Annotated in this window: 113 protein-coding genes, 2 tRNA genes, 1 pseudogene and 3 riboswitches (2 of these 119 only partly in view); of the genes and pseudogenes, 54 read left to right on the forward strand and 62 right to left on the reverse strand. The window is 67.9% G+C overall.

The window, feature by feature from the left end; genetic code table 11:
• The 6 genes from DMO17_RS15650 to DMO17_RS15675 all read left to right on the forward strand — a co-directional run.
• Positions 1-690: the 3' portion of a DUF3999 domain-containing protein gene (locus DMO17_RS15650; RefSeq protein WP_110683410.1), read on the forward strand. Its footprint begins 624 nt before the window's first position; the window shows 690 of its 1314 coding nt (coding positions 625-1314); its start codon lies off the left edge, out of view; its stop codon occupies positions 688-690.
• 136 nt (positions 691-826) lie between these two features.
• Positions 827-2746, forward strand: coding sequence for an esterase EstP (gene estP, locus DMO17_RS15655; protein WP_110683411.1), 1920 nt, complete (start codon positions 827-829; stop codon positions 2744-2746).
• 122 nt (positions 2747-2868) lie between these two features.
• On the forward strand, positions 2869-3879 hold the full coding sequence (locus DMO17_RS15660) for a class 1 fructose-bisphosphatase (protein ID WP_110683412.1): 1011 nt from the start codon (positions 2869-2871) through the stop codon (positions 3877-3879).
• A 3-nt stretch (positions 3880-3882) separates the two neighbouring features.
• On the forward strand, positions 3883-4482 hold the full coding sequence (locus DMO17_RS15665) for a DUF924 family protein (RefSeq protein WP_110683413.1): 600 nt from the start codon (positions 3883-3885) through the stop codon (positions 4480-4482).
• A gap of 71 nt (positions 4483-4553) precedes the next feature.
• Positions 4554-4808, forward strand: a complete 255-nt coding sequence (bamE, locus tag DMO17_RS15670) for an outer membrane protein assembly factor BamE domain-containing protein (protein WP_110683414.1) — start codon at positions 4554-4556, stop codon at positions 4806-4808.
• On the forward strand, positions 4808-5362 hold the full coding sequence (locus DMO17_RS15675; protein ID WP_110683558.1) for a lipocalin family protein: 555 nt from the start codon (positions 4808-4810) through the stop codon (positions 5360-5362). The genes bamE and DMO17_RS15675 overlap by 1 nt, the downstream gene beginning before the upstream one ends.
• Here the strand turns inward: DMO17_RS15675 and DMO17_RS15680 are convergent.
• Positions 5359-5796, reverse strand: a complete 438-nt coding sequence (locus DMO17_RS15680) for a DUF2141 domain-containing protein (RefSeq protein ID WP_110683415.1) — start codon at positions 5794-5796, stop codon at positions 5359-5361. The genes DMO17_RS15675 and DMO17_RS15680 overlap by 4 nt on opposite strands.
• Before the next feature lie 32 nt (positions 5797-5828).
• Here DMO17_RS15680 and DMO17_RS15685 point away from each other — a divergent pair, with 32 nt between their 5' ends.
• Genes DMO17_RS15685 through darH form a run of 4 tightly spaced genes read left to right on the forward strand, consistent with a single transcriptional unit; the run spans position 5829 to position 9330 of the window.
• On the forward strand, positions 5829-6746 hold the full coding sequence (locus tag DMO17_RS15685; RefSeq protein WP_110683416.1) for a hypothetical protein: 918 nt from the start codon (positions 5829-5831) through the stop codon (positions 6744-6746).
• Positions 6747-6765: 19 nt separating this feature from the next.
• Complete coding sequence (locus tag DMO17_RS15690; RefSeq protein WP_110683417.1) at positions 6766-7923, forward strand: beta-ketoacyl-ACP synthase III; 1158 nt, start codon at positions 6766-6768, stop codon at positions 7921-7923.
• Complete coding sequence (locus DMO17_RS15695) at positions 7913-8320, forward strand: DarG family dialkylresorcinol biosynthesis protein (protein ID WP_110683418.1); 408 nt, start codon at positions 7913-7915, stop codon at positions 8318-8320. The genes DMO17_RS15690 and DMO17_RS15695 overlap by 11 nt, the downstream gene beginning before the upstream one ends.
• Entirely contained in the window at positions 8317-9330 is a 1014-nt protein-coding gene (gene darH, locus DMO17_RS15700; RefSeq protein WP_110683419.1) for a BtrH-related acyltransferase DarH, read from the forward strand. The genes DMO17_RS15695 and darH overlap by 4 nt, the downstream gene beginning before the upstream one ends.
• Before the next feature lie 155 nt (positions 9331-9485).
• Here darH and DMO17_RS15705 read toward each other — a convergent pair whose 3' ends face one another.
• From DMO17_RS15705 to DMO17_RS15730, 6 genes are read right to left on the reverse strand one after another with little or no spacing between them, the layout of a single operon-like run.
• Complete coding sequence (locus DMO17_RS15705; protein ID WP_110683420.1) at positions 9486-10043, reverse strand: hypothetical protein; 558 nt, start codon at positions 10041-10043, stop codon at positions 9486-9488.
• Positions 10040-11137 carry a beta-ketoacyl synthase N-terminal-like domain-containing protein gene (locus DMO17_RS15710; protein ID WP_110683421.1) on the reverse strand — a complete coding sequence of 366 codons (1098 nt, stop codon included), beginning with the start codon at positions 11135-11137 and terminating at the stop codon, positions 10040-10042. Before DMO17_RS15710 ends, DMO17_RS15705 begins: the two co-directional genes overlap by 4 nt.
• Positions 11134-11397, reverse strand: coding sequence for an acyl carrier protein (locus tag DMO17_RS15715; RefSeq protein ID WP_110683422.1), 264 nt, complete (start codon positions 11395-11397; stop codon positions 11134-11136). The genes DMO17_RS15710 and DMO17_RS15715 overlap by 4 nt, the downstream gene beginning before the upstream one ends.
• Positions 11382-12566: an ABC transporter permease gene (locus tag DMO17_RS15720; RefSeq protein WP_110683423.1), complete on the reverse strand. Its 1185-nt coding sequence runs from the start codon at positions 12564-12566 to the stop codon at positions 11382-11384. The genes DMO17_RS15715 and DMO17_RS15720 overlap by 16 nt, the downstream gene beginning before the upstream one ends.
• Entirely contained in the window at positions 12563-13447 is an 885-nt protein-coding gene (locus DMO17_RS15725; RefSeq protein WP_110683424.1) for an ABC transporter ATP-binding protein, read from the reverse strand. The genes DMO17_RS15720 and DMO17_RS15725 overlap by 4 nt, the downstream gene beginning before the upstream one ends.
• Positions 13440-13847 carry a hotdog family protein gene (locus tag DMO17_RS15730; RefSeq protein WP_110683425.1) on the reverse strand — a complete coding sequence of 136 codons (408 nt, stop codon included), beginning with the start codon at positions 13845-13847 and terminating at the stop codon, positions 13440-13442. The genes DMO17_RS15725 and DMO17_RS15730 overlap by 8 nt, the downstream gene beginning before the upstream one ends.
• An 81-nt stretch (positions 13848-13928) precedes the next feature.
• Between DMO17_RS15730 and DMO17_RS15735 the strand changes: the two genes are divergently transcribed.
• A complete protein-coding gene (locus DMO17_RS15735; protein WP_110683426.1) occupies positions 13929-14483 on the forward strand; it encodes a methyltransferase family protein in 555 nt (184 codons plus the stop codon).
• Positions 14484-14632: 149 nt separating this feature from the next.
• Here DMO17_RS15735 and DMO17_RS15740 read toward each other — a convergent pair whose 3' ends face one another.
• Positions 14633-15064 (reverse strand): hypothetical protein, encoded by a 432-nt coding sequence (locus tag DMO17_RS15740; RefSeq protein WP_110683427.1) that lies wholly within the window; start codon positions 15062-15064, stop codon positions 14633-14635.
• Between the two features lie 92 nt (positions 15065-15156).
• On the opposite strand from DMO17_RS15740, the gene pip reads away from it, so the two are divergent.
• Positions 15157-16128 (forward strand): prolyl aminopeptidase, encoded by a 972-nt coding sequence (pip, locus tag DMO17_RS15745; RefSeq protein WP_110683428.1) that lies wholly within the window; start codon positions 15157-15159, stop codon positions 16126-16128.
• Positions 16125-16562 carry a D-aminoacyl-tRNA deacylase gene (dtd, locus tag DMO17_RS15750; RefSeq protein WP_110683429.1) on the forward strand — a complete coding sequence of 146 codons (438 nt, stop codon included), beginning with the start codon at positions 16125-16127 and terminating at the stop codon, positions 16560-16562. The genes pip and dtd overlap by 4 nt, the downstream gene beginning before the upstream one ends.
• A gap of 3 nt (positions 16563-16565) precedes the next feature.
• Here dtd and DMO17_RS15755 read toward each other — a convergent pair whose 3' ends face one another.
• A complete protein-coding gene (locus tag DMO17_RS15755) occupies positions 16566-17042 on the reverse strand; it encodes a DoxX family protein (protein WP_220034084.1) in 477 nt (158 codons plus the stop codon).
• Between the two features lie 113 nt (positions 17043-17155).
• Here DMO17_RS15755 and DMO17_RS15760 point away from each other — a divergent pair, with 113 nt between their 5' ends.
• Positions 17156-17695: a TetR/AcrR family transcriptional regulator gene (locus DMO17_RS15760; RefSeq protein ID WP_181418798.1), complete on the forward strand. Its 540-nt coding sequence runs from the start codon at positions 17156-17158 to the stop codon at positions 17693-17695.
• On the opposite strand, the gene DMO17_RS15765 is transcribed toward DMO17_RS15760, so the two are convergent.
• The 10 genes and pseudogenes from DMO17_RS15765 to ubiE form a co-directional block, all read right to left on the reverse strand.
• Positions 17655-18104: a UPF0158 family protein gene (locus DMO17_RS15765; RefSeq protein WP_110683560.1), complete on the reverse strand. Its 450-nt coding sequence runs from the start codon at positions 18102-18104 to the stop codon at positions 17655-17657. The genes DMO17_RS15760 and DMO17_RS15765 overlap by 41 nt on opposite strands.
• Positions 18105-18169: 65 nt before the next feature.
• Positions 18170-18877 (reverse strand): 16S rRNA (uracil(1498)-N(3))-methyltransferase, encoded by a 708-nt coding sequence (locus DMO17_RS15770; RefSeq protein WP_110683431.1) that lies wholly within the window; start codon positions 18875-18877, stop codon positions 18170-18172.
• On the reverse strand, positions 18874-19662 hold the full coding sequence (gene tatC, locus DMO17_RS15775) for a twin-arginine translocase subunit TatC (RefSeq protein ID WP_110683432.1): 789 nt from the start codon (positions 19660-19662) through the stop codon (positions 18874-18876). The genes DMO17_RS15770 and tatC overlap by 4 nt, the downstream gene beginning before the upstream one ends.
• A pseudogene (gene tatB / locus DMO17_RS15780) lies at positions 19662-19955 on the reverse strand (Sec-independent protein translocase protein TatB); the annotation flags it as partial. The gene tatC and the pseudogene tatB, both read right to left, overlap by 1 nt.
• Before the next feature lie 4 nt (positions 19956-19959).
• Positions 19960-20196 (reverse strand): twin-arginine translocase TatA/TatE family subunit, encoded by a 237-nt coding sequence (gene tatA / locus DMO17_RS15785; RefSeq protein WP_110683434.1) that lies wholly within the window; start codon positions 20194-20196, stop codon positions 19960-19962.
• Between the two features lie 24 nt (positions 20197-20220).
• On the reverse strand, positions 20221-20553 hold the full coding sequence (locus DMO17_RS15790) for a phosphoribosyl-ATP diphosphatase (RefSeq protein WP_110683435.1): 333 nt from the start codon (positions 20551-20553) through the stop codon (positions 20221-20223).
• A complete protein-coding gene (gene hisI, locus DMO17_RS15795; protein WP_110683436.1) occupies positions 20546-20944 on the reverse strand; it encodes a phosphoribosyl-AMP cyclohydrolase in 399 nt (132 codons plus the stop codon). The genes DMO17_RS15790 and hisI overlap by 8 nt, the downstream gene beginning before the upstream one ends.
• 105 nt (positions 20945-21049) lie before the next feature.
• Positions 21050-22639, reverse strand: coding sequence for a ubiquinone biosynthesis regulatory protein kinase UbiB (gene ubiB / locus DMO17_RS15800; protein ID WP_110683437.1), 1590 nt, complete (start codon positions 22637-22639; stop codon positions 21050-21052).
• Entirely contained in the window at positions 22636-23250 is a 615-nt protein-coding gene (locus DMO17_RS15805; protein ID WP_110683438.1) for a ubiquinone biosynthesis accessory factor UbiJ, read from the reverse strand. The genes ubiB and DMO17_RS15805 overlap by 4 nt, the downstream gene beginning before the upstream one ends.
• Complete coding sequence (ubiE, locus tag DMO17_RS15810) at positions 23250-24020, reverse strand: bifunctional demethylmenaquinone methyltransferase/2-methoxy-6-polyprenyl-1,4-benzoquinol methylase UbiE (RefSeq protein ID WP_076582727.1); 771 nt, start codon at positions 24018-24020, stop codon at positions 23250-23252. The genes DMO17_RS15805 and ubiE overlap by 1 nt, the downstream gene beginning before the upstream one ends.
• A gap of 114 nt (positions 24021-24134) precedes the next feature.
• On the opposite strand from ubiE, the gene DMO17_RS15815 reads away from it, so the two are divergent.
• From DMO17_RS15815 to DMO17_RS15825, 3 genes are all read left to right on the forward strand, one after another.
• Entirely contained in the window at positions 24135-24413 is a 279-nt protein-coding gene (locus DMO17_RS15815; protein ID WP_110683439.1) for a polyhydroxyalkanoic acid system family protein, read from the forward strand.
• A gap of 209 nt (positions 24414-24622) precedes the next feature.
• Positions 24623-25069, forward strand: a complete 447-nt coding sequence (locus DMO17_RS15820; protein ID WP_110683440.1) for a phasin family protein — start codon at positions 24623-24625, stop codon at positions 25067-25069.
• Between the two features lie 10 nt (positions 25070-25079).
• Entirely contained in the window at positions 25080-25868 is a 789-nt protein-coding gene (locus DMO17_RS15825) for a phasin family protein (protein ID WP_110683441.1), read from the forward strand.
• Between the two features lie 48 nt (positions 25869-25916).
• Here DMO17_RS15825 and DMO17_RS15830 read toward each other — a convergent pair whose 3' ends face one another.
• The 10 genes from DMO17_RS15830 to DMO17_RS15875 form a co-directional block, all read right to left on the reverse strand.
• On the reverse strand, positions 25917-26531 hold the full coding sequence (locus DMO17_RS15830) for a TetR/AcrR family transcriptional regulator (RefSeq protein ID WP_110683442.1): 615 nt from the start codon (positions 26529-26531) through the stop codon (positions 25917-25919).
• A gap of 78 nt (positions 26532-26609) precedes the next feature.
• On the reverse strand, positions 26610-28292 hold the full coding sequence (gene phaC, locus DMO17_RS15835; protein WP_110683443.1) for a class II poly(R)-hydroxyalkanoic acid synthase: 1683 nt from the start codon (positions 28290-28292) through the stop codon (positions 26610-26612).
• Between the two features lie 157 nt (positions 28293-28449).
• Positions 28450-29307 (reverse strand): poly(3-hydroxyalkanoate) depolymerase, encoded by an 858-nt coding sequence (gene phaZ / locus DMO17_RS15840; protein ID WP_110683444.1) that lies wholly within the window; start codon positions 29305-29307, stop codon positions 28450-28452.
• 170 nt (positions 29308-29477) lie between these two features.
• Positions 29478-31157, reverse strand: coding sequence for a class II poly(R)-hydroxyalkanoic acid synthase (phaC, locus tag DMO17_RS15845; RefSeq protein WP_110683445.1), 1680 nt, complete (start codon positions 31155-31157; stop codon positions 29478-29480).
• 313 nt (positions 31158-31470) lie between these two features.
• Complete coding sequence (locus DMO17_RS15850; protein ID WP_110683446.1) at positions 31471-31842, reverse strand: gamma-butyrobetaine hydroxylase family protein; 372 nt, start codon at positions 31840-31842, stop codon at positions 31471-31473.
• A gap of 54 nt (positions 31843-31896) precedes the next feature.
• Complete coding sequence (gene hslU / locus DMO17_RS15855) at positions 31897-33237, reverse strand: HslU--HslV peptidase ATPase subunit (protein WP_110683447.1); 1341 nt, start codon at positions 33235-33237, stop codon at positions 31897-31899.
• 23 nt (positions 33238-33260) lie between these two features.
• Positions 33261-33791 (reverse strand): ATP-dependent protease subunit HslV, encoded by a 531-nt coding sequence (hslV, locus tag DMO17_RS15860; RefSeq protein WP_110683448.1) that lies wholly within the window; start codon positions 33789-33791, stop codon positions 33261-33263.
• Positions 33792-33887: 96 nt separating this feature from the next.
• A complete protein-coding gene (locus DMO17_RS15865; RefSeq protein WP_110683449.1) occupies positions 33888-34574 on the reverse strand; it encodes an SPOR domain-containing protein in 687 nt (228 codons plus the stop codon).
• Positions 34575-36314 (reverse strand): arginine--tRNA ligase, encoded by a 1740-nt coding sequence (gene argS / locus DMO17_RS15870; protein WP_110683450.1) that lies wholly within the window; start codon positions 36312-36314, stop codon positions 34575-34577.
• Positions 36315-36492: 178 nt separating this feature from the next.
• Positions 36493-38712: a primosomal protein N' gene (locus tag DMO17_RS15875; RefSeq protein WP_110683451.1), complete on the reverse strand. Its 2220-nt coding sequence runs from the start codon at positions 38710-38712 to the stop codon at positions 36493-36495.
• A 163-nt stretch (positions 38713-38875) separates the two neighbouring features.
• On the opposite strand from DMO17_RS15875, the gene rpmE reads away from it, so the two are divergent.
• The 4 genes from rpmE (at position 38876) to DMO17_RS15895 (ending at position 42689) form a co-directional block, all read left to right on the forward strand.
• Positions 38876-39088: a 50S ribosomal protein L31 gene (gene rpmE / locus DMO17_RS15880; RefSeq protein ID WP_110683452.1), complete on the forward strand. Its 213-nt coding sequence runs from the start codon at positions 38876-38878 to the stop codon at positions 39086-39088.
• A gap of 5 nt (positions 39089-39093) precedes the next feature.
• Complete coding sequence (locus DMO17_RS15885) at positions 39094-39897, forward strand: thermonuclease family protein (protein ID WP_181418799.1); 804 nt, start codon at positions 39094-39096, stop codon at positions 39895-39897.
• Positions 39894-41333, forward strand: coding sequence for a M48 family metalloprotease (locus DMO17_RS15890; RefSeq protein ID WP_110683453.1), 1440 nt, complete (start codon positions 39894-39896; stop codon positions 41331-41333). The genes DMO17_RS15885 and DMO17_RS15890 overlap by 4 nt, the downstream gene beginning before the upstream one ends.
• An 87-nt stretch (positions 41334-41420) precedes the next feature.
• Complete coding sequence (locus DMO17_RS15895; protein WP_110683454.1) at positions 41421-42689, forward strand: malic enzyme-like NAD(P)-binding protein; 1269 nt, start codon at positions 41421-41423, stop codon at positions 42687-42689.
• A 125-nt stretch (positions 42690-42814) separates the two neighbouring features.
• On the opposite strand, the gene DMO17_RS15900 is transcribed toward DMO17_RS15895, so the two are convergent.
• The 5 genes from DMO17_RS15900 to DMO17_RS15920 all read right to left on the reverse strand — a co-directional run bounded on the left by DMO17_RS15900 (position 42815) and on the right by DMO17_RS15920 (position 46789).
• On the reverse strand, positions 42815-43501 hold the full coding sequence (locus DMO17_RS15900; RefSeq protein WP_110683455.1) for an OmpW/AlkL family protein: 687 nt from the start codon (positions 43499-43501) through the stop codon (positions 42815-42817).
• Between the two features lie 121 nt (positions 43502-43622).
• Positions 43623-44132 carry a DUF3299 domain-containing protein gene (locus DMO17_RS15905; protein ID WP_110683456.1) on the reverse strand — a complete coding sequence of 170 codons (510 nt, stop codon included), beginning with the start codon at positions 44130-44132 and terminating at the stop codon, positions 43623-43625.
• Positions 44133-44140: 8 nt separating this feature from the next.
• Positions 44141-45403: an ABC transporter permease gene (locus DMO17_RS15910; protein WP_110683457.1), complete on the reverse strand. Its 1263-nt coding sequence runs from the start codon at positions 45401-45403 to the stop codon at positions 44141-44143.
• Between the two features lies 1 nt (position 45404).
• A complete protein-coding gene (locus DMO17_RS15915; protein ID WP_110683458.1) occupies positions 45405-46112 on the reverse strand; it encodes an ABC transporter ATP-binding protein in 708 nt (235 codons plus the stop codon).
• Positions 46113-46192: 80 nt separating this feature from the next.
• Positions 46193-46789, reverse strand: coding sequence for a DUF2796 domain-containing protein (locus tag DMO17_RS15920; RefSeq protein WP_110683459.1), 597 nt, complete (start codon positions 46787-46789; stop codon positions 46193-46195).
• A 112-nt stretch (positions 46790-46901) separates the two neighbouring features.
• On the opposite strand from DMO17_RS15920, the gene DMO17_RS15925 reads away from it, so the two are divergent.
• Positions 46902-47234 (forward strand): hypothetical protein, encoded by a 333-nt coding sequence (locus DMO17_RS15925; protein ID WP_110683460.1) that lies wholly within the window; start codon positions 46902-46904, stop codon positions 47232-47234.
• Here DMO17_RS15925 and DMO17_RS15930 read toward each other — a convergent pair.
• The 4 genes from DMO17_RS15930 to DMO17_RS15945 all read right to left on the reverse strand — a co-directional run bounded on the left by DMO17_RS15930 (position 47231) and on the right by DMO17_RS15945 (position 49743).
• Complete coding sequence (locus tag DMO17_RS15930; RefSeq protein ID WP_110683461.1) at positions 47231-47665, reverse strand: acyl-CoA thioesterase; 435 nt, start codon at positions 47663-47665, stop codon at positions 47231-47233. The genes DMO17_RS15925 and DMO17_RS15930 overlap by 4 nt on opposite strands.
• On the reverse strand, positions 47665-48537 hold the full coding sequence (trxA, locus tag DMO17_RS15935; protein WP_110683462.1) for a thioredoxin: 873 nt from the start codon (positions 48535-48537) through the stop codon (positions 47665-47667). The genes DMO17_RS15930 and trxA overlap by 1 nt, the downstream gene beginning before the upstream one ends.
• Positions 48538-48634: 97 nt before the next feature.
• A complete protein-coding gene (locus DMO17_RS15940) occupies positions 48635-49291 on the reverse strand; it encodes a class I SAM-dependent methyltransferase (protein ID WP_110683463.1) in 657 nt (218 codons plus the stop codon).
• The gene (locus tag DMO17_RS15945; protein WP_110683464.1) at positions 49288-49743 is read right to left on the reverse strand and encodes a YbaY family lipoprotein; all 456 of its coding nucleotides are present in this window, start codon (positions 49741-49743) and stop codon (positions 49288-49290) included. The genes DMO17_RS15940 and DMO17_RS15945 overlap by 4 nt, the downstream gene beginning before the upstream one ends.
• Positions 49744-49875: 132 nt before the next feature.
• Here DMO17_RS15945 and nrdR point away from each other — a divergent pair, with 132 nt between their 5' ends.
• The 13 genes from nrdR (at position 49876) to DMO17_RS16010 (ending at position 59436) form a co-directional block, all read left to right on the forward strand.
• A complete protein-coding gene (gene nrdR / locus DMO17_RS15950; RefSeq protein WP_021700999.1) occupies positions 49876-50340 on the forward strand; it encodes a transcriptional regulator NrdR in 465 nt (154 codons plus the stop codon).
• Entirely contained in the window at positions 50337-51452 is a 1116-nt protein-coding gene (ribD, locus tag DMO17_RS15955; RefSeq protein WP_110683465.1) for a bifunctional diaminohydroxyphosphoribosylaminopyrimidine deaminase/5-amino-6-(5-phosphoribosylamino)uracil reductase RibD, read from the forward strand. The genes nrdR and ribD overlap by 4 nt, the downstream gene beginning before the upstream one ends.
• Before the next feature lie 85 nt (positions 51453-51537).
• A riboswitch (FMN riboswitch) is annotated at positions 51538-51682 on the forward strand.
• A gap of 120 nt (positions 51683-51802) precedes the next feature.
• Complete coding sequence (locus tag DMO17_RS15960; RefSeq protein ID WP_021701001.1) at positions 51803-52465, forward strand: riboflavin synthase; 663 nt, start codon at positions 51803-51805, stop codon at positions 52463-52465.
• Between the two features lie 11 nt (positions 52466-52476).
• Positions 52477-53556 carry a bifunctional 3,4-dihydroxy-2-butanone-4-phosphate synthase/GTP cyclohydrolase II gene (gene ribBA / locus DMO17_RS15965; RefSeq protein WP_110683466.1) on the forward strand — a complete coding sequence of 360 codons (1080 nt, stop codon included), beginning with the start codon at positions 52477-52479 and terminating at the stop codon, positions 53554-53556.
• Between the two features lie 107 nt (positions 53557-53663).
• On the forward strand, positions 53664-54140 hold the full coding sequence (gene ribH, locus DMO17_RS15970) for a 6,7-dimethyl-8-ribityllumazine synthase (RefSeq protein WP_076426796.1): 477 nt from the start codon (positions 53664-53666) through the stop codon (positions 54138-54140).
• 2 nt (positions 54141-54142) lie between these two features.
• Positions 54143-54622 carry a transcription antitermination factor NusB gene (nusB, locus tag DMO17_RS15975; protein WP_258371565.1) on the forward strand — a complete coding sequence of 160 codons (480 nt, stop codon included), beginning with the start codon at positions 54143-54145 and terminating at the stop codon, positions 54620-54622.
• Positions 54623-54637: 15 nt separating this feature from the next.
• Positions 54638-55615: a thiamine-phosphate kinase gene (gene thiL, locus DMO17_RS15980; RefSeq protein WP_110683468.1), complete on the forward strand. Its 978-nt coding sequence runs from the start codon at positions 54638-54640 to the stop codon at positions 55613-55615.
• Positions 55608-56093, forward strand: coding sequence for a phosphatidylglycerophosphatase A family protein (locus tag DMO17_RS15985; protein WP_258371561.1), 486 nt, complete (start codon positions 55608-55610; stop codon positions 56091-56093). The genes thiL and DMO17_RS15985 overlap by 8 nt, the downstream gene beginning before the upstream one ends.
• Before the next feature lie 7 nt (positions 56094-56100).
• Entirely contained in the window at positions 56101-56862 is a 762-nt protein-coding gene (locus DMO17_RS15990; RefSeq protein WP_375538023.1) for a substrate-binding periplasmic protein, read from the forward strand.
• The gene (locus DMO17_RS15995; RefSeq protein WP_110683470.1) at positions 56849-57499 is read left to right on the forward strand and encodes a retropepsin-like aspartic protease family protein; all 651 of its coding nucleotides are present in this window, start codon (positions 56849-56851) and stop codon (positions 57497-57499) included. Before DMO17_RS15990 ends, DMO17_RS15995 begins: the two co-directional genes overlap by 14 nt.
• Positions 57500-57611: 112 nt before the next feature.
• Entirely contained in the window at positions 57612-58223 is a 612-nt protein-coding gene (gene ribA / locus DMO17_RS16000) for a GTP cyclohydrolase II (protein ID WP_110683471.1), read from the forward strand.
• Positions 58220-58639: an MFS transporter gene (locus DMO17_RS16005; RefSeq protein WP_110683472.1), complete on the forward strand. Its 420-nt coding sequence runs from the start codon at positions 58220-58222 to the stop codon at positions 58637-58639. Before ribA ends, DMO17_RS16005 begins: the two co-directional genes overlap by 4 nt.
• Positions 58639-59436, forward strand: coding sequence for a cobalamin-binding protein (locus tag DMO17_RS16010; protein WP_110683473.1), 798 nt, complete (start codon positions 58639-58641; stop codon positions 59434-59436). Before DMO17_RS16005 ends, DMO17_RS16010 begins: the two co-directional genes overlap by 1 nt.
• A gap of 39 nt (positions 59437-59475) precedes the next feature.
• Here DMO17_RS16010 and DMO17_RS16015 read toward each other — a convergent pair whose 3' ends face one another.
• From DMO17_RS16015 to DMO17_RS16110, 20 genes are all read right to left on the reverse strand, one after another.
• The gene (locus tag DMO17_RS16015) at positions 59476-61362 is read right to left on the reverse strand and encodes a TonB-dependent receptor domain-containing protein (protein WP_110683474.1); all 1887 of its coding nucleotides are present in this window, start codon (positions 61360-61362) and stop codon (positions 59476-59478) included.
• A gap of 81 nt (positions 61363-61443) precedes the next feature.
• Positions 61444-61648, reverse strand: a riboswitch (cobalamin riboswitch).
• Positions 61649-61698: 50 nt separating this feature from the next.
• Positions 61699-63603 (reverse strand): 1-deoxy-D-xylulose-5-phosphate synthase, encoded by a 1905-nt coding sequence (gene dxs / locus DMO17_RS16020; protein WP_110683475.1) that lies wholly within the window; start codon positions 63601-63603, stop codon positions 61699-61701.
• 81 nt (positions 63604-63684) lie between these two features.
• Positions 63685-64635 (reverse strand): alpha/beta fold hydrolase, encoded by a 951-nt coding sequence (locus DMO17_RS16025; RefSeq protein ID WP_110683476.1) that lies wholly within the window; start codon positions 64633-64635, stop codon positions 63685-63687.
• Positions 64636-64646: 11 nt separating this feature from the next.
• On the reverse strand, positions 64647-67919 hold the full coding sequence (locus DMO17_RS16030) for a carboxyl transferase domain-containing protein (protein WP_110683477.1): 3273 nt from the start codon (positions 67917-67919) through the stop codon (positions 64647-64649).
• 112 nt (positions 67920-68031) lie between these two features.
• The gene (gene ispA, locus DMO17_RS16035; protein WP_110683478.1) at positions 68032-68919 is read right to left on the reverse strand and encodes a (2E,6E)-farnesyl diphosphate synthase; all 888 of its coding nucleotides are present in this window, start codon (positions 68917-68919) and stop codon (positions 68032-68034) included.
• On the reverse strand, positions 68916-69155 hold the full coding sequence (locus DMO17_RS16040) for an exodeoxyribonuclease VII small subunit (protein ID WP_110683479.1): 240 nt from the start codon (positions 69153-69155) through the stop codon (positions 68916-68918). The genes ispA and DMO17_RS16040 overlap by 4 nt, the downstream gene beginning before the upstream one ends.
• A gap of 65 nt (positions 69156-69220) precedes the next feature.
• The gene (locus DMO17_RS16045; protein WP_110683480.1) at positions 69221-69988 is read right to left on the reverse strand and encodes a sulfite exporter TauE/SafE family protein; all 768 of its coding nucleotides are present in this window, start codon (positions 69986-69988) and stop codon (positions 69221-69223) included.
• A 55-nt stretch (positions 69989-70043) separates the two neighbouring features.
• Positions 70044-70751 carry a PqiC family protein gene (locus tag DMO17_RS16050; protein WP_110683481.1) on the reverse strand — a complete coding sequence of 236 codons (708 nt, stop codon included), beginning with the start codon at positions 70749-70751 and terminating at the stop codon, positions 70044-70046.
• A 95-nt stretch (positions 70752-70846) separates the two neighbouring features.
• Positions 70847-71422, reverse strand: a complete 576-nt coding sequence (locus tag DMO17_RS16055; RefSeq protein ID WP_110683482.1) for a PqiC family protein — start codon at positions 71420-71422, stop codon at positions 70847-70849.
• Entirely contained in the window at positions 71419-72369 is a 951-nt protein-coding gene (locus tag DMO17_RS16060; protein WP_110683483.1) for an MlaD family protein, read from the reverse strand. The genes DMO17_RS16055 and DMO17_RS16060 overlap by 4 nt, the downstream gene beginning before the upstream one ends.
• Entirely contained in the window at positions 72366-73133 is a 768-nt protein-coding gene (locus DMO17_RS16065) for an ABC transporter ATP-binding protein (protein WP_110683484.1), read from the reverse strand. Before DMO17_RS16065 ends, DMO17_RS16060 begins: the two co-directional genes overlap by 4 nt.
• Before the next feature lies 1 nt (position 73134).
• Positions 73135-74253 carry an MlaE family ABC transporter permease gene (locus DMO17_RS16070; RefSeq protein ID WP_220034085.1) on the reverse strand — a complete coding sequence of 373 codons (1119 nt, stop codon included), beginning with the start codon at positions 74251-74253 and terminating at the stop codon, positions 73135-73137.
• A 12-nt stretch (positions 74254-74265) separates the two neighbouring features.
• Positions 74266-76524, reverse strand: coding sequence for a DNA topoisomerase IV subunit A (parC, locus tag DMO17_RS16075; protein WP_110683485.1), 2259 nt, complete (start codon positions 76522-76524; stop codon positions 74266-74268).
• 10 nt (positions 76525-76534) lie between these two features.
• On the reverse strand, positions 76535-77056 hold the full coding sequence (locus DMO17_RS16080) for a retropepsin-like aspartic protease family protein (RefSeq protein WP_110683486.1): 522 nt from the start codon (positions 77054-77056) through the stop codon (positions 76535-76537).
• A complete protein-coding gene (locus tag DMO17_RS16085) occupies positions 77053-78045 on the reverse strand; it encodes an esterase-like activity of phytase family protein (protein ID WP_375538024.1) in 993 nt (330 codons plus the stop codon). The genes DMO17_RS16080 and DMO17_RS16085 overlap by 4 nt, the downstream gene beginning before the upstream one ends.
• Positions 78042-79940, reverse strand: coding sequence for a DNA topoisomerase IV subunit B (gene parE, locus DMO17_RS16090; protein ID WP_110683487.1), 1899 nt, complete (start codon positions 79938-79940; stop codon positions 78042-78044). The genes DMO17_RS16085 and parE overlap by 4 nt, the downstream gene beginning before the upstream one ends.
• A gap of 18 nt (positions 79941-79958) precedes the next feature.
• A complete protein-coding gene (locus tag DMO17_RS16095; RefSeq protein WP_110683488.1) occupies positions 79959-80567 on the reverse strand; it encodes a YqiA/YcfP family alpha/beta fold hydrolase in 609 nt (202 codons plus the stop codon).
• Positions 80568-80629: 62 nt separating this feature from the next.
• Complete coding sequence (cpdA, locus tag DMO17_RS16100) at positions 80630-81445, reverse strand: 3',5'-cyclic-AMP phosphodiesterase (RefSeq protein WP_110683489.1); 816 nt, start codon at positions 81443-81445, stop codon at positions 80630-80632.
• 96 nt (positions 81446-81541) lie between these two features.
• Positions 81542-81994, reverse strand: a complete 453-nt coding sequence (locus DMO17_RS16105) for a DUF1249 domain-containing protein (RefSeq protein ID WP_110683490.1) — start codon at positions 81992-81994, stop codon at positions 81542-81544.
• Positions 81985-82584, reverse strand: a complete 600-nt coding sequence (locus tag DMO17_RS16110; protein WP_110683491.1) for an NUDIX domain-containing protein — start codon at positions 82582-82584, stop codon at positions 81985-81987. The genes DMO17_RS16105 and DMO17_RS16110 overlap by 10 nt, the downstream gene beginning before the upstream one ends.
• A gap of 256 nt (positions 82585-82840) precedes the next feature.
• Here DMO17_RS16110 and DMO17_RS16115 point away from each other — a divergent pair, with 256 nt between their 5' ends.
• From DMO17_RS16115 to DMO17_RS16150, 8 genes are all read left to right on the forward strand, one after another.
• Entirely contained in the window at positions 82841-83719 is an 879-nt protein-coding gene (locus tag DMO17_RS16115; RefSeq protein ID WP_181418800.1) for a PAS domain S-box protein, read from the forward strand.
• 226 nt (positions 83720-83945) lie between these two features.
• Positions 83946-85694: a HesA/MoeB/ThiF family protein gene (locus DMO17_RS16120; RefSeq protein WP_181418801.1), complete on the forward strand. Its 1749-nt coding sequence runs from the start codon at positions 83946-83948 to the stop codon at positions 85692-85694.
• Between the two features lie 2 nt (positions 85695-85696).
• On the forward strand, positions 85697-86911 hold the full coding sequence (locus DMO17_RS16125; protein WP_181418802.1) for an acyl-CoA dehydrogenase family protein: 1215 nt from the start codon (positions 85697-85699) through the stop codon (positions 86909-86911).
• Positions 86908-89433: an efflux RND transporter permease subunit gene (locus tag DMO17_RS16130; RefSeq protein ID WP_110683495.1), complete on the forward strand. Its 2526-nt coding sequence runs from the start codon at positions 86908-86910 to the stop codon at positions 89431-89433. Before DMO17_RS16125 ends, DMO17_RS16130 begins: the two co-directional genes overlap by 4 nt.
• Positions 89426-90313, forward strand: coding sequence for a hypothetical protein (locus DMO17_RS16135; RefSeq protein WP_110683496.1), 888 nt, complete (start codon positions 89426-89428; stop codon positions 90311-90313). The genes DMO17_RS16130 and DMO17_RS16135 overlap by 8 nt, the downstream gene beginning before the upstream one ends.
• A gap of 11 nt (positions 90314-90324) precedes the next feature.
• Positions 90325-91107 (forward strand): outer membrane lipoprotein-sorting protein, encoded by a 783-nt coding sequence (locus DMO17_RS16140; protein WP_110683497.1) that lies wholly within the window; start codon positions 90325-90327, stop codon positions 91105-91107.
• Positions 91107-92312 carry a DUF1302 family protein gene (locus DMO17_RS16145; RefSeq protein ID WP_110683498.1) on the forward strand — a complete coding sequence of 402 codons (1206 nt, stop codon included), beginning with the start codon at positions 91107-91109 and terminating at the stop codon, positions 92310-92312. Before DMO17_RS16140 ends, DMO17_RS16145 begins: the two co-directional genes overlap by 1 nt.
• A gap of 112 nt (positions 92313-92424) precedes the next feature.
• Positions 92425-93174 (forward strand): RsiV family protein, encoded by a 750-nt coding sequence (locus tag DMO17_RS16150; protein WP_110683499.1) that lies wholly within the window; start codon positions 92425-92427, stop codon positions 93172-93174.
• Between the two features lie 56 nt (positions 93175-93230).
• Here DMO17_RS16150 and thiC read toward each other — a convergent pair whose 3' ends face one another.
• Positions 93231-95114: a phosphomethylpyrimidine synthase ThiC gene (gene thiC, locus DMO17_RS16155; protein ID WP_110683500.1), complete on the reverse strand. Its 1884-nt coding sequence runs from the start codon at positions 95112-95114 to the stop codon at positions 93231-93233.
• 80 nt (positions 95115-95194) lie between these two features.
• Positions 95195-95301: riboswitch (TPP riboswitch) on the reverse strand.
• A 198-nt stretch (positions 95302-95499) separates the two neighbouring features.
• Here thiC and DMO17_RS16160 point away from each other — a divergent pair.
• Both DMO17_RS16160 and DMO17_RS20235 read left to right on the forward strand, forming a co-directional pair.
• Positions 95500-96945 carry a TolC family outer membrane protein gene (locus DMO17_RS16160; RefSeq protein ID WP_110683501.1) on the forward strand — a complete coding sequence of 482 codons (1446 nt, stop codon included), beginning with the start codon at positions 95500-95502 and terminating at the stop codon, positions 96943-96945.
• Positions 96946-97086: 141 nt separating this feature from the next.
• Complete coding sequence (locus DMO17_RS20235; protein WP_110683502.1) at positions 97087-99021, forward strand: methyl-accepting chemotaxis protein; 1935 nt, start codon at positions 97087-97089, stop codon at positions 99019-99021.
• A gap of 102 nt (positions 99022-99123) precedes the next feature.
• Here DMO17_RS20235 and DMO17_RS16170 read toward each other — a convergent pair.
• Positions 99124-99210: transfer RNA gene (locus DMO17_RS16170), tRNA-Leu, on the reverse strand.
• Between the two features lie 106 nt (positions 99211-99316).
• A tRNA-Leu gene (locus DMO17_RS16175) sits at positions 99317-99403 on the reverse strand.
• Positions 99404-99599: 196 nt separating this feature from the next.
• Between DMO17_RS16175 and rnr the strand changes: the two genes are divergently transcribed.
• The 8 genes from rnr to alr all read left to right on the forward strand — a co-directional run bounded on the left by rnr (position 99600) and on the right by alr (position 107755).
• Positions 99600-102083 carry a ribonuclease R gene (rnr, locus tag DMO17_RS16180; protein WP_110683503.1) on the forward strand — a complete coding sequence of 828 codons (2484 nt, stop codon included), beginning with the start codon at positions 99600-99602 and terminating at the stop codon, positions 102081-102083.
• Positions 102080-102832, forward strand: coding sequence for a 23S rRNA (guanosine(2251)-2'-O)-methyltransferase RlmB (gene rlmB, locus DMO17_RS16185; protein WP_110683504.1), 753 nt, complete (start codon positions 102080-102082; stop codon positions 102830-102832). Before rnr ends, rlmB begins: the two co-directional genes overlap by 4 nt.
• A 170-nt stretch (positions 102833-103002) precedes the next feature.
• Positions 103003-103416, forward strand: coding sequence for a 30S ribosomal protein S6 (gene rpsF, locus DMO17_RS16190; RefSeq protein WP_110683505.1), 414 nt, complete (start codon positions 103003-103005; stop codon positions 103414-103416).
• Between the two features lie 28 nt (positions 103417-103444).
• Positions 103445-103675: a 30S ribosomal protein S18 gene (gene rpsR / locus DMO17_RS16195; RefSeq protein WP_021701047.1), complete on the forward strand. Its 231-nt coding sequence runs from the start codon at positions 103445-103447 to the stop codon at positions 103673-103675.
• Between the two features lie 34 nt (positions 103676-103709).
• A complete protein-coding gene (locus tag DMO17_RS16200; protein WP_110683506.1) occupies positions 103710-104579 on the forward strand; it encodes a hypothetical protein in 870 nt (289 codons plus the stop codon).
• A 21-nt stretch (positions 104580-104600) separates the two neighbouring features.
• Positions 104601-105047 (forward strand): 50S ribosomal protein L9, encoded by a 447-nt coding sequence (gene rplI / locus DMO17_RS16205; protein WP_110683507.1) that lies wholly within the window; start codon positions 104601-104603, stop codon positions 105045-105047.
• 151 nt (positions 105048-105198) lie between these two features.
• Positions 105199-106593 carry a replicative DNA helicase gene (gene dnaB, locus DMO17_RS16210; RefSeq protein ID WP_110683508.1) on the forward strand — a complete coding sequence of 465 codons (1395 nt, stop codon included), beginning with the start codon at positions 105199-105201 and terminating at the stop codon, positions 106591-106593.
• An 85-nt stretch (positions 106594-106678) separates the two neighbouring features.
• Positions 106679-107755: an alanine racemase gene (alr, locus tag DMO17_RS16215; RefSeq protein WP_110683509.1), complete on the forward strand. Its 1077-nt coding sequence runs from the start codon at positions 106679-106681 to the stop codon at positions 107753-107755.
• A gap of 6 nt (positions 107756-107761) precedes the next feature.
• On the opposite strand, the gene DMO17_RS16220 is transcribed toward alr, so the two are convergent.
• Positions 107762-109633 carry a diguanylate cyclase gene (locus DMO17_RS16220; protein ID WP_258371567.1) on the reverse strand — a complete coding sequence of 624 codons (1872 nt, stop codon included), beginning with the start codon at positions 109631-109633 and terminating at the stop codon, positions 107762-107764.
• A gap of 228 nt (positions 109634-109861) precedes the next feature.
• Between DMO17_RS16220 and DMO17_RS16225 the strand changes: the two genes are divergently transcribed.
• Positions 109862-110302 carry the 5' portion of a YgiQ family radical SAM protein gene (locus DMO17_RS16225; RefSeq protein ID WP_110683511.1) on the forward strand. It continues 1860 nt past the right edge of the window, so the window shows 441 of its 2301 coding nt (coding positions 1-441); the start codon lies at positions 109862-109864; its stop codon lies beyond the right edge, outside the window.

The raw sequence follows: 110302 nt of genomic DNA on the forward strand, positions 1-110302 counted from the left end.
CAGGCGCCGCAGCAGGCGCCGGCGCTGCTTGCCGTGCGTGTGGTGAGCATCGAGAACCAGGCAGCCGCCCCCTCACTGGCCTGGTCCGCGCCGCTGCGGCCGACTTCGAGCAAGGCCGGCGAGTACAGCTGGGAGCTGCCTCTGTCACTGCCGCTGCAGAAGATTCGTGTCGAGCTGCCGGCCGGCAACGTGCTGGCGCCGGTCAGCCTGGCCTCGCGCGGTGCCGGCAAGCTGGACTGGCGACCACTGACCAGTGGCCTGCTCTATCGCCTGCCGCAGGACGGCAAGGAAGTGCTGCGGGACGAGATCGAGCTGTGGGGCACGCCGGTGCAGCAGCTGCGTATGCGTGTCGACGCCCGCGGTGGTGGCCTCGGCAGCGAGGGGCCGACCATCCGGGTGGCGGTGCGCGCGACCCAGGTGGTGTTCCTCGCCCGCGGTTCCGCGCCCTATCGGTTGGCTCTGGGCGATGCCTCGGCACGCTCCGCGGCACTGCCGCTGGGCACCCTAATCCCTGGCTACGAGCCGAGGCGCCTGGCCAGCCTGGGGCGGGCAACGGCGCCCGAGGCGGTGCGTCAGGCCGCCACCACCGCGCAATCTTCCGCCGACTGGAAGCGCATCGGCCTGTGGGGCGTGCTGCTTGCGGGAGTCGCCTTGCTGGGTGTCATGGCCTTCAGTTTGCTGCGTACATAGTTCAGTGAATATGTGTACAAAGTTGTCGATCTTCGAGGATAAAGTAGACTTCAAGCAGTTGTTTGAATTGCTTCGTTAACTTCGCTAGAGTGCGGCGCGCAACACTGAGTCCAATAACAACTATAAGGTCGTCTCGATGAAGCGCGTTCTAGCTCCGCTGGCTGCTGCATGCCTGTTCGCCAGCGCTCCACTCTCCTTGCATGCCTCCCCTTATTCAGCCCTGGTGGTTTTTGGCGACAGCCTGAGTGATGTCGGTCAGTTCCCCGACGCCGGAGGCCCGGCAGGCTCGACTAATCGCTTTACCAACCGTGTCGGTCCTACCTATCAGGACGGTAGTGGTGAGGTGTTCGACCTCAATGCCACTCAGATCCTGAATGGCAAGCTGGGGCTGGGAAGCATGAGTGCATCCACTTCTCCGGTTAATAAGGCCCTGGGTCTGGCAGATGGCAATAACTGGGCTGTGGGCGGATATACCACCAGCCAGATTCTCAACTCCATCACCGGGGTTTCCGAAACCGTCATCCCTCCCGGCAATCCTGGAGCGGGCACGGTGTTGCGCAGTCGCCCCGGCTACCTGGCGAGCACCGGTTTTCGTGCGGATCCCAATGCGCTCTATTACCTGACCGGCGGCGGCAACGATTTTCTTCAGGGTCTGGTTGTCGATCCCGCCACTGCTCAGGCTTCGGCAGGGCGTCTGGTTGATAGCGTGGAAGCCCTACAGCAGGCTGGTGGACGCTACATCATGGTCTGGCTGCTGCCTGATCTAGGTCTGACGCCAAACTACTTTGGCACCCCCTTGCAGGGTGCTGTTTCTGGGCTGGGGCAGGCTTTCAATAACGAGTTGGTGCGCCAGCTGGCTTCGGTTAATGCGCAAATCATTCCGCTGAATGTGCCGCTTATGATCTCCGAGGTGCTGGCGGACCCAGGTCTTTATAGCCTGGCTACCGACCAGGACTTGATCGGTACCTGTTTCAATGGCTGCGCCAACGAAAATGCCGTGTATGGCATTAACGGCGCCAATCCAGACCCAACCAAGCTTCTGTTCAATGACGGTGTACACCCGACCATCGCCGGCCAGCGGTTGATTGCCGATTACGCCTACTCGCTGCTGGCTGCGCCCTGGGAGATCAGCCTGCTGCCGGAAATGGCCCATGGCACCCTGCGCTCCCACCAGGACCAGCTGCGTGCCCAGTGGCAGGCAGACTGGGAGGCTTGGCAGGCAGTCGGCCAGTGGCGCACCTTCGTCAACGGCGGCGGCCAGCGTCTGGACTATGACGTCTACGACAGCTCGGCCGATGGCAATGGCTACAGCCTCAACCTCGGCGGTAGCTACCGCCTCAACGAGGCCTGGCGCGTCGGCCTGGCTGCCGGTCTCTACGAACAAGGTCTGGAGGCCGGCGAGGCCGACTCCGACTATGACCTGCGCAGCTACCTGGCCACCGCCTTCGCCCAGTACCAGCACGACCGCTGGTGGGGCGAGGCTGCCGTCAGCATCGGCTACCTGGACTATCACGACCTGGAGCGCCAGTTCGATCTCGGGCCGGCCAGTCGTGGCGAGAAGGGGGATACCGATGGCGATCTTTGGAGTCTGAGCGGGCGCATCGGCTACGACATCGCCCAGAGCCCGGACAGCCAGTGGCACCTGAGCCCCTTCGTCAGCGCCGACTATGCGCGGGTCGAGGTGGACGGCTACTCGGAGAACAGCAACCTGTCGACGGCGCTGAACTATGGCGACCAGAAGCGCAGTTCCAAGCGCCTGGGTATCGGTCTGCAGGGGCTGTTCGACCTCAATCAGCAGACCCGCCTGTTCGGCGAGGTGGCGATGGAACGCGAGTACGAGGATGACGCCAGCGAAGTCGACATGTCGCTGCGTAGCCTGCCGACCATCGGCTACACGCTGGAAGGCTACGTGCCGGATGACAAGACCTGGCGTGCCAGCTTCGGCGTCAGCCACAAGCTGGCTCCCGGTCTGGCCCTGCGCGGTGCCTATACCTACCGCGACGCCGATGACAGCGACCAGCAAGGCATCAATCTGTCCCTGTCCTGGGATATCTGAGTCACATCGGGGCCTCGTTCGAGGCCCCACTTCTTTGGCCTGGGCGCCGAGCGGGCCGAGACGCGGTGGTCACGGAACGGGTAAACTGCGCGCGATTTTCACTGCCTCCCCGGAGCCTCTCCATGTCGCGCGTCACCCTCAGCCGCTATCTGATCGAACAGACCCGCAGCCACAACACCCCAGCCGATCTGCGTTTCCTCATCGAAGTAGTGGCGCGTGCCTGCAAGGAAATCAGCCATGCCGTGTCCAAGGGGGCGCTGGGCGGCGTGCTCGGCAGCATGGGCACCGAGAACGTGCAGGGCGAGGTGCAGAAGAAGCTCGACGTGATCTCCAACGAGATCCTGCTGGAAGCCAACGAATGGGGCGGCCACCTGGCCGGCATGGCCTCCGAGGAAATGGACAACGCCTACCAGATCCCCGGCAAGTACCCCAAGGGTGCCTACCTGCTGGTGTTCGACCCGCTGGATGGCTCCTCCAACATCGACGTCAACGTCTCGGTCGGCACCATCTTCTCCGTGCTGCGCTGCCCGGATCAGTACCTCAACCAGAACGGCAGCCTCGACGAGCAGGCCTTCCTCCAGCCGGGTACCGAGCAGGTAGCCGCCGGCTACGCCATCTACGGTCCGCAGACCATGCTGATGCTGACCCTCGGCGATGGCGTCAAGGGCTTCACCCTGGACCGCGAGCTGGGCAGCTTCGTGCTGACCCACGACAACATCCGCGTACCGGAGGCGACCAAGGAATTCGCCATCAACATGTCCAACCAGCGCCACTGGGAGGCCCCGGTGCAGCGCTACGTGTCCGAGCTGTTGGCCGGTGAGACCGGGCCGCTGGGCAAGAACTACAACATGCGCTGGATCGCCTCCATGGTCGCCGACGTGCATCGCATCCTCACCCGCGGTGGCATCTTCATGTACCCGCGCGACGGTCGCGAGCCGGAGAAGCCGGGCAAGCTGCGCCTGATGTACGAGGCCAACCCGATGGCGATGATCATCGAGCAGGCCGGTGGCGCAGCCACCAACGGCGCCCAGCGCATCCTCGATCTGCAGCCCGAGAGCCTGCACCAGCGCGTGGCGGTGTTCCTCGGTTCCAAGGAAGAAGTGCTGCGCATCAGCGCCTACCATCGCGGCTGAGCCATGCAGCCCTGGCAGCCGCTGCTCGACTGGTGGTTCGGTACCGGCGCAACCGCCGGCGAAGTGGCGGCTGAGCGCAGCGGGCTGTGGTTCGGCTATCGTGCCGAGCAGGACGAGGAGGCGCGCCAGCGCTTCGGCCCGCACTGCGAGCAGGCGCTGGCCGGCGGCCTGGGCGACTGGGCCGGGCAGCCGGACGGCTGGCTGGCCTTGCTGCTGTTGCTCGACCAGCTGCCGCGGATGATCCATCGCGGCACGCCGCAAGCCTTCGCCGGCGATGCACGGGCCCGCCAGCTGGCCCGCCAGGGCCTGGAGCAGGGCTTCGATGCCAGGTTGCCGGCCATCCGCCGGGTATTCGCCTACCTGGTGCTGGAGCATGCCGAGGACCTGGCCCTGCAGGACGAGGCGGTCGCCCGCTTCGGCGCGCTGCGCGACCAGGCGGCGCCGAGCGAGCGCGCATTATTCGACGGCTATCTGGATTACGCCGTGCGCCACCAGCGGGTGATCCAGCGCTTCGGCCGCTTTCCCCATCGCAACGCCGTGCTCGGCCGTCCCTCCACGGCAGGCGAGGCGCAGTTCCTCACGGAACCCGGCTCACGCTTCTGAGGTCCGAAGGGCGCAATCGAGCCCGGCTTGTGCCAAGCTCTTGCGCAGTCCCATTTCCCAGGAGCCACCCCATGTCGCCGCGTTCACTCGTCGTCCTCGCCGCCTTTGTCCTGCTCGCCGCCTGCAGCAAGATCAACCAGGAGAACTATTCCAAGCTCAAGGCCGGCATGGCCAAGAGCGAGGTGGAAAGCCTGCTCGGCAGCCCCAGCGAGTGCTCTGGCGCTATCGGTCTGACCAGCTGCACCTGGGGCGATGACAAGACCTTCATCAGCGTGCAGTTCGCCGGCGACAAGGTGATGATGTTCGCCGGCCAGGGCCTCAAATGATGCGTGCCCTGTTCTGTACCCTGGCACTTGCCTTGCTGGCCGGCTGCGCCAGCTCGTCCGCGGAAGCACCGCCGGCAAGCGCCGGCCAGGTCGATCTGCAGCGCTACCAGGGCACCTGGTACGAACTGGCGCGCCTGCCGATGTTCTTCCAGCGCAACTGTGCCCAGTCCGAAGCGCATTACCTCTTGCAGGACGATGTCAGTATCGGCGTGACCAACCGTTGCCGCACCCTGGAGGGCGAGTGGATTGAGGCCCGCGGGCGCGCCGTGGCCCAGCAGGCCGGGCGCACCGACAAGCTGTGGGTGAGCTTCGACAACTGGTTCAGCGCGCTTTTCCCCGGCGTGGCCAAGGGCGACTACTGGGTGCTCTATCTGGACCAGGACTACCAGCACGTGCTGGTCGGCAACCCCAACCGCGAGTACCTCTGGCTGTTGTCGCGCACCCCGCAGGTCTCGGCCGAGACCCGTGAGCGTTTGCTGGCCGAAGCCCGGGCGCGCGGCTACGACACCGATGCACTGATCTGGCGCGTGGCGGACGCGCAGATCGCGCCCTAGCGGCGCTTGCGCGGTGCTTGCAGGCGCAGCGTGACCAGGCTGTCCGCCTCGCCGTGGATGAACAGGCAGGCCCGTGGCGAGGGCTTGCCCTTGACCAGCGCCGGATTACCCGAGAAACCCACCGGCTCCTGCGGCACGCCGCGCGGGCTGAGGTCGAGGCGGCCGTTGCCGTTGCTGTCCTGGTACAGCTGCACGGCATAGCGCCCCGGCGGCACGTCTGGCAGGCGCAGCTCGCCCGTCTCGGCCTGCAGCTGCTGCAGCGGGCGATCGCCCCAGTCGTCACGGTCGGCGGGCGCCAGCGCCAGATAGAGGGTGCCGCTGGCCTGTATGCCCTCGACCCTGACCACTATGTCGCCGGCGCGCACCGGCGAGCTGACGAACAGCAGTGCCGCCAGGCAGGGCCAGGTTACGGTTTGAAGAAATCGCTGTGGCATAATCCGGCCATTTTGCAGGGAATCGGCAGCGGATGCGTCAGGTTTTAGTGGTTCACTTCTCCCAAACCGGCCAGCTGGACCGTCTGGTCCGGTCGGTATGCGCTCCCCTGGAGAAAGACCCCGGCGTGCAGGTCGACTACCTGCCGCTGCAGCCGGCCCAGCCCTTTCCCTTCCCCTGGCCCTTTCTCGGGTTCTTCCGCATCTTCCCCGAGACGGTGCTGATGCGCCCGGCGCCGCTGCTGCCGCTGCAGGTGGACGCGGACAAGCGCTACGACCTGATCATCCTCGCCTATCAGGTGTGGTTCCTTTCGCCGTCGTTGCCGGTGACCAGCTTCCTCGCCTCGCCGGAGGCGGCAAAGCTGTTCAAGGACACCCCGGTGGTGACCCTGATCGGCTGCCGCAACATGTGGCTGATGGCCCAGGAGAAGGTCAAGGTGCGCCTGGCCCAGCTCGGTGCACAGCTGGTCGACAATATCGCCCTGACCGATGCCTGCGGCACCGCTGCCAGCTTCCTGGCCACGCCGCTGTGGATGTTCACCGGCCGGCAGAAACCCTATGCCTGGGTGCCGCGCGCCGGCATCGAGGAGGCCGAGATCGCCGCCGCCAGCCGTTTCGGCGAGGCCATGGCGCAGCGCCTGACCCGCGACGCGCAGCCCATCACCGAGCCGATGCTCAAGGGCCTCGGCGCCGTGCGTGTCGACGAGAAACTGATCGGCAGCGAGAAGGTCGGCAACCGCAGCTTCCAGCTGTGGAGCCGCCTGCTCGCCGCCCTCGGCCCGCAGCAGAGCCGCCGCCGTGGCGCCGGCCTGGTCGTCTACATCGTCTTCCTGATCTGCCTGATCATCACCGTGGTGCCGCTCGGCGCCCTGCTCAAGAAACTGCTGGCTCCGCTGTCCAGGGATCGGACTCTGCGTGAAAAGGCCTACTTCGCCGGTCCGTCCGGCGAGTGAAGTGACCCGAGGATTCAACGTGGCCAACCCTGTCTTCATCAATCGCATCAGCGCCTACCTGCCGTTCGACCCGGTCGACAACGAACAGATGGAGGAGCGCCTCGGCCTGGTCGGCGGCCAGCCGTCGCGGGCCCGCCGCCTGGTGCTCAAGCGCAACGGCATCCAGAGCCGCCACTACGTGATCGACCCGGCCAGCGGCGAGCCGGCGATGAACAACGCGCAGCTCAGCGCCGCCGCCATCCGCCGCCTCGAGGCGCCAGGCTTCGATCTGGGCGAGTTGGACTGCCTGGTGGCCAGCACCTCCTCGCCGGACCAGACCATGCCCGGCCATGCGGTGATGGTGCATGGCGAGCTGGGTAACCCGCCCAGCGAGGTGGTGACCACCGCCGGCATCTGCCTGTGCGGTGTCACCGCGCTGAAGTACGCCTACCTCAGCGTGGCCAGCGGCGAGAGCCGCAACGCCGTGGCCTGCGGCTCGGAGGTCGCCTCCACGCTGATGCAGGCGCGCAACTTCGACGCCGAGTACGAGCGCCGCGCCGAGGAGCTGGAGAGCCACCCGGAGATCGCCTTCGAGAAGGACTTCCTGCGCTGGATGCTCTCCGACGGCGCCGGCGCCGTGTGGCTGCAGGACCGCCCCAACACCCGTGGCCTGAGCCTGCGCATCGACTGGATCGACATCCTCTCCTTCGCCGACCAGATGCCGCCGTGCATGTACGCCGGCGCCGAGATGGAGGAGGGCGGCCTGACCGGCTGGAGCCGCTTCGACGCCTCCGAGCGCGGCCGCCGTTCGGTGATGGCGATCAAGCAGGACGTCAAGCTGCTCAACGACAACATCGTCCGCGTCACCGTGGTCGAGGCGCTCCGGCGCATCCTGCACAAGCGCGAGCTGCGCGCGGCGGACATCGACCACTTCCTGCCGCACTACTCCTCCGAGTACTTCCGCGAGCGCCTGGCCGATGGCCTGGCCGAGGCCGACCTGCCGATCCCCCAGGAACGCTGGTTCACCAACCTGACCAGCAAGGGCAACACCGGCGCCGCCTCGATCTTCATCATCCTCGAGGAGCTGTTCAACGGCGGCCGCCTGCGCCGTGGCGAGCGCCTGCTCTGCTACGTGCCGGAAAGCGGGCGCTTCTCCAGCGCATTCATGCATCTGACGGTGGTCGGCGATGAAGCTTGACGAGGTTCCCCAGGATCACAGCTCCACCTACGGCGGCCACAGCAAGCTGGTCTACGCCGTGGACGCCGAGGGCCACTACCAGCGCGCGCAGAGCGACGGCTGGGACACCGAGGCCTACGCCACCCAGCTGGCGGTGGCCGAGCTGCAGGCCCAGGAGGCCGAGGCCGAGGCGGCCTGGCAGCGCGGCGAGCTGTCGCCGCTGAAATGCCTGATGTACCGCTACCGTCTGGACGAGCCGGCGCTGGCGCAGATCACCGGGCTGTGGCAATGGCGCATCCGCCGGCACTTCCGCCCGGCCATCTACCGGCGCCTCAGCGCCGCCATCCTCGCCCGATACGCCGACGCCTTCGGCCTGCCGGTGGAACAACTGATCGGCTACCAGAAGGACCCGGCATGAGCAGCTTCGAACCGCACTTCCAGCACCGCCAGAGCGCCCACTGCGAGAGCGGGGTGATGGCCAGCCTGCTGAGCCACGCCGGCCTGCCGATGAGCGAGCCGATGGCCTTCGGCCTGGCCTCGGGCCTGGCCTTCGCCTACCTGCCGATCGTCAAGCTCAGCGGCATGCCGCTGATTGCCTACCGCATGCCGCCCAGGCACCTGATCAAGACCCTGAGCAAGCGCCTCGGCGCTCGCCTCAACAGCCGCACCTTCGGCAACCCCGAGCAGGGCCGTCGCGAGCTGGATGCGCTGCTCGACCAGGGTCGCCTGGCCGGCCTGCAGAGCTCGGTGTTCTGGCTGCCGTACTTTCCGCCGGAGATGCGCTTCCACTTCAACGCGCACAACCTGCTGGCCTACGGCCGCGACGGCGACGAATACCTGATCAGCGACCCGGTGTTCGAGGAGCCGGTGCGCTGCGCCGCCGCCGACCTGCAGAAGGCCCGCTTCGCCAAGGGCGCGCTGGCGGCCAAGGGCCTGATGTATTGGCTCGACGACGTGCCGCAGGAGCAGGACTGGGAGAAGCTGATCCGCCAGGCCGTGCTCGGCACCACGCGCATCCTCGACGGCATGCCGCTGCCGTGGATCGGCATCCGCGGCATCCAGCACCTGGCCAGGCAGGTCGAGCAGCTCGACCCGGCCCAGACCAAGTACAACCGCCTGTACCTGACCCATATCGTGCGCATGCAGGAAGAGATCGGCACCGGCGGCGCCGGCTTCCGCTTCATGTACGCCAGCTTCCTGCAGGAGGCCGGCGAGAAGATCGGCGCGGCCGAGCTGGGCGAGGCCTCTGCACGCCTGACCGCCATCGGCGACGACTGGCGCCAGTTCGCCTCCGCTTGCGTGCGCGCCAGCCGCAGCAAGGGCGAGGCGCCGGACTTCCGCCCCATCGCCGAGATGCTGCGTGGCATCGCCGGCCAGGAGCGCGCGTTGATGAAGGAACTGGGCGTCTGGAGCAAGCGCAAGGGCTAAGGGCTGTGTCCCCTCTCCCGTTTACGGGAGAGGGGTAGGGAGAGGGGCTGGTGCGCCCGCCGTTAGCCGTAGCCCGGATGTAATCCGGGGGCTCGGCTTGGGCATTTCCCGGATTGCATTCGGGCTACCCAAGAATGCGCCACCGCTGGAGGTGCCTACAGTTCGAGCCTCTGCACGTCGATAGCTGCCGTCAGCGCGGCGAAGTCCGCCGCCGTTGCGTCAGGCACGTTGCGTTCCAGCAGCACCGCCTGCACGCGAAAATCGCCCAGATCCTCAACCACTACCAGCAGCGCCTGGCTGACCAGGCCGTCGGCCAGGTCCAGCACGGCCAGCCGCTGCAGCTGCGGCCACACCCGCGGCCCGGCGCCGATAAACAGATTCGCCCCCTCCAGCCCCAGTTGCTGGGCGACATGGAAGCCGGCGGCATTGCTTACGCTGTTGACGAATTCGAAGGGCTTGGGCTGACGCTGCTGCACACATACGGCATCGAGCAGTGCGCCCATGGTCGGCCGCGCCGGGTGGCGCGAAGCCAGGTACAGGCCGCAGTCGCTGCGCACGCTGTCCTTGAGCAGGGCGGCGCCGAGCAGGGCCTGGAAGATCAGGCGGTCGATGCGTCGCGGCGGGCTGGCCAGGTGCTGGCTGAGCGCGGCCTTCAGCGCCTTGTCGTCGAGCTCGGCGCTGCCGTGGATTTCGCTGGCGGCGATGACGTTCATTGCGCGATTCCCTGCAGCACCAGGCTGGCGTTGTTGCCGCCGAAGCCGAAGAAATTGGCTAGCAGCAGGGCATCGGGGGCGATCGCCGTCGGCGTGGTCGGCAGCGGCAGCAGCGCCTCGCCGGCATAGTCCAGCGCCGGCAGTGCGCCTTGGCGCAGGGCGGCGAGCAACAGCAGCGTCTCGCTCAGGCCGCAAGCGCCCAGGGTATGGCCGAGCCAGGGCTTGAGCACGGCCAGCGGCGGCATCGCCGTCGGATAGAGCAGGCGCATGCCGGCGCTCTCGGCCAGGTCGTTGGCGCCGGTGGCGGTGCCGTGCAGCTTGGCCAGGCCGATCTGCCCGGCCTCGACCTTGGAGACCTGCAGGGCGCGGCGCATCACCCAGTCGATATGGCTGCCGTCCTCGCGGGTGGTGGTCAGGCTGCTGGTGTCGCAGGCGCTGAAGCCGCCGAGCAATTTCGCCAGCGGCGCGGGGCCAGGTTCGCGGCCGAGCAGGGTGGCGCAGTAGCACTCGCCGAGCACCAGGCCGTCGCGCTCGGGATGGAAGGGCCGGTAGGCGCCGCTGGGGCTGGTCAGGTCGAGGGCGCCGAAACCCTGCTGGGCGATGGCGCTGGGCGTCTCGAAGGCCAGCACCAGAACCTGCCTGTATTCGCCGCTGGCGAGCAGGCGCGCGCCGTACAGCAGGCCGTTGGCAGCGCTGGTGCAGGCGGTGTTGAGGGTGAAGGCCTCGGCGAAGCCGTGGCGCTGGCGCAGGCGCTCGGCCAGCAGGTCCAGCGGCGTGGAATGCTCGAAGCGGAAGCCGCCCTCGTCGGCGACCCGCGCTTCCAGCTCGGTGATGTCCAGCGCGGTGCTGGCAACGATCAGCAGGCAGTCGCCGGCCGCTGCGTCGCCCAGGGCCTCGCCGAGCAGCCGGTCCAGGCGCACATCCAGCGCCTCGTCAGTGATGACACTGAAGTAGGGGCGCGGCTGCTGCAGTTCGTGCAGCAGGAAGGGCGTCGGTTGTGGCCGGCGGTTGGCCAGCAGGTTGCTCGCCGCTTCGCTCAGGTCGGCGCCGAGGGCGCTGTGCAGGGCGCCGCGCTGCAGATAGACGGGGATCATTGCTGGCTGCGGATAAAGGCGGCGATATCGGCGATGCTGGCGAGGATCTTGCGCCCGTCCTTGGCGCCCTCGATGCGCACGCCGTAGTGCTGCTGCAGGGCCAGCGACACCTGCAGGGCGTCCAGGCTGTCCATCTGCACGCGGCTCTTGGCGCCGAACAGCGGTTCATCGTCGGCGATGCTCTGCCAGTCGATGTCGTCTTCCTTGTCGCACTCACGAATCAGCAGTTGCTTGAGTTGTTGTTCTAGTCGTTCGTCCATTGCGTTTGCTGCACTCGTCTGCGGAACAGAAGCCAGCCACCGCCGCCCAGCAGGGCAGCCATCAGCAGCAGGCGGAAACAGTAGGGGGCGATATCGGCGAGCGAACCCTGGCCCACCAGCAGGGTGAGGAAGGCGTCCAGCGCCCAGCTCATCGGCGAGACTTCCGCCAGCTGGCCCATGGCCGCCGGCATCACGCTCTTCGGCACCATGATGCCGCCCAGGGCGGCGAGGATGATATTGATCCCGCCGCCGAGCAACAACGCCTGCTCGGCACTGCGGGCCAGGGCGGCCAGCAGCAGGCCGAGGGCGCAGGTGGCCAGGCTCAGACTGATGGCGAGCAGGGCATAGGCCGCCGGGCTGCCGGGCAGGGACAGGCCCTGCAGGCCGAGCAGTGGCAGGCCGTGCACGCCGATGCTCAGCAGCAGGGCGAACTGCACCAGATTGATGGCGAAGTAGGGCAGCAGCTTGCTCAGGGCCAGGGTGCCCAGGTTGAGGTCGAGAGCGCGGAAGCGCAGCAACGCGCCGCTCTGCTGCTCGCGCTGGAAGCCGCCGGCCATCGGCAGGGCGACGAAGAACATGCCGAAGATCAGCCAGGCCGGCACGCTCAGCTGGCAGGCGTTGGCGCGGCCGCTGAGGTCGCCGCTGGCCAGCAGTTCGTGTTCCTCGATCCGGCTCTGGGTGCGCTGCTGCACCAGGGCCAGGCGCTCGGCCAGCGGCAGGCTGGCATCCAGGTCGCCGCTGTCTTCGAGGAAGGCGAGCAGGCGGGTCTGCGCCAAGGCGATGCGCACGGCGCCGCGCAGGTGCTGGCGCGACAGCTTGTCCAGTTGCGGCGGGAAGCTCAGGGCCAGGCCTTGGCGCTGATCATCTAGGAGGCTCTCGCTGAAGTCGGCGGGCAGGCTGATCCTGGCGCTGCGCGCATCGCCCTGCGCCAGCAGTTCGCTGCCCGGCAGCTGGGCCTCAAGGGCGGCGCGGAACACCTGCTCGTAGGTGCCGTTGGGTTCGGCCTGCAGCACCAGGCGCAGGGACGGTGGCTTGTCCTGCAGGTAGTTGGACATGGCGCCTGCCATCAGCACCAGGAACAGGGTCGGCATGATGAACAGCACGGCCAGCGCGTGCGGGTCGCGCAGCAGCAGGAGGAATTCCTTACGCACCAGGGCCCGCAGCCTCATAGACGGCCTCCGTTGAGGCGCAGGTAGAGCTGCTCCAGCGAAGGCCGGCCGAAGCGCAGCAGGTGCGGCAGCTCGGGGTGGTCGGCGAGAAAACGGGTGATCTCCAGCAGTTGCGGGCCGTCCAGGCTGGCGATGCGCAGACCGCCCGGCAGCGTCTCGGCATTAAGGTGCAGCTTGCCCAGCAGCTCGCGCAGGCCGGCGGGTTCCTCACCCTGCCATTCCAGTAAAAGGCCGTGGTCGTCGCCGAGCAGCTGGCGGCTGTCCAGGTCCAGGCGTACGCGGCCCTCATGGAGCAGGACGATGCGCTGGGCCACGCGCTCGATCTCGTCGAGGTAGTGGCTGGTGTAGATCACCCCGTGGCCTTCACTGGTTAGGCGCTCGACGGCGCCCAGCAGCAGTTGGCGACTGGCGGCGTCGACACCGACCGTGGCCTCGTCGAACAGGTACAGGCGCGCCGGCTGCAGCAGGCCGATGGCGAAGTTCAGCCGCCGTTGCTCGCCGCCGGACAGGCGCGCGGCACGGCGTTGCAGCTTGCTCTCCAGGGCGGTACTGGCGATGCACAGCTCCAGGCGGCGGGCGCGCTCGGCGCCGCGCAGGCGGTAGAGGTCGGCGAACAGTTCGAGGTTCTCGCGCACCTTGAGCTCGGCGTAGAAGGCCAGCTGCTGCGGCACCAGGCCGAGGCTGCGCTCGCCGTCCCAGCGGATCTCGCCCTGCTGCAGCGGCAGCACGCCGGCCAGCAGGGACAGCAGGGTGGTCTTGCCGGCGCCGTTGCTGCCGAGCAGGCCCAGGCACTGGCCGGCGGCGAGCTGCAGGTCGATGCCCTGCAGCGCCGGGGTGTCGGCGCCGGGATAGCGATGGCTGAGGTTGCTCAGTTCAAGCACGGACCATTACCAGCAGGAGCTTGCCGTCCAGCAGCAGGCGCTGCTCGGCGTGGATGCTGAAGGCGTAGAGGGCGCCGGCCGGGCTCAGCGCCTCCTGGGTGGCGGCGACATGCAGCGCGCCCTCGCGGTGCTGCGGCTCGAAGTGCAGTTGCAACTGCGACAGCTTGCCCACCAGGGCCATGTCGATGGCGTTATCCTCGCCATATAGGGCACCATGCGCGGCGCACAGCTGGGCCGCCGCCTCGAACAGCAGGCAGGGCGAGGCGTCGTGGCCCAGGGCGTCTAGGTGATGCCAGGCGGACAGCCCCTCGATGCGCTCGGCATCGTGGCCGAGCAGGGCGTCCAGCCACAGGGCTTGGCCCTGGTGCGGCAGCAGGCTGTGCAGTTGGGTGCGGTCCATTGCGGGCGGTCGTTAGGGTTTGGCCGGCAGTGTACCAGCAGAGCGCCCGGGTTCGATCGATACGAGGCAAGGAGTGACGGGATGCTGTGGATACAGGCGACGGCCTTCGCGCTGGGCTCGCTGGCGCTGCTGGGGATTTCCTGGCGGGCGCTGAAGAACACCCGTTCCCACGGTTTCTACCGCTTCCTCGCCTGGGAGGCGATGCTGGCGCTGCTGGTGCTCAACGCGCCGGTCTGGTTCGAGGATCGCTACGCCTTGCACCAGAAGGTCTCCTGGGTCCTGCTGTTCACTTCGCTCAGCGTGCTGCTGCTCGGCATCTACCAGCTGCGCCGCGACGGCAAGCCCGGCGAGCAGCGCCAGGACGACGAGCTGTACGCCTTCGAGCGCACCTCGCAGCTGGTCACCGGCGGCATCTACCGCTTCATCCGCCATCCATTGTTCTGTTCGTTGCTGCTGCTGACCTGGGGCATCGCCTGGAAAGACCTGCACGCGCTCACCCTGGTCCTCGCCCTGCTGGCCAGCGTGCTGCTGTACCTGGCGGCGCGACGCGATGAGGCCGAATGCCTGGCCTACTTCGGCGAGGCCTACCGCGACTATATGGGGCGCAGCCGGATGTTCATCCCCTGGCTGTTCTGAGAACCTGTCCGCGCTCTCCTGACTCGCGGCCATACGGCGTTAAACACGCCCTCGGAATGCTCATTTACCCCTCGTAAACTGCGCTTCCTCGGGCGTTCTTGCCTTGTCTGGCTCTAATCCAGAAGATCGTGAGCAGGTTCTGGGCCGGGTCACTCCCAGTCCAGCCGCGCCAGCTGCCACTCGCCGTCCTCCAGCCACCACTCCAGCGTGACGCTGTAGTGCCGAGCGCTGTCCGGAATCAGCCCCTCGGCGCCGGTCATGGCCACCTCGGCCTGGGTGCGGCCCTTGCTGCTGTAGGTAGGGTCGATCTCGCTGCGGGTGCCTATGGCGATCACCCGCACCTGTTTGTGACGCAGGAACAGCAGGGCCATGGTGCGCCGTGCCCACTCGCGGTCGTACTGCTGCTGGGCGGCGAACTGCGGATGCAGCTGCTCCAGCACTTCATCGTTGCGCTTGGCTTCCAAGTTGTCCTGCAGCTGCTGCACGGCCGCCTCCAGGGCGGCCTGCGGATCGTCGCGGCCGCAGCCGGCGAGCAGTGCGCAGATCAGCAGAAAAGGCAGGGCAAATCGCTTGGCTGGCATGCTCAACTCCCGATTCATGGTTATGATGCCCGGCACGGCTGGCTGCCGTCAGGCAGCTACAGGGACCTTACGCACAGACTCGGGAGTGCGCCATGCTGACTTTGTATCCGGAGATCAAACCCTACGCCCGCCATGAGCTGGCGGTGGAGGAACCGCACGTTCTCTACGTGGACGAGAGCGGCTCTCCGGACGGCCTGCCGGTGGTGTTCATCCACGGCGGCCCGGGTGCCGGCTGCGATGCCGCCAGCCGCCGCTACTTCGACCCCAACCTGTACCGCATCGTCACCTTCGACCAGCGCGGCTGCGGCCGCTCCACCCCGCACGCCACCCTCGAAGGCAACACCACCTGGGACCTGGTCGCCGACCTGGAGCGCATCCGCGAGCACCTGGGTATCGACAAGTGGGTGCTGTTCGGCGGCTCCTGGGGCTCGACCCTGTCCCTGGCCTACGCGCAGAAGCATCCCGAGCGCGTGCATGGCCTGATCCTGCGCGGCATCTTCCTCTGCCGGCCGCAGGAGATCAGCTGGTTCTACCAGGAAGGCGCCAGCCGCCTGTTCCCCGACTACTGGGAAGACTATGTGGCGCCGATCCCCGCCGAGGAGCGCGGCGATCTGGTACAGGCCTTCTACAAGCGCCTCACCGGCCCGGACCAGATCGCCCAGATGCATGCGGCCAAGGCCTGGTCGACCTGGGAAGGCCGCACCGCCACCCTGCGCCCCAACCCGCAGGTGGTCGACCGTTTCAGCGAGCCGCACCGCGCGCTGTCGATCGCCCGCATCGAATGCCACTACTTCGTCAACAACGCCTTCCTCGAGGAAGACCAGCTGCTGCGCGACATGCCGAAGATCGCCCACCTGCCGGGCGTCATCGTGCACGGTCGCTACGACGTGATCTGCCCGCTGGACAATGCCTGGGCCCTGCACCAGGCCTGGCCCAACAGCGAGCTGCAGATCATCCGCGACGCCGGCCACTCGGCGGCGGAGCAGGGCATCACCGACGCCCTGGTGCGCGCCGCCGACCAGATGGCCCGGCGCCTGCTCGACCTGCCGCCGGAAGAGGCATGAAGCTGCTGATCCAGCGGGTGCGTGGCGCCCGCGTCGAGGTGCAAGGCGAGATAGTCGGTGCCATTGACCAGGGCCTGCTGGCGCTGGTCGGCATCGAACCGCAGGACGATGCGCAGACGCTGGCCAAGAGCCTGCAACGCCTGCTCAGCTACCGGGTGTTTGCCGACGCCGCCGGCAAGATGAATCTGTCACTGAAGGACGTGAACGGCGGTCTGCTGCTGGTCTCGCAGTTCACCCTGGCCGCCGATACCAGCAGCGGCCTGCGCCCGAGTTTTTCCACGGCGGCGCCGCCGGCCCAGGGCTTGGCGCTGTTCGAGCGCCTGGTCGAGCTGGCCCGCGAGCAGCACCCGCAGGTCGCCACGGGCCGTTTCGGCTCCGACATGCAGGTGCACCTGGTCAACGATGGGCCGGTGACCTTCCTGCTGCAAATCTGAGCCTCAGGCGGCCGCCACGGCGGTGGCCCGGCGCGGCAGCAGGCCGCCGGCGTACAGCGTCCACAGGATGATCAGCGGCTGGAACGGCAGGCGCAGCCAGTAATACCACTGTTCCTGCGGCAGGCCGTCCACGGTCAGGCCATTGAGGGCATTGTGCAGGTTGGCCGGGAATACGCAGACGAAGTACAGCGCCAGCAGGGCGGCCGCCAGGCGCCGCGTACGCGGCAGCAGCAGGCCGAGCGCGCCGGCGATCTCGCAGGTTCCGGTGAACAGCACCAGCGGCAGATGCCAGGGCAGGTAGTCGGGCATCATCGGCAGGTAACGTTCCGGTGTCAGCCAGTGATCGATTCCCGCGAAAACCAGTGCCGCAGCCAGGGCCAGGCGCATGCGCGCCGGCCAGTCGGCGAGGCCGGGCAGTCCCAGGCGGTGAGCGCCCCAGGCGCCGATGCAGAGCACTATCAACAGGGCGACGAAGAACATGGCTGGCCTCTCGGGTTGGTTTGGCTATGATGTTGCTCGTGTCAACATAGAAAAGGATGTTGTCGGTGTCAACTTCGAGAGAAGAGCGTTCCTATCATCATGGCGATCTGCGCATGGCCCTGTTGCGCGCGGCGGCCGAGTTGCTGGCGGAGCAGGGCGAGGCCGCCATCAGCCTGCGCGAGGTGGCGCGCCGGGCACAGGTCTCGCACAACGCGCCCTATCGCCACTTCACCGACCGCGAGGCATTGCTGGCGGCACTGGCCGAGCAGGGCTTCGCCGAGTTGCTGGAGCGCATGCAGGTGGTCGCGCGGGAGGGCAAGGCCGAGGCCAGGCTGGCGGCGCTGGGGCGCTGCTATGTCGACTTCGCCCTGCAACGACGTGGCCTGTTCCGTCTGATGTTCAGCGGTGCATTGGAGCGCAACCGTTACCCGACCCTGTTGACGGCGGCACAGGCGCTGCATCGTCAGCTGGAGGAGGCGGTGGCAGTGCTGGTTGCAGATGTGGACGGCATTGCCAGTCTGTCGGCCTGGAGCCTGGTTCATGGTTTGGCGCAGCTGCTACTGGAAGGGCAGGTCGCTGTGGATGAGGACCGCCAGGTCTTGATCGAGCGGGTTACCAGCGAATTTGCCGAGGGCCTGCTGCGCAGGGGCTAGTGCTCGGCTGCAGCTCGTTCTCTTCCAGCCAGTCCTGGGCCAGTTCGCGCAGGCGCTCGGCCTCGAAGCTCTGCCAGGCCTGCAGGAGGGCGGGGTAGTGCATCAGCACGTGGTTGAAGGTGCGCACCGGGCGGCGGCTCTCCAGGGCCTGTTGCAGCTCGCCGTAGGCATGCGGGTGGATGACCTCGGCGAGGAATTCGCGCATCAGCGCCAGGCTGTCGCCGGGCTGCAGCGGCTCGACCAGCAGGAAGCGCTCCGGCTCCTCGCGCAGCAGCGCCTCCAGTTCGGGATCGGCGTCTGTCTCGGGAATCAGCAGCAGCTTGCCGCTGAGCAGGTCGAGGTAGTGATCCAGCCCCTCGGTGTTGAGGGCGCAGGCCAGTTCGTCCAGGTCGATGATCAGCGGGCGCATGGCGAACTCCATATTGGCCGGCGTGGCTCCAGCCTAAGCCCGTGCGTGTGGCAAAACAACGCCGTTCAGAACAGGCGAGCCAGCAGGGCCGGGACCGCCGTTTCCACGCGCAGGATGCGCTGGCCCAATTGCACGGGGGCCAGCCCGGCCTCCTGCAGCTTCTCCACCTCGTAGGCAATCCAGCCGCCTTCCGGGCCTATGGCCAGGGTCACCGCCTCGCTGACCGCGCGCGGACAGGCGGGGTAGTCGCCGGGGTGGCCGACCAGGCCCAGGGTGCCGGCGGCGATGGCCGGCAGGCGGTCCTCGACGAAGGGCTTGAAGCGTTGCTCGATGCTCACCTCGGGCAGCACGGTGTCGCGGGCTTGCTCCAGGCCGAGAATCAGCTGCTCGCGGATCGCCTCGGGGCTGAGGAAAGGGGTCTGCCAGAAGCTCTTTTCCACCCGGTAGCTGTTCAGCAGCACCAGCCGCGGCACGCCCATGGCGGCCACCGTCTGCAACACGCGCTTGAGCATCTTCGGCCTGGGCAGGGCCAGCAGCAGGGTCAGCGGCAGCTTGGCCGGCGGTGGCTGGTCCAGTTCGACGCGCAGTTCGGCGTGCTGCTCATCCAGGGCCAGCAGGGTGCCGCGGCCCATCGGCCCGCCGAGGCGGCCGACGCGCAGGCTGTCACCGCTCTCGGCACCGTGGACTTCATGCAGGTGCTTGAGGCGGCGGCCGCTGAGGACGGCGCGATCCGCCGCGACGAAGTCGGCGTCCTCCAGCAGCAGCAGGTTCATTGCAGCGGCGCGGGTGGCTGGTCGTCGGGACGCTCTTCTGGCGTCTCGTGCTCGTCGCGCTTGCGCACCAGCCCGCCAAACAGCAGGCCGGCTTCGAACAGCAGCCACATGGGCACGGCCAGCAAGGTCTGGGAAAACACATCCGGCGGGGTGAGGAACATGCCGACCACGAAGCAGCCGACGATCACGTAGGGACGGCTTTTCTTCAGCGTCTCGACGTCGACGATGCCGACCCAGATCAGCAGGAAGGTGGCCACCGGAATCTCGAAGGCCACGCCGAAGGCGAAGAACAGGGTGAGGACGAAGTCCAGGTACTGGCCGATGTCCGTCATCATCGCTACCCCTTCGGGCGTCACGCTGGCGAAGAAGCCGAACATGATCGGGAATACCACGAAGTAGGCGAAGGCCATGCCGGCGTAGAACAGCAGGATGCTGGAGATCAGCAAGGGTACGGCGATGCGTTTTTCATGCTGGTACAGGCCCGGGGCGATGAAGCCCCAGATCTGCTGCAGCACCACCGGCATGCTGAGAAACAGTGCCACCACCAGCGTCAGCTTGAACGGCGTGAGAAAGGGTGAAGCCACGCCGGTGGCGATCATGGTCGCGCCCTCCGGCAGGTAGGCGCGCAGAGGGGCGGCGACCAGTGCGTAGATGTCCTGAGCGAAGTAGAACAGCGCGGCGAAGATCAGCAGCACGGCGATGACGCAGCGCAGGATGCGGTTGCGCAGCTCGGTGAGATGAGCGACCAGCGGCATTTCCTGGTCGTCGCGGGACGTTTCACTCATGGCGGGCTGGGCTTGTCCTGGCTATCGGTATTGGGTGCCGCTGGCGCCGGTGGCTGCACGCTCTGCTTCATCTCGCGCTCCAGTTCCAGGATGTGCTCGTTGTGCAGTTGGCGGCGGATCTCGTCGGCGCCGATTTCGCGCTCCACCTCGGTCTTCAGGCTGTTGAAGCTGCGTTTGAGGCGGCCGATCCACAGGCCTGCCATGCGTGCAGCCACGGGCAGGCGCTCGGGCCCGAGCACCAACAGGGCGATCAGGCCAACCAGCAGCAGTTCGGAAAAGCCGACGTCGAACATGGTCTCAGTCTTTCTTCACCGGCTCTTCGACCTTGCGTGCTTCACCAGCAATGGTCTGACCCTTGGCCTCTTCGACCGCCGGCTTGGTCTCTTCCTCGCCCTGGTTCATCGACTTGCGAAAGCCCTTGATCGCGTCGCCCAGATCGGAGCCCAGGCCCTTGAGGCGCTTGGTGCCGAACAGCATGACGACGATGAGCAGGATGATCAGAAGTTGCCAGATGCTGATGCCGCCGATACCCATGATGAATCTCCGAAGGTTGTGAAATCAGGATTGCGGGCGTGCGGCTTTTTCCGCATGCCCGGACAGGCCGAAGCGGCGGTCCAGCTCGTCCAGCACGGCCTGGGGGTGCTGGCCGAGGGCGGCGAGCATGACCAGGCTGTGGAACCAGAGGTCCGCGGTTTCGTAGATCAGGTCGCTGCAATCGCCGTTGATGGCCGCGTCCTTGGCCGCAAGAATGGTCTCGACCGACTCTTCGCCGACCTTCTCCAGAATCTTGTTCAGGCCCTTGTGGTACAGGCTGGCCACGTAGGAGCTGTCCGGCGCCGCGCCTTTGCGCGCCTCCAGCACCTCGGCCAGGCGGGTGAGGGTGTCACTCATGCTTGTGTTCCTGGTAGATGGCGTGCGGGTCTTTCAGTACCGGATCGACGCTGTGCCACGCGCCATCTTCCCAGACCCGGTAAAAGCAACTTTCGCGCCCGGTATGGCAGGCGATGCCGCCGAGCTGCTCCACCTGCAGGATGATCACGTCGGCGTCGCAGTCCAGGCGCAGCTCGTGCAGCTTCTGCACATGGCCGGACTCCTCGCCCTTGCGCCACAGCTTGCCACGCGAGCGTGACCAGTAGATGGCACGGCCTTCGGCCGCGGTGAGGCTCAGGGCCTCGCGGTTCATCCAGGCCATCATCAGCACGCGCCCGGTCTTGTGATCCTGGGCGATGGCCGGCACCAGGCCATCCTCGTTCCAGTGAATTTCGTCGAGCCAGTCGGTCATCTCTGCATCCGCCCGTAGCGGGCACTCTCATGGCGCCTGTGCGGCACCGGTTGTGCACCCTGCGGGTGCGATCAGGCTAAGTGTGCCAGCCGCAGCCGGCACTGGCTATCGGCGCAGGACCAGTGCCAGGCCGGCGCCCAGGCTGAGCCAGGCGGCCCAGGCCGCCGGGGCCAGCGCCAGGCCCTGGCTGACCCCTCCGGCGACCAGCGCCGCGCCGAGCAGGCGCAGCGGCCAGGCAGAGCCTCGCGGCGCGGCGGCGGGGGCCTCGGTGCGCGGCTGGTTGAGACGCTCCAGGGTGTCGCGGGCCATCTGCGACAGGTGCGGCACCTGCTCGGCCTGCTGCTGCAGGTTGCGCAGCAGGTGCAGGGGGCTGACGCGCTCGCGCATCCAGCGCTCGAGGAAGGGCTGCGCGGTGCTCCACAGGTCCAGGTCCGGGTACAGCTGGCGTCCGAGGCCCTCGATATTGAGCAGGGTCTTCTGCAGCAGCACCAGCTGCGGCTGCACTTCCATGTTGAAGCGGCGCGCGGTCTGGAACAGGCGCAGCAGCAGCTGGCCGAAGGAGATGTCCTTCAGCGGCTTCTCGAAGATCGGTTCGCACACGGTACGGATGGCCGCCTCGAACTCGTTGACCTTGGTTTCCGCCGGCACCCAGCCGGAGTCGATGTGCAGCTGCGCCACCTTGCGGTAGTCGCGCTTGAAGAAGGCGATCAGGTTGCGCGCCAGGTAGTCCTGGTCCTCGGGGGTGAGGCTGCCGACGATGCCGCAGTCGATGGCGATGTACTGCGGGCTCCAGGGCGTGCGGGTGGCGACGAAGATGTTGCCGGGGTGCATGTCGGCGTGGAAGAAGCTGTCGCGGAACACCTGGGTGAAGAAGATCTCCACGCCGCGCTCGGCCAGCAGTTTCATGTTGGTGCGCTGGTCCGCCAGGGTCGCCAGGTCGGTCACCGGCACGCCGTAGATGCGTTCCATCACCAGCACCTTGGGCCGGCACCAGTCCCAGTACACCTGAGGTACGTAGAGCAGCGGCGAGTCGGCGAAGTTGCGCCGCAGCTGGCTGGCGTTGGCCGCCTCGCGCATCAGGTCGAGCTCGTCGAAGATGGTCTTCTCGTAGTCAGACACCACTTCCACCGGGCGCAGGCGGCGCGCATCGGCCGAGGCCTTCTCGGCGATGCGCGCGGCGAGGAACAGCCAGGCCAGGTCGGAGCGGATGATCGGCCGCAGGTTGGGGCGGATCACCTTGACCACCACGTCCTCGCCGCTCTTCAGCTGCGCGGCATGTACCTGGGCGATGGAGGCCGAGGCCAGCGGCTGCACGTCGAAGCGGGCGAAGACCTCGCCGACCTTGGCGCCCAGCTGCTCCTCGATGCGCGCCACGGCGTGCTCGGGGTCGAACGGCGGCACCTGGTCCTGCAGGCGCGCCAGCTCGTCGGCGACGTCCGGCGGCAGCAGGTCGCGGCGGGTGGACAGCAGCTGGCCGAACTTGATAAAGATCGGGCCGAGGTCTTCCAGGGCCAGGCGCAGCGCCTCGCCGCGGCTCAGTTCCTGTTGGCCGCGCGGCAGCCAGCGCCAGGGCAGGGCGAAGCGCAGGGCGCGCATCCAGGTGGGCAGTGGCAGGGTCAGCAGCAGGTCGTCCAGGCGGTAGCGGATGACCACGCGCAGGATGCGCAGCAGGCGGCGGGTGGCGAGCAGGCTCATGAGTTCTTGTGCAGATTCCGGGCGAGGCGGTCGATGCGCGCGTCGAGGCGATCGAGGGCCAGCTTGAGGTCGTCCAGTTCATCGAAGCGGGCCTGGGCTTCGCGTTCGCCGACCAGGCTGCGCGATTCCTCGGCCAGGTAGTCGGCCAGGGTCTGGCGCAGGCTGTCGAGGCTCTCGCCGGCCCAGTTCACGCGGCTGCGCAGGTGGCCGGCGAGCAGCTGGCTGCCGACCGGGCCGAGCCAGCGCGACAGTTCGTATTCCCAGTCCAGCTCCAGGTCCTGGAGGATGCCGGCCAGCTCCAGCAGCGCGGCGCTGTCGCCGCTCAGGCTGACTTCCGGGCGGTGCAGGATGGCGGTCTTGTCCTTGGCCAGGGCCAGCTTGAGCAGGCTGCTGGCGGGCGCGCTGAGCACGCAGTCGGCGCCGTCCCAGTGGCTGGCCAGTTGCAGGCCCTCGGCGCCGGGGAGGATGAACAGCTTGAGCGCGGGGCTCTGGCAGTCGACCTCGATCAGCTTGCCTTCCAGCCGGGCCAGGCGCGGCAGCGCGGTGCTGTCCATGGCCAGCACGCGGTTGAGGCCGAGCTCAACGCCCGCCAGCAGCGCCTGGGTCAGCATCAGGGCTTGATACCGCGGTGCAGGGCGACGATGCCGCCGGTCATGTTGTGGTAGGTGACGCGCTCGAAGCCGGCCTCGACCATCATCGCCTTGAGGGTTTCCTGGTCCGGGTGCATGCGGATCGACTCGGCCAGGTAGCGGTAGCTGTCGGCGTCGTTGGTGATCAGCTTGCCGGCCAGCGGCATGAAGCTGAACGAGTAGGTGTCGTAGGCCTTGGCCAGCAGCGGGTTGCCCGGCTTGGAGAATTCCAGCACCAGCAGGCGGCCGCCCGGCTTGAGCACGCGCAGCATGGAGCGCAGGGCGTTCTCCTTGCGGGTCACGTTGCGCAGGCCGAAGGCAATGGTCACCACGTCGAAATGATTGTCCGGGAAGGGCAGTGCCTCGGCATCGGCCTGGACGAACTGCACGTTGCCGGCCACGCCCTTGTCCAGCAGGCGGTCGCGGCCGACCTTGAGCATGGAGTCGTTGATGTCGGCCAGCACCACTTCACCGCTCGGACCGACCAGGCTGGAGAACTTGCGGGTGAGGTCACCGGTGCCGCCGGCGATGTCCAGCACGCGGTTGCCCGGGCGCACGCCGGACAGCTCGATGGTGAAGCGCTTCCACAGGCGGTGCAGGCCACCGGAGAGCACGTCGTTCATCAGGTCGTACTTGGCCGCCACCGAGTGGAAGACTTCGGCGACCTTCTCCGCCTTCTGGCTTTCCGGGACGTCCTGGAAGCCGAAGTGGGTGGTCTTTTCCTGCTCTGGGGCCTTGCGCGGGTCGTTCATGTCGCGTCACCTGAATCGAAGTGGCGGCCATTCTAAACCCCCTGCCAGCCTTTGTCTTGGCGCCGGGTGGAGCTGTTATAGTCGCGTGACACCAGGTCGCAGCAGGAGTCGCGCATGTCTCGCATCACCGTCGAACGTTCCCATTCCCTCGGCCTTGCCGCCGCCCGCGAGAAGGCCGAGGCGCTGGCCCGGCGCCTGGCCAGCGAGTATGACGTGAAGTACCGCTGGAACGGCGACACCCTGGAGTTCAAGCGCAGCGGCGCCGACGGGCATATCGACGTGGCCGCCGACAGTGTGCGCGTAGAACTCAAACTGGGCCTGCTGCTGTCGGCACTGGGCGGCACCATCCGGCGCGAGATCGAGGAGACGCTCGACAAGCACCTGCAGGCCTAGAGTGCTGGCTCTGCCGGTGCTCGGATTGTCGGCTGCCTCAGGTCATGGCGCGGAGCGGCAAGGCCGGATGGCACTACCGGGACGCCTGCGCAGTGCGATAGTTTTTTCGCAACAGCGCACTAGTATGTGATTTCTAATTTTTCCCTCTACCTTGCGCTCAAGTCCCGCGAAGGGACGAACCTTCCACCACATTGAGCGTGAGGTGCACCATGGCCACTAAAGTCGCCGTTAAGAAGAAAGTCGAAGCTGTCGAAAGCAAAGTCACCGTTCTGACCGACGTGAAGGCCTACGCCCGCAAGGTCTGGCTGGCCGGCCTGGGTGCCTATGCCAAGGCCGGTGCCGAAGGCGCCGACTACTTCAAGGAGCTGGTCAAGGCCGGCGAAGGCGTCGAGAAGCAGGGCAAGAAGCTGGTGAGCGAGCAGGTCGATGCCGCCAACAGCCAGATCGAATCGCAGCTCAAGAGCGTCAAGAGCAGCGTCTCCGAAGTCAAAGGCAAGGTCGAGGTGCAGTTCGACAAGATCGAGAAGGCCTTCGACAACCGCGTCGCCAGCGCACTGAACCGCCTGGGTATTCCCTCCAAGCAGGATGTTGAGGCACTCTCTGCTAAGCTGGACGAGTTGAATGCTTTGCTTGAGCGAGTGGCGCGTACCCAATAAGGAGAGCAGGATGGCTGTTAAGAAAACTACCGCAGCAAAACCGGCGGCAAAACCGGCAGCGAAGAAGCCGGTTGCCAAAAAGGAAAGCAACTCCTGGATCGGTGAGGTCGAGAAGTACTCGCGCCAGATCTGGCTGGCCGGCCTCGGTGCCTATTCCAAGATCAGTAAGGACGGCAACAAGCTGTTCGACGGCCTGGTCAAGGACGGCGAGAAGGCCGAGAAGAAGGCCAAGAGCGAAGTCGACAAGCAGCTCGACGTGGTCAAGTCCAGCGTCGGTTCCACCGTCGGCACTGCCAAGTCCAAGGTCGATGAGGTCAAGGACAAGGCCCTGGGCAAGTGGAACGAGCTGGAAGAGGCCTTCGACAAGCGCCTGAACAGTGCCATCTCCCGTCTGGGCGTGCCCAGCCGCAACGAGGTGAAGGCGCTGCAGACCAAGGTCGACAGCCTGACCAAGCAGATCGAGAAACTCACCGGTGTATCGGTGAAGTCGGTCGCCAAGCCTGCGGCTAAACCGGCTGCCAAGCCGGCTGCCAAGGCTGCCGCGAAACCCGCTGCGAAGCCTGCCGCCAAGCCGGCTGCCAAAGCTGCGGCCAAACCCGCAGTGAAGGCAGCGGCCAAGCCTGCTGCCAAACCGGCTGCCAAGCCCGTTGCGGCCAAGCCGGCGGCTGCCAAGAAGCCGGTGGTGAAGAAGCCCGCTGCGCCGAAGCCGGCCGCTGCCAAGCCTGCCGCCCCGGCGCCGGCTCCGGCAGCTGCCCCGGCTCCGGTCGCCGCTCCGGCAACCCCCGCCACCCCGTCCTGATTTTCTCAGGATGTACAAGCGCCCGGCCCAGTGCCGGGCGTTTGCATTTCAGGCTTCCAGATAGCGCTGCGCGAGTCGCTCGGCGGCGTGACGCGGCGCGTCGGTGAGGTGTGGGGCGACCAGCATCATCACCTGGAACACCACCAGGCGCACTTCGCCGTCGGCGCCGAGGATGCGCTGGTAGTCGAGGGAGAACAGCAGGGTCAGGGTGATTTGCTCCACCAACTGGCCGAGGGCCTGGGTGTCGCTGCGCAGCTGGCCATGGGCCTTGAGTCGCGCCAGCAGGCTGGCCAGGGTGCGCTTGAGCTGATTGAGCCACAGGCGGATGCCGCGGGCCAGCTTGGGCAGGCGCCCGGCCAGGTTGGACAGGTCCTGGAACAGGAAGCGGTACTGGGCCAGACGCTCGACGATCAGGTGCAGGAACAGCCAGTAATCCTCGACACCCAGCTCAGCATCCTCGGGCGGATCGAGCAGCGGCGCCAGGTCGCTCTGGAAGCGTTCGAACAGCTCGAGGATCAGCGGTTCCTTGCCGTGGAAGTGGTAGTAGAGGTTGCCCGGGCTGATGCCCATTTCGGTGGCGATTTCGAGGGTGGAGACGTTGGGCTCGCCCTGCTGGTTGAACAGCAGCAGGGCGCATTCGAGGATGCGGTCGCGGGTCTTCATTCCATGATCTTGTGGTGGCCGCCGGAGTGCCGACGATAACCGGCCAGGCACCCGTCCGGCCAGCGCCGAGTGCCGCTTTCAGCGCACATGCACATAGGTGCCGGGGGCCGACTCCATCGCCGGGTGCTTGTTGCCGCCGACGCTGAACACGGTTTCGCGCAGCTCGCCCGAGCGCTGTTGGATCCATTCCAGCCACTGCGGCCACCAGCTGCCCTCCTGCCTTTGCGCATCGTGATACCAGGCACGCGGGTCGCTGGTCAGCTTGGCGGCCTCCAGATAGGTGGCCTTGGGGTTGCCCGGTGGGTTGAGAATGCTCTGGATGTGGCCGCTGTTGGACAGCACGAAGCGGCTGTTGCCGCCGAGCAGCAGGGCGGAGCGGTAGACCGCGTCCCAGGGAGTGATGTGGTCGTTGATGCCAGCCACGCTGAAACTGTCCAGGTTGACCTTGGACAGGTCGATCGGCGTGCCGCAGATCTCCATGCCGCCGGCGCGGGTCAGCGGATTGTGCTTGAACAGGTCGAGCAGGTCGCCGTGCAGGGCGGCCGGCAGGCGGGTGTTGTCGTTGTTCCAGTAGAGGATGTCGAAGGCTGGCGGTTCCTTGCCCATCAGGTAGTTGTTGACCCAGTAGTTCCAGATCAGGTCGTTGGGGCGCATCCAGGCGAACACCCGGGCCATGTCGCGGCCATCCAGCACGCCGCTCTGGTAGGAGCGGCGCTTGGCCGACTCCAGGGTCTGCTCGTCGGCGAACAGCATTGCCGGGCTGTCCACCTGGGCGTCCAGCAGGCTGACCAGATAGGTGGCGCAGCCGACCTTGCGCAGCTGGCGCTTGGCCTGCAGGTGGCCCTGCAGGGCGGCGATGGTCAGGCCACCGGCGCAGGCGCCGAGCAGGTTGACCTCCTTGCTGCCGGTGATGGCGCGGCATACGTCGGAGGCTTCCTCCACCGCCTGCACGTAGCTGGACAGGCCCCATTCGCGATGCCGTGCGTCCGGGTTGCGCCAGCTGATCATGAACACCTGCAGGCCGTTCTTCAGGCAGTACTGGATGAAGCTCTTCTCCGGCGACAGGTCGAAGATGTAGAACTTGTTGATCTGCGGCGGCACCATCAGCAGCGGGCGTTCGTACTGCTTCTCGCTCATCGGCTTGTAGTGGAGCAGCTCGAACATCTCGCAGCGGTACACCACCGCGCCGGGGGTGACGGCCAGGTTGCGGCCGACCTCGAAGGCGCGCTTGTCGACCTGCTGCGGCATACCGCTGTTGTGCAGCAGGTCGTCGAACAGCTGGCGCGCACCGCGCAGCACGCTGCTGCCGCCGCTGTTGAACAGCTCCTTGACCGCCAGCGGGTTGAGCAGGGTGTTGGACGGCGCCAGGGCGTCGTTGAGCAGGGAGAACAGGAAGTGCGCGCGGGTGCGGTCGTCCGGCGACAGGTCGCTCTCGTCGATCCACGCCTTGAGCTGCTTCTGCCAGGCCAGGTAGGCCTGCAGGCTGCGCCGGTAGAAGGGGTTGAGCTGCCAGGTCGGGTCGGCGAAGCGGGCGTCCTGCGGATTGGGCCGGTAGGGGGTGTCGCCGAGCATCACGCGGCCCAGCTGCTTGCCGAAGGCCAGCAGGTGGCGGGTGCTGTGCACCGGCTGGCGCAGCCCCTGGAAGGCCAGGGTGCGCAGGGTGGAGAACAGGTCGCGGCCGCGCAGGCCGACCATCGCACTCTGCGCGTTCATGAAGTGTGCGGGTACCGGCAGTGATCCCGGTGCAGTCTTGTCACGCATGGGGCAGGCTCCGTCGTCAAACTGTCATATCCGATGACAGCAAGGCTTGTACCAAGGCGCGCCGGAGGGCATTCCAGACTGCCGCGCAATAATTCTTCCTTGTCCGGCGGGCCTCGCGTTGGGGCGAGCCTGCCGGAGTAGCACTACAGTTGTGCGATCAGTGGCTGCGCACGGGCAGCGGCTGCGGGTGCATCACCGCGCGCTGCCGTTCCTCCTGGAGGAACTTCATGATGATAGGCGCCACGGCCTCGGCGCGGGTCACGAGGAACAGATGACCGTCGTCGATCACGTGAAGTTCCGCGTTGGGGATGCGCCAGGCCAGCAGGCGCATGTTGACCAGCGGGATGATCGGGTCATCGTCGCCGGCCAGTACCAGGGTGGGCTGGCGGATGCGGTGCAGCCAGTGGATGCTGGTCCAGCCGAGGCCGGCGAACAGCTGCCAGTAGTAGCCCATCTTGCCGCCCGAACGCACCTTGCTGGCATGCGAAAGGGCCAGCTTGGGGTCGCGGCGGAAGGCGCCGCCGTAGATGTCCGGGGCGATGTGCACGCCGTAGGACGGCTGGATGTAGCGCCGCGGGCTGGCCATGCGCCAGAGCACCTTGGGCTTGCCCGGCACCATCACTGCGCCGGCCGAGGTGGCGGCCAGCACCAGCTTCTTGCAGCGCTCCGGGTAGTCGTGGGCGAACTGCTGGGCCAGCGCGCCGCCCCAGGACACGCCGATGGCGTTGACCTGGCCATAGTCCAGGTAGTCGAGCATGCGCGCGGCCAGCTTGGCCAGGCCGGGGAAGCGGTAGGGCGTGCTCGGGGTGGAGGAGCCGCCGACGCCGGGAACGTCGAAGGCGATCACTTCCAGGTCGGGGTCGAGCGCCGAGACGAAGGGCATCACCAGCTCCAGGTTGGCGCCGATGCCGTTGAAGATCAGCAGCGGCGTCAGGCTGCTGCCGCCGGGGCGGACCGCGGTGCGGATGGTCTGGCCATCCAGCTCGATGGTACGGAATACGAATGGTTGCGGCATGCACTAGGCCCTATACATGGATCAGCGGCGAGCGGCCTTCCGAGGCGGCTCGCCAGTCTCCCGCCAGGCGGGGCACCGCGGGGCCCGGAGGCCCGCTGCGGCGTGCGGCACATCCGGGTGCCGCGGGCAGTACTGCGCAAGGTGCAGCATTGTCGGTAGCGCTGTTGTCATCAGCGTTCGTGAACGTAGGTCCCCGGTGCGGCCTCGCCCGGGGCGTGGCTCTTGCTGCCCAGGCTGGCCGGAGCCTTCTTCAGCTTGCCGGAGCGCTCGCCCAGCCACTGCTGCCAGTGCAGCCACCAGGAATCGGCGTGCTTGGTGGCCTTCTCCTGCCATTCGCGGGCGCTCGCCGCCGGCTCGCTGTTGGTGACGAAGCGTGCCTTGGGGTTGCCCGGCGGGTTGAGGATGCTCTGGATGTGGCCGCTGTTGGACAGCACGAACTCGACCTTGCCGCCGAACAGCAGCGAGGACTTGTAGCAGGCTTCCCAGGGGGTGATGTGGTCGGTGGTGCCGGCCACGCAGTAGATGTCGCAGGTGACCTGCTTGAGGTCGATCGGCGTGCCGCAGACTTCCAGGGCGTTGGGCCGGGTCAGCGGGTTGGTCTTGAACAGCTCGATCAGGTCGCCGTGGAAGGCAGCCGGCAGGCGCGTGGTGTCGTTGTTCCAGTAGAGGATGTCGAACACCGGCGGCTCGTTGCCCAGCAGGTAGTTGTTGACCCAGTAGTTCCAGATCAGATCGTTGGGGCGCATCCAGGCGAACACCTTGGCCATGTCCTTGCCCTCCAGCACGCCGGACTGGTAGGAGCGGCGCTTGGCGGCCTCCAGGGTCTTCTCGTCGGCGAACAGGGCGACCTGGGTGTCCAGCTTGGTGTCGAGCACGCTGACCAGCAGGGTCATGGAGTTGACCTTCTTCTCGCCGATGGCCGCGTAGTGGCCGAGCAGCGAGGAGATGGTGATGCCGCCGGAGCAGGCGCCGAGGATGTTGACGTCCTTGCTGCCGGTGATCTCGGTGACCACGTCGACCGCTTCCTTGAGCGCCTCGATGTAGGTCGACAGGCCCCACTCGCGCTGTGCCTTGGTCGGGTTGCGCCAGCTCACCACGAAGGTCTGCACATGGTTGCGCAGGAGGAAGCGCGCCACGCTCTTCTCCGGCGACAGGTCGAACACGTAGAACTTGTTGATCTGCGGCGGCACCACCAGCAGCGGGCGCTCGTGCACCTGCTCGGTGGTCGGCTTGTACTGGATCAGCTCCAGCAGGTCGTTGCGGAAGATCACCGCGCCTTCGCTGGTGGCCAGGTTCTTGCCGACCTCGAAGGCGTCCATCTTCACCTGGCTGGGCATGCCGCCGTTGTTGACGATGTCCTTGGCCAGGTGCGAGAGGCCGTCGAGCAGGCTCTTGCCGCCGGTCTCGAAGAAGCGCTTGACCGCCGCCGGGTTGGCCATGCTGTTGGTCGGGGCCATGGCCTCGGTCATCAGGTTGATGACGAAGTGGCCGCGGCTGGTGTCCTGCTCGGAGAGGTTGCTGTCCTCGATCCAGTCGTGCAGTTCCTTGCGCCAGGCCAGGTAGGTCTGCAGGTAGCGGCGGTACAGGGGGTTCTGGCTCCAGGCCGGGTCGGCGAAGCGGCGGTCGCCGTCTTCCGGTGACAACTCCGACTGGCCAAGCAGGACGTTCTTCAGCTCGAGGGCGAAGTGGGTGACATGCTTGGCGCTGTGGAAAGGTTGCTTGATGGCCTGGGCCAGCACCATCCGGGCAGAGGTGAGTAGATCCTTGCCGCGCAAGCCGATCACCGGGTTCAAACCCAGGGTGTTCTCCGAGGCTTGGCGATGCAGGTCTTCATTATTCTTCTGGGTCATCTACGACGCTCCATTGTCCTGAGACGAATACCAACTGCAGCTGTGAAAGGGCACAGGGCGAAGGGCTGGTACTGCTCGGGTTTACCGGGTGCGGAGCGAACTCCGCGCTTTCTTCGCATTTGCCGAGGGCAAATGCACGGAACCTGCCAGTTCCTTGGTTACCCGAGTTTCCTCTTTTGCGCAAGTTCGCGAATGCTGATTGAACGGCGCGCGGGAGTATGCCGAGGGCGATTAGAAAATGCGCCCTAGGTATGAAGGGAATATTGCGCGAGGCTCAAGCTAGAGCCTGCTGCGAGGCTATTGGGAAGATGCCCTAGAGCATCAGGCGAACGACCGATTCGTCTGGGTCGCGCGACTTGCCGGCGGCGGCCAGCTGGGCCAGATAGTCGGCCCACAGCTCATCCTGGCGGGTGGCGAGCTGGTAGAGGTAGTCCCAGGTGTACAGGCCGCTGTCGTGGCCGTCGTCGAAGCACAGTTTCAGTGCATAGTTGCCGGCCGGCTCGATGCGCTCGAGCGCCACGTTCAGCTTGCCGTACTGCAGGATCGGTCTGCCATGGCCCTGCACCTCGGCCGAGGGCGAGTGCACGCGCAGGAACTCGGCGCTGAGGCTGTAGCTCTGCTCGCCGTAGCGCAGCTCCAGGGTCCTGGAGGCCTTGTGCAGTTTGATCGCGCTGGGCGTGGGCATGCTCGTTTCCAGAGGCTGGGCGGCCCGGATGCGCTCCGGGCCGCGGGGCTGTGTTTACAGAATGTAGCGCGACAGGTCTTCGTCCTGCGCCAGCTCGCCGAGGTGGCCGTTGACGTAGGCGGCGTCGATGCGGATCGGTGTGCCGTTCTGCTGCCCGGCCAGGTCGCCGGCGCTGAAGGAGACTTCCTCCAGCAGGCGTTCGAGCAGGGTGTGCAGGCGGCGGGCGCCGATGTTCTCGGTCTTCTCGTTGACCTGCCAGGCGATCTCGGCCAGGCGCTTGATGCCGTCCGCGGCGAACTCGATGTCCAGCCCCTCGGTCTTGAGCAGCTCGCGGTACTGCTCGGTGAGCGAGGCGTGCGGCTCGCTGAGGATGCGCTCGAAGTCCTGCGGCGACAGGGCCTTGAGCTCGACGCGGATCGGCAGGCGACCCTGCAGTTCGGGCACTAGGTCGCTGGGCTTGGCCAGGTGGAAGGCACCGGAGGCGATGAACAGGATGTGGTCGGTCTTGACCATGCCCAGCTTGGTGTTGACCGTGCAGCCCTCGATCAGCGGCAGCAGGTCGCGCTGCACGCCCTCGCGGGAGACGTCGGCGCCGCCGACATTGGCGCGCTTGGCGACCTTGTCGATCTCGTCGATGAAGACGATGCCGTGCTGCTCCACCGCTTCCAGGGCGCGGGCCTTGAGCTCCTCCTCGTTGACCAGGCGCGCGGCTTCCTCGTCGCGGATCAGCTTGAGGGCGTCCTTGACCTTGAGCTTGCGGCTCTTCTTCTTGCCCTTGCTCAGGCCGGAGAACAGGTTCTGCAGCTGGCTGGTCATCTCCTCCATGCCCGGTGGGGTCATGATTTCCACGCCCAGCGGCGCCTCGGCGACCTCGATGTCGATCTCCTTGTCGTCCAGCTGGCCCTCGCGCAGGCGCTTGCGGAACAGCTGGCGGGTGTTGGAGTCCTGGGTCGGCTGCGGGTCTTCGTTGAAGCCGACGCGGGCCGGCGGCAGCAGGGCGTCGAGGATGCGCTCCTCGGCGGCGTCCTCGGCGCGATGGCGCATCTTCTGCACTTCCTGCTCGCGCAGCAGCTTGAGCGCGGCGTCGGCTAGGTCACGGATGATCGACTCGACGTCGCGGCCGACATAGCCGACCTCGGTGAACTTGGTCGCCTCGACCTTGAGGAAGGGTGCGTTGGCTAGCTTGGCCAGGCGCCGGGCGATCTCGGTCTTGCCGACGCCGGTGGGGCCGATCATCAGGATGTTCTTCGGCGTCACTTCCTGGCGCAGCTCGGCCGGCAGCTGCATGCGCCGCCAGCGGTTGCGCAGGGCGATGGCCACGGCGCGCTTGGCGTCGTCCTGGCCGATGATGTGGCGGTTGAGCTCGGAAACGATCTCGCGGGGTGTCATGGACATAAATGTGGCTCCGGAAGCCGCGCTCATTCGGCGCAGTCTTCTTCCTCGATGGTCAGATTCTGGTTAGTGAAGACACAGATGGAGCCGGCAATGTTCAACGCGGTCTCGGTGATTTCGCGGGCGGACAGCTCGGTCTTCTGCAGCAGGGCCATGGCCGCGGCCTGGGCGAAGCCGCCGCCGGAGCCCATGGCGATCAGGCCGTGCTCGGGTTCGACCACGTCACCGTTGCCGGTGATGATCAGCGAGGCGTCCTTGTTGGCCACTGCCAGCATGGCTTCCAGGCGGCTCAGCGAACGGTCGGTGCGCCAGTCCTTGGCCAGCTCGACGGCGGCGCGGATCAGGTGGCCCTGGTGTTTTTCCAACTGGCCCTCGAAGCGCTCGAACAGGGTGAAGGCGTCGGCGGTGGCACCGGCAAAGCCGGCCAGCACCTGGCCGTGATAGAGGCGGCGGACCTTCTTGGCGTTGCCTTTCATCACGGTGTTGCCGAGGGAAACCTGGCCGTCGCCGCCCATGACGACTTTGCCGTTGCGGCGGACTGAAACGATGGTGGTCAAGGGGTGGATCTCCACGCAGCGGGGCAGAAGTGCCCGAATGGAGATCAGATGGGGTGGCCCGCCCGGCTTTTCAACCGGGCGGTCACAAATCGCGGATCAGCGGGACTGGCGCTGCTGTAACAAGAGATTGCTGAAGCCGCTGGCGGCCAGCTGCTTCTGCGCCGTGGCCAGCTGCTCGCGGCTGGCGTAGGGGCCGACCAGCACGCGGAACCAGTTTTCCTCGCGCACCTTGCCCGACTCCACCTGCACGTTCTGGCCGAGCAGGAGGATCTGCGCGCGCACCTTGTCGGCATCCTCGCGCTTGCGGAACGAGCCGGCCTGGAGGAAGAACTGGGTGGTGACCGGCGCCTTGGCCACCACCGGTGGCGGCGGCGGGGTCTGGCCGTTGAGCGCGGCCTCGGCGCGGGCGGCGTCGATCTTGGCGGCCTCCTCGGGCGTCACCGGCTTCTGCTCCGGCGGCTTGGGCGCGTCGGCGGGCGGCAGGGCGTCCGGCGGCACTATGACCTCGGACTCCGGCAGCAGGGTGTAGAAATCGTACTTGGGCTTGACCGGCTCCGGCGCGGTCTGCGGCTTGCTCTGCTGTTCGGCGGTGCGCTTGGCCTCCTCGGGCTTGCTGCGCTTCACCTCGTCGCGGCCCGGCTCCAGGCTGAACAGGAACATGAAGAAGGCGCCGACGGCGGCGCCGCAGGCCAGCCATACCCAGCCCGGCACCGGCTTCTTCGCCGGCGCCTGGTAGCGACTGGCGCCGCGCTTGGGCGCGGGCTTCTTCTTCGCTGCCGCCACTTACATGCGCTCCAGGGTCTGCAGGCCGAGCAGCTCCAGGCCCTGCTTGAGGGTGCGGCCGGTCAGCGCGGCCAGGCGCAGGCGGCTCTGCTGGGTGGCTTCGTCCTCGGCGGCGAGGATCGGGCAGTTCTCGTAGAAGCTGGAGAACAGGCCGGCCAGGTCGTACAGGTAGGCGCACAGCAGGTGCGGCTCGCCCTTGCCGGCGACGTTGCCCAGGGTGTCGGCGAACTGCGCCAGCTTGCCGGCCAGGGCCTGCTCCTGCGGCGCCTCGATGCGGATCTGGCCGCCGATTTCGCTGACATCCTTGCCCAGCTTGCGCAGCACGCTGGCCACGCGGGTGTAGGCGTACAGCAGGTAGGGCGCGGTGTTGCCCTCGAAGCTGAGCATCAGCTCGAAGTTGAAGCGGTAGTCGCTGGTGCGGTGCTTGGACAGGTCGGCGTACTTCACCGAGGCGATGCCGACCACGCGGGCGATGTGGCGCAGCTCGTCTTCGGAGAGCTCCGGGTTCTTCTCCTTGACCAGGGCGTAGGCGCGCTGCTCGGCCTCGTCGAGCAGCTCGACCAGCTTCACCGTGCCGCCGTCGCGGGTCTTGAACGGCTTGCCGTCCGGGCCATTCATGGTGCCGAAGCCCATGTGCTCCAGCGCCATGTCGGCCGGCACGAAACCGGCCAGGCGCGCGCAGGCGAAGACCATCTGGAAGTGCAGGGCCTGGCGCTGGTCGACGAAGTACAGGGCACGCTCGGCCTTGAGCACATTGGCGCGGTAGCGGGTAGCGGCCAGGTCGGTGGTGGCGTACAGGTAGCCGCCGCCGGCCTTCTGCACGATCAGCGGCAGCGGGTTGCCCTCGGCGTTCCTGAACTCGTCCATGAACACGCACTGGGCGCCGTTGTCCTCGGTGAGCAGGCCCTTGGCGGCGAGGTCGGCGATGACCTGGGGCAGGTCGTCGTTGTAGGCGCTCTCGCCCTTGACGTCGGCCATCGACAGCTTGACGCCGAGGCGGTCGTAGATGGCCTGGCAGTGGCTCAGGGAGATGTCGTTGAAGCGGTTCCACAGGCGCAGGCACTCGGCGTCGCCGGCCTGCAGCTGGACCACCAGCTCGCGGGCGCGGTCGGCGAACTCGGCGGACTCGTCGAAGCGCTTCTTCGCCGCGCGGTAGAAGGACTCCAGGTCGGCCAGCTCGGCGTCGCTGCCGACCGGCTGCTCCTGCATGTAGGCCAGCAGCATGCCGAACTGGGTGCCCCAGTCGCCGACGTGGTTCTGGCGGATCACGGTGTCGCCGAGGAACTCCAGCACCCGCGCCACGCCGTCGCCGATGATGGTCGAGCGCAGGTGGCCGACGTGCATCTCCTTGGCCAGGTTGGGCGCCGACAGGTCGACCACCACGCGCTGCGCCGGGCCGTTCTTGCGCACGCCGAGGCTGGCGTCGGCCAGTGCCGCTTCCAGGCGCTGGGCCAGGGCGTCGCTGTTCTGGAAGAAGTTGAGGAAGCCGGGGCCGGCGATTTCCACCTTGGCGATGCCGGCGTCGGCCGGCAGGGCGGCAACCAGCTTCTCGGCTAGGTCGCGCGGCTTCATGCCGGCCGGCTTGGCCAGCATCATGGCGATGTTGCTGGCGAAGTCGCCGTTGCTCCGGTCCTTGGTGTTCTCCACCTGGATGGCCGGGCTCAGGTCCGCGGGCAGCACGCCCTCGGCGGTGAGGCGGGTCAGGGCTTGCTGGATCAGGTGGCGAATGTTGTCTTTCATGGTCTGCTCGGTCGGCCGCGGCTGGTCGAAAACTGTGCATTATCGGCGCCCGAGGGGCGCAGCTTCAAGCTTTGACGGCCGGCAGCCCGCAGGCGGTCTCGCCAGCTGGGGAAAATCGGGCGAGGGCGCGGGGCTCGCCCGCGGTCCGAGTCGCCGTTTTCGCCGTGCCGCAGGGCGCTCAGAACAGGTCGATGGGGTCGACATCCAGCGACCAGCGCACCGCGCGGCCGGCCGGCATGGCTTCGAGAATCGGCAGCCAGTGCGCCAGCAGCCTGTGCAGCGGCGCGCGGCTGGCGCACTGCAGCAGCAGCTGGGCGCGGAAACGCCCGGCGCGGCGCTCCATCGGCGCCGGTACCGGGCCGAGCAGCTCGATACCGCTCAGCTTGAGCTCCGCACACAGCTGCTCGGCATAGCTGCAGGCGTCGTCGAGGAAGGCCTCGGCCTGGCCCGGCTTGTGCGCCTCGCCGCGCAGCAGGGCGAGGTGGGCGAAAGGCGGCAGGCCGGCACCGCGGCGCTCGCTCAGGGCCTGCTCGGCGAAGGCCGGGAAGCCTTGCTCGGTGAGCTGGACCAGCAGCGGATGGTCGGCCAGGTGGCTCTGGATGATCACCTTGCCCGGCTCCTCGGCACGCCCGGCGCGCCCGGCGACCTGGACGATCAGCTGGGCCATGCGCTCGCTGGCGCGGAAGTCGGCGGAGAACAGGCCGCCGTCGGCGTCGAGGATGGCGACCAGGGTCACGCGCGGGAAGTGGTGGCCCTTGGCGAGCATCTGGGTGCCGACCAGGATGCACGGCTCGCCCTGGTTGATGGTGGCGAACAGCTTGTCCATGGCGCCCTTGCGCGCCGTGCTGTCGCGGTCGATGCGCAGCACCGGGAACTGCGGGAAGAGGATGCCCAGGCGCTCCTCGGCGCGCTCGGTGCCGGCGCCGACCGGGCGCAGGTCGACCTTCTGGCAGTCCGGGCAGTTGTGTGGCGTGCGCTCGACATGGCCGCAGTGGTGGCAGCGCAGCTCGTGGTGGCGCTGGTGCAGGGTCATGCGCGCGTCGCAGCGCGGGCACTGGCTGATCCAGCCGCAGTCGTGGCACAGCAGGGTGGGGGCGAAGCCGCGGCGGTTGAGGAACACCAGCACCTGCTGGCCGGCCTCCAGGGTCTGGCCGATGGCCTGCTGCAGCGGGCGCGAGATGCCGGCGTCGAGCGGCAGGCTCTTCACGTCCAGGCGCAGGAAGCGCGGTGGCTTGGCGTTGCCGGCGCGCTGGCCGAGCTTGAGCAGGGCGTAGCGGCCGGCGTGGGCGTTGTGCAGGCTCTCCAGCGAGGGGGTGGCCGAGCCCAGCACGATCGGCAGGTTCTCCTGGCGCGCGCGCACCAGGGCCAGGTCGCGGGCGTGGTAGCGCAGGCCTTCCTGCTGTTTATAGGAGGCGTCGTGTTCCTCGTCGACCACGATCAGCCCGGGGTTCTTCAGCGGGGTGAACAGTGCGGAACGGGTGCCGATGACGATGTCGGCCTCGCCGTCGCGCGCTGCCAGCCAGGCATCCAGGCGCTCGCGGTCGCCCACGCCGGAGTGCAGCAGGGCGATGCGCGCATTGAAGCGGCGGGCGAAGCGTTCCACCGTCTGCGGCCCCAGGTTGATCTCGGGGATCAGCACCAGGGCCTGCTTGCCGGCTTCCAGGCAGTGGCGGATCAGCTGCAGGTAGACCTCGGTCTTGCCGCTGCCGGTGACGCCGTACAGCAGGTAGGCGCCGAAACCGCCCATGCCGGCCTGCACGGCGTGGAAGGCGGCGCGCTGCTCGGGGTTGAGCGGCAGCTCCGGCTGCGCCAGCCAGCCGCCATGGCGCGTGAGCGGCGCGCTGCGGCGTACCTCGACGCGCACCAGGCCCTTGTCCAGCAGCAGGTCGAGGCTGTCCTTGTTCAGCTGCAGCTTGCTCAGCAAGGCGTGCGGCACGCCGTGCTGGTGCTGCGCCAGGGCGCGCAGGGCCTCGCGCTGGCGCGGCGCGCGGGCCAGGCGCGGATCGTCGGCGCTGGCGCCTTCCACGGCATGCCAGTAGCGCTCCTGGCGCGCCTCGGCCGGCTCGCCCTGGCGCAGCAGCACCGGCAGGGCCCAGCTGAGGGTGTCGCCGAGGCTGTGCTGGTAGTACTGCGCCGTCCACAGGCACAGCCTGAACAACGGCGCCGGCAATGGCGGCGTGCGGTCGAGCAGCTGCAGGGCCGGCTTGAGCTTGTCCGCCGGCACCTCGCTGTGCGGCACCACCTCCACCAGCACGCCTACCACCTCGCGCCGGCCGAACGGCACGCGCAGCCGTACCCCCGGCTGCAGCGCGGTGCGCGGCACCCCCTGCGGCGCCAGGTAGTCGAACAGGCGGCGCAGCGGCGAGGGCAGGGCGAGGCGCAGGATGGTGTCGGGCACGGCGGACTCCGGAATTCGAGGCGGCGATGCTAGCACGGCCGCACGTCGCCACGGCGTGCCGGCGGCTTGCGCGCGAATGGCGGTCTGGTATAGTGCGCGGCCTATTTCCGTGCGGTACTCGGCAGCGAGCCGGGTGGCGGCACACCCAACCGAGGAAAAAGCGATGAAAGCCGATATCCATCCGCAGTACGAAGAAGTCACCGCTACCTGCAGCTGTGGCAACGTCATCAAGACCCGCTCCACCCTGTGCAAGCCGCTGAGCCTGGACGTGTGCTCCGAGTGCCACCCGTTCTACACCGGCAAGCAGAAGGTCCTGGACACCGGCGGCCGTATCGATCGCTTCAAGCAGCGTTTCGGCGTGTTCGGCAGCAAGTAAGCCGAATGGTGGTGCAGACCACGTTGCTGAAAAAGGCGTCCCTGGTGGGCGCCTTTTTCGTTTCTGCATGCCTGGCCCTGCCGGCCCAGGCCTTCTGCCCGCTGCGCGCGGACCTGCCGCAACAGCGCGTGGCCAAGGTGGTGGATGGCGACACCCTGCGCCTGGCCGATGGCCGCAGCGTGCGCCTGATCGGCGTCAACGCGCCGGAGCGGGCGCGCGACGGACGTCCGGCCGAGCCTTTCGCCGAGGCGGCGCAGCGGCGCCTGCAGGCGCTGGTGGCGGCCAATGACGGCCGCGTCGGCCTGCGCCTGGGCGCCAAGCCGCGCGACCACTACGGGCGCACCCTGGCGCATGCCTACGACCGCGCCGGCCACAATCTGGAAGCGCAACTGCTGGCCGAGGGCCTCGGCTACCGGGTAGCCTTCGAGCCGGCGAATGGGCTGGAGGACTGCCAGCGCAGCGCCGAGCAGGCCGCGCGCCAGCAGCGCCTCGGTCTCTGGCAGGGGCGGCAGGTGCTCAGCGCCTTCGATCTGCGTGGCGGCGGTTTCGCCCTGGTGCGCGGGCGCGTGGACCAGGTGCAGCGCAATCGCGGCGGCCTGTGGATCGAGCTGGACGGGCCACTGGTGCTGCGCGTCGAGCCGAAGCTGCTGCGCCACTTCGATGTCGAGGCCCTGCAGGCCCTGGTCGGACGCCAGGTGGAGGCGCGCGGCTGGGTGATTGACCGCTCCCGGCGCGGCGGCGTACAACCGGGGCAGGCCCGCTGGATGCTGCCGCTGAGCCATGCGGCGATGCTCGAGGTGCTGCCATGAAACTGCGTCTGTTGCTGCTGTTGCCCCTGCTCCTGCAATTGCTCGGCTGTGCCGTCAACCCGGCCACCGGCAAGACCGACTTCGTGATGATGAGCGAGCAGCAGGAGATCGACCTGGGCCGCAGCTATGCCCAGGAGATCGCCAAGCAGTACCCGCGCTACGCCGACGAGAAGCTGCAGGCCTATGTGCAGCGGGTCGGCGAGCGGGTCGCCCGGCACGGCCACCGCAGCAACCTGGACTACCGCTTCACGGTGATCGACAGCCCGGACATCAACGCTTTCGCCATTCCCGGCGGGCACATCTATATCCACCGCGGGCTGATGGCCTACCTCGGCTCCGAGGCGGAGCTGGCCGCCGTGCTCGGTCATGAGGTCGGCCACGTCACCGCACGCCACAGCGTGCGCCAGCAGAGCCAGTCCACCGCCTGGAACATCCTCGGCCAGGCCGTGGCCATCGGCACCGGGGTGGGCGCCGCCGGCGACCTCGCCAGCACCCTGGGCAACGCCTTCGTGCGCGGCTACGGCCGCGACATGGAGCTGGAGGCCGACGGCTTCGGCGCGCAGTACCTGGCGCGCAGCGGCTACGACCCGCAGGCGATGATCGAGGTGGTCAAGGTGCTGAAGAACCAGGAGGACTTCACCCGTGACGAGGCCCTGGCCAAGGGCCAGGAAGTGGCGCCGGCCGGCTACCACGGCCTGTTCGACACCCACCCGGACAACGACACCCGCCTGCGCCAGGTGGTGGCCGCCGCCACCCCGCTGGCCACCGGCCAGGGCGAGGTGGGGCGCGAAACCTATCTGCGGATGATCGCGGGCATGCCCTTCGGCGACTCGGCCGAGGCCGGCGTGCGCCGTGGCCAGCGCTTCTACCATGTCGGCCTGGATTTCACCCTGGGCCTGCCGCAGGACTGGGAGCTGATCAACCGGCCCGACGCGCTGATCCTGCACAGCCCGGACCAGCAGGCCTTCATGGTCATGAGCATGCAGGGGCTCAAGGACGCGACCAGCGCCCAGGACTTCATCCGCCAGCGCACCGGCGGCCGCGGCCTGAGCGGCGAGCAGAGCTTCCGCCAGCACGGCCTGGAGGTGACCACCGGCGTGCTGCCCGGCAATGGCGCCAAGCGCGTGGCGGTGGTGATGCGCGGGCGCGACGCCTTCCAGTTCGTCGGTGCGGTCAAGGGCCGCGCCTCGCTGGAAAGCGCCGACGATCGCTTCATGGACATCGTGCGCAGCTTCCGCCCGCTGCAGGCGGACGAGCGCCGCCTGGGCGAGCCGCGGCGCCTGGCCCTGGTGCAGTTCCAGCGCGGGCAGAGCCTGGAGGAACTGAGTCGGCAGATGGAGGGCGAGGGTGACCGGCTCAAGCGCTTGCGTCTGCTAAATGGTCTGTATCCGACCGGTCAGCCACTTCCTGGCGATTGGCTCAAAGTGGTTCGCTGAGTCGCTGCGAGCCCCGGCCTTGTGGGGCCTGGCCTTCTTGCGTATGCTCGCTCGCCTGCCTTTCACAGCAAAGCGGAAATAGCCGAAATGTCCGATCTGAAAACTGCCGCTCTCGAGTATCACGCTCAGCCCCGCCCGGGAAAGCTCAGCGTCGAACTGACCAAGCCCACCGCCACCGCCCGTGACCTGTCCCTGGCCTACAGCCCGGGCGTGGCCGAGCCGGTACGCGAGATTGCCCGTGACGCCGAGCTGGCGTACCGCTACACCGGCAAGGGCAACCTGGTGGCAGTGATTTCCGACGGCACCGCGATCCTCGGCTTGGGCAACCTCGGCCCGCTGGCCTCCAAGCCGGTGATGGAAGGCAAGGGTGTGCTGTTCAAGCGCTTCGCCGGCATCGACGTGTTCGACATCGAGGTCGACTCCGAGAGCCCGCAGGCCTTCATCGACACCGTCAAGCGCATCTCCATCACCTTCGGCGGCATCAACCTGGAAGACATCAAGGCGCCCGAGTGCTTCGAGATCGAGCGCGCGCTGATCGAGCAGTGCGACATCCCGGTGTTCCACGATGACCAGCACGGCACTGCCATCGTCACCGCCGCCGGCATGCTCAACGCCCTGGAAATCGCCGGCAAGACCCTGGCCGAAGCCAAGATCGTCTGCCTCGGCGCCGGCGCCGCCGCCATCTCCTGCATGAAGCTGCTGGTGAGCATGGGGGCCCAGGTCGAGAACATCTTCATGCTCGATCGCAAGGGCGTCATCCACGCCGGCCGCGACGACCTCAACCAGTACAAGGCGGTGTTCGCCCACGCCACCGACAAGCGCAGCCTGTCCGACGCCCTCGACGGCGCCGACGTGTTCGTCGGCCTGTCCGGTGCCAACCTGCTGAGCCAGGAAGACCTCAAGCGCATGGCGCCGAACCCGATCGTCTTCGCCTGCTCCAACCCGGACCCGGAGATCAAGCCGGAGCTGGCCCGCGAGGCGCGCCCGGACGTGATCATGGCCACCGGCCGCTCGGACTACCCGAACCAGGTCAACAACGTGCTCGGCTTCCCCTTCATCTTCCGCGGTGCCCTGGACGTGCGCGCCACCCGCATCAACGAGGAAATGAAGATCGCCGCCGCCAACGCCCTGCGCGAGCTGGCCAAGCTGCCGGTGCCCAAGGAAGTCTGCGAGGCCTATGGCGGTATCGAGCTGAGCTTCGGCCGCGAGTACATCATTCCCAAGCCGATGGACGCGCGCCTGATCACCGTGGTCGCCGATGCCGTGGCCAAGGCCGCGATCGAGAGCGGCGTGGCGACCCTGCCCTATCCCAAGCACTACCCGCTGAAGTCGGTGGACGACGTGTTCAACGGCTGATCGCCAGCGCCATGAAAAAGCCCCGCCAGTGCGGGGCTTTTTTGTGCCCGCGCGGTCGTACCTCGGGCAGCAAAAAGGCCCGCACCGCGTGGCGCGGTGCGGGCCCTCGAGAGTTGCCGAGCGGCTTAGAACTTGTAGCCCAGGCCGACCATGTAGACGAAGGGATCGACGTCCACGTCCACCTCGACTTCGCGGCCGCCGAAGCTAGTGCTGCCCTGGGTGTCGATGTCGATGTAGCGTACCTGGGCGTTGAGCATGACGTTGTCGGTCAGCATGTAGTCCATGCCCACCTGGGCGGCCAGGCCCCAGGAGTCGTCCAGATCCAGGCCGCTGAAGCCCTTGTCCTCGGCCTCGCCGGTCAGCTCGGTGTCGAAGAACCAGGTGTAGTTGATGCCGGCGCCGACATAGGGCTGGAAGGCCGAGCCGGCGTCCAGCGGGTAGTACACCACGCTCAGGGTCGGCGGCAGGTGCTTGAGCTCGCCGAGCTTGCCGTTGAGGCCGGCAAACGGACCGGGCATGCCCTTGACGCCGACGTTGTGGCTGAACGGAGTGGCAGCCAGCAGCTCGATACCGACGTGGTCGGTGACCATGTAGGCGAAGTTCAGGCCCAGCTGGGTGTCGCTGTCCAGGGTGGCCTTGGTGCCGGCCACATCGGTGCCGAGGGCGCCGACCCAGATGTCGCTGCTGTCTTCGTGCGGGTCGACGGTGGCGGCGCCGGCACGCACGATGATGTCACCGGCCTTGTGGGCCTGGGCCAGCGGGGTGGCCAGGGCGAGGGCGATCAGGGATGTGGCGAGCAGGGTCTTCTTCATCTTGGGGGCTCCGGGGGAGTCAGCAATGTGTGTTGGCTGACGTTCATCCTAAGGAGCCCCGCGGGCGATCACTTGACCTGGCTCAATGGCCGCGCACCCCGGGGTGCGGCGGCCTGTCGCACTACATCTCGTAGGGATAGATCTTTTCCGCGGCCATGCGGTAGCCGGCCTCGGCCAGTTCACTGCTGACCTGCTCGGTGCGCAGCGGCCCCTCGATCCAGAAAGGCTGGTACAGCGCGTCCATCAGCACGCCCAGTTCGCTGGTGACATGCACGATCTGGTTGGACGGTGGCGGCGGCACGTGTATGCAGGCGCCGAAGTAGGGCACGAAGAGGAACTCGGTTACCCGGCCTTCCTCGGTCACGTCCAGCGGCACTATGTAGCCGGGCAGCCTGATCTGCTGGCCGTCCAGCGCCTTGACCACCGGCGCGGCCGGCGATTGCTGCCTGGCCGCCGGGCCGCTCTCGGCGGCCAGGGCGTCGGCCAGCTGGGTGAGGTCGTGCATCGGCATCTGCTGCGCCGGCTGCGGCGGTGCGTCTGGCGGGACCAGTTCGCTCCAGGTCAGCTCGCGCGGCTCCGCGGCCCAGAGCGAGGTGGTACAGAACAGCAGGGCGAACAGCAGATGACGCATGGGCAACCTCACAGGCGAATGGACAGGCCGTCGGCCAGCGACTGCCGATAGGCGCGCCAGGCCGGCACGCCCCCCATCAGCAGGGCGGCGCCCAGAATAGCGCCGAGCAGGCTCCACTCATAGGCGCTGGGCAATGCCAGCGGCAGATACAGGCCGTACTGCGCCTGCACCCAGCCCTGGCTGGCGGCGATGCCGCCATACAGCAGGGCCAGGCCCAGCGCCGCGCCGGCCAGGGCCAGCACCAGCGCCTCCAGCACCAGCAGCCCGGCGATATGCCAGGGGCGCGCGCCGACCGAGCGCAGGATGGCCATCTCGCGGCGGCGTTCGTTGAGACTGGTGAGAATGGCCGTGAGCATGCCGATCAGGCCGGTCAGCACGACGAACAGCGAAACCACGAACAGCGCCTTCTCCGCCGTGCCCATCAGGCTCCACAGCTCCTGCAGGGCCACGCCAGGAAGGATCGCCAGCAGCGGCTCGCCGCGGTACTCGTTGACCTGGCGCTGCACGGTGAAAGTGGCGACCTTGCTCTTCAAGCCGAGCAACACGGCGGTGATGGCTTTCGGTTGCAGGTGCATCTCGCGCGCCTGCTCGGCGCTGACCCTGGCCGCGCCGCGTGCCGGCATGCCGTTCTGCCAGTCGACGTGCAGCGCCTCCATGCCGGCCAGCGAGATGTGCAGGGTGCGGTCGACCGGCGTGCCGGTGCGAGCGAGGATGCCGACCACACGGAACGGCTTGTCGTCATGCTGGGTCAGGCTGACGGTGGCCACGCCGTGGGCCAGGACGATCTGGTCTCCCAACTTGTACTTCAGTGCCTCGGCCACTTCGGCGCCGAGCACCACCTCGAACAGGTCGGCGAAGGGCTTGCCCTGGGCCAGCTGCAGAGGCTGGCCGCGGCCGTAGCGGTAATGCTCGAAGTAGCCGGTGTCGGTGCCCAGCACCCGGTAGCCGCGGTGCGAGTCGCCCAGCGACAGCGGGATGGCCCACTTCACCTGCGGGTGTCTGGCCAGGGTCTCGAAGCTGTCCCAGCGAATGTTGTTGGTGGCGTTGCCGATGCGGAACACCGAGTACAGCAGCATGTTAACGCTGCCCGAGCGCGCGCCGACGATCAGGTCGGTGCCGCTGATGGTGCTGGCGAAGCTGGCGCGCGCCTCGGTACGCACCCGCTCGACGGCCAGCAGCAGGCACACCGAGAGGGCGATGGCGAACACCGTGAGCAGGGCGGTGAAGCGGCGGTTGGCCAGGCTGGCCAGGGCGATGCGTAATAAATGCATGTCAGACCTCCGCCGGTTTGCTGGCGCGGTTCAGCTCGGCCAGCGAGACACTGCGGTCGAACAGCGGCGCCAGGCTCTGGTCGTGGCTGACGAACAGCAGGCTGGCGCCCGCTGCGCGGCACTCGGTGAACAGCAGCTGGAGGAAGGCCTCGCGGGCGTCGTGATCCAGCGCCGAGGTCGGTTCGTCGGCGATCACCAGTTCCGGCTGGCCGATCAGCGCGCGCGCGGCGGCGACCCGCTGCTGCTGGCCGATCGACAAGGAATCGGCGCGGCGCTCCAGCAGCTCGGCCTTCAGATCCAGGTGCTGCAGCAGCTGAGCAGCGGCGTTGTCGACGCTGCCGTGGCGCTCGCTGGCGCGGCGGGCGCGGCTCTTGGAGAAGCGACAGGGCAGTTCGACGTTCTCGCGTACCGAGAGGAACGGCAGCAGGTTGAACTGCTGGAAGATGTAGCCGGTGTGGTCGACGCGAAAACGGTCGCGGGCGCCGGAGGACATCTGCGCCAGCTCCTGACCGAGCAGCTTGAGACAGCCGCGGCCAGGCTTCTGCACGCCGCCGAGCAGGCCGAGTAGGGTGGTCTTGCCACTGCCGCTGGGGCCCTTGAGGAACAGGCTTTCGCCACGGCGCAGGGTAAAGCTGGGGATATCCAGCAGCTCGGCCTGGCCGGGCCAGGCGAAGCCGAGGTCGGTGAGTTCGATCAGTGCGTCGGACATGGGCGATCCGCGAGTCGGAGAAGGCGACAGCTTAAAGGCAAGGAGAGCGGCGGCGCACCCGCAGGATGCGCCGGCGTGTTTCAGAAGCTCAGGCGCGAATTGCTCGGGGTCAGCTCGGCGCCCTGCTGGCCGCTCGGGCCGATCAGCTGTACGTCCAGTTTCTCGGTGGCCGGGAAGGTGCCGAAGAAGCTGCCCAGCTCCAGGGTCTGCAATGCCCCGGCATTGGCGCAGACGAAGCGGTAGCTGGCCTCGATATCACTATGGCCGGGCTCGTCGCCGTGGTCATGATGCTCGTGCTCGTGCTCGTGCTCGTGCTCGTGCTCGTGCTCGGCGAACAGCGGGCTTTTCACCTCGTTTTCCTCCACTGCGCACTGGGCCTCGGCCGGCAGGGCGAACAGCGCCTGCGGCTGCTCCAGATGCTGGCGTGCGGCGGTGACCTTGGCCTTGTCGGCGTCGCTCTTGGCCTCGTGCTCGAAACCGACCAGGTTCATGGCCGGGCTCTGCAGCTGGATCTCCAGGGTCTGGCCATCCAGCGCCACATTGAGGCTGGCCACGCCATGCTCATGCTTGCCCAGGCTGCCGTGCTCCTCATGGGCATGATCGTGCTCGTGGCTGGCGGCCTGGGCGATGGTCAGCGGCAGCAGGGCGAGAGGCAGGGCGAGCAGGATGCGGCGCATGGGGCGAACTCCGGTGATGGATTGTTAGGTTATGTTGTAACATTTATCCGTGGCGATTGGCCAGTCTCGGCGCGCATGGCAGCATGGCGGCCTGCTGTTCGGGAGAGTGAAGATGCTGCGAATCAAGGGGCGGGTCGGCGACTGGCCGGTGGACCTGACGCTGGAGATGGATGCCGAGGACTGGGCTCGGCTGGCGGCGCATTTGCCGCTGGAAGCGCCACCCGGCGCGGTGCGCAGTGTTAGTCCGGCCGACGACCTGTGGCACCAGGCGCAGGAACTGCTGCAGCGCGCCGGCAGCCTGGAGGGGCCGCAACTGCTCGGCGAACTGGCCGCCCTGGCCGGTGGCGAGGCGGCCGGCAAGCGCCTGCTGGTGCGCCTGCGTCATTGCCCGCAGGTGCAGGTGGAAAGCGGCGAGGCGGCGCCGCTGTATCGCTGGATCGGCTAGCCGGCCTGATTGATCGTCACACCCGGTGCGCCGCGCTCCAGCTGGGCGCGGATGGCCTCGGGAATGGCGACCTTGGTGAAGGCTCGGGCATCGACCATCACATAGGTGACCTCGCTGCGGGCGATGGCGGCCTGGTCGGCCTGGCGGCGGATGTCCACTTCCAGGGTGAACGAGCTGTTGCCCAGGCGCAGGCTGCGCACCTCCAGCTGCAGCACGTCGTCGAAGCGCGCCGGCGCGCTCCAGTCGGTGACCATGCGCACCACCTGGCTGTCCAGGCCCTGCTCCAGCAGAGCCTGGTAGCTGCCGAACACGGCGCGGTAGAACTCGGTGGCCGCCACGTCCACGTAGTCGCCGTAGCGGGCGTTGAACACCACCTGCTGGGCGTCGCACTCGCCGTAGCGCACCCGCAGCAGTAGGCGGAAGGGCGCCATCAGTAGATGGCCTGGTACAGCTTGCGGCGGTACAGGGTGACCAGCGGGTGGTCGTTGCCGAGCAGGTCGAACACCTGCAGCAGGGTCTTGTGCGGCAGACCCTCCTGGAAGCTGCGGTTGCGCACGAACAGCTTGAGCAGGCCGTCCAGCGCCGCCTCGTACTGCTGGCGCGCCAGCTGCTGCACCGCCAGCTGGTAGCTGGCCTCGTCGTCGTCCGGGTTCTGCGCCAGACGGCTCTTCAGCTCGGCGCCATCCGGCAGGCTGGCGGCCTGGCGCAGGAAGGTCAGCTGGGCCTTGGCGCCGGCCAGGGCCTGCTTGTGCTCGTCGCCCTTGACCGCGTTCAGCACCGCCTCGGCTTCGCCCAGCTCGCCGCGTTCGGCCAGGCAGCGGGCGTAGAGGATCAGCGCCGCACCGTTCTCGTTGTTCTCGGTCAGCACCTGCTTGAGCAGGGCCTCGGCCTCGCCGAAGCGCTCCTCGGCGAACAGCGCCTGGGCCGTCTCCAGCGGATCGGCGGCCAGCGGCGCCGGTTCGGCCACATGCGGCTTGAGCATTTCGCGGATGGCCGACTCCGGCTGGGCGCCGGCGAAACCGTCGACCGGCTGTCCGTCCTTGAACAGCACCACGGTCGGCAGGCTGCGGATGCCGAAGCGCATGACGATGTCCTGCTCGGCGTCGCAGTCGACCTTGGCCAGCAGCAGTTCGCCGCGGAACTCCTCGGCGATCTTCGCCAGCAGCGGCATCAGCGCCTTGCACGGCGCGCACCACTCGGCCCAGAAGTCGACCAGCACCGGCTTGTGGAAGGAGTTCTGGATCACCAGCTGCTCGAAATTGGCGGCACCGGAGACGTCGAAGATGTAGGGGGTATCGCTCATGGCTGTTCTCGGAGAGGCGAAAGGCTGGAACTATAAATGCGGGCGGTAGGGCTCGGATACAAGCAGTCCCCTCTCCCACAAGTGGGCGAGGGGAGTGTTAGCCGCGCTTGGCGTGGTACAGGCTGACATTACGGAATTCCGCCGGCTCGGCCAGGTCCGGCCAGGTGCAGGCCTCCAGCAGGCCGAGGCGGGTGTAGCGCGGGTGCTGGAAGTCCTTGACCCGCGAGTCGGCCACCAGGGCCTCCCGGCCGCGGGTGAGGAAGGCATCCAGCAGGGGCAGGTTGGCGCGGTCGTAGAGCACGTCGGCGACGATGATCAGGTCGAAGCGGTCTTCCTCGGCGAAGAAGTCCAGCGAGTAGCTCAGCTCGACGCCGTTCAGCGCGGCGTTGGCGCGGCAGGAGGCTATGGCCAGCGGGTCGAGGTCGCAGGCCACCACTTCCGCCGCCCCGGCCTTGGCCGCGGCGATGGCCGCCACACCGGAGCCGGCGCCGAAGTCCAGCACACGTTTGCCGCGTACCCACTCGGGGCGCTCCGCCAGCCAGCGCGCCAGGGCCAGGCCGCTGGCCCAGCAGAAGCTCCAGTAGGGCGGCTCCTCGAGGATGCGCCGGGTTTCTTCCGGGCTGAAGCTGCGGTCCATGTTGCTCGGGTCGACCAGCCACAGGTGGATGTCGGTGCCGGGCAGGGTCTCGGCGCTCAGGCGGGCGTCGCCGAGCAGCTGTTGCAGGGCTTTCTGCAGTTCGGCGGGGGCGTTCATGGTGCGTTCACCAGCGGCAGGGCGCCGAAATCGCGGCTGTCGGCCTGCAGCACCCGCTGCGGCGGCAGGCGCAGGATCAGGCGGCCGGACTGGCTGATGCGCGCGCGCAGCTCGATCCGCGCGCCACCGGGAAACTGTTGCGGATCGAAGTGCAGGCGAAAGGGTAGGGCGTTGCCGGTGCCTGCCAGCGCCTGGCTGGCCAGCAGGCGCTGCGGGCGATCGCGCTCGTCCACTACCAGCAGGGCCAGCTCCACGTCGCTGCCTGCCGGCGGGGTCAGCAGGCTGCCACGCAGCTCGCGCAGATGGGCGGGCAGCGGCTGCGCGACGGGCGCGGCCGGGGTGATCGCCACTTCGGGCTTGGCTGGTGTGGGCGCTGTCACGGGCTTGGGCGCTTCGCCGGCGCAGGCGGCCAGCAGCAGGGACAGGCAGGCGAGAAGGGGGCGGCGGGGCATGGCGGCATCCGATGCGGCAGATGATTCTGGAATAGCGCAAAAAACGCGCGCCTGTATACCGCAAAGCCTGCGGCTTGTCTTGCCGGGACCATGCGCTACCATGGGCCACCGTTTCGTAGGGCCTCTTCCTCCATGCACTGTCCGTTCTGCTCCGCCAACGACACCAAGGTCATCGACTCCCGCCTGGTCGCCGAGGGCGAACAGGTGCGCCGCCGCCGCGAATGCGTGGCCTGTGGCGAGCGTTTCACCACCTTCGAGACCGCCGAACTGGTGATGCCGCGCCTGATCAAGTCCGACGGCAGCCGCCAGCCGTTCGACGAGGACAAGCTGCGCGCCGGTATGCAGCGCGCGCTGGAGAAACGCCCGGTGAGCGTCGAGCGTCTGGAGGAGGCCATCGCCCACATCAAGCACCGCCTGCGCGCCACCGGCGAGCGCGAGATCAAGTCGCGGGTGCTCGGCGAGCTGGTGATGACCGAGCTGCAGAAGCTCGACGAGGTCGCCTATATCCGCTTCGCCTCGGTGTACCGGCGCTTCCAGGACCTCAACGAGTTCCGCGAGGAGATCGAGCGCCTGGCCCGCGAGCCGTCGAAAGAATGAGCGCCACCGACCAGCAGTTCATGGCCCGCGCGCTGGAGCTGGCGCGCAAGGGGCTGTACTCCACCCATCCCAATCCACGGGTCGGCTGCGTCATCGTGCAGGACGGCAGGATCGTCGGCGAAGGCTGGCACGCCAAGGCCGGCGAGCCGCATGCCGAGGTGCATGCCCTGCGCCAGGCCGGCGACAAGGCGCGCGGCGCGACCGCCTACGTGACCCTGGAGCCCTGCAGCCATCACGGCCGTACCCCGCCGTGCGCCGATGCGCTGGTTGCGGCCGGCGTGGCGCGGGTGGTGGCGGCCATGCAGGACCCCAATCCCGAGGTGTCCGGCAAGGGCCTGCTGCGCCTGATGCACGCCGGCATCGCCGTGCACAGCGGCGTGCTGGAGGCCGAGGCCAGGGCGCTGAACGCCGGCTTCATCAAACGCATGGAGCAGGGCCTGCCCTACGTGCGGGTCAAGCTGGCGATGAGCCTGGACGGCCGCACGGCGATGGCCAACGGCGAGAGCCAGTGGATCACCGGGCCCGAGGCGCGTGCCGCCGTGCAGCGCCTGCGCGCCCGCGCCAGCGTGATCATCACCGGCGCCGATACCGTGCTCACCGACCAGGCGCGCCTGACCGTGCGTGCCGAGGAACTGGGCCTGAACGCCGAGCTGACCGCCCTGGCCCTCGATCGTCCGCCGCTGCGTGTGCTGGTCGACGGGCGCCTGCGCGTGCCGCTGGCAGCGCCCTTCTTCCAGGCCGGCCCGGCGCTGGTCGCCACCTGCGCCGCGGCGGCCGCGCGCGATCGCTTCCTCGAAGACGGTCACGAGCTGCTGGCGGTGCCCGGCAGCAATGGCCATGTCGATCTGCGCAAGCTGCTGCTGGAGCTGGCCGCGCGTGGCGCCAACGAGGTGCTGGTGGAGGCCGGTCCCAAGCTGGCCGGCGCCTTCGCCCGGGCCCATCTGGTCGACGAGTACCAGCTGTTCGTCGCGCCCAAGTTCCTCGGTTCCAGCGCCCGCCCGCTGCTGGACTGGCCGCTGGCGCGCATGGCCGAGGCGCAGGAGCTGGAGATCCGCGAGATGCGTGCCATCGGCGACGACTGGCGGATCACCGCCGTGCCTAGGGCGCACTGAGCCGTTCGATGGGTTTGATCGAAGCGCCGCCATGCAGCGGTGCGGCAAATATGGTAAAAAGCCAGCCGCGGCCGTTCGCCGGTCGCAACGTTCTCAGGGCGGGGTGAAATTCCCCACCGGCGGTAATGGCGCGTAGCGCCTAGCCCGCGAGCGCCTTTCCAGCGAAAGGGACAGCAGACCCGGTGCGATTCCGGGGCCGACGGTATAGTCCGGATAAAGAGAGAGCGGGATTCCCTTCCGGGGCGCCGTCCGTCTGCGCCCGCGAAAATCCCTATCGATCGGCATTGCCCTGTTTTTGACCAAAACAGGAGTTCGTCCATGCTGCATTGCACCAGTTTCCGGGAGGACGCATGTTCACCGGCATAATCGAATCCATCGGCACCATCCGTGCGATCACGCCCAAGGGTGGCGACGTGCGCGTCTACGTCGAGACCGGCAAGCTGGACCTCGGCGACGTCAAGCTGGGCGACAGCATCGCGGTCAACGGCGTGTGCCTGACCGCGGTCGAGCTGCCGGGCGACGGTTTCTGGGCCGACGTCAGCCGCGAGACCCTGACCCGCACCGCCTTCGTCGACTTGAAGGCCGGCAGCCGCGTCAACCTGGAGAAGGCCCTGACCCCGACCACCCGCCTCGGCGGCCACCTGGTCAGCGGCCATGTCGACGGCGTCGGCGAGATCATCAAGCGCGAGGATAACGCCCGCGCCATCCAGTTCAGCGTGCGCGCCCCGCGCGAGCTGGCCAAGTACATTGCGCTGAAGGGCTCGATCACCGTCGACGGCACCAGCCTGACGGTCAACGCCGTCAACGGCGCCGAGTTCGAACTGACCATCGTGCCGCACACCCTGGTCGAGACCATCATGGCTGACTACCGGCCGGGGCGTCGGGTCAACCTCGAAGTGGACCTGCTGGCGCGCTACCTGGAGCGCCTGCTGCTGGGCGACAAGGCCGCCGAGCCCAGTGCTTCCGGCATCAGCGAAGCTTTCCTGGCCGAACACGGCTACCTGAACAAGTGAGACGCGCCGCCATGGCCCTGAATACCGCAGAAGAACTGATCGAAGACATCCGCGCCGGCAAGATGGTCATCCTCATGGATGACGAGGATCGCGAGAACGAGGGCGACATCATCATCGCCTCCGAATGCGTCACCGCCGAGCACATCAACTTCATGGCCCGCTTCGCCCGCGGCCTGATCTGCATGCCGATGACCCGCGAGCGCTGCGAGCTGCTCAAGCTGCCGCTGATGGCGCCGCGCAACGGCTCCGGCTTCGGCACCAAGTTCACCGTGTCGATCGAGGCCGCCGAGGGAGTCACCACCGGCATCTCCGCCGCCGACCGCGCGCGTACCGTGCAGGCCGCGGTGGCGCGCAACGCGGTGGCCGACGACATCGTCAGCCCTGGCCACATCTTCCCGCTGATGGCCCAGCCCGGCGGCGTGCTGGCCCGCGCCGGCCACACCGAGGCGGCCTGCGACCTGGCGCGCATGGCTGGCTACGAGCCGAGCGGGGTGATCTGCGAGATCATGAACGACGACGGCACCATGGCCCGCCGCCCGGAGCTGGAGAAGTTCGCCGAGGAGCACGGGTTGAAGATCGGCACCATCGCCGACCTGATCCACTACCGGCTGATCCACGAGCGCACCGTCGAGCGCGTCAGCGAGCAGCCGCTGGACACCGAGCTGGGCCAGTTCACCTTGGTCACCTACCGCGACGGCGTGGAGAACACCGCGCACATGGCCCTGACCCTGGGTAAGGTGTGCGCCGAGGAGCCGACCCTGGTGCGGGTGCACAACATGGAGCCGCTGCGCGACCTGTTCCTGGTCAAGCAGCCGGGACGCTGGAGCCTGCGCGCGGCGATGGCCGAGGTGGCCAGGGCCGGCAGCGGCGTGGTGTTGCTGCTCGGCAACCCGCTCACCGGCCCGGAACTGCTGGCCCACTTGGGCAAGCAGCCGGCGCCGAGCCCGGCCACCTACAGCACCGTCGGCGCCGGTTCGCAGATCCTGCGTGATCTGGGCGTGCGCAAGATGCGCCTGATGAGCTCGCCGATGAAGTTCAACGCCATATCCGGCTTCGACCTGGAAGTTGTAGAATACCTGCCCGCTGAATGACGACCCCGGCCGAGCGCAGCCTGCGCCCGGCCTGGCTTTTCGTTCTACATTGATACCCACGGGGTGCCCCAGGCGCCCCGGCTCTTTATACAGACTGAGACTCGCCCATGACCCTGAAGACCATCGAAGGTACCTTCATCGCCCCGCAAGGCAAATACGCCCTGGTGGTTGGCCGCTTCAACAGCTTCGTCGTCGAGAGCCTGGTCAGCGGCGCCGTCGACGCCCTGGTCCGCCACGGCGTGAAGGAAAGCGACATCACCATCATCCGCGCCCCGGGTGCCTTCGAGATTCCGCTGGTCACCCAGAAAGTCGCCCAGCGCGGCGAGTTCGCCGCCATCATCGCCCTCGGCGCGGTGATCCGTGGCGGTACCCCGCACTTCGAGTACGTTGCCGGCGAGTGCACCAAGGGCCTGGCCCAGGTATCCATGGAATACGGCGTGCCGGTCGCCTTCGGCGTGCTGACCGTCGACTCCATCGAGCAGGCCATCGAGCGCTCCGGCACCAAGGCCGGCAACAAGGGCGCCGAAGCTGCCCTGTCCGCCCTGGAAATGGTCAGCCTGCTGGCGGCCCTGGAGGCCAAGTGAGCCTGAATCACGACGACAGCCAGGACGCTCCGCAGCCCAAGGCCAAGGGCAAGATCGCGCAGCGCCGCGTGGCCCGCAGCCTGGCCATGCAGGCGCTATACCAGTGGCACATGGCCGGTCAGTCGCTGAACGAGATCGAAGCGCAGTTCCGCGTCGATAACGACTTCAGCGGCGTCGACGGCGCCTACTTCCACGAGATCCTCACCGGCGTGGCCCGGCAGAAGCCGGAGCTGGATGCCGCCTTCGCGCCCTTCCTGAGCATTCCGCTGGAAGAGCTGGACCCGGTCGAGCTGGCCATCCTGCGCCTGTCCGCCTGGGAGCTGAAGAGCCGCGTCGACGTGCCCTACAAGGTGGTGATCAACGAAGGCATCGAGCTGGCCAAGGTGTTTGGCGCAACCGACGGGCACAAGTTCGTCAATGGCGTGCTGGACAAGTTGGCCCCGGTGCTGCGTGCGGCCGAGGTCAAGGCCGGCAAGCGCTGAGCCGGCATTCCCCGCGTGGGTGAGTTCGAGCTGATCCGCCGCTACTTCGCCGCCGCGCCCTGTGCGCAGGCGGCCGCAGGCATCGTCCTCGGCATCGGCGATGACTGCGCCCTGCTGCAGCCGGCCCCCGGCATGCAGCTGGCGCTGTCCACCGATACCCTGGTGGCCGGCGTGCATTTCCCCCAGTCCTGCGACTCCTTCCTGCTCGGCCAACGGGCCCTGGCAGTCAGCGTCAGCGACCTGGCCGCCATGGGCGCCGTGCCGCTCGGCTTCACCCTGGCGCTGACCCTGCCCGATGCCGAACCTGCCTGGCTGGAAGGCTTCGCCCGCGGCCTGTCGCAGATGGCGCAGAGCTGCGCCATCGCCCTGGTCGGCGGCGACACCACCCGCGGCCCGCTGAGCCTGACCCTCACCGTGTTCGGCCAGGTGCCGGCGGGCCAGGCGCTGACCCGCGGTGGCGCGCGGCCGGGTGACCTGCTCTGCGTCGGCGGCAGCCTGGGCGATGGCGCCGGGGCGCTGCCGCTGGTACTGGGCGAGCAGCGGGCCGAGGGTGAGGCTGCCGACTATCTGCTGCAGCGCTACTGGGCGCCGCAGCCGCAGCTGGCCCTGGGCCAGTGGCTGCGCGGCCGGGCCACGGCAGCGCTGGATATCTCCGACGGCCTGCTGGCCGACTGTGGCCATATCGCCACGGCGTCCGGCGCCTGCCTGCAGGTCGAGCTGCCGCGCCTGCCGTTGTCGCCGGCCCTGCAAGCTCTGGTGGGCGAGCGGGCGCGGGATTGTGCGCTGGCCGGTGGCGACGACTACCGGCTGGCCTTTACCCTGGCGGCCGAACACCTGCCGGCGCTGCAGGCGCAATGGCCCGAGGCCGTGGTGATCGGCCGGGTCGTGGCGGGGCAGGGCGTGCAGCTGCTGGACGGCCAGGGCCACCTGCTCGAACCGCCGCGGGCGGGCTATCAACATTTCGCACAAGATTTAGGACTGCATGGTGACTGAAGTCGTCAAAGTCGCGCCGCAGGTCTGGCGCAATCCCTGGCATTTCCTCGCCTTCGGCTTCGGCTCCGGGCTGATGCCCAAGGCCCCGGGCACCTGGGGCTCGCTGGTGGCGCTGCCCTTCATTCCGCTGTGGCAGCTGCTGCCGGACTGGGGCTACTGGCTGATGCTCGGCGTCACCATGCTGTTCGGCTTCTGGCTGTGCGGCCGGGTGGCCGAGGACATGGGCGTGCACGACCACGAGGGCATCGTCTGGGACGAGATGGTCGGCATGTGGATCACCCTGTGGCTGGTACCCGAGGGCTGGTACTGGTTGCTGCTAGGCTTTCTGGTATTCAGGGTATTCGACATCCTCAAGCCCTGGCCGATCCGCTGGATCGACCGGCATGTGCACGGCGGCGTCGGCATCATGCTGGACGATGTACTGGCCGGGGTGTTCGCCTGGCTGGCGATGCAGTTGCTGGTCTGGGGCCTGACCTGAGGCGGAGGTGAGCATGCGCGCCTGGCTGTTGGGGTTGCTGTTGAGTCTGGGGTTGCAGGGTGCCCAGGCCGCCGAGGACGTGCCCCATGAGGTGCTGCTGGTCAGCGAGCGCTGGGCCGGGCATACCAACCCGGACGGCACTGGCCTGGCCTGGGAAATACTGCGTCAGGTGTTCGAGCCGGCCGGCGTGCGGCTGCGCTGGCGCAACGAGCCCTACATGCGCGCCATCGGCCTGGTCCAGCGCGGCGAGGCCGATGCCTTCCTCGGTTCCTATCGCCACGAGGTCAGCGAGCGGGTGCACTATCCCCGCTGGCCCTACGATGCCGATGTCATCGTCGCCCTCGGCCTGGCCAGCCAGCCAACCCCCAGCCTGCAGACGCTCGCGCGCCATCGCCTGGTGTGGATGCGCGGCTATGGCTACCAGCAGTATCTGCCGCAGCCGTTGAACTTCCAGGAGATCGAGCGGCGCAGCGGCATCCTCGCCATGCTGGAGCGCGGGCATGCCGATTTCTACATCGACGCCAATACCGAGGCGGCCGATGTGCTGGCCACCGCGCCGAACCCGGAACGCTTTCGCAGCACCAGCCTGACCCGCTTGCCGCTCTACCCCGGCTTTACCGATACTGCCCACGGTCGTGCCCTGGCTGCACTCTACGACCGGCGCATGGCCAGTCTGGTGCAGGACGGCAGCCTGCGGCCGATCTTCCGCCGTTGGCAGCAGCCGTACCCCTTCGACGAGGACATGGAGATTCCCGATGCGTCGCCTTGAGCTGTTCGCCGCCAGCGCGTTGCTGGCCCTCAGCCCGCTGCTGCAGGCCGAGACCCAGGTGCAGGTGGTCGGTCTGTTCCCCAATGCCGCCGTGCTGCTGGTCGATGGCCAGCGCAAGCTGGTCAAGGCCGGGCAGACCGGGCCGGGCGGGGTCAGGGTGCTCAGTGCCGACAGCAAGGGCGCGCTGCTCGAGGTGGATGGCGTGCAGCGCAGCTACGGCCTGTCGCGCGAATACAACCAGGCCGGCAGTGCCGCGCCGCAGAAGACCCAGGTGAGCATCAGCAGGGGCGTCGGCAACCACTACTGGATCGCCGGCTCCATCGATGGCCATCCGGTGCAGTTCATGGTCGACACCGGCGCCACCTCGGTGGCGATGAACGAGGGCCAGGCCCGCCGCCTGGGCATCGACTACCGGGTCGACGGGCTGCCCATGGTGGTCGGCACCGCCGGCGGCAACGTGCGGGCCTGGCGCATCAAGCTGAACAACGTCAAGGTCGGTGGCCTGGAGGTGCTCGGCGTCGAGGCCGCGGTGCTGGAGGGCGACTCGCCCACCGAGGTGCTGTTGGGCATGAGCTATCTCAGCCGGGTGCGCTGGCGCGAGGAGAATGGCGTGCTGCAGCTGGAGTCCAAGTTCTAGCCGACCCATCGGCCAGGCCGATGCTTATCCCCGACAATTCAGGCTGAGCCGGCTGCCGCCGTGGCTGGTACAATGCCGGCCTTTTCTGCCGAACGTCCAACAGGAGCACCCGGTGTCCGTCGTCTTCGTCGCCGCCTCCAAACTGCCCACGCCCTTCGCGGTGTTCACCATGCACGGTTTCCTCGATGAGGAGAGCGGCAAGGAGCACGTGGCCCTGACCCTGGGCGACGTCGCCGACGGCCAGCCGGTGCTGGGTCGCCTGCACTCCGAGTGCCTCACCGGCGATGCCCTGTTCAGCCAGCGTTGCGATTGCGGCGCCCAGCTCGAGGCCGCCCTGCGCGCCATCGCCGCCGAGGGCCGTGGCGTGCTCCTGTACCTGCGCCAGGAAGGCCGTGGCATCGGCCTGCTGAACAAGATCCGCGCCTACGAGCTGCAGGATGGCGGCGCCGATACGGTGGAGGCCAACGAGCGCCTGGGCTTCGCCGCCGACCAGCGCGACTACTCGATCTGCCAGCCGATGCTCGACCACCTGGGCATCCGCGCGATCCGCCTGATGACCAACAACCCGCGCAAGGTCAAGGCGCTGGAGGGCTTCGGCGTGCGCGTGGCCGAGCGTCGCCCGCTGGAAATCGCCCTCAACCCGCACAACCGCAAGTACCTGGCGACCAAGGCCGGCAAGCTCGGCCACATGCTGGGGCTGCAGCACCAGGAAGAAACCGAGTGACCCGCGCCGAGGTGCGTCGCCGGCTCGCCCTGGAGTGGTGGCGCTGGCTCGGCTTCGCCCTGGCGCCGCTGTTCTTCCTCAACCTGCTGTTCGGCGGCAGTCAGGCACTGGGCAGCGTGCTGGAGATGCCGCTGTTCATCGCCGGCCTGGCCTCCATGTTCGTCAGCCTGCCGCTGTTCTCCGCCTACAAGCGCGCGCTGATCGCCACCGAGGCTGCACTGGACGGTGAACACGAGCGCGAGGCCTGGCTGGCACTGGCGGCGCAGCGGCGCAAGGCCTTCCTCGGTGCCGGTCTGCCGGCGTGGATCGCCGCCATCGCCCTGTTCAGCGGGCTCAATGCCGTCGCCCTGATCCTCCTGGCCCTGAGCAGCGTGGTGCTGTTCTGCCTGTACCGCATTCCCCGCCAGCTGGGTTGATGCGCGCGCTGCTGGCCGCCTGTCTGCTCGCCCTCAGCCCGGCGCTGACGGCGGCCGAACGGGTGGTCAGCCTGGCCCCCTCGATGTCCGAGATCATGCTGGAACTGGGCGCCGAGTCGCGCCTGGTCGGCCTGCTCGATGGCGGGCCGCGCCCGCCGGCGCTGGCGGGTGTGCCCTCGGTCGGGCGCTATGGCCAGGTCGAGCTGGAAACCTTGCTGGCGTTCAAGCCGGACCTGCTGCTGCTCTGGCCCGGCAGTGTGCCCGAGGCCCAGCAGGCGCAGCTGCGGGCCTTCGGCATCCCGCTGTATGTCGGCGAGCCCCATGATCTGCAGGCGCTGGCCGAGCAGTTCGCCGAAGTGGGTCGGCTGGTCGGTACCGAGGCCCGCGGCCGTGAGCTGCGCGACCGCTTCACCACGCGCCTGGCCGAGCTGCGCCGGCGCTATCGCCGCGAGCCGCCGTTGGCGGTGTTCTATCAGGTCTGGAACGAGCCGCTGTACACCCTCGGCGGGCGGCAGATCGTCAGCGACGCGCTGCGGGTGTGTGGCGCGCGCAACGTGTTCGCCGATCTGCAGTTGCCGGCACCCCAGGTCAATGTCGAGGCGGTGCTGGGGCGCGCGCCCGAGGTGATTCTGGGGGGCAGCGAGGCCGAACTGCAGCGCTGGCGAGCCTGGCCGCAGCTGCCCGCGGTGCGTCTGGGCCAGCTGTGGACGGTGCCGGACAAGGGCCTGGAACGGCCCAGCTTCCAGATGCTGGCGGCCACCGAGCAGCTCTGCGAACTGTTGGCCAGGGCCCGTTGAGGTATTAAGAAAAAAGGCCCCTCGCGGGGCCTTGTTCGTTTACAGCTTGGGAGTCCAGACGAACCCGAGCAGGGCCGTGCGGCCTTCCTGGCGGTAGCCGTAGCGTTCGCCTCCGTGCTCGTAGAGGGCGCGCTGGTAGTCCTTGTCCAGCAGGTTGTCGATCTTCGCCTCCAGCTTCAGCTCGCCGCTCGCCTGCCAGCTGCCGCGCAGGCCGAGTAGGCCGTAGCCGCCCAGTTCGTGCTGGTTGTCCGGGTCGTCGTAGCTGCTGCTCGCCAGCTGCCAGGTGGCACCGACGGCGAAGGCACCGAAGGCGCGATCCAGGTCCAGGCTGAGGGTGCGGCGGGCACGGCGATTGAGGGTGTGGCCGCTGTCGCGGTCGCGCGGATCGACTAAGGCGATGCCGAGCTGGCCCTGCCAGCCGAACAGCTCCTGCTGCAGGTTGGCCTCGAAGCCGTGGATACGGGCTTCGGCGATGTTCTGCGGGATGAAGTCCTGGTCGCTGGCGATTGCATCTTCAATGTCGGTGCGGTACAGCGAGGCCTCCAGGCGTGTGCGCTCGGCCAGTTGGCTGCGCCACTGCAGCTCATAGCTTTTCGAGTGCTCGGGCTTGAGGTCCGGGTTGCTGTAGTCCGGGTAGTAGAGATCGTTGAAGGTCGGCGCGCGGAAGCCCTCGCTGTACGACAGCACCAGGTCATTGCCGGCGTTCAGCGGCAGGGTCAGGGCGCCGCTCCAGGTGTTCTCGCTGCCGAACTGCTCGTTCTTGTCGTGGCGTACGCCCAGCTCGGTGGAGAAGTGCTCGCTCTCATAGCGATGCTGGACAAACGCGGCCTGGTTCCAGCGCTGCTGCTCGGCGAAGGCGGTGTTGCTGTTGAGCTGATCCTCGTACCACTCGCCACCCAGCAGCAGGCCGTGGCTGTCGCTCAGGGCCAGGGTGTTGAGCCAGTTCACCGAGTCGCGATAGGTGTTGAACACGCCACGCTCGTCGCTGAGCTTGTCCAGGCTTTCCTCGCGGTTCTCACTGTGGCCGACTTCCAGGCGGCTGCTCCACAGGTCGTTGACCTGCGCGTCCAGGTAGCTGGACGCACTGCTGAGGGTGAAGTCGCTGTAGGGCTCCTGGCCGACCGACTCGAAGGTGGTCATGTCGAAACGGCCGAAGGGGTTGTCGAACTCGGTACGGCCGCGCTGGTCGAGGACGTTGACGCCGGCTTCCAGGCTGTCGCTGAAGCTATGGCTCAGGCTGAGGCTGAAGGCCTTGTTGCGGTAGGCGTCGTGGTCCTGGTCGGAGTCGTAGGAGATGCCGGTGCGATCGATGCCGTCGCTTTCGTCAAGGCTGCCGGCCAGGCTGAAGCGGGTCTGCTGGTCGCCGCCGGAGAGTCCGGCGCTGCGCCGCCAGCTGTCGTTGCTGCCATAGCCCATGCGCACGAAGGGCTGCAGGCCCTCGCCGGCGCTGCGGCGGGTGAAGATCTGCACCACGCCGCCGATAGCGTCGGCGCCGTACACCGCCGAGCGTGGGCCGCGCAGCACTTCGACGCGCTCGATCTGGTCGACATTGAGGAACTGCAGGTTACTGTCGCCGGAGCTGGCCGAGGCGATGCGCATGCCGTCTACCAGCACCAGGCTCTGTGCCGACTTGGTTCCGCGGATATACAGGCTGGCCAGGCTGCCGGCACCGTTGTCGGTCACTTGCACGCCGGGGACGCGGCGCAGCAGGTCGCTGACCGAGGCCGGCTGCAGGCGTTCGATGTCGGCGCGGGTGAATACGGTGCTCGCCGTGCTGCTGGCATCGCGTTGCTGCACGTCGCGGTTGGCGCTGATCAGCGTCTCGGGCAGCTTGAGCGCGGCGCCCTGGCCGGCGGCCAGCGCGAGGCCGGCAGGCAGCAGGGCCAGGCTCAGGGCCGAGAGGGGCAGGGTGTGGGACAGTTTCATCGGGATTCCTCAAAGACAAAGACTTCGAGGAGGGCAGAAAGCAGGCGCACGGCGGCGCCTGACGGTGCGGCCCTCCGCAACACCAGTCGAATCCGTCAGGCCGGTCTCCGGGCTCTCGATTCTGCTCCGCGCGCCTTCCCGGTTGACCCAGTGGCTGTTGCGCGGACCTGCAGCAGGGCTGCGATCGATTACCGTTGCGGGGGCAGCGCCGGGATTGCTCATGGAGCGCACCGGCTTCCCGATTATCGCCGGCGTGAACCGGCGCACCTGATGGAAAAGAAAACGCCGCGCACCTTAGTGCACGGCGTGTTGAAGCTCAAGCAAGTTTAGCGTGCCTCAGCTTGAGCTTTGCTCAAGTTGCTGCAGGCGGCGACGGACGGCCGCTTCGATGCCGGCCTGGTCCAGGCCACACTCGGCGAGCATCTGCGCCGGCTTGGCGTGCTCCACGTAGTAATCGGGCAGGCCCAGGTGCAGCAGCGGCTTGACCAGGTTCTCGGCAGCGAGGAACTCGCTGACCGCGGAGCCTGCGCCACCCATCACGGCGTTTTCCTCGATGGTCACCAGCAGCGCGTGGCTGGCGGCCAGTTCGCGCAGCAGGGCCTCGTCCAGCGGCTTGACGAAGCGCATGTCGACCACGGTGGCGTCGAGGGTCTCGCCGACCTTGAGGGCCTCGGCCAGCTGCACGCCGAAGACCAGCAGGGCCACGCCCTGGCCCTGGCGACGCAGCACCGCCTTGCCGATCTCGACACTGTCCAGTGCCGGGTCGATGGGCGCATTGGGGCCACTGCCACGCGGATAACGCACGGCTGCCGGGCCCTGGAAGTGGTAGCCGGTGGTCAGCAGCTGGCGCAGCTCGTTCTCGTCGCTGGGCGTGGCGATGAGCATGCCGGGGATGCAGCGCAGGTAGGAGATGTCGAAGCTGCCGGCGTGGGTCGGGCCGTCTTCGCCGACCAGGCCGGCGCGGTCGATGGCGAACAGCACGTCGAGGTTCTGCACCGCCACGTCATGGATCAGCTGGTCGTAGGCGCGCTGCAAGAAGGTGGAGTAGATCGCCACCACCGGCTTGGCGCCATCGCAGGCCATGCCGGCGGCCAGGGTCACCGCGTGCTGCTCGGCGATGGCGACGTCGAAGTAGCGTTCGGGGAAGCGCTCGCTGAAAGCCACCAGGTCGGAGCCTTCCTTCATCGCCGGGGTGATGCCGACCAGGCGCGGATCTTCGGCGGCCATATCGCACAGCCACTGGCCGAACACGCTGGAGTACTTGGGCCCGGAGGGTTGCTTGGGCGCGACCGGGGCGTTGATCGGCTCCAGCTTGGTGATGGCGTGGTAGCCGATCGGGTCGGCCTCGGCCGGAGCGAAGCCCTTGCCCTTCTTGGTCACCACGTGGAGGAACTGCGGGCCCTCCAGGTCGCGCATGTTGCGCAGGGTGGCCAGCAGGGTGGGCAGGTCGTGGCCGTCGATCGGGCCGACGTAGTTCCAGCCCAGTTCCTCGAACAGGGTGCCGGGCACCAGCATGCCCTTGGCGTGCTCCTCGACCTTGCGCGCGATCTCCCAGGCGCCGGGCAGGCGCGAGAGGATCTTCTTGCTGCCCTCGCGCATGCTCGAATAGGTGCGGCTGGAGATGATCTTGGCCAGGTAGTTGGACAGGCCGCCGACATTCTTGGAGATCGACATGTCGTTGTCGTTGAGCACGACCAGCATGTTGGCCTTCACGTCCGACGCATGGTTGAGCGCCTCGAAGGCCATGCCGGCGGTCAGCGCGCCGTCGCCGATCACCGCCACCGCCTTGCGCCGCGAACCCTGCATGCGCGCGGCGATGGCCATGCCGAGGGCGGCGCTGATGCTGGTGCTGGAGTGGCCGACGCCGAAGGTGTCGTACTCGCTCTCGCTGCGCCGCGGGAAGGCGGCCAGGCCGTCCTTCTGGCGCAGGGTGGACATGCGCTCGCGGCGGCCGGTGAGGATCTTGTGCGGGTAGGCCTGGTGACCGACGTCCCACACCAGGCGGTCATCCGGGGTGTCGAAGATGTAGTGCAGGGCGATGGTCAGCTCGACCACGCCGAGGCCGGCGCCGAAATGCCCGCCGGTCTGGCCGACGCTGTACAGCAGGTACTGGCGCAGCTCGTCGGCGAGGGTCTCCAGCTCGCTTTCCGCCAGGCGGCGCAGGCCGTCCGGGGTCTCGGCACGGTCGAGCAGGGGCGTGGCGGGGCGCTCGCGCGGAATCTCGTGGAAGGTGGTCGGCATCAGGCGAATCGTTATGGGCGTGCAAAAGATGCGGCAGTTTACCCGAAGCGCCGGGAACAGCCCAAACACCCTGTAAGCGGATCAGCCCGCGGCGTAGTGCCGCCCCAGGAAATCCAGCAGCAGCGCACTGACCCGCGCGCCGTCCTCGCTCTGCAGCCAGTGGCCGCAGCCGGGCAACAGGTGCTGTTCCAGGCGCGGCACCTTGGCCGCCATGCGCGCCAGGGTCGGTGCCTCGAAACGGCCGACCGGGTCGCGCTCGCCGAGCAGGAACAGGGTCGGCTGCTCGACCCGCAGTGCGGCCAGGTGCTCGGTGCGCTGCCAGTTGCGCTCGAAGTTGCGGTACCAGTTCAGCGCGCCGTAAAAGCCGCGACCGGAGAAGGTCCGTTCGTACACGGCGAACAGCTGGGGCGGGCACCAGGCCGGCAGCGGCAGGTCATCCGCGCCGTCGAACAACCGGGCGTCAGCCGGCTTGTCCTGCAGCAGCGCGCCTTCCAGGCCGCCGAGCAGCAGGCGCAGGCTGCGGCCGATGTCGGCGTCCAGCTCGGCTTCGGCCAGGCCCGGCTGCTGGAAGTAGAGGATGTAGTGGAAGCGCCCGGCGTAGGCCTCGCGCATCATCTCGATGGCCGGGCGTTTCGGTCGCCCGCCGAAGGGCACCGACAGGGCGCCGAGGGCCTGCACCCGCGTGGGCTCCAGCAGGGCCAGGTGCCAGGCCACCGGCGCTCCCCAGTCATGGCCGACCACGGCGACGCGGGTCTGGCCGAAGGCGTCCATGGCGCCCTGGATGTCGCCGCACAGGGTCAGCAGGTCGTAGGCGGCCGGGTCGCGTGGCGCGCTGCTCTGCCCGTAGCCGCGCATCTCCGGGGCGAACACCCGGTAGCCGGCGGCGGCCAGCGCCTCGATCTGCGGATGCCAGGCGTACCAGCACTCGGGAAAGCCGTGCAACAGCCAGACCGGGCGGCCGCCTTCGGGGCCGGCGCTATAGAGGCTGAGGTCGATGCCGTTGACGGCGAGGAGCCGATGTTCGATGGGCATGGGCGAGTTCCTTACCAGGTATCGACGAAGGGCCGTTTCTTGCCCGCGCGTGGCGCCGGCGCGGGTGCCGCGTTGAGCCCGCGCAGCAGCCAGGCGCGGCTCTCGGCCGGGTCGATCACCGCGTCGATCTCCAGGTAGCTGGCCATGTTCAGCGCCTTGCCGTTGGCGTAGGCCTTGCCCACCAGCTTGTCGAACAGGGCCTGGCGGCTGGTCGCGTCCGCCTGGGCCGCCAGCTCCTTGGCGAAGCCCAGGCGCACCGCGCCTTCCAGGCCCATGGCGCCGAACTCGCCACTGGGCCAGGCGGCGGTGAACAGCGGCGCGTGGAAGCTGCCGGCGGCCATGGCCTGGGCGCCCAGGCCGTAGCCCTTGCGCAAGACCAGGGTGAAGAAGGGCACGCTCAGGCTGGCGGCGGTGACGAACAGGCGCGACACATGGCGCACCGTGGCCTGTTTCTCCGCTTCGGGGCCGACCATGAAGCCGGGGGTGTCGCATAGCGAGACGATGGGCAGGTCATGTGCGTCGCACAGCTGCAGGAAGCGCGCGGCCTTGTCGCCCGCCAGCGCGTCGATGGCGCCGCCCAGGTGGGCCGGGTTGTTGGCGATCAGGCCGAACGGCTTGCCCTCGATGCGGATCAGCGCGGTGATCAGCCCCGGGGCGAACTGGCGGCGCAGCTCCAGCACGCTGCCGTTGTCGGCCAGCAGTTCGATCACCCGACGGATGTCGTAGACACGCAGGCGGTTCTCCGGGATCAGCTGGCGCAGCTCGCGCTGGTCGGCACACCGCCAGTCGGCCAGCGGCCCCTGGAAGTAGCCCAGGTACTGCTTGGCCACCTGCACCGCCTCGGCTTCGTCGGCCACCAGCACGTCGATCACCCCGTTGGGGCCTTGCACGCTGGTGGGGCCGACTTCCTCCGGTTTGTAGCTGCCCAGCCCGCCGCCTTCGATCATCGCCGGGCCGGCCATACCGATGGTCGCGTTCTGCGTGGCGATGATCACATCGCAGCAGCCGAGCAGTGCGGCGTTGCCGGCGAAGCAGCGGCCGGAAACCACGCCCACGGTCGGCACCAGGCCGGACAGCCTGGCCATGCCGACGAAGGTGTGGCAGTCCAGCCCGGCCACGCCGACGAAGTCGGTATCACCCGGCCGGCCGCCGCCGCCCTCGGCGAACAGCGCCACGGGCAGGCGCCACTGCTCGGCCAGGGCCAGCATGCGGTCGGTCTTCTTGTGATTCATCACGCCCTGGGTGCCGGCGAACACCGTGTAGTCGTAGGCGATGGCCAGGCAGCGCGCGGCCTGTTCGCCGAACAGCCCGGCGTTGACCGTGCCGGTGCCGGCCACCAGGCCGTCGGCCGGGCTCAGCTCCAGCAGTTCTTCCGGCGAGCGCCGGCGGCGCTGGGCGGCCAGGGCCATGGCGCCGTATTCGCTGAAGCTGCCCTCATCCAGCAGGTCGGCGAGGTTTTCCCGCACGGTGCGCTGGCCGGTCTTGCGCCGCTTGGCCACCGCCTCGGGGCGGCGCGCATCGGTGAGGCGTGCGTGGCACTCCAGCACTTCGGCCAGGTCGGCGCGGATATGCGCAAGGTCGACGGCCTGTTCGTCCTGCACCTGGCCACCATCGACCTCGGCCGGCTCGAGGAACAGCAGGGCCTGGCCCTCGGCCAGTGCGTCGCCAGGGGCGACGGCCAGGGCGCGGACGATGCCGCCGCGCTCGGCGCGCACCTCGAACTCCATCTTCATCGCCTCCAGCACGGCGAGCACCTGGCCGGCGGCCACGGCATCGCCTTCGGCCACCTGCAGGGCGACCAGCACGCCGCTGCTCGGCGCGGCCAGGGCGAGGGTGCCGGGCGGTGCCTCGACGCCATGCCGGGCGGTGCTGTCCGCCGCGCCGCTGCCGGCGAAGTAGCGGTGCGGATGGGCCTCGCCATGGGCGGCGAGCAGCTCGCCGAGGTGGCGCTCGACGAAGCGGGTGTCGACCCGGTTGGCGGCGACCTCCTCGCGCTGTAGCAGGTTCTGCAGCAGGTGCAGGTTGCTCGCCACGCCCTCCAGGCGGCACTCGCAGAGGGCGCGGTAGGCGCGGCGCAGGGCGCCCGGGTAGTCGGTCGCGGTGGCGATCAGCTTGGCCAGCAGCGAGTCGTAGGCCGGGCTGACCGGGTAGCCGGCGTAGCCGTGGCCGTCCACCCGCAGGCCGGGGCCGGAGGGCGGCTGGTAGGCGCTCAGCGTGCCGGCGGCGGGGCGCGCGCTGCCGTCGGCGTGCAGGGTCTCCAGGTTCAGGCGCAGCTGCACGGCGCAGCCCTTGGGTGCTGGCGGGCTGGCCAGACCGAGTTCGCTCAGGCGGCTGCCGGCGGCCAGGCGCAGCTGGGCGTGCAGCAGGTCGACGCCGGTGACCTGCTCGGTGACGGTGTGCTCGACCTGCACCCGCGGATTGGCCTCCATGAAGTAGAAGCGGCCCGGGCGGTCCAGGTCGAGGAGGAACTCGAAGGTGCCGATGCCGCGGTAGTTCACCTCGCCGGCCAGGCGCAGGGCGCAGGCGATGATCGCCTCGCGGGTCGCGCCGTCCAGGTCCGGGCTGGGGGCGATCTCCACCAGCTTCTGGTGGCGCCGCTGCAGGCTGCAGTCGCGCTCCCACAGGTGGCTGACGGCGTTGCCGTCGCCCAGCACCTGCACCTCGACATGGCGGGCGCGCTGCACCAGCTGCTCGACGTACAGTGCGCCGTCGCCGAAGGCGTTCTGCGCCTCGGAGCTGCAGCGCGCATAGGCCTCGACCAGCTCTTCGGTGGTACTGACCGCGCGCATGCCGCGGCCGCCACCACCGGCGAGGGCCTTGAGCATCACCGCACCCTGCTCGGCCTGGAAGGCGAGGGCCTCGGCGAGGCTCACGGCACGATTGAGCCCCGGCACCAGCGGCACCTCGCAGCGTTCGGCCAGGGCGCGGGCGGCGGCCTTGTCGCCGAACAGTTCGAGGGTCTCCGGCGCCGGGCCGACGAAGGTCAGGCCGGCGGCCTGGCAGCGCCGGGCGAACTCGGCATTCTCGGCGAGGAAGCCGTAGCCAGGGTGGATGGCGTCGCAACCTTGTTCGCCGGCGATGGCGAGCAGCTGCTCCATGTCCAGGTAGGCCGGTACGCCGCGGCCGGCGAGCGGCACGGCGGCATCGGCCTTGCGCGTGTGCAGGCAGGCCGCGTCGTCCTCGGCGTACACCGCCACCGAGCGGATGCCCAGGTCGGCGCAGGCCTGGGCGATGCGGATGGCGATCTCGCCGCGATTGGCGATCAGCAGGGCGGAAAAGGGCATGGCCGGCCACTCCGGGCTTCTTGTCATGAAGCCATCTTAGGGGCTCGGGCGCGGCGGTAAAGCAAGCCTTATGCGGCGAAAGGCGGGGTATTTGCGCGAGTGATGGTGCGGCTCAGCTGCGCCGCTCGACTATGTAGCGGGCCAGGTCGCGCAGCGGCTCGGCGCTGTCGCCGAACAGGCGCAGGGCGTGCAGGGCCTGGTCGCGCAGCTCCAGGGCATAGGCCTTGGCCGCGTCGAGGCCGAGCAGGGCGGGGTAGGTGGGCTTGTCGTTGGCCTGGTCCTTGCCTTGGGTCTTGCCCAGGGTGGCGGTGTCGCTTTCCACGTCGAGGATGTCGTCCTGCACCTGGAAGGCCAGGCCGATGGCCTGGGCATACTGGGCCAGGGCACGCAGGCTGTGTTCATCGGCGCGGCCGCTGGCCAGGGCGCCGAGCTGCACGCTGGCCTCGATCAGTGCGCCGGTCTTGTGCCGGTGCATGGCCTCCAGAGCCTGCTGGTCGAGGCGCCGGCCAACCGAGGCGAGGTCGATGGCCTGGCCGCCGACCATGCCCGCCGGGCCGGCGGCGCGGGCCAGGCCCATGACCATGGCCAGGCGCAGCTCGGCGTCCTGCGGGTTGCGCCGGGCGTCGGCGAGCACTTCGAAGGCCAGGCTCTGCAGGCCGTCGCCGGCGAGGATGGCGCAGGCCTCGTCGAAGGCGATGTGGGTGGTCGGCTGGCCGCGGCGCAGGTCGTCGTCGTCCATCGCCGGCAGGTCGTCGTGCACCAGCGAGTAGGCGTGGATCAGCTCCACCGCGCAGGCGGCGCCGTCGGCGCGGTCGAGGTCGCCATCCAGCGCCTCGCAGGCGGCGTAGACCAGCAGCGGGCGCACGCGCTTGCCGCCGTTGACCACGCTGTAGCGCATGGCCTGGTAGAGGCGCTGCAGGTCGTGGCGGGGGGCGGCGAACAGGTCTTCAAGCGCCGCGTCGACGCGGGCGGCGCAGCGCTGCTGGTAGGCGGCGATCATGCCGGCTCGTCCGCGTCGAAGGGGGCTTCTGCGAGTTCGCCGTCGCGCTCCAGCAGCACCTGCACCTTCTGCTCGGCCTGGGCCAGGGCGGCCTGACAGTCGCGGGTCAGGCGGATGCCCTGCTCGAAGGCACCGAGGGAATCCTCCAGCGACAGCTCGCCGCTTTCCAAGCGCTCGACCAGGGTCTGCAGCTCGGCGAGGGAGGTTTCGAAATCGGCGGCTTTCTTGCGGGCCATGGGCACTGTCTCGGCGGGTGTTGGAACGGGCGCGACACTAGCAGAGCCGCGCCGCCTGGGGCAAATCAGCGGGCGTAGGTGGCCCAGAAATAGTAGAGGGTCATGCCGCCGCCCACGCCGATCACCAGGGCGCGCAGCAGGCGCGGCGGCAGTTTCTCGCCGAGCGCCCCGCCGGCATAGCCGCCGGCCGTGGCGCCGGCCAGCAGGACCAGCAGCTCGGCCCAGCTGACCCGCCCGGCGAAGATGAAGGTGAGGCTGGCGACGCTGTAGATCACCGCCGAGATCAGGTTCTTCAGGGCGTTGGCGCGGGCCAGCGGGTGGCCCTCGATGGAGAAGGCGGCCAGCTGCAGGATGCCCATGCCGGCGCCGAAGTAGCCGCCATACACCGATACGCCGACATGGGCACCGAGCGACAGCGGGCCATGCGGCGGGCGCCCGGCGTCGCGCCGGCGCGCGGCCAGGGCGCGGCTGAGCCAGGGGCTGGCGGCGAACAGCGCGGTGGCGGCCAGCAGCAGCCAGGGAATCAGGTGGCGGAAGATCTCGTCGCCGCCGGCCAGCAGCAGCAGGCCGCCGAGCAGGCCGCCGGCCAGGCCGGCCAGCAGCAGTGGCAGCAGGTAGCGTCCCAGCGGTCGCAGCGAGCCGCGCGCGGCCCAGGCCCCGGCCAGGCTGGCCGGCCACAGGGCCACGGCATTGGTGGCGTTGGCGGTCACCGGCGGCAGGCCGCTGGCCAGCAGGGCGGGGAAGGAAAAGAAGGTGCCGCCACCGGCCAGGGCGTTCATGCCGCCTGCGGCGAAGCCGGCCAGGGCCAGCAGGAGGATATCGGTCGCGCTCATGGGGTCGGCAGCCTACCCGCTTGGCGCCGCGCCGGCCAGCCGACCAAGGTCGGGCTCAGAAGCGCAGCACGTCGCCGGTGCTCGGGGTCGGGCCGACCATGGGGATCTTCGGTCCCGGCTGTGGCGGGCGGGCCGGGCGTGCCGGGGCCGGCGCCGGCTTGGTGGCCTCGGCCACCGGCTGGTTACGCAGCGGCTCGATGGCCTCGGCCAGCTGCCGGGCCAGCTGGCGCAGCAGGCGGCTCTGCGCCTGCGCCTGGTCGGCCAGGGTGCCGCTGTGCGCTTCTTCCAGGCGCAGCAGGCGGCTGTCGCGCAGCTGGCCGTTGCGGTCGAGCAGGCGCCACTGCGCTTCCAGCACGGCCGGCAGGGCCGGGCCGGAGTCCAGGCGGATGATGTTCAGCAGTACCTGCACGTCGGCCTTGAAGGTGGCGCTGGTCGGCGCCAGCACGGTGCGCTGGCTGTCCAGGTTCGAGGCCAGCTGGCGCAGCAACAGCTGGTCGATGTCGGCGGCCAGGCTGCCGGCCCAGCGGGCGTCTTCGGCGGCCAGCAGGCTGCCGTCGAGCTGGCGCTGGAGGAAGGCCTCGCGCTGCAGGTAGTCGGCCACCGAGATCGGCCCGAGCAGCACGGCGATGCCCTGTTCCTGGGTCGGCAGCGCGGCGTTGCCGTTGTCCAGCTGGTACAGCGGCACCGGGCGGTGCGCGGTACAGCCGGCCAGGCCGAGCAGGCCGGTCAGCAGCAGGACGGAGGCGAGGTGCAGCGGTTTCATTCTTTCACCCTGGGGCCGCGGCGGCGGCCGGAAAACATGTGCGAGGCGGCCGCGTATCATCCGTCAAAGCGGCGCGCGACTCCAGCGCCAGCCGCTCAGCTGCCGGCCGGCAGGGCCTGCACGGCCTCGGCCAGGCGCTGGCCGAGGCGCTCGACCAGGCGCCCCTGGGCGGCGACCTGGTCGTCCAGGCTGCCGTCGTGCGTCTCGCTCAGGCGCAGCAGGTCGCCGGCGCGCTGCCGGCCCTGGGCGTCGAGCAGGCGCCAGCGCGCTTCCAGTACCGCCGGCTGCTGCGGGCCGGAGTCCAGGCGGGCGACATGCAGGATCAGCTGGGCGTCGGCGCGGAAACCGATGCGGTCCGGGTAGAGCGCCAGGTTACCGCTGTGCAGGCGCTCGGCCAGGGTGGCCAGGAGCAGGCGGCCGACATCGTCCTGCAGGCTGCCGGCCCAGCGGTCGTCGGCGCTGAGGTCGAGGCGCTGGTCGCTGCGGCGTTGCACCAGGTTCTCGCGCTGCAGGTAGTCGGCCAGTTGCAGCGGCCCTAGCAGTACCGCCGGTCCCCCGGCATCGAGCGATGCCGGGGTGGCCGGCACTGGCAGCTGGTAGAAGCGCTGCGGCGTGCTGGTGGCGCAGCCGGCCAGCAGCAGGAAGGCGAGGGGCAGCAGGTAGCGGCTCATGGCTGGGGTTTCCCGAAGATCAGCGCTTGCGGTTGCTGTTCCAGGCTCTCGGCGGTGCGCTGCAGCGCTTTGCTGGCGCGGCCGAGTTCCTGCAGGGTGGTGTTCAGCTGGTACTGCAGTTCGGATTCCGGGCCCAGGCTGCGGCGGCCGTCGCCGAGCAGCGCGTTGGTCTGCTCCAGGGTCTGGCGCAGGCCGGCGGAGGCCTGGCGGATCTCGCCGAGGGTGGCGTTGAGTTCGCCGCTGCTGCGCTGGGCGGAGCTGAGCAGGGCCGGCAGCTGGGTTTCCAGGCGCTGGCTCAGGCGGTCGAGGTTGGCCAGGGTGGACGCCAGGCTGCGCAGGCCCTGGTTCAGGTCGTCGGAACGGCTCAGGCGCTCGATGCCCTGCATGGCCAGGGTGGCCGAGTCGATCAGCTCGCGCAGCGGCAGCTCGCGCACGTCGGCGACCAGGTCGCCCAGCAGGGTGGCGGCCTGGTCGATGCGCGACGGCACGCTGGGGATGGCCGGCAGCTCGACCTCGTTTGGTTCGCGCACGTAGCCGGGTTGGTCGGGGAACATGTCCAGCGCGACGATGGCCTTGCCGGTGAGCAGGCTGGGGGTCTGCAGCTGGGCGCGCAGGCCGCGCTGCACCAGCTGTTCGAGGATCTGGTCGAAGCTGCGCCGGCCGGCCGTGCGGTTGGGCTGGATGCGCAGGATCACCGGCATCACCACGTCCTTGATGTTGCGGTCGTAGGACAGGCGGATCTCGCGCACGCTGCCGATCTTCACCCCGCGGTAGGTGACGTCGGCGCCGACGTCGAGGCCGTCCAGCGCGCCCTTGAAGTACACCACGTACTCGGTCGGCTGGCTGAACCAGCTGTCGCGCGACAGCAGCAGGGTGCCGACGACCAGGAGGAACAGGCCGCCGAGCAGGAAGCTGCCGATCAGCAGGGGCTTGCGGGTTTCGCTCATGGGGCCTCCTTGGCCGGGTGCGGGCTGCGGCCGAGGAAGCGGCGCACCGCCTCCGGGCCATGGGCCAGCAGCTCGTCGGGCGGGCCGAGGGCCAGCTGGGTGCCGGCCTGGCCGTCGAGGAACAGGCAGGTGTCGGCGACGGCGAAGATGCTCGGCAGCTCGTGGGTCACCAGCACGATACTGGAGCCGAGGCTGTCGCGCAGCTGCAGGATCAACTCGTCCAGGGCCATCGAGCTGATCGGGTCGAGGCCGGCCGAAGGTTCGTCGAAGAACAGCACCTGCGGGTCCAGCGCCAGGGCGCGGGCCAGTGCGGCGCGCTTGCGCATGCCGCCGGACAGCTCGGCCGGGTACAGCTCGTCGCAGCCGCCGAGGCCGACCAGGGCCAGCTTGAGCGCGGCCAGCTCGTCCAGTTCGGCGCGGGACAGGTTGGGGCGGTAGGTTTCCAGCGGCAGGCAGATGTTCTCGCGCAGGGTCATCGAGCCCCACAGCGCGCCGTTCTGGTAGAGCACGCCGAATTCCTGCTGCAGCGTGGCGCGGCGCGCCTCGGGCTGGGCCCAGAAGTCCTCGCCGTTGAACAGCAGGCGCCCGGCCAGCGGCGCCTGCAGGCCGATCAGGTGGCGCAGCAGGGTGCTCTTGCCGCAGCCGCTGCCGCCCATGATGACGAACACCTCGCCGCGCGCGATGCGGAAGTTCAGGCCGCGCTGGATCACCCGCTGGCCGTAGCCGGCGCAGAGGTTTTCGGCAATCAGCACGGCCTCGCTCATCTCAGATTCCCAGCTGGGTGCAGATCAGGGTGATCAGCGCATCGCTGACCACCAGCGCGACGATGATGCTGACCACCGCGCGGGTCGTCGCCTGGCCCACGGCCTGGGCGTTGCGCCCGCAGGCCAGGCCGTAGTGGCAGCCGATCAGGCCGATCAGCACGGCGAACACCAGGCTCTTGAAGATGCCCAGCAGGAAGTCGGTGAGGCTGAGCATCTCCAGGCTCTGGTTGAGGTACTGGGTGGCGGAGATGTCGAACAGCCCGGCGCCGATGACGAAGCCGCCGAGGATGCCCAGGGCGTCGGCGAAGGCACACAGCAGCGGCATGGCCACCAGTAGCGCCAACAGGCGCGGCAGCACCAGGAACTCCAGGGGCGGGAAGCCGAAGGTCTTCAGTGCGTCGATCTCCTCGTTGGCCTGCATGCTGCCCAGTTCGGCGGCATAGGCCGCGCCGGTGCGCCCGGCCATGATCACCGCGGTCATCAGCGCGCCCATCTCGCGGGTCATGCCGATGGCCACCATGTTGGCGATGTATAGTTGGGCGCCGAAGGCCTCCAGCTGGGCGGCGCCGACGAAGGCGAGGATCAGGCCGACCAGGGTGGCGATCAAAGCGACGATGGGCAGGGCGCCGGGGCCGCACTGCTGCAGGGCCAGCCAGAAATCGCCGGCGCGCAGGCGCGCGCGGCCGCGCAGCAGGTTGAGCAGGGCCAGGCAGATTTCACCGAGGAAGGTTGCTGCGGTGGCCAGGCTGGCGAGGGTGGACATGGCCACCAGGCCCAGGCGGGTCAGCGGGCCGCCGCGGCGCTGAGCGCTGCCGGCGGGCTGGATCGGGTGCGTGCTGCCCATCTGTAGCAGGCGCTCGACGCCGTCTGGCAGTTCCAGCCAGCGCAGCTGCAACTGGCGCTCCGCGGCCAGGCGCTGCAGGCGCCGCAGCAGGGCCAGCAGGCTGCTGTCCCAGGCCGCGACCGTCACCCGTACCGGCAGTTCGCCGCCGGGACCGGCGAAGGACTCGAACACCGCCTGCAAGTCCGGTTTGCGCGTGGCCAGGGTCCAGTGGCCGCTGACGCAGAGCTGCGTGCGACCCTGGGTATCCTGTTGCCAGCGCAGTTCGGCGGCGGCCATCTCGTCTCTCCTTTAGCTGCCGCTCTCCACCAGCAGCTGGTCGACCCGCTGGAAGCCGCGCGGCAGCTTGTTGCCGCGGCGGCCACGCTCGCCCTTGTAGTGTTCCAGGTCGTCCGGCTTGAGCGACAGGGTGCGCTTGCCGGCCTGCAGGATCAGGGTAGCGCCCGCCGGCAGCACGGCCAGGTCGGTGAGGTATTCCTCGCGGCTGGCCACGCGCTCACCGGCGATGCCGATGATCTTGTTGCCCTTGCCTTTGCCCAGCTGCGGCAGGTCGCGTACCGGGAACAGCAGCAGGCGGCCCTCGGTAGTCACCGCCGCCAGCCAGTCCTCCTCGACGCTGGCCACCGGCTTGGGCGGCACCACCAGCGCGCCGTTGGGCAGGGTCAGCAGCGCCTTGCCGGCCTTGTTCTTGGCCTGCAGGTCTTCGCCCTTGACCACGAAGCCGTAGCCGGCGTCGGAGGCGATCACGTACAGGGCACTGTCGTCCGGCAGCAGCACGCAGTCGAAGGTCGCGCCGGGCGGCGGGGTCAGGCGCCCGGTCAGCGGCTCGCCCTGGCCACGGGCCGATGGCAGCGAGTGGGCGGCCAGCGAGTAGCTGCGTCCGGTGGAGTCGATAAACACGGCGTATTGGTTGGAGCGGCCCGGCGCGGCGGCCTTGAAGCCGTCGCCGGCCTTGTAGGACAGGCCGGTGGCGTCGATATCGTGGCCTTTGGCGCAACGTACCCAGCCTTTTTCCGAGAGCACCACGGTGACCGGCTCGGTCGGCATCAGTTCGGTTTCCGACAGGGCGCGGGCCTCGGCGCGGGCGACGATCGGCGAGCGGCGGGCGTCGCCGTACTTCTCGGCATCGTCGAGGATTTCCTGGCGCACCAGTTTCTTCAGCTTGGCTTCGCTGCCGAGCAGGGCCAGCAGCTTGTCGCGCTCCTTGGCCAGCTCGTCCTGTTCGCCGCGGATCTTCATCTCTTCCAGACGGGCCAGCTGGCGCAGGCGGGTGTCGAGGATATAGTCGGCTTGCAGTTCGCTGAGGCCGAAGCGCTCCATCAGCACCGGCTTGGGCGAGTCCTCGGTGCGGATGATGTGGATCACTTCATCCAGGTTGAGGAAGGCGACCAGCAGGCCTTCCAACAGGTGCAGGCGCTTCTCCACCTTGTCCAGGCGGAACTGCAGTCGGCGGCGCACGGTGCCAACGCGGTAGACCAGCCACTCGGAGAGCAGGGTGCGCAGGTCCTTCACCTGCGGCTTGCCGTCCAGGCCGATGACGTTGGTGTTGACCCGGTAGCTGGACTCCAGGTCGGTGGTGGCGAACAGGTGGGTCATCAGCTCGTCGGCATCCACGCGGTTGGATCGCGGGATGATGACGATGCGGCAGGGGTTCTCGTGGTCCGACTCGTCGCGCAGGTCGGCGACCATCGGCAGCTTCTTGGCCTGCATCTGCGCGGCGATCTGCTCCAGCACCTTGGCTCCGGAGACCTGGTGCGGCAGCGCGGTGACCACGATATCGCCGTCCTCGACACGGTACACGGCACGCATGCGCACCGAGCCACGGCCGCTTTCGTAGATCTTCAGCAGGTCGGCCTTGGGCGTGATGACCTCCGCCTCGGTGGGGAAGTCCGGCCCCTGGATGTGTTCGCACAGCTGCTCGACCGTGGCGTTCGGCTCATCGAGCAGGCGCACGCAGGCGCTCGCCACTTCACGCAGGTTATGCGGCGGCACATCGGTGGCCATGCCCACGGCGATGCCGGTGGTGCCGTTGAGCAGCAGGTTGGGCAGACGCGCCGGCAGGGTGGCCGGCTCGTCCAGGGTGCCGTCGAAGTTCGGCACCCAGTCCACGGTGCCCTGGCCCAGCTCGGCCAACAGCACCTCGGAGTAACGCGAGAGGCGCGCCTCGGTGTAACGCATGGCGGCGAAGGACTTGGGATCGTCCGGCGCACCCCAGTTGCCCTGGCCGTCGACCAGGGTGTAGCGGTAGCTGAACGGCTGCGCCATCAGCACCATGGCTTCGTAGCAGGCGCTGTCGCCGTGCGGGTGGAACTTGCCGAGCACGTCACCGACGGTACGCGCCGACTTCTTGTGCTTGGCGTCGGCATCCAGGCCCAGCTCGCTCATGGCGTAGACGATGCGCCGCTGCACCGGTTTCAGGCCGTCGCCGATATGCGGCAGGGCGCGGTCCATGATCACGTACATGGAGTAGTTCAGGTAGGCCTGCTCGGTGAAGTCGGCCAGCGACCGGCGTTCGACGCCTTCCAGGCTCAGGTCGAGGGTGTCGCTCATGCGTGCCTCATTAGCGTGTTGATTGGCGCAGCACCAGGGTGCCGCCTTTCTGAGTGAATTCGAGTTGCTTGAGGGCGCTCATGCCGAGTAGCACCTCTTCGCCGTCCATGCCGGGGGTCACCAGTGCCGCCACGTTGCGTAGCTGGATGTCGCCGAGCTGCAGCAGGCCGAGGCGGGTGCGCCAGCCGGTGACGGTGCCGTTGGCGGTGCGGATCTGTACCGGCGCGCCGCGTTCCAGGTCGAGGCGCTCGGCCACCGCCTTGGGGATGGCCACGGCGGTGGCGCCGGTGTCGAGGAGGAAGGTCAGGTTGTGGCCGTCGATCTGCCCGTCCAACAGGTAGTGACCGCCACGCCCGGCGGCCAGGCGCACCTCGATGTAGCCGTCGCCATGCACCGACTGCGGCTGGCGGTTGGGGTTGATCTGCTGCTCTTCCCAGTCGCCGAACCAATAGGTGGCCAGGGCCAGGGCGGCGGCCCAGGCGAGGATCAGCATGACGCGGGCGGCGCGCTGGCCGGCGACGGGCTCGCTCATGGCGCGCTCCAGCCGCCTGGCGGCGCCTTGAACTGCCAGAGCAGCGAGCGCTGCTCGCCGTCGGCGCGGGCCATGCCGTTGTTGTCCAGGCCCAGCCAGGCGCCATCCTGGTCCAGCCACAGGGCCTCGGCGTTGCCGTAGGGCTCCGGGTAGCTGCGCCCGCTGGCCAGGGCGGCGGCGACGAAGGACCAGCACTTCTCCTGGGCACCGGTATTGGGGTCGCGGCGGCAGATGCGCTGTTCCAGGCGCTCCAGGCTGAACAGCTTGCCATCCCAGAAGGCCAGGTCGCCGAAGCTGCGCGGATAGCGCGCCTCGCTCTGCGGGGCGAGCGGCGAGCGACGCAGGCCGGCCTCGCTGAACACTACGCAGCCGCCGCTGCAGCGCCAGCGGCCATTGATCTTGTGCAGTACCAGCAGGCCGCGGCGTTCGCGCTCGGCAGCCAGCCACAGGCGCTCGCCGGCGGGGTCGATGACCAGCCCTTCGAGCAGCGCGTTGTGGCGCAGCAGCATGCCGCTGGCGCGAGCCTGGCGGATCAGGCTGGCGGGCAGCTCCAGCCATTCGGCCATGCCGCTGGGACCGACCTGCAGCAGGGCGACGTGCGCCTCGCTGAGCAGGTAGCGGTTGCCCTTGGCGTCGCAGGCCAGGCTTTCGAAGTCCAGCTCGCCACCGCGCAGCTTGCCGGCCAGCCAGCCGTGCATGCGCAGGCCCCAGGGCAGCGCGCTGGGCGGCGGTGGCGGGGCGGAGAAGGTCTCGGCCTCGGCCTGCCAGGCGCCATCCGCGGGCTGCAGGCGATACAGACGGTCGTCCTCGCGATCGGACAGCGCCAGCCACTCCCCGCCGCAGCGGGTCAGGCCGGACAGGTTGCCGGCGGCCATGCCCGTGATCGGGTGTTCGGCCAGCAGTTCCAGCTCGACCACCGGCGCGGGCGACTCGGCCGCGTGCGCGCCGCCGGCGAGCAGCAGTAGGGCGAGGGCGAGGCTCGGCCTCACGCCAGGACCTCGGCCAGGTTGCCCTTGGTTTCCAGCCAGCTCTTGCGGTCGCCGGCGCGTTTCTTCGCCAGCAGCATGTCCATCATCTCGTGGGTGGCCTGGAAGTCGTCCAGACCCAGCTGCACCAGACGCCGGGTGTTGGGGTCCATGGTGGTTTCGCGCAGCTGCAGCGGGTTCATCTCGCCGAGGCCCTTGAAGCGGGTGACCTGCGGCTTGCCGCGCTTCTTCTCGGCGGTCAGGCGTTCCAGGATGCCGTCGCGCTCGGCCTCGTCGAGGGCGTAGTAGACCTCCTTGCCCAGGTCGATGCGGTATAGCGGCGGCATCGCCACGTAGACGTGGCCGGCTTCCACCAGCGGGCGGAAGTGGCGGACGAACAATGCACAAAGCAGGGTGGCGATGTGCAGGCCGTCGGAGTCGGCGTCGGCGAGGATGCAGATCTTGCCGTAGCGCAGCTGCGACAGGTCGGCCGAGCCCGGGTCGATGCCGATGGCCACCGCGATGTCGTGCACTTCCTGGCTGGCCAGCACCTCGCCGCCGTCCACTTCCCAGGTGTTCAGGATCTTGCCGCGCAGCGGCATGATGGCCTGGAACTCCTTGTCGCGCGCCTGCTTGGCCGAGCCGCCGGCGGAGTCGCCCTCGACCAGGAACAGTTCGGAGCGCATCGGGTCCTGCCCCGCGCAGTCGGCCAGCTTGCCGGGCAGCGCCGGGCCCTGGGTGATCTTCTTGCGCTCGACCTTCTTGCCGGCCTTGAGGCGGCGCCCGGCGTTGCTGATGGCCAGCTCGGCCAGGGCCAGACCGGTTTCGGGATGAGCGTTGAGCCACAGGCTGAAGGCGTCCTTGACCACGCCGGAGACGAAGGCGGCTGCCTCACGGGAGGACAGGCGCTCCTTGGTCTGGCCGGAGAACTGCGCCTCCTGCATCTTCATCGAGAGGACGAAGGCGATGCGTTCCCAGACGTCTTCCGGCGCGAGCTTGACCCCGCGCGGCAGCAGGTTGCGGAACTCGCAGAACTCGCGCATGGCGTCCAGCAGGCCCTGGCGCAGGCCGTTGACGTGGGTGCCGCCCTGGGCGGTGGGGATCAGGTTGACGTAGCTCTCCTGCAGTGACTCGCCGCCTTCCGGCAGCCACAGCAGGGCCCAGTCGACCGCCTCCTTGTTGCCGGCCAGCGAGCCGCAGAATGGCTCCTCGGGCAGGCGCACGTGCTCGCTGACCGCGTCGGTGAGGTAGGAGCGCAGGCCGTCCTCGTAGTACCAGCGGGTGGTCTCGCCATTGCTCTTGTCGCTGAAGGTGACTTCCAGGCCGGGGCAGAGCACGGCCTTGGCCTTCAATACATGTTTCAGCCGGCTGATGGAGAACTTGGGCGAATCGAAATACTGCGGGTCGGGCCAGAAGCGCACGCTGGTGCCGGTGTTGCGCTTGCCGACCGTGCCTATCACTTCCAGGTCGCTGGCCTTGAAGCCGTCGGCAAAGGTCATGCGGTACTCGCTGCCGTCGCGCTTGACCTTGACCTCGACCTGATTGGACAGCGCGTTGACCACCGAAATGCCGACACCATGCAGGCCACCGGAGAACTGGTAGTTCTTGTTGGAGAACTTGCCGCCGGCGTGCAGCTTGGTGAGGATCAGCTCGACGCCGGGAATGCCCTCTTCCGGGTGGATGTCCACCGGCATGCCGCGGCCGTCGTCGATCACTTCCAGCGAGTTGTCGTCGTGGAGGATCACCTGGATCGCGCTGGCGTGGCCGGCCAGCGCCTCGTCGACGCTGTTGTCTATGACTTCCTGGGCCAGGTGGTTGGGCCGCGACGTGTCGGTGTACATGCCCGGGCGCTTGCGCACCGGGTCCAGACCGGACAGTACTTCGATGGCATCGGCGTTGTAGGCGTTCTGCTGGGCCATAAGCGGTTCAGGTCTTCTTCAAAGGGTGGAAAAGTCGAAATCGGCCCACAGGGCCGGAGCGAAGCCGGCCAGCGCGAGGATTTCCGCAATACGTTGGGCGAAGCCCTGGTAGCTGTGGTCGCCGCCCGGCTGGATATCCAGCGTGCAGCCCTGGTAATAGGCTTCGGCCTGGCGGTAGTCGAGGGTCTCGTCGGCCGTCTGCAGCCACACCCGGTAGCGCCGGGCGTCGCGCGGCTCGGGCACTTCCAGCTCGGCCAGAGCGGCGACGTGATCGTGGGTCAGCAGCCAGGTTTCGCCGCTGTAGTAGTTGGTCTGCAGCTCTTCCTTGCCGCCGAACAGCAGGTGCGGGCGCACCGCCGGGTTGATCAGCAGGGCATCGAGGCCATGCTGCTCGGCGAGGTAGGTGGCGTAGAAACCGCCCAGCGAACTGCCGACCAGCAGCGGCCGGCCCAGCTCGGCGATGGCCGCCTGCAGCTGGAGCATGGCCTGGCGCGGGTGATGGTGCAGGGCCGGCACGCGCAGCTGGCGGGCGAGGCCGCAGTGTTCGGCGACCCGGAGCAGCTGGCTGGCCTTGGTCGAGGCCGGCGAACTGTTGAGGCCGTGGATATAGAGGATGCTGGGAGTCATGGAGCGGGAGGCTACAAGCTAGGCGACGCCAGCCGCAAGCATTGACATCCGGCCGTGCGGACTTAGTAGCCTTTGACGCTGTAGTCGACTTCGAAGTGGATGCCGGTGACCCGCGACACGCCGGTCTCCAGCCGCCCGTCGGCGTGCAGGCGCAGCCAGCGGTAGCCGGGTGCCGTGGTGTCGACCTGGAATTCCTCGCTGCCGGGGGCGAACTGCACACAGGTCGAGGGCGAGGCGAGCAGGCGAATGCCGCCGCGCTGCTGGTCGAACTCCTGGTGGATATGCCCCCAGAGCACTGCGCGCACCTGCGTGTGGCGCTCCAGCACGGCGAACAGGGCTTCCGGATTGCGCAGGCCGATCGGCTCCATCCAGCGGCAGCCGATGGAGACCGGGTGGTGGTGGAAGCACACCAGGTGGTGACGTTCGGGGGCTTCGCTCAGGGCGCGCTCCAGCAGCTGCAGCTGGTCCTCGGCCAGGTAGCCGGGCACGGCGCCGGGGATCGAGGAGTCGAGCAGGGTGATGCGCCAGTGGCCCAGGTCCACCACCGGCTGCAGCAGGTCGCTGCCATTGCAGGCGGCATGCATCGCCGGCAGTTCGTCATGGTTGCCGGGGAACCAGCGGGCCGGCGCGTTGAGCTGCGCACTGAGGTCGCGAAAGCGTTGGTAGGACACCAGGCTGCCGTCCTGCGAGAGGTCGCCGCTGGCGAGGATCAGGTCGATCTGCGGCTGTTCCGCCTGCACCCGCGCGATGACTTTCTCCAGGCTGTCGCGAGTGTTCATGCCCAGCAGCTTGCCGTCTTCCTCGGCAAATAGGTGACTGTCCGAGAGCTGCACCAGCAGCACCGGGCGATCGGAGGCAAGAGACGACGGGCGCGACAAGGGCCAACTCCTGAACGGGTTCCCAGGATTATGGTGGGTGAAATGCGATTCGGTAAACCCGACAAACGTGAACCTGTCACATTTGCGCAGTTGTGATCACAGGACGGGTATCAGCTCGTGACCGCAGGCGATGCAGTGGCTCAGCCACTCGCCGAGGAACAGGTTGAGCTGGGTCTTCTCGTCCGGCTGGTGCATGGCAGCATTGGGGTAGGGGTAGATGCCGCGGAAACGCCGGGCATTTTCCGCGCCTATCACTTCGGCCATGCGCGCGTCGTGGTAGGCGCGCACTTCCAGACGCGGCACCGGCAGCCAGGGCAGGCTGTGCTCCTGGCGCACTTCCAGGGTGGTGGTGTAGGGGCAGTTCTCGGTGACGCGGATCAGCAGTACGCCGAGCAGCAGGTCGCCCTGGCTCAGGGCCACGCGTCGCTCGCCCTGTGCCTCGCGCATGTCCGGCAGCAGGCGCAGCAGGCGCGCGTAGTTGGCTTCGCAAGCGGCCTGCAGCTCGACCAGGTCGACCCGGTAGCGCTCGCGCAGCAGGTTCATGACCACAGTCCTCGCACTTCGGCGCGGTTCAGCGCCAGCCACTGCAGGGCGATGATGCTGGCGGCGTTGTCGATACGGCCGTCCTTCACCGCCTGCAGGGCGTCCTCCAGCGGCCAGACATGCACGCGGATGTCCTCGCCTTCCTCGGCCAGGCCGTGCACGCCGCCGACGCCCAGGCTGTCGCAGCGGCCGACATAGAGGTGCACGCGCTCGTCCGAGCCGCCAGGGGAGGGATAGTACTGGGTGATCGGCCACAGCGCGGTCAGCTGCAGGCCGGCTTCTTCCTCGGCTTCGCGGTGGGCGACGTCCTCGGGCTGCTCGCCCGGGTCGATCAGGCCGGCCACCAGCTCCAGCAGCCAGGGGTTGCTGCTCTTGTCCAGGGCACCGACGCGGAACTGCTCCACCAGCACCACGGCGTCGCGCTGCGGGTCATAGGGCAGCACGCAGACCGCATCGTGGCGCACGAACAGTTCGCGACTCAGCTGCGGGCCCATGCCGCCGGCGAACTGGCGATGGCGCAGGTGCAGGCGGTCCAGGCGGTAGAAGCCCTGAAAGCAGGTCTCCCGCTGGATCAGCTCGACATCGGCCTGTGACATGTATCCCCCTCGTGTATCGCAGCGGGGCCCGCGCCCCGTGTCGGTAATGGTACTGAATGTGCGCGCCGCGCTGGTGCTTTGGCAAGCTGGCGAAACGCCTGCGGCACTGGAGGTTCGCCGGCTTCCTGCTTAATGGCCGCAACATGGCGGCAGATATGCCGAATTGCCGGGCATTTCGCAGATGAAAGCCTTTTTCATCGGGTGTCGCCGAGTATACTCGGAGCGGCCCATGGCGACTTCAACAGGGAGGTGTGGAATGCGCGCTGCCGAGCTGATCGATCTGCTCAAGCAATACGATCCGGACACGGATATCCCGGTGGCCTATACCGACGCCGAGTTCGGTGCGCAGCCCGGGCTGCAGGTCGCCAGCTGCTATAGCACCGGCGACACGCGCTGCTACCAGAACCTGGTGGAGCAGGCTCAGGAAGGACTGGTAGTGCTCGATCCCTTCGGCCGCGTCACCTACATGAACCCCTTCATGCAGCAGTTCCTCGGCTATGCCCCGACCGAGGTGCTGGGCCGGCCGCTGGCCCAGGTGATCAGTGCCGACCTGGTCGAGGTGGTGTTGATGCAGCGCCGCCAGGGGCCCTCTGCCGAGCGCTATCCGATGCGTATCCAGGCCGGTGATGGGCAAGTGCGCTGGGTGCAGATGAGCGCCGCCCCCATCCCGAGCGCCGACGGCAGCGATCGCGGCAGCCTGCTGACCATCACCGACATTTCCCACCGCGAGAGCCATGCCGACAAGCTCGGCGACCAGGAGAGCCTGGGGCAGAAGGTCTGGCGCATCTCCGAGCAGCTGGACAGCCTCAGGTCCCTGCGCATGAACCTGCTGGCCGAGCTCGCGGCCCTGCAGGATTCGCCGCGCATCGCCGCCACGCCATACTGGCATCAGCAGCGCTATCTCTATCTGGTGCGTCCGCAGAAGGATGGCAAGCGCGTGCGCGAGTACATCGGCGCGCAGCCCGAACGGATCAACGAGGCGCTGGCCGCCGTTCGCCGCGAGCAGCGCTACCAGGAGGTATGCCGCGAACTGCAGGACATGGAGGAGAAGATCCGTACTTCCACCTTCAAGCTCGACAGCTTTCTCTGGGAGCTGGCCAGGGTGCCGCAGGATCTGCACAAACTGGTGAGCTAGAGCCTCGCGAGCGACTTTTTCGATGACAGTTGCATGACCGACCGCCCCATTACGGGGCGGTCGTCGTTTGTGGGCGTCAAATCTCTGTGATCACATATAAAATGTCTATATAAAACAATATCTTGCGTCATTTATTGGTTAATGACAGCGAGCTCCCATTGGTCCTTGTTGTGCCATTAAAACGCTGAATAGGATGCCCGCCTTCCCATTCAGCAGGACGCAACCCATGACCCATCCACAGCCTCCCCTGGATCACGACCAGTTCTACCGCGAACTCACCCTGCGCAATGCCGGGTTCATCAGCAGCGACGACCAGTGCGGCCTGCGCGAGGCGGTAATTCTCATCGCCGGCTGCGGTTCCACCGGCGGCAGCGTGATCGAGCTCCTGGTGCGCAGTGGCGCCGAACACCTGATCCTCGCCGACAACGGCAGCTACGAGCTGAACAACGCCAACCGGCAGAACATGGTGGCTAGCGACGTCGGTCGGGCCAAGGTCGAGGTATTCGCCGAGCGCGTGCGGCAGATCAACCCCTATATCAAGCTGGAGCTGCACGGCCATGGCGTCACCCCGGACAACGTCGAGGCCATGGTCGCCCAGGCCGACGTGGTGGTGGACGCCATCGACGTCACCGGCCGCGCCGGCCTGGAGATGAAGTTCCTCCTGCACCGCATCTGCCAGCGCCAGTACAAGCCGGTGGTCTGCGGCTACGACATGGCCGCCGCGCAGTACATTCCGGTGTTCGACTACCGCAACCCGGACCTGCAGGTGCTGGACAACCAGCTGAGCGCCGAGCAGGTGGCCACCCTCGATCCGATGCAGGCCTGCAGCTTCCTGGTGCCGGTGGAATGCGTGCCGCTGGAGATGTACGCCGAGCTCGACCGCCACTTGGCCGGCAAGGACTACACCTCGCAGCTGGGTATCGCCGCCCACCTGTTCGGCACCCTGGCCACCGCGCTGGTGCTCGACCTGGTCAATGGCCGCCCGGTGCGCGACGCCATCTATGTCGACGTCTGGGAACTGACCCGGCGCCGCGACGCCCAGGCCGAACGCGAGCACCAGCATCAGCTGGAGCAGGGGCGACAGGCCCTGGCGCAGTGGCGCCAGCTGCCGCCGGAGCGACCCGATGCGTTCTTCCTCGAACGCTCGGTGAAGCACTACCAGGCGCCACTGCTGGCCGGCCTGCAGGGCTACCAGCAGTTCTGCATCGACCGCCGCGCCGGCATCGCCACCTACGCCATTCCCAACTACCAGCTGGACAACAAGCTGACCCGCCAGCTGCTGCGCTTTGCCTTCGTCCATTACGCCAAGGTCGGTTTCATCAACCCGCAGGTGGCGGCGCTGCGCCAACTGCATGCCGAGCCGCTGGAGCACCTGGCCCAGGAGGACGTGCATATCGTCCTGGTGCGCGACAGCGATCAGCAGCTGCTGGCCTATTCCACCCTCAAGGCGCCGATCGCCCGCGGCAAGCGCTTCGACGACGAGCAGCGCCCGGCCTTCGGCGTGGAGACCGCCTTCGGTCGCGACCTCTACGCGCAGATCGGCGAGCTGCAGGACCTGCCGGTGGAACAAGTGCGCGAGATCGGCCGGGTGACCAAGGCCCAGGTCGGCGACCCGGTGCTCGAGGCCAAGGCCGGCATGCTCCTGCTCAGCGCCTACGGCCGCCTGCTGTGCCGCGCCGACAGTGGTGTGGCGGCGATGGTCGGCGACGGCGAACGCCAGGTGACCCTGCGCAACCTCAGCTTCTTCGGCTTCCGCCCGCAGATCATGCCGGCGCGTACCGCCTGCATCCCCGCCGAACACCTCTACGCCAACCGCTACCAGGGCCGCGAGGTGCATCCCTTCTGGCTGCGCCTGGATGCCATCGACCACGAGCGGGTGGCGCAGATCGAGGCGCTGATCGAGCTCGAGGGCGACGAATTCCTTTCCCGGCTGCGCGACGCCAAGCAGCAGAACACCCTGCACATAGGAGCATGAACATGAACGGTATCTGGAACGAACAACAGCAGGCGATTCGCGAACACTACCTGCGGGTCGGCCGCGAACTGGTGCGCCCGACCTCGGCCCAGCGTGACCAGGAACTGGGTTTCGACCGCGAGCTGTGGCGCGCCCTGGGCAGCAGTGGCCTGTTCGGCGTACACATGCCCGAGCGCTTCGGCGGCCAGGGCCTCGGCGTGTGGGAATTCTCCGCGGCGCTGGAGGGTTTCTCCGAGGGCTGCCAGGACATGGGCGTGCTGGTCTCCTTTGTCGCACAGGTGGCGCTGGTGCAGGCCGCGCTGCTCAGCTACGGCAGCGAGACGCAGCTGCAGCGCTGGCTGCCGCCGCTGATCAGCGGCGAGAATATCGGTTGTTTCGCCATCACCGAGCAGGGTTGCGGCTCCGACGTGCGCTCGCTGAAACTGGCGGCCAGTCGCGATGGTGCTGGCTACCGTCTCAACGGCATGAAGTGGAACATCACCAACGCTCCGGTGGCGGACATCTGCATGACCTTCGCCCGTCTCGAGGAGGCCGGCCCCAACGCCATCTCCTGCTTCATCACCGAGACGGCCGCCCCCGGCCTGGTGCAGTCCGCGCCGTTCGAGCTGATGGGCAACCGCGGCACACCGATCGGCAGCCTGACCTTCAATGACGTGGCGCTGGACGCCGACAGCCTGGTCGGCAGCGAAGGCCAGGGCCTGCGCGTGCTGTACTTCGGCTTCCTGGTCGAGCGCATCTTCACCGGTGTGTCCATCGTCGGCTGCATGCAGCCGGTGATCGACGAGTGCCTGCAGTACAGCCTCAAGCGCGAGGCCTTCGGCCGGCCGATCAGCGACAACCAGTACGTACAGGGTCACATCGTGCAGGCCTACACCCAGCTGGAGCTGCTGCGCAGCGTGGTGGTGCGTGGTCTCGCCGCCCTGGAGCAAGGCCGCGACTGCTCGACCCTGGCCTCGATCATCAAGATGCTGGCCAGCGAGGCGATGCACGAGGCCTGCCTGAATGCCATGCGCATCCACGGCAACTACGGCTACCGCCGCGACTTCCACTTCGAGCGTCTGCTGCGTGATTCCATCGGCCTGTTCTTCGCCGGCGGCACCAGCGAGATCCACAAGACGGTGATCTGGGCCAACCTGGTGGCCGAGGCGCAGAACCGCAGCAAGGCCAAGGACGACCTGCGCCTGGACGCCTATACCGGCGCAGGAGCCGCCGCATGAAGACCCGCGCCTTCACGCTGCTCTCCAGGATGCTGCACCGGCCCTGGCTGATGCTCGCCATCCTGCTGCTGATCACCGCTGCGGCGGTGGTCGCGCTGGGGCGCCTTGAGATCAACAGCACGCCCTACATGATCGACAAGAGCCACCCCAGCCGGATGGCCGATGCCGACAACAAACGGCTGTTCTCCAACACCGGCGAGCAGGCCTTCGTCGCCCTGGAAAACCCCCAGGGCAATATCTTCAACCCGGACAGCCTGCAGCGGGTGGCCGAGCTGACCCGCGCCTTCCAGGCCATCGAGATGGTCCTGCCGGCCGACAGCGACAAGCTGCGCGCGCTGGCCGAGGATCCGCGCCTGCAGGCTGATGTCGAGGCCATCCTCGAAGGCGGCCTGACCCCGGCCGACCAACCGCGCCTGGCCGCGCTCAAGCAGCGCCTGGCCGAGGCCGGCGAGCTCAGCCATACCCAGGAAGCCTGGCTGGACAGCCTGCACACGCGCCTGGTGCCGATCCGCAAGGTGCGCAGCCTGGTGACCATCGAGAACCTGCTGACCATCGACGAGGCGCTCGACGTGCATCCGCTGATGCCGCGCGTGCCCGCCGACCAGGCCGGGCTCGACGCCCTGCGTGCCGAGGCCATGGGCAACCCGCTGTTCCTCGACAGCCTGGTCTCGCGCGACGGCAGCGCCACCACCATCCAGGTCGAGTTCAACATCGCCCAGGACGACTCGCCGGCCATGCTGCAGGTGTACCAGGCCATCGTCGACATCACCGACAAGGTGCAGGGCGACGATCGCATCTACCTCAGCGGCCCGCCGATGATCGCCGCGCAGACCGCGTCGAACATGGAGCAGGACAACCAGACCCTGCTGCCGGCGGTACTGCTGGTGATCCTGCTGGTGCTGTTCGTCAGCTTCGGCCGTGTGCAGGGTGTGGTGGTGCCGCTGCTGATCGCCGTGCTGAGCCTGATCTGGACCCTCGGCCTGATGGCCGCCTGCGGGGTGAAGCAGAACATCATCACCTCGATCATGCCGGTGTTCATCATCTCCATCGCGGTATGCGACGCCATCCACTTCCTTGCCGACTACTACCGCAACCTGCCGCCCGAACCGGATCGCCAGGCACGCATCGACACGGCTGCGCAGGTGATGCGACAGCTGTTCTGGCCGATGTTTGTGACCTCCACGACCACCCTGGGAGGGTTCCTCTCGCTGGCCTGGACCGATGTCACCTTCATTCGCGAGTTCGGTCTATTCACCGGGATCGGCATCTTCTTCGCCTGGCTGATCACCATCGTCTTCCTGCCGGCTCTGCTGATCCTCTGGCGGGCCGAGGCCCCGCGCCACGGCCTGCTGGCCAGCGACCGCCTGGACCGCATGATCGCGACCCTCGGCCGCTTCGCCCGCTACGGCAGGCGCCTGGCCTTCGGCATGCTGGCGGCCATCCTGCTGTGTGGCTGGTACGTGGTCGAACACCTGACCGTGGACAACCAGGTGATCGGCTACTTCGAGGACGATAGCCGCATCCGTCAGGACGATGCGGCGATCAACGCCCTGTTCGGCGGCACCACGCCGATCAGCGTGATGATCGAAAGCGACAGGGCCGACGCCTTCAAGGATCCGGCGGTGATCCAGGGCGTGGCCAGGCTGCAGGAACACCTGCGCCAGCAGCCGCTGGTCGGCTTCACCTATTCGCCGGCCGACTTCGTCAAGCGCCTGCACCAGGTGACCCAGGATACCTTCGCCGCCGAGCAGTACCGCCTGCCGGACGACATCAGCGCGGCCCTGCTGGCGCAGTACTACCTGCTCTACGAGAACGCCAATGGTCGCGACCTGTTCGACGTGGTCGACCGCCGCTTCCAGAACGGCCGGGTGCTGGCGATCCTGCATACCGATCGCTCTTCCGAGGTCGGTGCGGTGATGCGCGATGCCCTGGCCAAGGCCCGCGAGGTGCTGCCGGCCGGCATGACCGTGCGCGTGTCCGGCTATGGCGAGGTGCTGGTAGCCACCACCGATGCGGTGGTGTGGGGGCAGGTCAGCAGCATCCTGTTGTCGCTGGCGCTGATCGCGCTGATGGTCATGGCCATGTTCCGCTCGGTGCGCCTGGGCTTCGCTGCGCTGCTGCCGCTGCTCTTCACCCTGGTGGGCATCGGCGCGCTGATGGCGCTGACCGGCACCGACCTGGATATCGGCACTTCGATCATCGCGGCGATTTCCGTGGGTATCGGTATCGACTATGCCATCCACGTGATCGCCGCGATGCGGCGCAGCCGGGGTACGGCGGAGCAGGTGACCCAGTCGGCATTGCAGCACAGCGGCAAGCCGATCCTGATCAACACCTTCGCGCTGGGCCTGGGTTTCCTGGTGCTGTGCCTGTCGGGCTACCAGTCGCTGGTCAACCTGGGGCTCTTCATCTCCCTGACCATGCTGCTGGCCGCACTGTTCGCCTTGCTGGTACTGCCGGTCTTCGTCAATGCCGCCCGGGTGGCACAGGCCGAGGCGCAGCTGGAGCCGGCCAATGCATAAGCACCTGCTCTGGCTGCTCTGCCTGGCCCTGCCGGCCGGCGCCCAGGACTGGCTGGCGCTGACCCTCTACCCGGGCGGCGAGCTGTACCAGGCCGGGCACCTGCAGCGCCTGGTCGGCGCCACGCAGAACCTGTGGGAAGTGAAGGATGCCCGGGGGCGCACGCCGATCCAGTCCCTGGACAGCCTGGCCAGCACCAATGCCATCGCCGCCCAGGGTGACGACGTGCGCTTCCGTCGCCTGATCGAGACCCGCGAGCTGACCCCCGCGGGCCTGCAGACCCTGGCCGGGCTGGTGGAGCGCCATCCGCTGCTCGGCCCGCGCCTGGTCACCAGCGCCGGCGACGGCACGCACTTCTGGCTGCGCCTGGCGCGGCCCTATGCCGAGGCGGACAAGGCCGAGCTGCTGCAGCACTACGCCAGGCGCCTGGCCGCCGACTTCGCCCCCGGCTGTCGGGTAGCCAGCGGCGCCGAGGGCGCCCTGCAGGGCCTGCACCTGCAGGAGTGGGCGCTGCAGGCCGCAGGGCCGGTGCCACCCCATAGCGTCACCCTGCAGGCACTGCAGCAGGCTACCGCGAGCCTGCGCCAGCGCAGCCTGCAGGCCTACTCGGCCGCCGACATCCTGGTCTACCTGCGCCAGGTGCTCAATGGCGAGTCCGGCCTGCCGGCCAGCGACGGCGAGGTGGCGCAGTTCTACCTGGTCGCCGAGAGCCTGCGTAGCCGCGACCTGCAGGACCTGGCGCGGCCGGACTTCCAGCGCCTCAAGCTGGTCGCCCTGGGCCGCGAGCACGCCGAAGTCCCGAGCCTGCCCGGCTACCACCTGGAGACCACCGCGCAGTGGTCGTCCACCCCGAACAGCTACCTGACAGTCGACTGTCGTTAAGGAGTTTTGCCATGCGTATTTCCCTGCTCGCCCTCGGCCTGCTGCTGAGCTTCCCGGCCCTCGCCGAGGCCCTCGACCCCGCCGCCATCATGCGCGCCGTGCGCGACCGCGACGAAGGCCAGGACCGCCGCTCCGAGGTGACCCTGGTGCAGACCATGGCCGACGGCTTCGTGCGCGAGCGCAAGCTGCTGATGCTGGAGAAGGAGTACGGCGAGGAGCGCAAGTCCACCCTGTACTTCACCGCGCCCAGCGATACCGCCGGCACCGGCATCCTCATGCACAGCTATGCCGAGGCCCAGGCCCGCGAGGACGACCAGTGGCTGTACCTGCCGGCGCTGCGCAAGACCCGGCGCATCGCCACCAACTCCAAGGAAGGTCCGTTCCTCGGTACCGACTTCTCCTTCGCCGACATCGAGCGCATGCGCGTCGACGACTACCAGTACCGGCTGCTGCGCGAGGAGGAGTACAAGGGCCGCCCGGTCTACGTGATCGAAGCGCGCACCGCCGACGGTCTGGAAAACCCGCGCACCGGCTACAGCCAGCGCCTGGTGTACGTCGACCGCGAGCGTCAGCTGATCCTGCGCGACGAGTTCTTCCGTGGCGGCCGCCAGATCAAGACCTTCGAAGTGGTCGATGTGAGCCAGGTGGAAGGTTTCTGGACGGTCAACGAATCGTTGATGAGCAACCTGGTCGAGGGTGGCCAGACCCGCCTGCTGCGCACCGCCGCCGACTACAACCTGGACCTCGGCGACCAGAACTTCAGCGAGCGCGCCCTGCGCAACGGGATTCGCTGATGCGCGCACCCTTGCTCGGCCTGTCCTGTGCCCTGTTCAGCCTGCCGCTGGCCGCCGCGAGCCTGAGCGGTCGCGGCCACCTGGAGGACGGCTACCACCACGACACCACCGGCGCCAGCAGCTCCGGCCACCGCGTCGAGGCGCTGCTGGAAAGCCGCATCAGCCAGGGCAACTGGACTCTCGACAGCGTGCTGCTCGGTCGCTACCGCAGCCAGTACGACGATGCCGGCGGCAAGCTGGAGGATCGCATGGAGTCCGATCAGGACCTGCGCGAACTCTACCTGACCTGGGTCGGCGACAACTGGCAATGGCGCCTCGGCCAGCAGCAGATCGCCTGGGGCCGCGGCGACTACTTCCGCCTGGTCGACGTGCTCAACCCGCTGGACCTGCGCGAGTTCCTGCTGCCCTACATCGACGACTACTCCCTCGGCCGGCAGACCCGGCCGATGGCGGTGGTGGAGGTCTACGGCGACAGCCTGGAACAGCAGTTCGTCGTCGCGCCCAGGGCCAAGACCACCCGCTACGCCCCGGCTGGTGCCGACTTCGCCATCGCCGGGCGGCCGGAGGGGCTGGACGAGGACGACGAGCACGAGCGCCCGGACATCGGCTGGCGCGGCAAGATGCTGGTCGACGGCACCGACCTGGACTTCTACCTGTTCGACGGCCTCAGCCCCGACCCGCTGTATGTGATGGATGAGGGGCAGATGGTCGAACAGCAGCGCCGGCGCAGCCTGGTCGGCGCCTCGTTCGCCCGCCCGGCCGGCGACTGGGTGGTGCGCGGCGATCTGGTGCACCTGTTCAACGAACCGCTACAGACCCCGGAAGGCGCGGAGAACGTGCCCAAGTCGGCGGCGCTGCTCGGCCTCGACCTGACGCGCAACGAGTGGACGGTCAACCTGCAGGCCACGGTCAGCCACCGTCATGGCGCGCCGGACAGCCTGCCGCGCGAGACCGGCTGGGAAGCCTCGGCGGCGCTGCTCAAGGACTGGTCCAAGCAGCGCCTTAACGCCGGGGTGCTCTGGCTGTACAACCGCGAGGTGCAGAGCAGCCACCTAGTCAAGGCCAACCTCGGCTACCGGCCCTGGAACCAGTGGTACCTGGAGGCCGGCTACATCGCCTTCAGTGGCGGGCAGAGCACCCAGTACGGCCAGTTCGACAACCGCGACCGTGTCTACCTGCAGGTGCGCCGCGACTTCAGCCTGTGATTCGGCCCACTTGGATGGCGCCGCGCGGGCGGCGACAATGGCCGCCGCCGCACCCGGGAACGCCGGGTGCGGCGTGCAGTCGAAACGCCCGTCGCCGTCCCGAGGAGAATCCATGCGTGCCATCGCCGTTGCCGGCCTGCTGTCCCTGTCGCTCCTGCTCAGTGGTTGCCAGGCATTGCTGCTCGCCGCCAAGCCCGACTCGGGGTTGGCCGTCAGTCGCCAGGCCTGGGAGCACCGCGCGCCGGGCTGCGAGGGCAAGGACTGCGCGCTGATCAATATCGATCTGCAGACCTTCGACGATCTGCCGGAGCTCAACGCGCGCATCGAGCAGGAGCTGCTCAAGCTGACCATCGAGCTGCCGGGCGATCCGCCGCCACCCTCGCTGGCGCTCTACGAGCAGGAGTTCCTGGCCACGGCCAAGCCGGGCTGGATGAGCTACCTGCAGGCCAAGGTGCTGGAGCAGCACGGCCGCCTGGTGGTGATCGAGCTGTCCAGCTACCGCTTCACCGGTGGCGCCCACGGTATCCCCGGGCGCGCCTACCTCAACTACGACCGCGACAAGGGCCGCCTGCTGAGCCTCGATGACCTGTTGTTGCCGGACGAGCAGGTCGCCTTCTGGCAACAGGCCGAGCTGGCGCACCAGGCCTGGCTCAAGACCAATGGCCTGGACCAGGACCTGGACTACCAGGCCGAATGGCCCTTCGTGCGCACCGCTAACGTCGCCCTGCTGCGCGGCTCGGTGATGCTCAAGTACGAGGTCGGCCGTATCGCCCCCTACTCCAGCGGTCATCCCGACCTGCGCATTCCCTACGCGCGGCTGAACGGCATCCTCAAGCCCATCTACTTTCCCTCGCCGCGCTGAACGGCGCACATGAAAAAGCCGGGGCATGCCCGGCTTTTTCAGCTCTGCAGCGCGGCTCAGACCTGCTTGTAGATCACCGCGCCTTCTTCCTTGAAACGCTCGGACTGCTCGGCGAAGCCGGCCTCGATGGCCTTCTGCTCGTCGGTCAGGCCGTGCTCGGCGGCGTACTCGCGCACCTCCTGGGTGATCTTCATCGAGCAGAACTTCGGCCCGCACATGGAGCAGAAGTGCGCCACCTTGGCCGACTCCTTGGGCAAGGTCTCGTCGTGGAAGGCACGCGCGGTGTCCGGGTCGAGGCCGAGGTTGAACTGGTCTTCCCAGCGGAACTCGAAGCGCGCCTTGGACAGGGCGTTGTCGCGGATCTGCGCGCCCGGGTGGCCCTTGGCGAGGTCGGCGGCATGCGCGGCGATCTTGTAGGTGATGATGCCGGTCTTCACGTCATCCTTGTTCGGCAGGCCCAGGTGCTCCTTGGGCGTGACGTAGCAGAGCATGGCGCAGCCGAACCAGCCGATCATCGCCGCACCGATGCCCGAGGTAATGTGGTCGTAGCCGGGGGCGATGTCGGTGGTCAGCGGGCCGAGGGTGTAGAAGGGCGCCTCGTCGCAGCATTCCAGCTGCTTGTCCATGTTCTCCTTGATCAGCTGCATCGGCACGTGGCCGGGTCCTTCGATCATGGTCTGCACATCGTGCTTCCAGGCGATCTTGGTCAGTTCGCCGAGGGTTTCCAGCTCGCCGAACTGCGCGGCGTCGTTGGCGTCGGCAATCGAACCCGGACGCAGGCCGTCGCCCAGCGAGAAGCTGACGTCGTAGGCCTTCATGATTTCGCAGATTTCCTCGAAGTTCGTGTAGAGGAAATTCTCCTTGTGATGCGCCAGGCACCACTTGGCCATGATCGAGCCGCCGCGGCTGACGATGCCGGTGACCCGCTTGGCGGTCAGCGGCACATAGCGCAGCAGCACGCCGGCGTGGATGGTGAAGTAGTCCACGCCCTGCTCGGCCTGCTCGATCAGGGTGTCGCGGAACAGCTCCCAGGTCAGGTCCTCGGCGATGCCGCCGACCTTCTCCAGCGCCTGGTAGACCGGTACGGTGCCGATCGGCACCGGCGAGTTGCGGATGATCCATTCGCGGGTCTCGTGGATGTGCTTGCCGGTGGACAGGTCCATGACCGTGTCCGAACCCCAGCGGATGCCCCAGGTCAGCTTGGCCACTTCTTCTTCGATCGAAGAACCCAGCGCCGAGTTGCCGATGTTGCCGTTGATCTTCACCAGGAAGTTGCGGCCGATGATCATCGGCTCCAGCTCCACATGGTTGATGTTGGCCGGGATGATGGCGCGGCCGCGGGCGATCTCGCTGCGGACGAACTCGGGGGTGATTTCCTTGGGGATACTGGCGCCAAAGCTCTGCCCGGCATGCTGCTCTTTCAGCAGGCCGGCCTCGCGGGCCTCGGCCAGCTTCATGTTCTCGCGGATGGCCACAAACTCCATCTCGGGCGTGATGATGCCCTGCCTGGCGTAGTGCATCTGGCTGACGTTCTGCCCGGCCTTGGCGCGGCGCGGGTTGCGCACGTGGGCAAAGCGCATCCTGGCCAGCTCGGCATCGTTCAGGCGGCGCTGGCCGAACTCGGAGGACAGACCCGGCAGCTTCTCGGTGTCGCCACGATCCTCGATCCAGGCGCTGCGTACGTCCGGCAGGCCCTTGCGTACGTCGATCTGCACGGCGGGGTCGGTGTAGGGGCCTGAGGTGTCGTAGACGGTGACCGGGGCGTTGATCTCGCCACCGAAGGCGGTGGGGGTGACGTCCAGGCTGATCTCGCGCATCGGCACGCGGATGTCCGGGCGCGAACCCTGCACGTAGACCTTCTGCGAACGGGGGAAGGGCTGTACGGACTGCTGGTCGACCTGTGCGCTTTCGCTGAGGTTCTTCTGGTGTTGCACGCTCATCGGCTTCTCCGGGCTGGTTGTCGGAGCGAACCTGAAGGCGGCGGGCGCACCGGGGGCGGTGCCAGAGGGGGTCGCCAGGGCGGCGAGCACATCTTGTTCCCTACGCAGGCCTTAACCTGATCAGGTTCAACGGGATCCGGAACTGTCCGATCTCAGCCCACGACTCTGGGCACCCCGACAAGAACTGCCGGCAGTCTAATCAAGCCCGCTGCGGAACACCAATGGGCACCCGGCGTTTCGTCGGGAATTCGCAACCTGGCCGGTGGGATGTGGAAATTGTTGCAGTCAGGCAACAAAGCTTGTTGCAAACTGTCCGGCGGCTGCCTTGACCAGGGTCGGCGGCCACCTTAGCCTTGCCCGATTACCCCCGTATCTAGGATTGATCATGCTACGCAGACTCTCTCTGGCGCTCGCAGTAGCTGCTGCCACCACAGGAATGGCCTGGGCCGAAGACGCCCCCCTGGCAAGCAAGACCGACCTGGTCACCGTCTATAACGAGGCGGTGAAGAACAACGCCGACCTGGCCGCCGCACGGGCCAACTACGAGGCGATCCGCGAGGTGGTGCCGCAGGCGCGCGCCGGCCTGCTGCCGAACCTGTCCGCCGGAGCCGATGCGACCAATACCGACACCCAGGTCGATCGGCGCGATATCGATGATCTGGACTCTTCGCGCAGCGGCCTGTCCTACCGGGCCAACCTGAGCCAGCCGCTGTTCCGCGCCGACCGCTGGTACCAGTTCCAGGCGGCCAAGGCCACCGACCAGCAGGCGGCCCTGCAGCTCTCGGCCACCGAGCAGAACATGATCCTGCTGAGCGCCGAGACCTATTTCGCCGTGCTGCGCGCCCAGGACACCCTGGCCTCGACCAAGGCCGAGGAAGCGGCGTTCAAGCGTCAGCTGGACCAGGCCAACGAGCGTTTCGATGTGGGCCTATCGGACAAGACCGACGTCCTCGAAGCCCAGGCCGGCTACGATACCGCCCGCGCCAACCGCATCCTCGCCCAGCGTGCCGTGGAGGACGCCTTCCAGGCCCTGGTCACCCTGACCAACCGCGAGTACGCCTCCATCGAAGGCATCCAGCACACCCTGCCGGTGCTGGCGCCGACGCCCAACGACGCCAAGGCCTGGGTGGACACCGCCGCCCAGCAGAACCTCAACCTGCAGGCCAGCAACTACGCGGTCGATGCCGCCGAGGAGACCCTGCGCCAGCGCAAGGCCGGCCATGCGCCGACCCTAGATGCCGTGGCCCAGTACCAGAAGGGCGACAACGATTCCCTCGGCTTCACCAACAGCGACCTGTCCTCGCCCTACAACGGCGATGCCGAGCAGACCAGCATCGGCCTGCAGCTGAACATCCCGATCTACAGTGGCGGCCTGACCAGCTCCCAGGTGCGCGAGGCCTACCAGCGCCTGAGCCAGAGCGAGCAGGAGCGCGAGAGCCTGCGCCGGCAGATCGTCGAGAACACGCGCAACCTGCACCGTGCGGTGAACACCGACGTGGAAACCGTGCAGGCGCGCAAGCAGTCGATCATCTCCAACCAGAGCGCCCTGGAAGCCACCGAAATCGGCTACCAGGTCGGTACCCGCAACATCGTCGACGTGCTCGATGCCCAGCGCCAGCTGTACAGCTCGGTGCGCAACTACAACGACGCCCGCTACGACTACATCCTCAACAACCTGCGCCTGAAGCAGGCCGCCGGTACCCTGGCGCCGACCGACCTGGAAGCCCTGTCGAGCTTCCTCAAGCCGGACTACGACCCGGACAAGGACTTCCTCCCGCCGGACCTGGCCAAGGCCGCCGAGGCCCAGCTCAAGGGCAACCCGGAGTACTGAGTCGAACCAGTGAAGAAAGCCCCGCCCCGCGCGGGGCTTTTTTTTATGCTGGCATTTGGCCTATACCTTGCCTTAGCTTCAGCTTTGCCGAATGCGGCCGATGCACAGGTATAGGGTCGCCTGACCGGAGGGAGTTCCGCAGTGTCCGTTCTGTTCTCGCTGTTGCGCAGCCGTCTGCTGCGTCCTGTATTCATTGCCCTGGGGCTGGCCATGCTGGCCCAGGTCGGTTTGGCCGTGTGGCTGACGCGTGCCACCGTGGACGGCCTGGTCAGCGATCTGACCGAGCGCCTGGGGGGCGAAAGCCAGCGCCTGGCCGGTGAGCTGGGTAGCGCCGAGGAGGAGATGCGCGCCGGCCTGGCCGCTCTCTCCACCAATACCCGAGAACGCCTGGCCAGTGGTCTGTCCGGCCAGCTCAAGGACGAGCAGGCGCAGCTGCGCCAGGTGCTGGAGCAGAACCTCAAACAGTCCGGCAACTCCATCGCCCAGCTGCTCGCCGGTGTCGCGCCCAAGGCCATCTGGGACAACGACGCACCAGCACTGACCGCGCTGACCCGCATCGTCCAGCGTGATCCTGCAGTGCTCTTCGCCGTGTTCTACGACGCCCAGGGCCAGCGCCTGACCCGCAACTTCAACCGCAGCAGCCCGCGGGTGCGCGAGCTGGTGGCGGCCGGGCAGGGCGACACGGCGCTGGCCAAGCTGGTCGACGCCGCCTCTCGCGACCCCAAGGTGCACATGGTCGAAGTCGACATCAACCCGATGGGCGCTTCCATCGGCAAGGTCCAGCTGGGCATGTCGCTGGATGGCGTTGAGCAGGAGCTGGGCGCCCTGGATGCGCGCTTCGCCACCCTGGTCGGCAGTGCCGGCGAGCTGGTCGACAAGAGCCTCTCGGGGGCTGCCCAGGAAAGTACCCAGGCCCTGCAGCAGCGTCTGCAGCTGGCCGAGCAGGCTACCGCGGACATGGCGCGCAACGGCAGCGAGACCGTGCAGCAGGCGGCCGACAGCCTGCGCTGGCGTATCGCCAGCGGCCTGCTGGTGGTCGGCCTGCTGACCCTGGCGGTGGTCGCCCTGGTGCTCGGCTGGCGTGTGCTCAGCCGCCTGCAGCTGCTGATCGTCGCGCTCAAGGACCTGGCCGCCGGCGAGGGCGACCTGACCCGCCGGGTACAGCTGGACAGCAACGACGAGGTCGGCGAGATGGCCGACGCGGTCAACCAGTTCATCGCCAAGCTGCAGCCGATCGTGCGCGAGGCCGGCGAAGTGGCCCAGCGTACCGGCGAGGAGATCCGCAGCCTGGCCCAGCGCAGCGCGGCGGCGGAAGCGGCGGCCGGGCGTCAGCGCGACGAGGTGGCCGGCAGCCTGCAGGCCCTGGAGGAAATGGCGGCTGCGGCCCAGGCCGAGAGCCAGGCCATGCACGATGCCCAGCAGCGGGTCGCGGCGATTCGCCAGGCGGCGCACGAGAATGCGGCCATCGCCGCCAAGGTCGGCAGCCTGATCGAGGCGCTGGTGGCGCGGGTGGAGAGCGGCTCGGCGGTGATCGAGAAGCTGGCCAAGCAGAGCGAGCAGATCGAAGTGGTGCTGACGGTGATCCAGTCCATCGCCGAGCAGACCAACCTGCTCGCGCTGAATGCCGCCATCGAGGCGGCGCGGGCCGGGGAGAGCGGCCGCGGCTTCGCCGTGGTGGCCGACGAGGTGCGTGCCCTGGCGAGCAAGACCCAGCAGTCCACCGGCGACATCCAGGCGCACATCACCGCCCTGCAGCAGGGCGCCCGCGAGGCGGTGGCGGTGATCGGCCAGGCCGGCGGCCAGGCGGCCGAGGGGCTGCAGGCCCTGCGCGACAGCGCGCGCCTGCAGCAGTCGGTGCAGGCCTCGGTGGACGAGGTGCATGGTGCCATCGACACCGCCACCCGCTCGGCTGCCCACCAGGCGGACGGCGCCTCGGCGGTACGCGGCCGGGTCGAGGTGATCCACAGCGAGGCCCAGCGTGCGGCCCAGGCGGTCAGCGAGACGGCGGTCAGTGGTCGGGTGGTGGATGGACTGGTCAGCCAGCTGAAGGCCAGCTTCGCCCAGTTCAAGGTCTAAAGCTACGGATTGGTGGGAGCGGCCTGGCTGCTCTCGTCGAGAGGGTTTTCAGGCGGCAGAAACGAAAAAACCGAGCCATTGGCTCGGTTTTTTTTTGAAGAGTGGTGCCCAGGAGAAGACTCGAACTTCCACGGTGTTGCCACCGCTAGGACCTGAACCTAGTGCGTCTACCAATTCCGCCACCTGGGCACATTGCGACGATTGCTCGCCGACTTTTGCAGCATTCACCGCTTTTGGCGGTACGGAAGCTGCTCCGTTAAATGCGAAACCGAGCTGTCGCTCGGTTTCTGAAGAGTGGTGCCCAGGAGAAGACTCGAACTTCCACGGTGTTGCCACCGCTAGGACCTGAACCTAGTGCGTCTACCAATTCCGCCACCTGGGCACGGGAAACTATGATTACTCGGTCGTTTCCGTGTTACAACGTCTCAGCAACGTTGTGGGCGCGAACTATACGGACGCCGTTTTTGCTTGTAAACCCCTGACGGCGAAAAAATTATTGTGCTGACCCCCGATGCCGTTTCGCGCTTCAATAGGGGTATGGCACACCCTCTATATATGCGTAAAGGTGATTTCACTTAATGGCCGATTGGCAATCCCTCGATCCTGAGGCCGCCCGCGAGGCGGAAAAATACGATAACCCGATTCCCAGCCGCGAGCTGATCCTGCAGCACCTGTCCGAGCGCGGTTCCCCCGCCGCCCGCGAGGAGCTGGTGGCCGAATTCGGCCTGACCACCGATGAGCAGCTGGAAGCGCTGCGGCGCCGCCTGCGCGCCATGGAGCGCGATGGCCAGCTCATCTATACCCGCCGCGGCACCTACGCCCCGGTGGACAAGCTCGACCTTATCCGCGGCCGCATCAGCGGGCACCGCGACGGCTTCGGCTTCCTGGTGCCGGACGACGGCAGCGACGACCTGTTCCTCAGTCCGGCCCAGATGCGCCTGGTGTTCGACGGCGACCGCGCGCTGGCCCGCGTCTCCGGCCTGGACCGCCGTGGCCGCCGCGAGGGCGCCATCGTCGAGGTGATCGAACGTGCCCACGAAACCATAGTCGGGCGCTATTTCGAGGAGGCCGGCATCGGCTTCGTCGAGGCCGACAATCCTAAGATCCAGCAGGAAGTGCTGGTCACCCCGGGGCGCACCGCCGGCGCCAAGATCGGCCAGTTCGTCGAGATCAAGATCACCCACTGGCCGACCGCGCGCTTCCAGCCGCAGGGCGACATCGTCGAGGTGATCGGCAACTACATGGCGCCGGGCATGGAGATCGACGTGGCGCTGCGCAGCTACGACATCCCGCATGTCTGGCCCGAGGCGGTGCTCAAGGAGGCGCGCAAGCTCAAGCCCGAGGTGGAGGACAAGGACAAGGAGAATCGCGTCGACCTGCGCCACCTGCCGTTCGTCACCATAGACGGCGAGGACGCCCGCGACTTCGACGACGCCGTCTACTGCGAGAAGAACAGCGGTCGCTGGAAGCTGTTCTCCGGCGGCTGGAAGCTCTATGTGGCCATCGCCGACGTGTCGCACTACGTCAAGGTCGGCTCGGCGCTGGACGAAGAGGCTTCGAAGCGCGGCAACTCGGTGTACTTCCCCGAGCGCGTGGTGCCCATGCTGCCGGAGGAGCTGTCCAACGGCCTGTGCTCGCTGAACCCGCAGGTCGATCGCCTGGCCATGGTCTGCGAGATGAGCATGTCCAAGTCCGGCGAGCTGGTCGACTACCAGTTCTACGAGGCGGTGATCCACTCCCATGCGCGGCTGACCTACAACAAGGTCAGCTACATGCTGGAGCAGCCCAAGAGCAGCGAGGGCAAGGCCCTGCGCGAGGAGTACAAGCAGGTCCTGCCGCACCTCAAGGAACTCTACGCCCTGTACAAGGTGCTGCTAGCCGCCCGCCACGAGCGCGGCGCCATCGACTTCGAGACCCAGGAGACGCGCATCGTCTTCGGCGCCGGGCGCAAGATCGCCGAGATCCGCCCGACCCAGCGCAACGACGCGCATAAGCTGATCGAGGAATGCATGCTGGCGGCCAACGTGGCCACCGCGCGCTTCATGCTGGATCACGATATTCCCTCGCTGTACCGTGTGCACGACGGCCCGCCGGCCGAGCGGGTGGAGAAGCTCAAGGCCTTCCTCGGCGAGCTGGGCCTGGCGCTGCACAAGGGCAAGCAGGGGCCGGTGCCGAAGGACTACCAGAAGCTGCTGGCCAGCATCCAGGGGCGCCCGGACTTCCACCTGATCCAGACCGTGATGCTGCGCTCGCTGAGCCAGGCGGTTTACAGCGCCGACAACAACGGCCACTTCGGCCTCAACTACGAGGCCTACACCCACTTCACCTCGCCGATCCGCCGCTATCCGGACCTGCTGGTGCACCGCGCCATCCGCAGCGTGATCCGCTCCAAGCGCGAGACCAAGCACGTGCAGCGCGCCGGTGCGGCGAGCATGCCCAAGGCACGCATCTATCCGTACGACGAGGCGGCGCTGGAGAAGCTCGGCGAGCAGTGCTCGATGACCGAGCGCCGCGCCGACGAGGCCACCCGCGACGTGGTCAACTGGCTGAAGTGCGAGTTCATGCAGGATCGCGTCGGCGAGACTTTCGAGGGCGTGATCACCGCGGTGACCGGCTTCGGCCTGTTCGTCGAGCTGAAGGACATCTATGTCGAGGGCCTGGTGCACGTCACCGCCTTGCCGGGTGACTACTACCACTTCGACCCGGTGCACCATCGCCTGGCGGGCGAGCGCAGCGGCCGCAGCTTCCGTCTCGGCGACAGCGTGGCGGTCAAGGTCATGCGTGTCGACCTGGACGAGCGCAAGATCGACTTCGAGCTGAGCGAAGGCAAGGCCGACAAGGCACCGGTGCCCCGCGGTCGCGGCGGCGATAGCCGCAAGAAGGCGCCGGGCCCGGGCAATACCGATGTGCAGAAGAGCCGCGACGTGAAGAAGGCTCTGCTCGAGGGGGCCAAGCAGGGTGGTGGCAAGGGTGGTAAGCCCTCGTCCCATCGCAAGGGCGCGCCCAAGGCCGGTGGTGCTGCCGACGGCGGCAAGCCGAGCAAGCGCAAGGCCAAGCGATGAGCCAGCTGGAGAGGGTCTACGGCGTACATGCCGTCGAGGCGCTGCTGCGCCACCATCCCAAGCGGGTCAAGCAGCTTTGGCTGGCCGAGAGCCGGCATGATCCGCGGGTGCAGAGCCTGCTCGAACTGGCCGGGCAGAACCGCGTGGCGGTCGGCCACAAGGACCGCCAGGAGCTGGACGAGTGGGCCGAGGGCGTGCACCAGGGCGTGGTTGCCGAGGTCAGCCCGAGCCAGGTATGGGGCGAGAACATGCTCGACGAGCTGCTCGAGCGCAGCGAGGGCCCGGCGTTGCTGCTGGTGCTGGACGGCGTGACCGACCCGCACAACCTCGGCGCCTGTCTGCGCACCGCCGACGCCGCTGGCGCCCAGGCGGTGATCGTGCCCAAGGACAAGTCGGCCACCCTCAATGCCACCGTGCGCAAGGTGGCCTGCGGCGCGGCCGAGGTGATCCCGCTGGTGGCGGTGACCAACCTGGCGCGCACCCTGGAAAAGCTGCAGAAGAAGGGCCTGTGGGTGGTCGGCACCGCCGGCGAGGTCGAGCAGGAGCTGTACCAGCTGGACATGACCGGTCCCACGGTGCTGGTGATGGGCGCCGAGGGCAAGGGCATGCGCCGCCTGACCCGCGAGCACTGCGACTACCTGGTGAAGCTGCCTATGGGCGGCAGCGTCAGCAGCCTCAACGTCTCGGTGGCCACCGGTGTGTGCCTGTTCGAGGCGGTGCGCCAGCGTCGCGCGGCGGGCAAGGTCTGATCAAATAATCGCCAATTCGCCTTGCGCGCGGCAGGGGGCTTCTCTAGAATGTCGCCCCTTGCCGTGACGGCAGGCGCTTGTGCGCCTTCGCTTCGGCAAGTCCAAACGAGTCATTCACTCCTTGCCTGACCACACTACCGTTGGCAGGCTGCAACCCGTAAGGAGCATTCATGCGTCATTACGAAATCATCTTCCTGGTTCACCCGGACCAGAGCGAGCAAGTCGGCGGCATGGTCGAGCGTTACACCAAGCTGATCGAAGAAGACGGCGGCAAAATCCACCGTCTGGAAGACTGGGGTCGTCGCCAGCTGGCCTACGCCATCAACAACGTTCACAAGGCTCACTACGTGATGCTGAACGTCGAGTGCAGCGGCAAGGCCCTGGCCGAGCTGGAAGACAACTTCCGCTACAACGACGCCGTGATCCGTAACCTGATCATCCGTCGCGACGAAGCCGTTACCGGCCAGTCCGAGATGCTCAAGGCCGAAGAAAACCGCAGCGAGCGCCGCGAGCGCCGTGAGCGCGTTGAAACCGAATCCGCCGAAGGCGAAGACGGTGACAACAGCGACAACGCTGACGAGTAATCCACGGATCTATTGAGGAGCCACATTCATGGCACGTTTCTTCCGTCGTCGTAAATTCTGCCGTTTCACCGCCGAAGGTGTGAAAGAGATCGACTTCAAGGATCTCAACACCCTGAAGGCCTACATCTCCGAAACCGGCAAGATCGTTCCCAGCCGTATCACCGGTACCAAGGCCAAGTACCAGCGTCAGCTGGCCGTCGCTATCAAGCGCGCCCGCTACCTGGCCCTGCTGCCCTACACCGACAGCCACGGCCGCTGAGATCGGGTCGTTCGAGAGCTGAGAGATAGATCGCATGCGCGCCTTTGCTGAATTCGTGATGCGCGGCCGCATGCAGGCCACCCTCGGGGTGGCGGGTTCCATAGCTGTACCGTTGTTGTTCTGGCTGGGTGCCGCCGGTGGTGGTTTGGTGCTGCTGCGGCGTGGCCTGAGCGACGCGTTGAGTATTCTGTTCTGGGCGTTGTTGCCCGCCTTGCTCTGGTGGTACCTCGGTGATCCGAGCATCCTCCTGATCATGGCCGGTACGCTGGTGCTGGCGCAGGTTCTGCGCGCCACCACCTCCTGGGTCTGGGTGCTGTTGTCCAGTGTCGTGCTTGGCATGGTGTTCATCGCGTTATTGAGCACCGTATCCCGAGGGCTGATCGAGTCGCTGGTGGACGCTGTCCGGCCGATGATTCCCCAGCTGATGAAGGATCTGCCGGCCGACCAGCTCGCCGCTGTACAGGAGTCGCTGAAACCGACTCTGACGGGGTTGATTGCGTCCTCCTTCCAGGCCGCATCGCTGCTCTGTCTGGTACTGGCGCGCTACTGGCAGGCGGCGCTGTTCAACCCCGGCGGCTTCGGACAGGAATTCCGCGCGGTTCGCTTGCCCCCAGCTCTGGCCATCGCTCTGCTGGCCGGTGTGCTCCTCGCTCCGGCGTTGGGCGTCGAGGCGGCTGCGTTGTCACCGATCTGCATGGTGCCGCTGCTGTTTGCCGGTGTCGGGCTGGGTCATGGTTTGATCGCCCTGAAGCGTCTTTCCAGCTTCTGGGTCATCGGTCTGTACGTGGCGGTATTGCTGGCTGGGAACCTGATTTGTCTGTTGGCGGTTATCGACGGTCTGTTTGATTTTCGCGGACGCCTCGCGCGCAAGAACGGCGCTGGCCCCGCGAACGGTGAAGGTTAAAAGTTAAGAGGTAAGACCCAAATGGAAGTTATCCTGCTGGAAAAAATCGCCAACCTGGGCAACCTGGGCGACAAGGTGAACGTCAAGGCCGGTTACGGCCGTAACTACCTGCTGCCGCAGGGCAAGGCCACCGCCGCTACCGCCGAGAACGTTGCTGCGTTCGAAGCTCGTCGCGCCGAGCTGGAAGCTGCCGCTGCCGCGAAGAAGGCTTCGGCCGAAGCGCGCGCCGCTCAGCTGGCCGAGCTGGAAGTCACCATCACTGCCGTGGCCGGTGACGAAGGCAAGCTGTTCGGTTCCATCGGTACCCACGACATCGCCGAAGCCCTGACCGCTTCCGGCGTGGAAGTGAGCAAGGCCGAAGTGCGTCTGCCGCACGGCACCATCCGCCAGATCGGCGAGTTCGACGTTGCCGTGCACCTGCACACCGACGTCGAAGCCACCGTCAAGGTGGTCGTGGTAGCTGCCTAAGGCACGCGACCTGCGGGCTTGCACGAAGGTGCGGGCCTGCCGACAATCGGGCACTCATCGCATACGCGGTGCGTGCCCGTTGTTTTTTGCGAGAGCCTTTTGCAGAGCCCGCCTCCGTAAAAGCCTCTGAGTTCCCGGAATCACAGGTGCCATGAACGACATCAGCATCCCTCAGCAATACGATCTGGAAACCGCCGCCCTCAAGGTGCCGCCGCATTCCATCGAGGCCGAACAGGCCGTGCTGGGCGGCCTGATGCTCGACAACAACGCCTGGGAGCGGGTCTCCGACGCGGTCTCCGATGGCGACTTCTACCGGCATGACCACCGGCTTATTTTCCGCGCCATCTTCACCCTGGCCGAGCGCAACTCGCCGTTCGACGTGGTGACCCTGTCCGAGCAGCTGGACAAGGAAGGCCACCTGAGCCAGGTCGGCGGCCTGGCCTACCTCGGCGAGCTGGCCAAGAACACCCCCTCGGTGGCCAACATCAAGGCCTATGCGCAGATCATTCGCGAGCGCGCCACCCTGCGCCAGCTGATCGGCATCAGCAACGACATCGCCGACATGGCCTATGCGCCCCAGGGCAAGAGCGCGGTGGAGGTGCTCGACGAGGCCGAGCGGCAGATCTTCCAGATCGCCGAGGCACGGCCCAAGGCCGGCGGTCCGGTGGGGATCAACGAGATCCTGGTCAAGACCATCGACCGCATCGACGAGCTGTTCAACACCAACGAGGGTCTGACCGGCATCTCCACCGGCTTCACCGACCTCGACGGCATGACCAGCGGTCTGCAGCCGGCCGACCTGGTGATCGTCGCCGGCCGTCCGTCCATGGGCAAGACCACCTTCGCCATGAACCTGGTGGAAAACGCCGTGCTGCGCACCGACAAGGTGGTGCTGGTGTTCTCCCTGGAAATGCCCAGCGACTCGATCGTGATGCGTATGCTCTCCTCGCTCGGGCGCATCGACCAGACCAAGGTGCGTTCCGGCAAGCTGGACGACGACGACTGGCCGCGCCTGACCTCGGCGGTCAACCTGCTCAACGAGCGCAAGCTGTTCATCGACGATACGGCGGGGATTTCCCCGACCGAGATGCGCGCTCGCGCCCGCCGTCTGGCCCGCGAGCACGGCGAGATCGCCATGATCATGGTCGACTACCTGCAGCTGATGCGCATTCCCGGCTCCAGCGGCGACAACCGCACCAACGAGATCTCCGAGATCTCGCGCTCGCTCAAGGCCCTGGCCAAGGAGTTCAACTGCCCGGTGATCGCCCTGTCGCAGCTCAACCGCTCGCTGGAGCAGCGCCCCAACAAGCGCCCGGTCAACTCCGACCTGCGTGAATCCGGGGCGATCGAGCAGGACGCCGACATCATCATGTTCGTCTACCGCGACGAGGTGTACCACCCGGAGACCGAGTACAAGGGCGTGGCCGAGATCATCATCGGCAAACAGCGTAACGGTCCCATCGGCACCTGCCGCCTGGCCTTCATCGGCAAGTACACGCGCTTCGACAACCTCGCCCCGGGTATGTACAACTTCGAGGAAGACTGACCTCCGCGCAGGACTGATCCTGCGCAATGAAAACGGGCGCCCAGCGGTTAAGATGGGCGCCCGTTTTCGTTTGCGGAAGAGTCCCATGCGCCCCCTCGTCGCCACCATCGATCTGGCCGCCATCGTCCACAACTACCAGCTGGCCAAGCGCTGCGCGCCGGGGCGCCAGGCCTTCGCGGTGGTCAAGGCCAACGCCTACGGGCACGGCGTGCGCGAGGTGGTCAGCGCCCTGCACGGCGAGGCCGACGGCTTCGCCGTGGCCAGCCTGGAGGAGGCCGCCGAGGTGCGTGCCCTGCACGGCGAGGCGCGCATCCTGCTGCTGGAGGGCTGTTTCGCCGCCAGCGAGCTGCCGATGGCGGCGCACCTGGGCCTGGACCTGGTGGTCCAGGGGCCGGAACAGGCCGAGGCCCTGCTTGCCGCCGAGCTGGCGCGGCCGCTGAATATCTGGCTCAAGCTGGACTCCGGCATGCACCGCCTGGGCCTTGCGCCCGATGCCGTGCGCGAGCTGTTCCCGCGCCTGCGCGGCGCCGCCCAGGTGGCCGAGCTGAACCTGCTCAGCCACTTCGCCTGCGCCGACGAGCGCGGCCACTCGCTGACCGAGGTGCAGCTGGAGTGCTTCCTCGACCTGCTCGACCTGGATTTCGACCAGCGTAGCCTGGCCAATTCGGCGGCCCTGCTGATGATCCCGGCCGCGCACATGGACTGGCTGCGCCCCGGCATCATGCTCTACGGCGCCTCGCCCTTCGCCGACCTGTCCGCCGTCGAGCTGGGGCTGCGCCCGGCCATGAGCCTGAGCGCCGAGCTGATCGCCGTGCGTGATATCGCCCCGGGCGAAAGTGTCGGTTATGGCGCGACCTGGGTTGCCGCGCGGCCATCGCGCATCGGCACGGTCAGCTGCGGCTACGCCGACGGCTACCCGCGCCATGCGCCGAGCGGCACCCCGTTGTGGGTCGGCGGGCGCCGCGTGCCGTTGGCCGGACGGGTATCGATGGACATGCTGACGGTCGACCTCACCGACCTGCCCGGGGCGGCGGTCGGCGATGCGGTGGAGCTGTGGGGGGCCAACCTGCCGGTCGACGAGGTGGCCCGCGCCGCCGGCACCCTCGGCTACGAGCTGCTGACCAAGGTGACGGCCCGGGTACCGCGGCGCTACTTCTCCTGAGTCGCCTCAGCTCAGTCCGCTGGGTACCTTGAGCACATCCAGCATCAGACAAGTGTGCTGGCTCAGTTCGCCGTCGCAGCCCTGCAGCACGAAGCCGGAGCGGCCCTTCTGCTTGGCCCGGTACATGGCCTCGTCGGCCGCCTTGTAGAGGCCGGTGAACTGCAGCGCATGCTGCGGGTACAGGGCTCCGCCGATGCTGATGGTCACCGCCAGTCGGTTGGCGCCGTAGAGCACCGGGCGCGACAGCTCGGCGAGCAGGCGGCCGGCGATTTCCTGGGCGTGGCGCTCGGCCTCCGGACCGCAGACCAGCACGGCGAATTCGTCGCCGCCCAGGCGCGCCACCATGTCGTTGGTACGCACGTGCTCGCGCAGGCGATGGCCGATGGTGCGCAGCAGCAGGTCGCCGGCGTCGTGGCCGTAGCGATCGTTGATCGGCTTGAAATGGTCGAGGTCGACCAGCATCAGCGCCACCGACTCGTTGCGCCGCTGGGCGTCGGCCAGGGCCAGTTCGGCGCGCTCGATCAGGTAGCGGCGATTCGGCAGCTCGGTGAGCGGATCGTGGAAGGCGGCATGCTGCAGGCTCTGCTCGCGCTCGCACAGCAGGTGGTTGGCCTCGGCCAGCTCGGCGGTGCGCAGGCGCACGGCCTCCTGCAGCTCGTCGGCGCTGCTCTGCATCTGCGCCAGGCGCGCGGTCTTCTCGCGGTCGGCCTGCAGCAGGGCCTCGGCCTTCTCCTGCTTGAGCATCTGGATGCGGTAGGCCAGGGCGAAGGAGAACAGGATCGACTCGGCTGCCACCGCCAGCGGGAACACGTAGGCATTCCAGGTGGCCGGCTGCACCAGGCCGGTGGAGCGCATCAGCGCCAGGCTGATGCTGCCGAGGATCAGGCCGTAGCCGCAGAGGTAGAGCAGGGCGGGGAAGTAGCCCTGGCGCCAGCGGATCAGCGCCGAACCGAGGGCCGCCGGGATGCTGGTCAGCGACAGCAGGGCGATCAGCCAGGCGGCCAGGTTGCGCTGGCCGAAGGCCTCCAGGGTCACGGCGATCACGTAGCAGGCGCAGGCGAAGCTCAGCAGGTGGTGCGCCCAGCGCACGTGCTGGCGGGTCTGCAGCAGGGTCTGGGTGAAGCGGCAGGCGCAGAAGCCCCACAGCGAGGGCAGGGTGATGCGGTCCAGCCAGAAGGGCACCGGGCCGTCCGGCCACAGGTGCTGGAAGCCGTGGCCGCTCATGCTGACGATCATCAGCAGGGCGCCGGCGGTGGTCAGCACGTACCAGAAGTAGGCCTTGTCGCGCAGGCTGAAGAAGATGAACAGGTTGTACAGCAGCAGGGCGGCGATGATGCCGTAGATCAGGCCCAGGCCGAGGTTTTCCTGGCTGGCCAGGTGGTCGAGCTCGTCGAGCTGCCAGACCCGCAGCGGGAAGGAGTTGCCGGCGGGATCAAGGCTGCGCAGGTAGATGGTGGTCGGCTGCGTGCCCAGTTCGGGGAGTGCGAGGACCATGCGCCGGTAGGGATGGTCGCGCCCCTCGGCGAAGCCGACCCGTTCGCCGGACTGGCGCAGGGTCCAGCCGCCCTGGCCGTCGGGCAGGTACAGCTGCAGGTCGAGCTGGGTCACCGCGCCGATTTCCAGCCACCAGCGGGCCGGGGCCTGCGCGTCGCGTTGCAGCTGCAGCTTGATCCACCAGGGATTGGGGTTCTGGCCGACGCTGGCGCGCCCGCGTGCAGGCTGGAAGCGTTGCTGCACGGCGGGATCGGCCATGTCGGCGATGCTCAGGCGGCCGCCGACATCCTCCAGCAGCTCGATCTGCCCGTTCAGTTCACGGCCGCTGTCGCCGGCCTGCAGAATCGCCGGCGCAGCCCGAAGCTGGCCGCAGACGGCGGCCAGGCACACCAACAGCAGTGCCTGCAGGGTTGCGCATCGCACTGTTTACGCTCCTTGTTTCGGCGTCAGGGGCCGCTTGGGCAATCAGGCTGGAGTATAGACACAAGCGTGCCTGTGATCACAAATTGATGGCACGGGCAGGTAGGGTTTGGCAGAGCGCCACAGTCGGACTCTGTATATTTTTTGTGCTATATTCCGCGCCCCCCGAGAAAGCCCGGTTGATCAAGAAATATGCAAGCCGCCAAGCCGCTGTTCGACTATCCCAAGTACTGGGCCGAGTGTTTCGGTCCTGCACCCTTCCTGCCGATGAGCCGGGAAGAGATGGATCAGCTCGGCTGGGACAGCTGCGACATCATCATCGTCACCGGCGACGCCTACGTCGACCACCCGTCCTTCGGCATGGCCATCATCGGCCGCCTGCTGGAAGCCCAGGGCTTTCGCGTCGGCATCATCGCCCAGCCGGACTGGCGCTCGAAGGACGACTTCATGAAGCTCGGCCAGCCCAACCTGTTCTTCGGCGTGGCCGCCGGCAACATGGACTCGATGATCAACCGCTACACCGCGGACAAGAAGATCCGCAGCGACGACGCCTACACCCCCGGCGGCGTCGCCGGCAAGCGCCCCGACCGCGCCAGCCTGGTCTACAGCCAGCGCTGCAAGGAGGCCTACAGC

This window comes from Aquipseudomonas alcaligenes, from assembly GCF_003205495.1.
Lineage (GTDB): Bacteria > Pseudomonadota > Gammaproteobacteria > Pseudomonadales > Pseudomonadaceae > Aquipseudomonas > Aquipseudomonas alcaligenes_B.

Excerpts from the sequence above, each read along its gene's own strand:
- parC (WP_110683485.1), bottom strand. The coding sequence starts at position 76,524 with ATGAGCGACACCCTCGACCTGAGCCTGGAAGGCGTCGAACGCCGGTCG.
- DMO17_RS15830 (WP_110683442.1), bottom strand. The coding sequence starts at position 26,531 with ATGAAGACCCGCGACCGCATCCTCGAATGCGCCCTGCTGCTGTTCAAC.
- DMO17_RS15960 (WP_021701001.1), top strand. The coding sequence starts at position 51,803 with ATGTTCACCGGCATAATCGAATCCATCGGCACCATCCGTGCGATCACG.
- phaC (WP_110683445.1), bottom strand. The coding sequence starts at position 31,157 with ATGACCCAGAAGAATAATGAAGACCTGCATCGCCAAGCCTCGGAGAAC.
- DMO17_RS16065 (WP_110683484.1), bottom strand. The coding sequence starts at position 73,133 with ATGAGCGAGGCCGTGCTGATTGCCGAAAACCTCTGCGCCGGCTACGGC.
- DMO17_RS15940 (WP_110683463.1), bottom strand. The coding sequence starts at position 49,291 with ATGAACGCCCCCGCCGAACTGCAGAAAGCCCTGCAACAGCTGCTCGGC.
- ribBA (WP_110683466.1), top strand. The coding sequence starts at position 52,477 with ATGGCCCTGAATACCGCAGAAGAACTGATCGAAGACATCCGCGCCGGC.
- DMO17_RS16050 (WP_110683481.1), bottom strand. The coding sequence starts at position 70,751 with ATGAAACCGCTGCACCTCGCCTCCGTCCTGCTGCTGACCGGCCTGCTC.
- pip (WP_110683428.1), top strand. The coding sequence starts at position 15,157 with ATGCTGACTTTGTATCCGGAGATCAAACCCTACGCCCGCCATGAGCTG.
- DMO17_RS15995 (WP_110683470.1), top strand. The coding sequence starts at position 56,849 with ATGCGTCGCCTTGAGCTGTTCGCCGCCAGCGCGTTGCTGGCCCTCAGC.
- DMO17_RS15895 (WP_110683454.1), top strand. The coding sequence starts at position 41,421 with ATGTCCGATCTGAAAACTGCCGCTCTCGAGTATCACGCTCAGCCCCGC.
- DMO17_RS15675 (WP_110683558.1), top strand. The coding sequence starts at position 4,808 with ATGCGTGCCCTGTTCTGTACCCTGGCACTTGCCTTGCTGGCCGGCTGC.
- DMO17_RS16200 (WP_110683506.1), top strand. The coding sequence starts at position 103,710 with ATGCGCGCCTTTGCTGAATTCGTGATGCGCGGCCGCATGCAGGCCACC.
- estP (WP_110683411.1), top strand. The coding sequence starts at position 827 with ATGAAGCGCGTTCTAGCTCCGCTGGCTGCTGCATGCCTGTTCGCCAGC.
- DMO17_RS16135 (WP_110683496.1), top strand. The coding sequence starts at position 89,426 with ATGCATAAGCACCTGCTCTGGCTGCTCTGCCTGGCCCTGCCGGCCGGC.
- DMO17_RS16045 (WP_110683480.1), bottom strand. The coding sequence starts at position 69,988 with ATGAGCGCGACCGATATCCTCCTGCTGGCCCTGGCCGGCTTCGCCGCA.
- trxA (WP_110683462.1), bottom strand. The coding sequence starts at position 48,537 with ATGAGCGATACCCCCTACATCTTCGACGTCTCCGGTGCCGCCAATTTC.
- parE (WP_110683487.1), bottom strand. The coding sequence starts at position 79,940 with ATGGCCCAGCAGAACGCCTACAACGCCGATGCCATCGAAGTACTGTCC.
- DMO17_RS16025 (WP_110683476.1), bottom strand. The coding sequence starts at position 64,635 with ATGCCCATCGAACATCGGCTCCTCGCCGTCAACGGCATCGACCTCAGC.
- DMO17_RS16115 (WP_181418800.1), top strand. The coding sequence starts at position 82,841 with ATGCGCGCTGCCGAGCTGATCGATCTGCTCAAGCAATACGATCCGGAC.
- DMO17_RS15765 (WP_110683560.1), bottom strand. The coding sequence starts at position 18,104 with ATGCGCCCGCTGATCATCGACCTGGACGAACTGGCCTGCGCCCTCAAC.
- DMO17_RS15730 (WP_110683425.1), bottom strand. The coding sequence starts at position 13,847 with ATGGACCGCACCCAACTGCACAGCCTGCTGCCGCACCAGGGCCAAGCC.
- argS (WP_110683450.1), bottom strand. The coding sequence starts at position 36,314 with ATGAAAGACAACATTCGCCACCTGATCCAGCAAGCCCTGACCCGCCTC.
- DMO17_RS15825 (WP_110683441.1), top strand. The coding sequence starts at position 25,080 with ATGGCTGTTAAGAAAACTACCGCAGCAAAACCGGCGGCAAAACCGGCA.
- DMO17_RS15920 (WP_110683459.1), bottom strand. The coding sequence starts at position 46,789 with ATGCGCCGCATCCTGCTCGCCCTGCCTCTCGCCCTGCTGCCGCTGACC.
- DMO17_RS15930 (WP_110683461.1), bottom strand. The coding sequence starts at position 47,665 with ATGGCGCCCTTCCGCCTACTGCTGCGGGTGCGCTACGGCGAGTGCGAC.
- ribD (WP_110683465.1), top strand. The coding sequence starts at position 50,337 with ATGAGCGCCACCGACCAGCAGTTCATGGCCCGCGCGCTGGAGCTGGCG.
- ribH (WP_076426796.1), top strand. The coding sequence starts at position 53,664 with ATGACCCTGAAGACCATCGAAGGTACCTTCATCGCCCCGCAAGGCAAA.
- DMO17_RS16160 (WP_110683501.1), top strand. The coding sequence starts at position 95,500 with ATGCTACGCAGACTCTCTCTGGCGCTCGCAGTAGCTGCTGCCACCACA.
- alr (WP_110683509.1), top strand. The coding sequence starts at position 106,679 with ATGCGCCCCCTCGTCGCCACCATCGATCTGGCCGCCATCGTCCACAAC.
- DMO17_RS15945 (WP_110683464.1), bottom strand. The coding sequence starts at position 49,743 with ATGCCCCGCCGCCCCCTTCTCGCCTGCCTGTCCCTGCTGCTGGCCGCC.
- DMO17_RS15925 (WP_110683460.1), top strand. The coding sequence starts at position 46,902 with ATGCTGCGAATCAAGGGGCGGGTCGGCGACTGGCCGGTGGACCTGACG.
- DMO17_RS16110 (WP_110683491.1), bottom strand. The coding sequence starts at position 82,584 with ATGTCACAGGCCGATGTCGAGCTGATCCAGCGGGAGACCTGCTTTCAG.
- DMO17_RS15815 (WP_110683439.1), top strand. The coding sequence starts at position 24,135 with ATGTCTCGCATCACCGTCGAACGTTCCCATTCCCTCGGCCTTGCCGCC.
- tatA (WP_110683434.1), bottom strand. The coding sequence starts at position 20,196 with ATGGGTATCGGCGGCATCAGCATCTGGCAACTTCTGATCATCCTGCTC.
- dxs (WP_110683475.1), bottom strand. The coding sequence starts at position 63,603 with ATGCCGACCACCTTCCACGAGATTCCGCGCGAGCGCCCCGCCACGCCC.
- DMO17_RS16030 (WP_110683477.1), bottom strand. The coding sequence starts at position 67,919 with ATGCCCTTTTCCGCCCTGCTGATCGCCAATCGCGGCGAGATCGCCATC.
- DMO17_RS15705 (WP_110683420.1), bottom strand. The coding sequence starts at position 10,043 with ATGAACGTCATCGCCGCCAGCGAAATCCACGGCAGCGCCGAGCTCGAC.
- hisI (WP_110683436.1), bottom strand. The coding sequence starts at position 20,944 with ATGACCGACTGGCTCGACGAAATTCACTGGAACGAGGATGGCCTGGTG.
- DMO17_RS16040 (WP_110683479.1), bottom strand. The coding sequence starts at position 69,155 with ATGGCCCGCAAGAAAGCCGCCGATTTCGAAACCTCCCTCGCCGAGCTG.
- thiC (WP_110683500.1), bottom strand. The coding sequence starts at position 95,114 with ATGAGCGTGCAACACCAGAAGAACCTCAGCGAAAGCGCACAGGTCGAC.
- DMO17_RS15760 (WP_181418798.1), top strand. The coding sequence starts at position 17,156 with ATGGCCCTGTTGCGCGCGGCGGCCGAGTTGCTGGCGGAGCAGGGCGAG.
- DMO17_RS16015 (WP_110683474.1), bottom strand. The coding sequence starts at position 61,362 with ATGAAACTGTCCCACACCCTGCCCCTCTCGGCCCTGAGCCTGGCCCTG.
- DMO17_RS15715 (WP_110683422.1), bottom strand. The coding sequence starts at position 11,397 with ATGGACGAACGACTAGAACAACAACTCAAGCAACTGCTGATTCGTGAG.
- DMO17_RS15720 (WP_110683423.1), bottom strand. The coding sequence starts at position 12,566 with ATGAGGCTGCGGGCCCTGGTGCGTAAGGAATTCCTCCTGCTGCTGCGC.
- DMO17_RS16055 (WP_110683482.1), bottom strand. The coding sequence starts at position 71,422 with ATGAGCCGCTACCTGCTGCCCCTCGCCTTCCTGCTGCTGGCCGGCTGC.
- DMO17_RS15905 (WP_110683456.1), bottom strand. The coding sequence starts at position 44,132 with ATGCGTCATCTGCTGTTCGCCCTGCTGTTCTGTACCACCTCGCTCTGG.
- ubiE (WP_076582727.1), bottom strand. The coding sequence starts at position 24,020 with ATGAACGACCCGCGCAAGGCCCCAGAGCAGGAAAAGACCACCCACTTC.
- DMO17_RS15710 (WP_110683421.1), bottom strand. The coding sequence starts at position 11,137 with ATGATCCCCGTCTATCTGCAGCGCGGCGCCCTGCACAGCGCCCTCGGC.
- DMO17_RS15805 (WP_110683438.1), bottom strand. The coding sequence starts at position 23,250 with ATGCTGACCCAGGCGCTGCTGGCGGGCGTTGAGCTCGGCCTCAACCGC.
- darH (WP_110683419.1), top strand. The coding sequence starts at position 8,317 with ATGAGCAGCTTCGAACCGCACTTCCAGCACCGCCAGAGCGCCCACTGC.
- DMO17_RS15680 (WP_110683415.1), bottom strand. The coding sequence starts at position 5,796 with ATGCCACAGCGATTTCTTCAAACCGTAACCTGGCCCTGCCTGGCGGCA.
- DMO17_RS16080 (WP_110683486.1), bottom strand. The coding sequence starts at position 77,056 with ATGAGCGAGCCCGTCGCCGGCCAGCGCGCCGCCCGCGTCATGCTGATC.
- hslU (WP_110683447.1), bottom strand. The coding sequence starts at position 33,237 with ATGTCCATGACACCCCGCGAGATCGTTTCCGAGCTCAACCGCCACATC.
- rpsR (WP_021701047.1), top strand. The coding sequence starts at position 103,445 with ATGGCACGTTTCTTCCGTCGTCGTAAATTCTGCCGTTTCACCGCCGAA.
- DMO17_RS15755 (WP_220034084.1), bottom strand. The coding sequence starts at position 17,042 with ATGTTCTTCGTCGCCCTGTTGATAGTGCTCTGCATCGGCGCCTGGGGC.
- DMO17_RS15740 (WP_110683427.1), bottom strand. The coding sequence starts at position 15,064 with ATGCCAGCCAAGCGATTTGCCCTGCCTTTTCTGCTGATCTGCGCACTG.
- DMO17_RS16130 (WP_110683495.1), top strand. The coding sequence starts at position 86,908 with ATGAAGACCCGCGCCTTCACGCTGCTCTCCAGGATGCTGCACCGGCCC.
- DMO17_RS15790 (WP_110683435.1), bottom strand. The coding sequence starts at position 20,553 with ATGAGTGACACCCTCACCCGCCTGGCCGAGGTGCTGGAGGCGCGCAAA.
- bamE (WP_110683414.1), top strand. The coding sequence starts at position 4,554 with ATGTCGCCGCGTTCACTCGTCGTCCTCGCCGCCTTTGTCCTGCTCGCC.
- DMO17_RS15885 (WP_181418799.1), top strand. The coding sequence starts at position 39,094 with ATGGTGGTGCAGACCACGTTGCTGAAAAAGGCGTCCCTGGTGGGCGCC.
- DMO17_RS16010 (WP_110683473.1), top strand. The coding sequence starts at position 58,639 with ATGCGCGCGCTGCTGGCCGCCTGTCTGCTCGCCCTCAGCCCGGCGCTG.
- DMO17_RS15735 (WP_110683426.1), top strand. The coding sequence starts at position 13,929 with ATGCTGTGGATACAGGCGACGGCCTTCGCGCTGGGCTCGCTGGCGCTG.
- dnaB (WP_110683508.1), top strand. The coding sequence starts at position 105,199 with ATGAACGACATCAGCATCCCTCAGCAATACGATCTGGAAACCGCCGCC.
- DMO17_RS16120 (WP_181418801.1), top strand. The coding sequence starts at position 83,946 with ATGACCCATCCACAGCCTCCCCTGGATCACGACCAGTTCTACCGCGAA.
- DMO17_RS15820 (WP_110683440.1), top strand. The coding sequence starts at position 24,623 with ATGGCCACTAAAGTCGCCGTTAAGAAGAAAGTCGAAGCTGTCGAAAGC.
- dtd (WP_110683429.1), top strand. The coding sequence starts at position 16,125 with ATGAAGCTGCTGATCCAGCGGGTGCGTGGCGCCCGCGTCGAGGTGCAA.
- DMO17_RS15850 (WP_110683446.1), bottom strand. The coding sequence starts at position 31,842 with ATGCCCACGCCCAGCGCGATCAAACTGCACAAGGCCTCCAGGACCCTG.
- DMO17_RS15695 (WP_110683418.1), top strand. The coding sequence starts at position 7,913 with ATGAAGCTTGACGAGGTTCCCCAGGATCACAGCTCCACCTACGGCGGC.
- tatC (WP_110683432.1), bottom strand. The coding sequence starts at position 19,662 with ATGAGTGAAACGTCCCGCGACGACCAGGAAATGCCGCTGGTCGCTCAT.
- DMO17_RS15685 (WP_110683416.1), top strand. The coding sequence starts at position 5,829 with ATGCGTCAGGTTTTAGTGGTTCACTTCTCCCAAACCGGCCAGCTGGAC.
- DMO17_RS16060 (WP_110683483.1), bottom strand. The coding sequence starts at position 72,369 with ATGAGCGAAACCCGCAAGCCCCTGCTGATCGGCAGCTTCCTGCTCGGC.
- DMO17_RS15660 (WP_110683412.1), top strand. The coding sequence starts at position 2,869 with ATGTCGCGCGTCACCCTCAGCCGCTATCTGATCGAACAGACCCGCAGC.
- DMO17_RS15665 (WP_110683413.1), top strand. The coding sequence starts at position 3,883 with ATGCAGCCCTGGCAGCCGCTGCTCGACTGGTGGTTCGGTACCGGCGCA.
- ubiB (WP_110683437.1), bottom strand. The coding sequence starts at position 22,639 with ATGAGCCTGCTCGCCACCCGCCGCCTGCTGCGCATCCTGCGCGTGGTC.
- DMO17_RS15770 (WP_110683431.1), bottom strand. The coding sequence starts at position 18,877 with ATGAACCTGCTGCTGCTGGAGGACGCCGACTTCGTCGCGGCGGATCGC.
- rnr (WP_110683503.1), top strand. The coding sequence starts at position 99,600 with ATGGCCGATTGGCAATCCCTCGATCCTGAGGCCGCCCGCGAGGCGGAA.
- phaC (WP_110683443.1), bottom strand. The coding sequence starts at position 28,292 with ATGCGTGACAAGACTGCACCGGGATCACTGCCGGTACCCGCACACTTC.
- DMO17_RS15890 (WP_110683453.1), top strand. The coding sequence starts at position 39,894 with ATGAAACTGCGTCTGTTGCTGCTGTTGCCCCTGCTCCTGCAATTGCTC.
- nrdR (WP_021700999.1), top strand. The coding sequence starts at position 49,876 with ATGCACTGTCCGTTCTGCTCCGCCAACGACACCAAGGTCATCGACTCC.
- DMO17_RS16125 (WP_181418802.1), top strand. The coding sequence starts at position 85,697 with ATGAACGGTATCTGGAACGAACAACAGCAGGCGATTCGCGAACACTAC.
- rplI (WP_110683507.1), top strand. The coding sequence starts at position 104,601 with ATGGAAGTTATCCTGCTGGAAAAAATCGCCAACCTGGGCAACCTGGGC.
- DMO17_RS15900 (WP_110683455.1), bottom strand. The coding sequence starts at position 43,501 with ATGAAGAAGACCCTGCTCGCCACATCCCTGATCGCCCTCGCCCTGGCC.
- ispA (WP_110683478.1), bottom strand. The coding sequence starts at position 68,919 with ATGATCGCCGCCTACCAGCAGCGCTGCGCCGCCCGCGTCGACGCGGCG.
- DMO17_RS15910 (WP_110683457.1), bottom strand. The coding sequence starts at position 45,403 with ATGCATTTATTACGCATCGCCCTGGCCAGCCTGGCCAACCGCCGCTTC.
- DMO17_RS16140 (WP_110683497.1), top strand. The coding sequence starts at position 90,325 with ATGCGTATTTCCCTGCTCGCCCTCGGCCTGCTGCTGAGCTTCCCGGCC.
- rpsF (WP_110683505.1), top strand. The coding sequence starts at position 103,003 with ATGCGTCATTACGAAATCATCTTCCTGGTTCACCCGGACCAGAGCGAG.
- phaZ (WP_110683444.1), bottom strand. The coding sequence starts at position 29,307 with ATGCCGCAACCATTCGTATTCCGTACCATCGAGCTGGATGGCCAGACC.
- DMO17_RS15915 (WP_110683458.1), bottom strand. The coding sequence starts at position 46,112 with ATGTCCGACGCACTGATCGAACTCACCGACCTCGGCTTCGCCTGGCCC.
- DMO17_RS16150 (WP_110683499.1), top strand. The coding sequence starts at position 92,425 with ATGCGTGCCATCGCCGTTGCCGGCCTGCTGTCCCTGTCGCTCCTGCTC.
- rpmE (WP_110683452.1), top strand. The coding sequence starts at position 38,876 with ATGAAAGCCGATATCCATCCGCAGTACGAAGAAGTCACCGCTACCTGC.
- rlmB (WP_110683504.1), top strand. The coding sequence starts at position 102,080 with ATGAGCCAGCTGGAGAGGGTCTACGGCGTACATGCCGTCGAGGCGCTG.
- DMO17_RS16070 (WP_220034085.1), bottom strand. The coding sequence starts at position 74,253 with ATGGCCGCCGCCGAACTGCGCTGGCAACAGGATACCCAGGGTCGCACG.
- DMO17_RS16145 (WP_110683498.1), top strand. The coding sequence starts at position 91,107 with ATGCGCGCACCCTTGCTCGGCCTGTCCTGTGCCCTGTTCAGCCTGCCG.
- DMO17_RS16095 (WP_110683488.1), bottom strand. The coding sequence starts at position 80,567 with ATGACTCCCAGCATCCTCTATATCCACGGCCTCAACAGTTCGCCGGCC.